The sequence below is a fragment of the Streptomyces asoensis genome, from assembly GCF_013085465.1.
Lineage (GTDB): Bacteria > Actinomycetota > Actinomycetes > Streptomycetales > Streptomycetaceae > Streptomyces > Streptomyces cacaoi_A.
Map to the genome: position 1 here is coordinate 9,037,640 of NZ_CP049838.1, position 115,343 is coordinate 9,152,982.

The 115,343-nt window shown below is 72.3% G+C and carries 99 protein-coding genes, 3 pseudogenes and 1 riboswitch (2 of these 103 running past the window's edge); of the genes and pseudogenes, 57 read left to right on the forward strand and 45 right to left on the reverse strand.

What is annotated here, in order from left to right:
• A protein-coding gene (locus G9272_RS40180) for a hypothetical protein (RefSeq protein ID WP_171401133.1) crosses the window boundary here: on the forward strand, window positions 1-134 show its 3' end. Its footprint begins 640 nt before the window's first position; the window shows 134 of its 774 coding nt (coding positions 641-774); its start codon lies beyond the left edge, outside the window; it ends in the stop codon at window positions 132-134.
• A 320-nt stretch (window positions 135-454) separates the two neighbouring features.
• On the opposite strand, the gene G9272_RS40185 is transcribed toward G9272_RS40180, so the two are convergent.
• Window positions 455-820 carry a nuclear transport factor 2 family protein gene (locus G9272_RS40185; RefSeq protein ID WP_171401134.1) on the reverse strand — a complete coding sequence of 122 codons (366 nt, stop codon included), beginning with the start codon at window positions 818-820 and terminating at the stop codon, window positions 455-457.
• 171 nt (window positions 821-991) lie between these two features.
• Here G9272_RS40185 and G9272_RS40190 point away from each other — a divergent pair, with 171 nt between their 5' ends.
• Window positions 992-1,288 (forward strand): hypothetical protein, encoded by a 297-nt coding sequence (locus G9272_RS40190; protein WP_171401135.1) that lies wholly within the window; start codon window positions 992-994, stop codon window positions 1,286-1,288.
• 67 nt (window positions 1,289-1,355) lie between these two features.
• On the opposite strand, the gene G9272_RS40195 is transcribed toward G9272_RS40190, so the two are convergent.
• Window positions 1,356-3,110, reverse strand: a complete 1,755-nt coding sequence (locus tag G9272_RS40195; RefSeq protein ID WP_171401136.1) for an ABC transporter ATP-binding protein — start codon at window positions 3,108-3,110, stop codon at window positions 1,356-1,358.
• A gap of 172 nt (window positions 3,111-3,282) precedes the next feature.
• On the opposite strand from G9272_RS40195, the gene G9272_RS40200 reads away from it, so the two are divergent.
• From G9272_RS40200 to G9272_RS40210, 3 genes are all read left to right on the forward strand, one after another.
• The gene (locus tag G9272_RS40200) at window positions 3,283-4,368 is read left to right on the forward strand and encodes an S-(hydroxymethyl)mycothiol dehydrogenase (RefSeq protein WP_171401137.1); all 1,086 of its coding nucleotides are present in this window, start codon (window positions 3,283-3,285) and stop codon (window positions 4,366-4,368) included.
• Entirely contained in the window at window positions 4,368-4,997 is a 630-nt protein-coding gene (locus tag G9272_RS40205) for an MBL fold metallo-hydrolase (RefSeq protein ID WP_171401138.1), read from the forward strand. The genes G9272_RS40200 and G9272_RS40205 overlap by 1 nt, the downstream gene beginning before the upstream one ends.
• A 137-nt stretch (window positions 4,998-5,134) precedes the next feature.
• Window positions 5,135-6,049 (forward strand): SDR family oxidoreductase, encoded by a 915-nt coding sequence (locus tag G9272_RS40210; RefSeq protein ID WP_171401139.1) that lies wholly within the window; start codon window positions 5,135-5,137, stop codon window positions 6,047-6,049.
• A gap of 4 nt (window positions 6,050-6,053) precedes the next feature.
• On the opposite strand, the gene G9272_RS40215 is transcribed toward G9272_RS40210, so the two are convergent.
• On the reverse strand, window positions 6,054-6,590 hold the full coding sequence (locus G9272_RS40215; RefSeq protein ID WP_171401140.1) for a hypothetical protein: 537 nt from the start codon (window positions 6,588-6,590) through the stop codon (window positions 6,054-6,056).
• 100 nt (window positions 6,591-6,690) lie between these two features.
• On the opposite strand from G9272_RS40215, the gene G9272_RS40220 reads away from it, so the two are divergent.
• Entirely contained in the window at window positions 6,691-7,971 is a 1,281-nt protein-coding gene (locus G9272_RS40220) for an MFS transporter (RefSeq protein WP_171401141.1), read from the forward strand.
• Here the strand turns inward: G9272_RS40220 and G9272_RS40225 are convergent.
• Window positions 7,949-9,337, reverse strand: a pseudogene (locus tag G9272_RS40225) (pyridoxal phosphate-dependent decarboxylase family protein). The gene G9272_RS40220 and the pseudogene G9272_RS40225 sit on opposite strands and share 23 nt — an antisense overlap.
• 216 nt (window positions 9,338-9,553) lie before the next feature.
• Between G9272_RS40225 and G9272_RS40230 the strand changes: the two are divergent.
• Window positions 9,554-10,249 carry a L,D-transpeptidase family protein gene (locus tag G9272_RS40230; RefSeq protein WP_171401142.1) on the forward strand — a complete coding sequence of 232 codons (696 nt, stop codon included), beginning with the start codon at window positions 9,554-9,556 and terminating at the stop codon, window positions 10,247-10,249.
• Between the two features lie 49 nt (window positions 10,250-10,298).
• Here G9272_RS40230 and G9272_RS40235 read toward each other — a convergent pair whose 3' ends face one another.
• The 4 genes from G9272_RS40235 to G9272_RS40250 are packed head-to-tail and all read right to left on the reverse strand — an operon-like array spanning window position 10,299 to window position 14,796.
• Window positions 10,299-11,501, reverse strand: coding sequence for a Gfo/Idh/MocA family protein (locus G9272_RS40235; protein ID WP_171401143.1), 1,203 nt, complete (start codon window positions 11,499-11,501; stop codon window positions 10,299-10,301).
• 14 nt (window positions 11,502-11,515) lie between these two features.
• Entirely contained in the window at window positions 11,516-12,862 is a 1,347-nt protein-coding gene (locus G9272_RS40240) for an ABC transporter substrate-binding protein (RefSeq protein WP_253268082.1), read from the reverse strand.
• Window positions 12,863-12,873: 11 nt separating this feature from the next.
• Complete coding sequence (locus G9272_RS40245; protein ID WP_171401145.1) at window positions 12,874-13,812, reverse strand: carbohydrate ABC transporter permease; 939 nt, start codon at window positions 13,810-13,812, stop codon at window positions 12,874-12,876.
• A 15-nt stretch (window positions 13,813-13,827) separates the two neighbouring features.
• Complete coding sequence (locus tag G9272_RS40250; protein WP_171401146.1) at window positions 13,828-14,796, reverse strand: carbohydrate ABC transporter permease; 969 nt, start codon at window positions 14,794-14,796, stop codon at window positions 13,828-13,830.
• 174 nt (window positions 14,797-14,970) lie between these two features.
• Here G9272_RS40250 and G9272_RS40255 point away from each other — a divergent pair, with 174 nt between their 5' ends.
• Window positions 14,971-16,131, forward strand: a complete 1,161-nt coding sequence (locus G9272_RS40255; RefSeq protein ID WP_171401147.1) for an ROK family transcriptional regulator — start codon at window positions 14,971-14,973, stop codon at window positions 16,129-16,131.
• A 111-nt stretch (window positions 16,132-16,242) separates the two neighbouring features.
• Complete coding sequence (locus G9272_RS40260) at window positions 16,243-16,413, forward strand: hypothetical protein (RefSeq protein ID WP_020129024.1); 171 nt, start codon at window positions 16,243-16,245, stop codon at window positions 16,411-16,413.
• A gap of 60 nt (window positions 16,414-16,473) precedes the next feature.
• Here G9272_RS40260 and G9272_RS40265 read toward each other — a convergent pair whose 3' ends face one another.
• From G9272_RS40265 to G9272_RS40275, 3 genes are all read right to left on the reverse strand, one after another.
• Window positions 16,474-17,865, reverse strand: a complete 1,392-nt coding sequence (locus tag G9272_RS40265; RefSeq protein ID WP_171401148.1) for a S1 family peptidase — start codon at window positions 17,863-17,865, stop codon at window positions 16,474-16,476.
• Between the two features lie 119 nt (window positions 17,866-17,984).
• A complete protein-coding gene (locus G9272_RS40270; protein ID WP_171401149.1) occupies window positions 17,985-18,818 on the reverse strand; it encodes an SAM-dependent methyltransferase in 834 nt (277 codons plus the stop codon).
• 50 nt (window positions 18,819-18,868) lie between these two features.
• On the reverse strand, window positions 18,869-19,903 hold the full coding sequence (locus G9272_RS40275; RefSeq protein ID WP_253268083.1) for a hypothetical protein: 1,035 nt from the start codon (window positions 19,901-19,903) through the stop codon (window positions 18,869-18,871).
• Between the two features lie 25 nt (window positions 19,904-19,928).
• Here G9272_RS40275 and G9272_RS40280 point away from each other — a divergent pair, with 25 nt between their 5' ends.
• From G9272_RS40280 to G9272_RS40310, 7 genes are all read left to right on the forward strand, one after another.
• Complete coding sequence (locus G9272_RS40280) at window positions 19,929-21,107, forward strand: MalY/PatB family protein (RefSeq protein ID WP_171401150.1); 1,179 nt, start codon at window positions 19,929-19,931, stop codon at window positions 21,105-21,107.
• A 217-nt stretch (window positions 21,108-21,324) separates the two neighbouring features.
• Window positions 21,325-22,656 (forward strand): sugar ABC transporter substrate-binding protein, encoded by a 1,332-nt coding sequence (locus G9272_RS40285; RefSeq protein WP_171401151.1) that lies wholly within the window; start codon window positions 21,325-21,327, stop codon window positions 22,654-22,656.
• Window positions 22,653-23,567, forward strand: a complete 915-nt coding sequence (locus G9272_RS40290) for a carbohydrate ABC transporter permease (RefSeq protein WP_171401152.1) — start codon at window positions 22,653-22,655, stop codon at window positions 23,565-23,567. The genes G9272_RS40285 and G9272_RS40290 overlap by 4 nt, the downstream gene beginning before the upstream one ends.
• The gene (locus G9272_RS40295; RefSeq protein ID WP_171401153.1) at window positions 23,564-24,508 is read left to right on the forward strand and encodes a carbohydrate ABC transporter permease; all 945 of its coding nucleotides are present in this window, start codon (window positions 23,564-23,566) and stop codon (window positions 24,506-24,508) included. The genes G9272_RS40290 and G9272_RS40295 overlap by 4 nt, the downstream gene beginning before the upstream one ends.
• A gap of 51 nt (window positions 24,509-24,559) precedes the next feature.
• Window positions 24,560-25,468 (forward strand): 5-dehydro-4-deoxyglucarate dehydratase, encoded by a 909-nt coding sequence (locus G9272_RS40300; RefSeq protein WP_171401154.1) that lies wholly within the window; start codon window positions 24,560-24,562, stop codon window positions 25,466-25,468.
• Window positions 25,465-26,721 carry a glucarate dehydratase family protein gene (locus G9272_RS40305; protein WP_171401155.1) on the forward strand — a complete coding sequence of 419 codons (1,257 nt, stop codon included), beginning with the start codon at window positions 25,465-25,467 and terminating at the stop codon, window positions 26,719-26,721. Before G9272_RS40300 ends, G9272_RS40305 begins: the two co-directional genes overlap by 4 nt.
• A gap of 26 nt (window positions 26,722-26,747) precedes the next feature.
• Entirely contained in the window at window positions 26,748-27,128 is a 381-nt protein-coding gene (locus G9272_RS40310) for a PPOX class F420-dependent oxidoreductase (protein WP_171401156.1), read from the forward strand.
• 65 nt (window positions 27,129-27,193) lie between these two features.
• Here G9272_RS40310 and G9272_RS40315 read toward each other — a convergent pair whose 3' ends face one another.
• The 4 genes from G9272_RS40315 to G9272_RS40330 all read right to left on the reverse strand — a co-directional run bounded on the left by G9272_RS40315 (window position 27,194) and on the right by G9272_RS40330 (window position 32,459).
• The gene (locus G9272_RS40315; protein ID WP_171401157.1) at window positions 27,194-29,989 is read right to left on the reverse strand and encodes a hypothetical protein; all 2,796 of its coding nucleotides are present in this window, start codon (window positions 29,987-29,989) and stop codon (window positions 27,194-27,196) included.
• Window positions 29,990-30,165: 176 nt separating this feature from the next.
• Window positions 30,166-30,579 (reverse strand): Zn-ribbon domain-containing OB-fold protein, encoded by a 414-nt coding sequence (locus G9272_RS40320; RefSeq protein ID WP_171401158.1) that lies wholly within the window; start codon window positions 30,577-30,579, stop codon window positions 30,166-30,168.
• Window positions 30,580-30,775: 196 nt separating this feature from the next.
• Window positions 30,776-31,489, reverse strand: a complete 714-nt coding sequence (locus G9272_RS40325) for a TetR family transcriptional regulator (RefSeq protein ID WP_171402378.1) — start codon at window positions 31,487-31,489, stop codon at window positions 30,776-30,778.
• Window positions 31,490-31,610: 121 nt separating this feature from the next.
• A complete protein-coding gene (locus tag G9272_RS40330) occupies window positions 31,611-32,459 on the reverse strand; it encodes a bifunctional methylenetetrahydrofolate dehydrogenase/methenyltetrahydrofolate cyclohydrolase (RefSeq protein ID WP_171401159.1) in 849 nt (282 codons plus the stop codon).
• A 185-nt stretch (window positions 32,460-32,644) separates the two neighbouring features.
• On the opposite strand from G9272_RS40330, the gene G9272_RS40335 reads away from it, so the two are divergent.
• Window positions 32,645-33,472: a hypothetical protein gene (locus tag G9272_RS40335; protein ID WP_171401160.1), complete on the forward strand. Its 828-nt coding sequence runs from the start codon at window positions 32,645-32,647 to the stop codon at window positions 33,470-33,472.
• A 57-nt stretch (window positions 33,473-33,529) separates the two neighbouring features.
• Window positions 33,530-34,348, forward strand: a complete 819-nt coding sequence (locus tag G9272_RS40340) for a peptidoglycan-binding domain-containing protein (RefSeq protein ID WP_171401161.1) — start codon at window positions 33,530-33,532, stop codon at window positions 34,346-34,348.
• A gap of 217 nt (window positions 34,349-34,565) precedes the next feature.
• Here G9272_RS40340 and G9272_RS40345 read toward each other — a convergent pair whose 3' ends face one another.
• The 6 genes from G9272_RS40345 to G9272_RS40370 form a co-directional block, all read right to left on the reverse strand.
• Window positions 34,566-36,947: a SpoIIE family protein phosphatase gene (locus G9272_RS40345; protein WP_437184343.1), complete on the reverse strand. Its 2,382-nt coding sequence runs from the start codon at window positions 36,945-36,947 to the stop codon at window positions 34,566-34,568.
• Between the two features lie 101 nt (window positions 36,948-37,048).
• Window positions 37,049-37,429 (reverse strand): hypothetical protein, encoded by a 381-nt coding sequence (locus G9272_RS40350; RefSeq protein ID WP_171401162.1) that lies wholly within the window; start codon window positions 37,427-37,429, stop codon window positions 37,049-37,051.
• A 303-nt stretch (window positions 37,430-37,732) separates the two neighbouring features.
• On the reverse strand, window positions 37,733-38,656 hold the full coding sequence (locus G9272_RS40355; protein WP_171401163.1) for a MurR/RpiR family transcriptional regulator: 924 nt from the start codon (window positions 38,654-38,656) through the stop codon (window positions 37,733-37,735).
• A gap of 98 nt (window positions 38,657-38,754) precedes the next feature.
• Window positions 38,755-40,413, reverse strand: coding sequence for a phospholipid carrier-dependent glycosyltransferase (locus tag G9272_RS40360; protein ID WP_171401164.1), 1,659 nt, complete (start codon window positions 40,411-40,413; stop codon window positions 38,755-38,757).
• Window positions 40,414-40,509: 96 nt separating this feature from the next.
• The gene (locus tag G9272_RS40365) at window positions 40,510-42,426 is read right to left on the reverse strand and encodes a phosphatase PAP2 family protein (RefSeq protein WP_171401165.1); all 1,917 of its coding nucleotides are present in this window, start codon (window positions 42,424-42,426) and stop codon (window positions 40,510-40,512) included.
• A 225-nt stretch (window positions 42,427-42,651) separates the two neighbouring features.
• A complete protein-coding gene (locus G9272_RS40370) occupies window positions 42,652-43,560 on the reverse strand; it encodes a BadF/BadG/BcrA/BcrD ATPase family protein (protein WP_171401166.1) in 909 nt (302 codons plus the stop codon).
• 321 nt (window positions 43,561-43,881) lie between these two features.
• Between G9272_RS40370 and G9272_RS40375 the strand changes: the two genes are divergently transcribed.
• From G9272_RS40375 to G9272_RS40400, 6 genes are all read left to right on the forward strand, one after another.
• Window positions 43,882-45,015: an ROK family transcriptional regulator gene (locus G9272_RS40375; protein ID WP_253268084.1), complete on the forward strand. Its 1,134-nt coding sequence runs from the start codon at window positions 43,882-43,884 to the stop codon at window positions 45,013-45,015.
• 277 nt (window positions 45,016-45,292) lie between these two features.
• Entirely contained in the window at window positions 45,293-46,615 is a 1,323-nt protein-coding gene (locus G9272_RS40380; protein WP_171401167.1) for an extracellular solute-binding protein, read from the forward strand.
• Between the two features lie 122 nt (window positions 46,616-46,737).
• Complete coding sequence (locus G9272_RS40385; protein WP_171401168.1) at window positions 46,738-47,649, forward strand: carbohydrate ABC transporter permease; 912 nt, start codon at window positions 46,738-46,740, stop codon at window positions 47,647-47,649.
• Window positions 47,646-48,548 (forward strand): carbohydrate ABC transporter permease, encoded by a 903-nt coding sequence (locus G9272_RS40390; protein WP_171401169.1) that lies wholly within the window; start codon window positions 47,646-47,648, stop codon window positions 48,546-48,548. Before G9272_RS40385 ends, G9272_RS40390 begins: the two co-directional genes overlap by 4 nt.
• A 2-nt stretch (window positions 48,549-48,550) precedes the next feature.
• Window positions 48,551-50,269, forward strand: coding sequence for a hypothetical protein (locus G9272_RS40395; RefSeq protein WP_171401170.1), 1,719 nt, complete (start codon window positions 48,551-48,553; stop codon window positions 50,267-50,269).
• 48 nt (window positions 50,270-50,317) lie between these two features.
• Window positions 50,318-52,171 carry a hypothetical protein gene (locus G9272_RS40400; RefSeq protein ID WP_171401171.1) on the forward strand — a complete coding sequence of 618 codons (1,854 nt, stop codon included), beginning with the start codon at window positions 50,318-50,320 and terminating at the stop codon, window positions 52,169-52,171.
• A 52-nt stretch (window positions 52,172-52,223) separates the two neighbouring features.
• On the opposite strand, the gene G9272_RS40405 is transcribed toward G9272_RS40400, so the two are convergent.
• Window positions 52,224-52,865 (reverse strand): nucleoside/nucleotide kinase family protein, encoded by a 642-nt coding sequence (locus tag G9272_RS40405; RefSeq protein ID WP_171401172.1) that lies wholly within the window; start codon window positions 52,863-52,865, stop codon window positions 52,224-52,226.
• 63 nt (window positions 52,866-52,928) lie between these two features.
• Here G9272_RS40405 and G9272_RS40410 point away from each other — a divergent pair, with 63 nt between their 5' ends.
• The 4 genes from G9272_RS40410 (at window position 52,929) to prcB (ending at window position 57,459) form a co-directional block, all read left to right on the forward strand.
• Complete coding sequence (locus G9272_RS40410; protein WP_171401173.1) at window positions 52,929-53,324, forward strand: YybH family protein; 396 nt, start codon at window positions 52,929-52,931, stop codon at window positions 53,322-53,324.
• A gap of 57 nt (window positions 53,325-53,381) precedes the next feature.
• Complete coding sequence (locus G9272_RS40415; protein WP_171401174.1) at window positions 53,382-54,170, forward strand: beta-phosphoglucomutase family hydrolase; 789 nt, start codon at window positions 53,382-53,384, stop codon at window positions 54,168-54,170.
• Window positions 54,167-56,509 (forward strand): glycoside hydrolase family 65 protein, encoded by a 2,343-nt coding sequence (locus G9272_RS40420; RefSeq protein WP_171401175.1) that lies wholly within the window; start codon window positions 54,167-54,169, stop codon window positions 56,507-56,509. The genes G9272_RS40415 and G9272_RS40420 overlap by 4 nt, the downstream gene beginning before the upstream one ends.
• 86 nt (window positions 56,510-56,595) lie before the next feature.
• On the forward strand, window positions 56,596-57,459 hold the full coding sequence (gene prcB, locus G9272_RS40425) for a proteasome subunit beta (protein ID WP_171401176.1): 864 nt from the start codon (window positions 56,596-56,598) through the stop codon (window positions 57,457-57,459).
• Window positions 57,460-57,519: 60 nt separating this feature from the next.
• Here prcB and G9272_RS40430 read toward each other — a convergent pair whose 3' ends face one another.
• Complete coding sequence (locus G9272_RS40430; protein ID WP_171401177.1) at window positions 57,520-58,410, reverse strand: sigma-70 family RNA polymerase sigma factor; 891 nt, start codon at window positions 58,408-58,410, stop codon at window positions 57,520-57,522.
• Window positions 58,411-58,492: 82 nt separating this feature from the next.
• On the opposite strand from G9272_RS40430, the gene G9272_RS40435 reads away from it, so the two are divergent.
• Window positions 58,493-58,942, forward strand: coding sequence for a carboxymuconolactone decarboxylase family protein (locus G9272_RS40435; protein ID WP_171401178.1), 450 nt, complete (start codon window positions 58,493-58,495; stop codon window positions 58,940-58,942).
• A 36-nt stretch (window positions 58,943-58,978) separates the two neighbouring features.
• Here G9272_RS40435 and G9272_RS40440 read toward each other — a convergent pair whose 3' ends face one another.
• The 4 genes from G9272_RS40440 to G9272_RS40455 all read right to left on the reverse strand — a co-directional run bounded on the left by G9272_RS40440 (window position 58,979) and on the right by G9272_RS40455 (window position 63,863).
• Window positions 58,979-60,064 carry an ArsR/SmtB family transcription factor gene (locus tag G9272_RS40440; protein WP_171401179.1) on the reverse strand — a complete coding sequence of 362 codons (1,086 nt, stop codon included), beginning with the start codon at window positions 60,062-60,064 and terminating at the stop codon, window positions 58,979-58,981.
• Between the two features lie 37 nt (window positions 60,065-60,101).
• The gene (locus tag G9272_RS40445; RefSeq protein ID WP_253268085.1) at window positions 60,102-61,283 is read right to left on the reverse strand and encodes a M20 family metallopeptidase; all 1,182 of its coding nucleotides are present in this window, start codon (window positions 61,281-61,283) and stop codon (window positions 60,102-60,104) included.
• Between the two features lie 136 nt (window positions 61,284-61,419).
• Complete coding sequence (locus G9272_RS40450; RefSeq protein ID WP_171401180.1) at window positions 61,420-62,379, reverse strand: hypothetical protein; 960 nt, start codon at window positions 62,377-62,379, stop codon at window positions 61,420-61,422.
• Window positions 62,380-62,390: 11 nt separating this feature from the next.
• Window positions 62,391-63,863, reverse strand: coding sequence for an APC family permease (locus G9272_RS40455; RefSeq protein WP_171401181.1), 1,473 nt, complete (start codon window positions 63,861-63,863; stop codon window positions 62,391-62,393).
• A 331-nt stretch (window positions 63,864-64,194) separates the two neighbouring features.
• Here G9272_RS40455 and G9272_RS40460 point away from each other — a divergent pair, with 331 nt between their 5' ends.
• Window positions 64,195-64,656 carry a DUF5709 domain-containing protein gene (locus G9272_RS40460; RefSeq protein ID WP_171401182.1) on the forward strand — a complete coding sequence of 154 codons (462 nt, stop codon included), beginning with the start codon at window positions 64,195-64,197 and terminating at the stop codon, window positions 64,654-64,656.
• A 29-nt stretch (window positions 64,657-64,685) separates the two neighbouring features.
• Here G9272_RS40460 and sthA read toward each other — a convergent pair whose 3' ends face one another.
• Both sthA and G9272_RS40470 read right to left on the reverse strand, forming a co-directional pair.
• Window positions 64,686-66,089 (reverse strand): Si-specific NAD(P)(+) transhydrogenase, encoded by a 1,404-nt coding sequence (gene sthA / locus G9272_RS40465; protein WP_216377857.1) that lies wholly within the window; start codon window positions 66,087-66,089, stop codon window positions 64,686-64,688.
• A gap of 63 nt (window positions 66,090-66,152) precedes the next feature.
• Entirely contained in the window at window positions 66,153-66,359 is a 207-nt protein-coding gene (locus tag G9272_RS40470; protein WP_020129064.1) for a hypothetical protein, read from the reverse strand.
• A 139-nt stretch (window positions 66,360-66,498) separates the two neighbouring features.
• Here G9272_RS40470 and G9272_RS40475 point away from each other — a divergent pair, with 139 nt between their 5' ends.
• Window positions 66,499-68,751 carry an MMPL family transporter gene (locus G9272_RS40475; protein WP_171401183.1) on the forward strand — a complete coding sequence of 751 codons (2,253 nt, stop codon included), beginning with the start codon at window positions 66,499-66,501 and terminating at the stop codon, window positions 68,749-68,751.
• Here G9272_RS40475 and G9272_RS40480 read toward each other — a convergent pair.
• Window positions 68,708-69,799: a PP2C family protein-serine/threonine phosphatase gene (locus G9272_RS40480; RefSeq protein WP_171401184.1), complete on the reverse strand. Its 1,092-nt coding sequence runs from the start codon at window positions 69,797-69,799 to the stop codon at window positions 68,708-68,710. The genes G9272_RS40475 and G9272_RS40480 overlap by 44 nt on opposite strands.
• Before the next feature lie 230 nt (window positions 69,800-70,029).
• Here G9272_RS40480 and G9272_RS40485 point away from each other — a divergent pair, with 230 nt between their 5' ends.
• On the forward strand, window positions 70,030-70,917 hold the full coding sequence (locus G9272_RS40485) for a GNAT family N-acetyltransferase (protein ID WP_171401185.1): 888 nt from the start codon (window positions 70,030-70,032) through the stop codon (window positions 70,915-70,917).
• A 64-nt stretch (window positions 70,918-70,981) separates the two neighbouring features.
• Here the strand turns inward: G9272_RS40485 and G9272_RS40490 are convergent, their stop codons facing one another.
• The 4 genes from G9272_RS40490 to G9272_RS40505 form a co-directional block, all read right to left on the reverse strand.
• A complete protein-coding gene (locus tag G9272_RS40490; RefSeq protein ID WP_171401186.1) occupies window positions 70,982-71,872 on the reverse strand; it encodes a Gfo/Idh/MocA family protein in 891 nt (296 codons plus the stop codon).
• A 136-nt stretch (window positions 71,873-72,008) separates the two neighbouring features.
• Window positions 72,009-72,212: a hypothetical protein gene (locus G9272_RS40495; protein WP_171401187.1), complete on the reverse strand. Its 204-nt coding sequence runs from the start codon at window positions 72,210-72,212 to the stop codon at window positions 72,009-72,011.
• Window positions 72,213-72,305: 93 nt separating this feature from the next.
• Window positions 72,306-73,685, reverse strand: a complete 1,380-nt coding sequence (locus G9272_RS40500) for a diaminopimelate decarboxylase (protein WP_171401188.1) — start codon at window positions 73,683-73,685, stop codon at window positions 72,306-72,308.
• A 159-nt stretch (window positions 73,686-73,844) separates the two neighbouring features.
• Entirely contained in the window at window positions 73,845-75,746 is a 1,902-nt protein-coding gene (locus G9272_RS40505) for a PucR family transcriptional regulator (protein ID WP_171401189.1), read from the reverse strand.
• A 253-nt stretch (window positions 75,747-75,999) separates the two neighbouring features.
• Between G9272_RS40505 and bdeA the strand changes: the two genes are divergently transcribed.
• The 14 genes from bdeA to G9272_RS40575 all read left to right on the forward strand — a co-directional run bounded on the left by bdeA (window position 76,000) and on the right by G9272_RS40575 (window position 95,981).
• Window positions 76,000-76,920: a bis(hydroxyethyl) terephthalate hydrolase gene (bdeA, locus tag G9272_RS40510; RefSeq protein ID WP_171402383.1), complete on the forward strand. Its 921-nt coding sequence runs from the start codon at window positions 76,000-76,002 to the stop codon at window positions 76,918-76,920.
• 237 nt (window positions 76,921-77,157) lie between these two features.
• Window positions 77,158-80,466: a helix-turn-helix transcriptional regulator gene (locus G9272_RS40515; protein WP_171401190.1), complete on the forward strand. Its 3,309-nt coding sequence runs from the start codon at window positions 77,158-77,160 to the stop codon at window positions 80,464-80,466.
• 108 nt (window positions 80,467-80,574) lie between these two features.
• Window positions 80,575-81,906, forward strand: a complete 1,332-nt coding sequence (locus G9272_RS40520) for a PucR family transcriptional regulator (protein WP_171401191.1) — start codon at window positions 80,575-80,577, stop codon at window positions 81,904-81,906.
• 522 nt (window positions 81,907-82,428) lie between these two features.
• Entirely contained in the window at window positions 82,429-83,121 is a 693-nt protein-coding gene (locus G9272_RS44835; protein WP_216377858.1) for a hypothetical protein, read from the forward strand.
• A gap of 222 nt (window positions 83,122-83,343) precedes the next feature.
• Window positions 83,344-85,545: a glycosyltransferase gene (locus G9272_RS40530; protein ID WP_171401192.1), complete on the forward strand. Its 2,202-nt coding sequence runs from the start codon at window positions 83,344-83,346 to the stop codon at window positions 85,543-85,545.
• Window positions 85,542-86,819 (forward strand): acyltransferase family protein, encoded by a 1,278-nt coding sequence (locus G9272_RS40535; protein WP_171401193.1) that lies wholly within the window; start codon window positions 85,542-85,544, stop codon window positions 86,817-86,819. The genes G9272_RS40530 and G9272_RS40535 overlap by 4 nt, the downstream gene beginning before the upstream one ends.
• A 1,043-nt stretch (window positions 86,820-87,862) precedes the next feature.
• Complete coding sequence (locus tag G9272_RS40540) at window positions 87,863-88,645, forward strand: ABC transporter ATP-binding protein (protein WP_171401194.1); 783 nt, start codon at window positions 87,863-87,865, stop codon at window positions 88,643-88,645.
• Entirely contained in the window at window positions 88,642-89,532 is an 891-nt protein-coding gene (locus G9272_RS40545; protein WP_171401195.1) for an ABC transporter ATP-binding protein, read from the forward strand. The genes G9272_RS40540 and G9272_RS40545 overlap by 4 nt, the downstream gene beginning before the upstream one ends.
• Window positions 89,529-90,425 (forward strand): branched-chain amino acid ABC transporter permease, encoded by an 897-nt coding sequence (locus G9272_RS40550; protein WP_171401196.1) that lies wholly within the window; start codon window positions 89,529-89,531, stop codon window positions 90,423-90,425. Before G9272_RS40545 ends, G9272_RS40550 begins: the two co-directional genes overlap by 4 nt.
• Window positions 90,418-91,530, forward strand: a complete 1,113-nt coding sequence (locus G9272_RS40555; protein ID WP_171401197.1) for a branched-chain amino acid ABC transporter permease — start codon at window positions 90,418-90,420, stop codon at window positions 91,528-91,530. Before G9272_RS40550 ends, G9272_RS40555 begins: the two co-directional genes overlap by 8 nt.
• The gene (locus G9272_RS40560) at window positions 91,527-92,804 is read left to right on the forward strand and encodes an ABC transporter substrate-binding protein (RefSeq protein WP_171401198.1); all 1,278 of its coding nucleotides are present in this window, start codon (window positions 91,527-91,529) and stop codon (window positions 92,802-92,804) included. The genes G9272_RS40555 and G9272_RS40560 overlap by 4 nt, the downstream gene beginning before the upstream one ends.
• 169 nt (window positions 92,805-92,973) lie before the next feature.
• Window positions 92,974-93,834 (forward strand): aldo/keto reductase, encoded by an 861-nt coding sequence (locus G9272_RS40565; protein ID WP_171401199.1) that lies wholly within the window; start codon window positions 92,974-92,976, stop codon window positions 93,832-93,834.
• A 26-nt stretch (window positions 93,835-93,860) separates the two neighbouring features.
• Window positions 93,861-95,630, forward strand: coding sequence for an ABC transporter ATP-binding protein (locus tag G9272_RS40570; protein ID WP_171401200.1), 1,770 nt, complete (start codon window positions 93,861-93,863; stop codon window positions 95,628-95,630).
• A gap of 105 nt (window positions 95,631-95,735) precedes the next feature.
• Window positions 95,736-95,981, forward strand: a complete 246-nt coding sequence (locus G9272_RS40575; RefSeq protein WP_171401201.1) for a DUF5133 domain-containing protein — start codon at window positions 95,736-95,738, stop codon at window positions 95,979-95,981.
• Window positions 95,982-96,046: 65 nt separating this feature from the next.
• Here G9272_RS40575 and tgmB read toward each other — a convergent pair whose 3' ends face one another.
• The 7 genes from tgmB to G9272_RS40610 form a co-directional block, all read right to left on the reverse strand.
• Window positions 96,047-97,033 carry an ATP-grasp ribosomal peptide maturase gene (gene tgmB, locus G9272_RS40580; RefSeq protein WP_171401202.1) on the reverse strand — a complete coding sequence of 329 codons (987 nt, stop codon included), beginning with the start codon at window positions 97,031-97,033 and terminating at the stop codon, window positions 96,047-96,049.
• A gap of 16 nt (window positions 97,034-97,049) precedes the next feature.
• Entirely contained in the window at window positions 97,050-97,241 is a 192-nt protein-coding gene (tgmA, locus tag G9272_RS40585) for a putative ATP-grasp-modified RiPP (RefSeq protein ID WP_171401203.1), read from the reverse strand.
• Between the two features lie 223 nt (window positions 97,242-97,464).
• The gene (locus tag G9272_RS40590) at window positions 97,465-97,764 is read right to left on the reverse strand and encodes a DUF1232 domain-containing protein (protein WP_171401204.1); all 300 of its coding nucleotides are present in this window, start codon (window positions 97,762-97,764) and stop codon (window positions 97,465-97,467) included.
• Between the two features lie 181 nt (window positions 97,765-97,945).
• Window positions 97,946-100,060 carry a xanthine dehydrogenase family protein molybdopterin-binding subunit gene (locus G9272_RS40595; RefSeq protein ID WP_171401205.1) on the reverse strand — a complete coding sequence of 705 codons (2,115 nt, stop codon included), beginning with the start codon at window positions 100,058-100,060 and terminating at the stop codon, window positions 97,946-97,948.
• Complete coding sequence (locus tag G9272_RS40600) at window positions 100,057-101,052, reverse strand: FAD binding domain-containing protein (RefSeq protein WP_171401206.1); 996 nt, start codon at window positions 101,050-101,052, stop codon at window positions 100,057-100,059. Before G9272_RS40600 ends, G9272_RS40595 begins: the two co-directional genes overlap by 4 nt.
• A gap of 51 nt (window positions 101,053-101,103) precedes the next feature.
• Window positions 101,104-101,664 (reverse strand): (2Fe-2S)-binding protein, encoded by a 561-nt coding sequence (locus G9272_RS40605; protein WP_171401207.1) that lies wholly within the window; start codon window positions 101,662-101,664, stop codon window positions 101,104-101,106.
• Window positions 101,665-101,786: 122 nt separating this feature from the next.
• Window positions 101,787-102,944 (reverse strand): hypothetical protein, encoded by a 1,158-nt coding sequence (locus G9272_RS40610; protein ID WP_171401208.1) that lies wholly within the window; start codon window positions 102,942-102,944, stop codon window positions 101,787-101,789.
• A 382-nt stretch (window positions 102,945-103,326) separates the two neighbouring features.
• Here G9272_RS40610 and G9272_RS45615 point away from each other — a divergent pair.
• The 6 genes and pseudogenes from G9272_RS45615 to G9272_RS40640 all read left to right on the forward strand — a co-directional run.
• Window positions 103,327-103,513, forward strand: a pseudogene (locus tag G9272_RS45615) (acyl-CoA dehydrogenase family protein); the annotation flags it as partial.
• The gene (locus G9272_RS40620) at window positions 103,510-104,556 is read left to right on the forward strand and encodes an enoyl-CoA hydratase/isomerase family protein (RefSeq protein ID WP_171401209.1); all 1,047 of its coding nucleotides are present in this window, start codon (window positions 103,510-103,512) and stop codon (window positions 104,554-104,556) included. The pseudogene G9272_RS45615 and the gene G9272_RS40620, both read left to right, overlap by 4 nt.
• A 101-nt stretch (window positions 104,557-104,657) precedes the next feature.
• Window positions 104,658-104,812: riboswitch (cobalamin riboswitch) on the forward strand.
• Between the two features lie 35 nt (window positions 104,813-104,847).
• Window positions 104,848-105,069, forward strand: coding sequence for a CbtB domain-containing protein (locus tag G9272_RS40625; RefSeq protein ID WP_020129103.1), 222 nt, complete (start codon window positions 104,848-104,850; stop codon window positions 105,067-105,069).
• Between the two features lie 24 nt (window positions 105,070-105,093).
• Window positions 105,094-105,855 carry a CbtA family protein gene (locus G9272_RS40630; RefSeq protein WP_171401210.1) on the forward strand — a complete coding sequence of 254 codons (762 nt, stop codon included), beginning with the start codon at window positions 105,094-105,096 and terminating at the stop codon, window positions 105,853-105,855.
• Window positions 105,856-105,992: 137 nt separating this feature from the next.
• A complete protein-coding gene (locus tag G9272_RS40635) occupies window positions 105,993-107,234 on the forward strand; it encodes an MFS transporter (protein ID WP_171402384.1) in 1,242 nt (413 codons plus the stop codon).
• Window positions 107,235-107,393: 159 nt separating this feature from the next.
• On the forward strand, window positions 107,394-108,479 hold the full coding sequence (locus G9272_RS40640) for an FAD-dependent oxidoreductase (RefSeq protein ID WP_171401211.1): 1,086 nt from the start codon (window positions 107,394-107,396) through the stop codon (window positions 108,477-108,479).
• Between the two features lie 10 nt (window positions 108,480-108,489).
• Here the strand turns inward: G9272_RS40640 and G9272_RS40645 are convergent, their stop codons facing one another.
• Both G9272_RS40645 and G9272_RS40650 read right to left on the reverse strand, forming a co-directional pair.
• Entirely contained in the window at window positions 108,490-109,470 is a 981-nt protein-coding gene (locus G9272_RS40645) for an NADPH:quinone reductase (RefSeq protein WP_171401212.1), read from the reverse strand.
• Window positions 109,467-110,054 carry a PadR family transcriptional regulator gene (locus G9272_RS40650; protein WP_171401213.1) on the reverse strand — a complete coding sequence of 196 codons (588 nt, stop codon included), beginning with the start codon at window positions 110,052-110,054 and terminating at the stop codon, window positions 109,467-109,469. The genes G9272_RS40645 and G9272_RS40650 overlap by 4 nt, the downstream gene beginning before the upstream one ends.
• Window positions 110,055-110,241: 187 nt before the next feature.
• Here G9272_RS40650 and msrA point away from each other — a divergent pair, with 187 nt between their 5' ends.
• Window positions 110,242-110,754 carry a peptide-methionine (S)-S-oxide reductase MsrA gene (msrA, locus tag G9272_RS40655; RefSeq protein ID WP_171401214.1) on the forward strand — a complete coding sequence of 171 codons (513 nt, stop codon included), beginning with the start codon at window positions 110,242-110,244 and terminating at the stop codon, window positions 110,752-110,754.
• Window positions 110,755-110,860: 106 nt separating this feature from the next.
• Here msrA and G9272_RS40660 read toward each other — a convergent pair whose 3' ends face one another.
• Window positions 110,861-111,244, reverse strand: a complete 384-nt coding sequence (locus tag G9272_RS40660) for a hypothetical protein (RefSeq protein ID WP_171401215.1) — start codon at window positions 111,242-111,244, stop codon at window positions 110,861-110,863.
• A 116-nt stretch (window positions 111,245-111,360) separates the two neighbouring features.
• Between G9272_RS40660 and G9272_RS40665 the strand changes: the two genes are divergently transcribed.
• The 3 genes and pseudogenes from G9272_RS40665 (at window position 111,361) to G9272_RS40675 (ending at window position 114,808) form a co-directional block, all read left to right on the forward strand.
• Complete coding sequence (locus G9272_RS40665) at window positions 111,361-111,840, forward strand: MarR family winged helix-turn-helix transcriptional regulator (protein ID WP_171401216.1); 480 nt, start codon at window positions 111,361-111,363, stop codon at window positions 111,838-111,840.
• Between the two features lie 495 nt (window positions 111,841-112,335).
• Complete coding sequence (locus G9272_RS40670) at window positions 112,336-113,913, forward strand: protein kinase domain-containing protein (RefSeq protein ID WP_171401217.1); 1,578 nt, start codon at window positions 112,336-112,338, stop codon at window positions 113,911-113,913.
• A 62-nt stretch (window positions 113,914-113,975) separates the two neighbouring features.
• A pseudogene (locus G9272_RS40675) lies at window positions 113,976-114,808 on the forward strand (IS5 family transposase).
• A gap of 15 nt (window positions 114,809-114,823) precedes the next feature.
• On the opposite strand, the gene G9272_RS40680 reads toward G9272_RS40675, so the two are convergent.
• On the reverse strand, window positions 114,824-115,255 hold the full coding sequence (locus tag G9272_RS40680) for a MarR family winged helix-turn-helix transcriptional regulator (RefSeq protein ID WP_171401218.1): 432 nt from the start codon (window positions 115,253-115,255) through the stop codon (window positions 114,824-114,826).
• 64 nt (window positions 115,256-115,319) lie between these two features.
• Here G9272_RS40680 and G9272_RS40685 point away from each other — a divergent pair, with 64 nt between their 5' ends.
• Window positions 115,320-115,343, forward strand: the beginning of a protein-coding gene (locus G9272_RS40685) for an alpha/beta fold hydrolase (protein ID WP_171401219.1). The gene runs 738 nt beyond the window's last position; 24 of the gene's 762 nt are visible here — the first part of the coding sequence; its start codon is at window positions 115,320-115,322; its stop codon lies off the right edge, out of view.

The following is a 115,343-nucleotide window of genomic DNA, read 5'->3' on the forward strand; positions in this document are numbered from 1 at the left end:
ACTGGCCCGTCGTTCCCGTCTGCGCCGGTACGGCGGTGGCGCTGGCGAGGCTGAGCGCGGTGATCCGGCGCCTCGGGCGTATCGCCGCCGAGGACACCCCGGCCGGTGCGGGGAGCGAGTCGGCGCGGGCCTGAGGCCGGCTCTGCCACGGCGGGCCGATCGCCAGCGCCCACGAGAGCGGCGACCGGCGGCGCATGCGCGTACGGCTCACCGGCGCCGGCCACACCGCGTTCCGACGGCGACCGGCGTCGGACGGCGACCGGCGTCGGACGACGCGGGCGGGCCCGTACTGCTCGCAGCGCTGTCCGCAGCAGAGCGACGGAGACCAGCCGACCTGCCGCGGAAACCGGTGCCGGCAGCGGAGACCGGGACCGACGCGACCGCCCCCGCCCGGCCCGCACCGAAAAGGTCCAGGTCAGCCGGGAGGTGACCTGGACCCCTGCGGTCTTCCTCCCTACTCGTCCCATGCCTGGATCATGGTCTGCTCGACGATCTTGCCGTCCCGCAACGTGATCATCGACTCGGCGAGGACGCGCACGCCGTCGCTGTACCGGCAGGACTCGCTGAAAGCGGCGCGGTCACCCTGGACGATGCACTCCTCCAGCTTGTGGGTCATGTCCCGGCTGTAGACGTCGTCGAGCATCCGGCCGATCTCGTCCCGGCCGTGCAGCACCTTGGGCCGGCTGGGCTGGGTGTTGTGGTCGATGACGCGTATCTCCGCGTCGTCGGCGTAGAGCGACAGCAGTGTCGCCGCGGTCTGTTCCTCAATGCCTCTGCGCAGAGTGTCGGTGTCGAACGCGGAGCCTGCGGCGGTGCCCATGGTGACCTCCTCCGAGGGCCGCGGCCGAGGGGAGGTCGGGCCGCCCGACCCTCACCTTCGAGGCTCCTCCGGCAGGCCGGGCTCGGCAAGCGCAGCCGGTCACCTCCGCCTGTCGGGTGAGCGCCGGCGCCCACCCGTGTCCGCGAGGGCGTCCGTGGCGTTGCTGAGGGCATGATCTCCACTCGACGCATCGCCGCAATCGCCGCACTCGCCGCCGGGGTCACGGGCCTCGCGGCGCCCCTGGCGAGCGCGGCCGAAGCCCCGGCCACCGGCCAACTCAACCCCATGACCGTGCTGGACTCGGTCGCCACGAGCCAGATTCCCGCGGAGTACCGGGCCGACCTCCCGCCGGTGTCCAGGCAGCTGGGCGAGCTCAACAAGGTCGGCGGGCTCGAGAAGCTGAACGAGCTGCACCAGGTCACCGACCTCGTCGCTCCCGTGACCGGGCTGCTGCCCGCGATCGGCTGAGCGTCTCACCTCGCCCCGCGGGGGCCGTCCGGACGACCGGGCGGCCCCCACTCGCGTCCGGGCCCGCTCAGTCGACCGTCGCCAGGAACTGCGTGGCTGCCAGCTCCGCGTAGAGCGGGTCGCCCGCCACGAGCTCACGGTGCGTCCCCACCGCGCGGACCCGGCCCGCGTCCATGACGACGATCCGGTCGGCCATCGTGACCGTAGACAACCGGTGCGCGACGACGAGGACGGTGGTCGTCCGGGCGACGTCGGCGACGGTGTCGCGCAGCGCCGCCTCGTTCACCGCGTCCAACTGGGAGGTCGCCTCGTCCAGGAGGAGAAGCCTCGGGTGGCGCAGCAGCGCGCGGGCGATGGCCACCCGCTGCCGCTCGCCGCCGGACAGCTTCGTCCCGCGATGCCCGACCAGGGTGTCCAGCCCCAGCGGCAGCCGTTCGACCAGGCCCTCCAGACGGGTCGTCTTCAGCACGCCCCGCACGGTGTCTTCGTCCGCCGACGGGTTCCCCAGCAGCAGGTTGTCGCGCAGCGAGCCCGACAGCACGGGGGCGTCCTGCTCGACATAGCCGATGGAGGAGCGCAACCCGGACAGGTCCCAGTCCGCGAGGTCGCGCCCGTCGAGGGCGATCGTGCCGGACTCGGGGTCGTAGAACCGCTCGATGAGCGAGAACACCGTGGTCTTGCCCGCGCCCGACGGGCCGACGAACGCGGTCATGCCCCGGGCCGGCACGGCGAACGTCACCCCGTGGTGGACGTACGGCAGATCGTCGGCGTACCGGAACCGGACGTCGGTGAAGTCCAGCGAGGCCGGTTCGGCGGCGGGCGAGGGCAGCGGCTCGGGCCGGGAGGCCGGCTCGGCGGGCAGCCGCAGGGCCTCCTGGATCCGGCTCAGGGCCGCCGAACCGGTCTGGTACTGGGTGATCGCGCCGACGACCTGCTGGATCGGCGACATGAGATAGAAGACGTACAGCAGGAACGCCACCAGCGTGCCGATCTCGATGGCGCCCGTCGCGACCCGCGCCCCGCCCACGGCGAGGACGGTGATGAAGGCCGTCTGCATCGCCAGTCCTGCCGTGTTGCCCGCGGCCGCCGACCACTTGGCGGCGCGCACGCTCTGCCGCCAGGACTCCTCGGCCGCCGCGTGCAGCGTCGCCTCCTCACGGTGCTCGGCGCCCGACGCCTTCACCGTGCGCAGGGCGCCCAGCACCCGCTCCAGCGAGGCGCCCATCACGCCGACCGCGTCCTGCGCCCGGCGGCTCGCCCGGTTGATCCGCGGCACGATCACGCCCAGGACCGTCCCCGCGCAGAGGATCACGGCCAGCGTGACGCCCAGCAGCACCGGGTCGACCAGGCCCATCATCACGACCGTGGCGGCCAGCGTGAGCCCGCCGGTGCCGAGCCCCACCAGAGAGTCGGTGGTGACCTCGCGCAGCAGCGTCGTGTCGGAGGTGATGCGGGCCATGAGATCGCCGGGCTCGCTCCGGTCGACGGCCGGGATCCGCAGCCGCAGCAGATACGAGGACAGCGCCCGCCGCGCGCCGAGCACCACCGACTCCGCGGTGCGCCGCAGCACGAACGAACCCAGCGCACCCACCGCCGAGTTGGCGACTACCAGTGCCGTCAGCGCGAGCAACGCGCCCGATATCGACCGGTCGTCGCCCAGGTCGTCGATCAACTTCCTTGCCACCAGGGGCAGGAGCAACCCGGTGGCGCCGGTGACCAGCGACAGCGCCGCACCCGCCAGCAGGGACCGGCGGTGTGGCCGTACGTAGTCGAGCAACAGCCGCCACGGGGGCCGGCCGCCGGCGGTCTCTGCGATGGTCACGGGGCTCCTCGGGAGGTCGGGTCGCAGGCCTCAGGCTACGTCGGCCGCGACGCGGTGTGGCCGGGAAGGGCGTGTTCAGGGCGGGCGTCGGCCCTGCCGCCCGTGCCCTTACCGATCAGTCACGCGTAGGGTCGGCAGCGGGACGGATGACGCCGACGAAAGGGGCAGCACCATGCCGCAGGAAGTGCGCGCAGTGATCGCGCCGGGGAAGAACGAGCCGGTACGGGTGGAGACGATCGTGATCCCCGACCCCGGTCCCGGCGAGGCCGTGGTGCAGGTGCAGGCCTGTGGGGTCTGCCATACCGACCTGCACTACAAGCAGGGCGGGATCAACGACGAGTTCCCCTTCCTGCTGGGTCATGAGGCGGCCGGCGTGGTGGAGTCGGTCGGCGAGGGCGTCACCGACGTCGCGCCCGGCGACTTCGTCATCCTGAACTGGCGTGCGGTGTGCGGGCAGTGCCGGGCGTGTCTGCGCGGCAGGCCCTGGTACTGCTTCGACACCCACAACGCCAAGCAGCGGATGACCCTGACCGACGGCACCGAGCTGTCCCCGGCGCTGGGCATCGGGGCGTTCGCGGAGAAGACCCTGGTGGCGGCCGGGCAGTGCACGAAGGTCGACGCGTCGGTGTCGGCGGCCGTGGCGGGGCTCCTGGGCTGCGGGGTGATGGCGGGCATCGGCGCGGCGATCAACACCGGCAACGTGGGCCGCGGCGACACGGTCGCCGTGATCGGCTGCGGCGGTGTCGGCGACGCGGCGATCGCCGGGTCGAACCTGGCCGGCGCGGCGAAGATCATCGCCGTCGACATCGACGACCGCAAACTCGAGACCGCCCGGAAGATGGGCGCCACGCACACGGTCAACTCCAAGGAGGCCGACCCCGTCGAGGCGATCCGCGAGCTGACCGGTGGGTTCGGCGCGGACGTGGTGATCGAGGCCGTCGGCCGTCCGGAGACCTACAAGCAGGCCTTCTACGGCCGTGACCTGGCCGGCACGGTCGTCCTGGTCGGCGTGCCGACGCCGGAGATGAAGCTCGAGCTGCCCCTGCTGGACGTCTTCGGGCGCGGCGGGGCGCTGAAGTCGTCCTGGTACGGCGACTGTCTGCCCTCGCGTGACTTCCCGATGCTGATCGACCTGCACCTCCAGGGCCGCCTGGATCTGGGGGCGTTCGTGACCGAGACCATTCGACTCGACGAGGTGGAGCAGGCGTTCGAGCGCATGCACCACGGAGACGTCCTGCGCTCGGTGGTGGTGCTGTGATGGCCGCGCGCATCGAACGCCTCGTCACCTCCGGCCAGTTCAGCCTCGACGGCGGCACCTGGGACGTCGACAACAACGTGTGGATCGTCGGCGACGACCACGAGGCGATCGTCATCGACGCCGCGCACGACGCCGACGCCATCCTGGCCGCCGTGGGCGACCGCCGGCTGACGGCCATCGTGTGCACCCACGCCCACAACGACCACGTCTCCGCCGCGCCCGCCCTCGCCGACGCGACCGGCGCCACGATCTGGCTGCACCCCGACGACCTGCCGCTGTGGAAGCTCACCCACCCGGACCGCGAGCCCGACGCCCACCTGGCCGACGGCCAGGTCATCGAGGCCGCCGGCACCGACCTCACCGTCCTGCACACCCCCGGGCACGCGCCCGGCGCGGTCTGCCTCCACGACCCCGGCCTCGGGGTGCTCTTCACCGGCGACACCCTCTTCCAGGGCGGACCGGGCGCCACCGGCCGTTCCTACTCCCACTTCCCGACGATCATCACCTCCATCAGGGACCGGCTGCTCGCCCTGCCGCCCGAGACGAAGGTGCTGACCGGTCACGGCGACACGACGACCATCGGCGCGGAGGCGCCGCACCTGGAGGAGTGGATCGCCCGGGGCCACTGAGGGCGACCGCGGCCCGCGCCCGACCGGGTGACCCGGCCGGCAAAAGGTGACAGGAGATGTCCGGCTTCCGCGCGATCCTCGTCCACGCCATCGATCCTCGATGACGACACCGACGGAACACGCGCAGGAGGTCGGACATGTCCGGTCCGCTGGAAGGCAAGGTCGCCCTGGTCGCCGGGGCGACACGGGGTGCGGGACGCGGCATCGCCGTGGAACTGGGGGCGGCCGGTGCCATCGTCTACGTGACGGGACGCACCACCCGCGCCCGGCGCTCCGAGAGCGACCGCCCCGAGACGATCGAGGACACCGCCGACCTGGTCACCGAGGCGGGCGGCCAGGGCATCGCCGTGCCCACCGACCACCTCGACCCGGCACAGGTCCGCGCCCTCGTCGACCGTGTCGCGGACGAGCAGGGCGGCCTCGACGTCCTCGTCAACGACATCTGGGGCGCCGAGCACCTCTTCGAGTGGGACACCCCGGTCTGGGAGCACGACCTGGACAACGGGCTCCGGCTGCTCCGGCTCGCCGTCGAGACCCACGCGATCACCAGCCACCACGCGCTGCCGCTGCTGCTGCGCCGGCCCGGCGGACTGGTCGTCGAGATGACCGACGGCACCACCGAGTACAACCGTGACACCTATCGCGTGAACTTCTTCTACGACCTCGCCAAGACATCCGTCCTGCGCATGGCCTTCGCCCTCGGCCACGAACTCGGGCCGCGCGGCGCCACCGCCGTCGCGCTCACCCCCGGCTGGCTGCGGTCGGAGCTGATGCTCGAACACTTCGGCGTACGCGAGGACAACTGGCGGGACGCCCTGGACCGCTTCCCCCACTTCGCCATCTCGGAGACACCACGTTACGTCGGCCGGGCGGTCGCCGCCCTGGCCGCCGACCCCGACGTGGCCCGCTTCAACGGGCGGTCCCTGTCCAGCGGGGGCCTCGCCCCGGTGTACGGCTTCACCGACCTCGACGGCAGCCGCCCGGACGCCTGGCGCTACATGGTCGAGGTGCAGGACCCCGGGAAGGCGGCGGACACCACCGGCTACCGCTGAGGACTCAGGCGTCGGAGAGCGGAGCGGTCGCCCAGCGCGCCGGGTGCCCCGGCGGCAGGGCGAGATCCTCGCGTACGGCCGTGTAGTAGCCCTCACGGCCGGCCCGCTGCCGCTCCAGCAGCGCCTGCCAGGCCTGCGGGTCGTGCGTCCCGTCGCGCATGAACCGTTCCATCTCCATCACCGTGGTCACCCACACCCGCGCCCGCTCCACCACCTCCCGGCTGCCCAGCATGATCAGCGCCTCTCCGGCCGGGTCGCGTCCGTCGGTCGCCTCCGCGAGCAGCGGCTCGGCCTGGGCGGGGGACAAGGGGTGCGGGTGCGGGTCGTTGCCGAGGTGGGAGGCGACGCGGTAGGTCAGGTTCACCGACTTCTTCAGCGCCCGCGCGTACTCGCCGTACACGCTCAGCCGCCGCTCCTCCCACCGGGCCGCCGTCTCGCGCCGGAACCTGGCCCCGTCGCTGCGCACGATCGCCAGATACGAGCCGAGGGCGCCGACCACGACCCCTATGAGAGCGGGGAGTTGCTGTAGGAACGCGGACATCTCCGCACGATCTCCGTCCTGTTGACGTGGTAGAGGCGCTTAACGGCCCGTGCAGATCTTTTCACTTGTCCGCCCGGAGAACGTCGGGCAGCGTGCAACCGTGCATACCCCCACCGAGCGGGCCGCCTCACCCTGGCGCGTCCGCGACTTCCGCGTCCTGTTCTCGGCCACCGCGCTGAGCCAACTCGGCACGAACGTGAGCTACGTCGCCGTACCCCTCGTCGCGGTGACCGCGCTCGACGCGAGTCCCGGACAGGTGGGTGCCCTGGCCGCGCTGAGCACGGTCGCGTTCCTGTTCATCGGGCTGCCGGCCGGGGTCTGGGTGGACCGGACGCGGCACAGCCGCATCCTGATCGGCGCGGATCTGGGCCGGGCCGTGCTGTTCTCCTCCGTGCCCGTCGCCTGGTGGTCCGACGCGCTCACCCTCGCCCACCTGTACGCGGTGGTCCTTCTCAACGGGTGCGCGACCGTGTTCTTCGACGTCGGCTCGCAGAGCGTGCTGCCCCGACTGGTCGACCGCGCCGCCCTGGTGCGGGCCAACACGGCCGTCGTGAGCCTCATGGCCGTGGGCAACATCGCGGGACGCGGCGCGGGCGGCGGACTCGTCCAACTGCTCACCGCACCCGTGGCCGTGCTCTGCGCGGCCGGCGGCTACCTCGCCTCCGCGCTCCAGCTCTGCGCACTGCGGCCGGACGACGACCCGCCCCGACCGGCGCCCGAGAGCCGACTGGGCGCCCAGATCGCGGAGGGCGTACGGCACGTACTCGGCGACCGGGAGCTGCGGGCGCTCGCGCTCACCGCCGCCCTCAGCAACTTCGGCTCGCAGATCGTCACCACCATGCTGCCGATCCTGTTCGTCCGTGAACTCCACCTCTCCGCAGGTGCGTTGGGCCTGTTCTGGGGAGCGGGCGGGCTCGGGCTGCTGCTCGGCGCGTGGTGCGCCCGGCCGCTGGCCGGACGTCTCGGACACGGCCGGGCGCTCGGCCTCACCGGGCTGGTCCTGGCACCCGCGGCCCTGCTCGTGCCCCTGATCGGCCGGGGGCCCTGGCTGTGGATCGCGGGGGCGGCCTGGGTGCTGACCCTGTTCAAGACCGGCGTGGACAACGTCCTCGGCGTGAGCCTGCGCCAGCGGATGACCCCGGACGCCCTCCTGGGCCGGATGAACGCCACCTTCCGCTTCATCCTGACCGGGGCGCTGGCCGTGGGCGCCGCCGTCTCCGGCCTCATCGGCGAACTGGCCGGAGTGCGGGCCGCCCTCTGGGTGGGCGGCGCGCTGCTGGCGGTGAACTTCCTGCCCGTCTTCCTCTCCCCGGTCCGCGCCCGCCGTGAGCTCCCGCAACAGCGGGTCACGGTGCCGATCAGCCGGAAAGTGCCGCGCTGAGCGCCTCCAGCACCCGCTCCCCGTCCGCCTGGGACGTACGCCAGTTGCTGAACGCCGCCCGCAGCGCCGGCACCCCGCCGTACACCGTCGGCGTCAGGAACGCCTCCCCGGACGCGGCCACGGCCTCCGCGAGCGCGCCGACCCGCGCCTGCGTCGGGTCGTCGGCGAGGGTGAAGCAGACGACGTTCAGCCGCACCGGGGCCAGCAGCCGCAGCCCGTCCAGCGCGGCGACCCCCGCACCGAGCCGGGCCGCGAGGTCCACGCTCCGTTCGACGATCTCGCGGTGCCCGGCCCGCCCGTAGGCCACCAGCGAGAACCAGGCCGGCAGCGCCCGCAGCCGCCGCGAGTTCTCCGGCGTGAGATGGACGAAGTCGGGCTCGCCTGTGGGCAGTCCCAGATACGGCGAGGCGTTGTGGAAGACCCGGACCTGGAGGTCTCGGCGGCGGGTGAACTGCACGGCCGCGTCATACGGCACGTTGAGCCACTTGTGCAGGTCCACGCAGACCGAGTCGGCCGCGTCGAGCCCGTCGACGAGGTGCGCGTACGTGGGGGAGAGGGCGGCGAAACCGCCGAACGCCGCGTCCACGTGCAGCCAGAAGTCGTACCGCTCCTTCAGGGCCGCGATCGCCCGCAGATCGTCGAAGTCGACGGTGTTGACGGTGCCCGCGTTGGCCACGACGACCGCCGGCCGCCCGTCCAGCGCGGCCAGCGCCGTCTCGAGCGCGTCGACGTCCACGGCCTCCCGGCCACCGAGCAGGGGCACCTGCCGCAGCCGGTCCCGGCCGATGCCCAGCACCGAGAGCGCCTTCGCGACACTGGAGTGCGGGCTGCCCGACAGCACCTCCACGGGCCCCAGTGCGGCCGCGCCCTCCCGGGACACGTCCACCCCCAGCCGCTCGCCCAGCCACTCACGGGCGACGGCGAGCCCGACGGTGGTGGAGACCGTCGCGCCCGTCACGAACGCCCCGCTGTGCGCCTCGCCCAGTCCGAACAGCTCACGCAGCCAGGCCACCGTCTCCCGCTCCAGCGCGGCCGCCCACGAGCCGCCCGCCCCGGACACGTTCTGGTCGTACGCGCCGGTCAGCCAGTCCCCGGCGACCGACGCGGGCGTCGCCCCACCCGTGACGAAGCCGAGGTAGCGCGGCCCGGCCGAGCCGGAGAAGCCGGGCGCCCAGTGCTAGGCGAACCGCGCGAGAGCGCCCTCGGCGCCGGTGCCTTCGTCGGGCAGGGCCGCCCGGTCGGGCGCCCGGTCGAGGCGGACCACCGGCCGCTCCGCCAGGCCGGTCACCTCACGGACGGCGAAGTCACGGGCGGACTGGAGGAGTTCGGGAAGCCGGGAGAGATCGCCGGCGAGAGTGCGATGCATACGGGGAGCCTAGGAGGGGGGCGCCGGGCGGCGCCCGATCCAATTGAGGGAAACTGGACCGGGTGGCCGTGCACGGCAACTCGGTGTGAACCGGACAGTCGGGACAGATGGGAAGTTCACCGTTCTGTCACAGCCGGGGTCGGCCTACAACCGACGCCCGGGCCCAGCTGTCTAGGAGGAAGAGATCGCAACAACTGTGCCAGGGAGAGGGCAGCCATGGGGGACATACGCAGACGAGGAGCCGTCGTGCTCGGGCTCACCGGCCTGATCGCGCCGCTGACGCTGGTGCTGGGTACGGCGCCGGCGCAGGCCGCGAGCTGTACGACGACGGCCGGGCCGTACCAGAAGCAGGTCGAGAAGTTCCTCGGCCGGCCTGTCGACGGCAAGCAGTCGACCACCGACTGCAAGGCCATCCGGGCCTTCCAGAACAAGCACGGCATCACCCCGAACATCGGCTACGCCGGGCCCGTCACCTGGGGCGTGATGGACCTCATGAACAAGCAGAAGGCGGTGGGCAACAAGCCCAACAAGGCCGGCAAGTGCCCGACCAACAAGGGTCGCATCGCCTGCGTCAACCTCACCCTCCAGATCAGCTGGATCCAGGACGGCAGCAAGCTCGTCTACGGGCCCGTCCCGGTCCGTACCGGCCGCAACGGGTACGAGACCCGCACCGGCCTGAAGAAGATCTACTGGCGGCACATCGACCACGTGTCGAGCATCTACAACGTGCCGATGCCCTACAGCCAGTTCTTCGACGGCGGCCAGGCCTTCCACTCGGTCGGTCTCAGCATGTGGAACCCGCCGGGCTCCCACGGCTGCGTCAACATGACCACCACGACCGCCAAGAAGTACTGGTCGCTGCTGAAGAACGGCGACGACGTCTTCGTGTACGGCCGCAAGCCGGGCACCTGAGTCCACCTAGGGTCGCTGAGGCGGCGCGGGCGCCCGGCCTTCCCGGGCGTCACGCCCCGGGCACGTCCCCGAAGTCCGCGATCTCCAGCCTGACCCCGCCCTGCCGCGCGGACTCGTGCGCGACGATGCCCGGCAGGGTGTAGCGGGCCGCGACCCAGGCGTTCACGGACGGCAGTGTACGGGTGCCGACCGCGGTCACGAAGTCGTCCACCAGGAAGTGGTGGCTGCCCTCGTGCCCGTTGTGCAGTTCGTCGAACTCCCGGGGCAGCCGCGCACGGTCGTGCACCGGTGCCGAACCCGAGGTGAAGGCGGCCCGCAGATCGGGCGCGATGTGCTGGAGCGACGGGTCGTCGGGGGACAGTGTGGGCTTGGGTTCGAGCAGCTCACTGATGTCCTTCACCCCGTTCTTGTCCTGCCACAGCGCCACCGTCGCGAGCTGCTCCATGCTCGCCTCGGTACCGAAGAAGCGGAAACGGGACTCGCGGATGTGGGACGGGTATCCCACCCGCCGGAACTCGTTGGTGCGGAACGAACCACCGCCCGCCACCTCGAACAGCGCGGTGGCGTTGGAGAAGTCGTTGCCGAACTGGCTGACCTCCTTGTCGAAGACACCGTCCCCCCGCCCGTCGACGACACCGATCGCCGACACGCTCACCGCATGCGTCCCCCAGGCGCCCAGGACGCCGCCCACCGAGTGCGTCGGGTACAGCAGCGGGGGATAGCTGGCGGTCGCCTTCCAGTTCTCGCCGCCGCTGTACTGGTAGGCCTCGTAGAAGCCGAGGTCCATGTCGTGGACGTAGTCGCCCTCGGCGTAGAAGAGCCGCCCGAAGGCGCCCTCCGCGATCTGGTTGCGGGCGTGCACGGTCGCCGGGTTGTACTGGCTGGTCTCGCCCATCATGTAGGTCAGCCCGGTCGCCCTGACGGCGTCGATGATCGCCGCGATCTCCTCGGTGGTGATCGCCATGGGGACGGCGGAGTACACGTGCTTGCCCGCCTCCAGGCCCTGGAGAACCAGCGGGCCGTGCGTCCAGCGCTGGGTGAAGACGGCGACCGCGTCGACCGCCTCGGACGCCAGCATCGCTTCATACGAAGGAAACGTCCCGGTCAGGCCCACATCGGCGGCGAGCCGCTCGGCGCGTTCGGGCAGCAGATCGGTGACGTACACGTCGCTGACGCCGGGGTGGGCCAGGAACAGCTTGGCGAACTGGCCCGAGAACTGTCCGGCACCGACGATGCCGAGGGAGAACGTCATGGGTGGCGTGCCCTTCACTGGTCGAGAATCAGGTTGATCTGGCTGTTGGTCCGGTCGAGACCGCTCACGGAGCTGCCGTTGCCGAAGATGTCCTGCATGGCGGGGTGCATGAGCGCGTACACGTCGGCCGCGTAGTTGGTGATCGGATAGGAGAAGGTGGCGAAGTCCTTCTTGTCGGCGACCGGTTCGGTGAACGCGCCGACGTCGATGCCCTTCTTCTCGTAGGCCGCCACCGCGGCCTTCGTGCCGTCGGGCGTCGCCGGGAAGACGATCCCGTAACTCCCCACCGTCCGCTGGCACTCGTCCGACGCCAGGTACGCGACCCACTTCTTCGCGCCCGCCTTGTTGCGGGCGTTCCTGGTGATCGAGTCGGCGAGGCCGTTCATCATCGTGGCGCGCTTGCCGGTCGGGCCGGCGGGCGTGACGGCGGTGCCGATGTCCAGGCCCTTGAAACCGTCGTACGACGAGATCATCCACGCGCCGTCGAAGGCGGCGGCCGCCTTGCCCGCGGCCACCTGGGTGTTGGCCTGGTTGGACTGGGAGTTGTAGTCGGTGAAGGGCACCATGTAGCCCTTCTTCGCCAGGCCGAAGTACCACTTGACGACCGACTGGAAGATCTTGCTGTCGTACCGGTACTTCGTGCCCCACCGCTTCCGGTCCGTGTAGGTCCAGCCGGCGGAGGCGGTGAAGGTGCTCCACTGGGTCTGGCCGTCGCCGTCCCCACCGCCGTTGGTGGCGAGGCCGTACACCTTGACGTCGTTCTTGTCGAAGCCGGGCTCGTCGCCCCGCCTGCCTTTGCCGTCGACGGTGAGGTGCGCGATGGCCTTCTCGAACGTGCCGCCGTCCTTCGGGTTCCAGGAGAGGCCGTTCAGCTGCTCGGCGGTGAGGCCCGCGTCCTTCGCCAGCTTCCGGTTGTAGAAGAGGGCGACGGTGTCCCAGTCCTTCGGGGCGCCGTAGCGCCGGCCGTCCTGGCCCATCCAGTTGGCGCCGAGCCCCGGCTGGTAGTCGGCGTCGTCGATGCCCAGGTCGTCGAGCGGTTCCAGCACCTTCAGGTCGGCGAACTGGCCGAACTTCTGGATGTGGTCGGTGAACACGTCCGGCTCGGTGCCCGCGATGAAGCTCGCGGTGAGCTTGGTCCAGTAGTCGTCCCAGCCCAACTGGGAGATCTTCACGGTGAGTCCGGGGTTCTGCTTCTCGAAGTCCTTCGCGCACGCCTCGTAGGCGGGCTGCTGGTTGGCGTCCCACAGCCAGTACGTCACCGTGTTCGCCGACGACCCGGCGCCCCCCTGGGCACAGCCGCTCACCAGGGACAGCCCGAGCACCCCGGCCAGTGCGGTGACCGTACGCATCCGTATCCGCATGTCCGTCCCCATTACTTGATCCCGGTGAAGCTGATGGTGCTGACGATGCGGCGGGCGAAGAACCCGAAGAGGACGAGCATGGGCAGGGCCGCGATGAGCGTCGCCGCCATCAGGCCCGACCAGTCGGTGCCGGTCTGCGGGGTCTGCGCCCGGAAGATGGCCAGCGCCACGGTGAGCACCCGTGAGCCGTCGCTGTAGGACACCATCAACGGCCAGAAGTAGTCGTTCCAGGAGGTGATGTACGTCAGCACGGCCAGGGTCAGTACCGGCGTGGACGCCATCGGCAGCAGCACCCGGAAGAAGATCCGCACCTTCCCGGCACCGTCGAGCAGTGCCGCTTCCTCGACCTCTCGCGGGACGTTCATGAAGAACTGGCGCAGGAAGAACACCGCGAACGGCGTCATGAACATCGTCGGCAGGGCGATCCCCAACAGGGAGTCCACCAGGCCGAGTTCCTTGATGAGCACGAAGTTCGGCAGCAGGGTGAAGATGGTCGGCACCATCAGACCGGCGAGGAACAGGGCGAACACCTTGTCCCGGCCGCGCCAGCGGAGGCGGGCGAAGGCGTATGCGGCCATGGCGGAGAAGAAGATCTGGCAGACGGTGACGAGGGTCGAGACGACCACCGAGTTGAGCAGATACCGCCAGAACCTCAGCCCGCCGCCCGCACCGCCCTGTGCGATCGCCTCCTTGGTGGACTGGAGGCCGAGCGCCCGTTCGAAGCCGCCGGTGGTCGGATCGACCGGCAGGACATCGCCCGGGCTCGCGGCGAGCCCGGAGTTGGTGGACAGCGCGGTGCGCAGGATCCAGTAGAACGGCAACAGGGTGACGAGCACGATCACGACCATCACCGCCCAGGCCACGATCCGCCCGGGGGTCGGCCGGGGCCTGACGGGCCGTACGGGTGTCGCCTGTGGTGAGGGTGCCGTCGGGACGGTCACTGCGGACATGTCGACTCCTTCCGCTCAGCCGAGGTCGGTCTGACCGGCTCGGGTGAGCCGGTACTGGACGAAGGTGATCGCGCTGAGCACGACGAGCAGGGCCACCGACATCGCGGAGGCGTAGCCGAACTGGAAGCGGCCGAAGGCGGCGCCGTAGATGTAGTACTGGAGCACGTTGGTGGCGTCCGCCGGACCGCCCCTGGTCGTCACGGCGACGGTGTCGAACACCTGGAACGAGCCGATCACCGTCATGATCAGCACGACCGCGAGGACCGGCCGCAACAGCGGCATGGTGATCCGCCAGAACATCCGCCACTCGCTCGCGCCGTCCACCTTCGCCGCCTCGTACATGTCGTTCGGGATGGCCTGGAGACCGGCGAACAGCAGCAGCGCGGTGTAGCCGACGTGCCGCCACACATTGATCAGGGCGATCGTGGGGATCGCCCAGGTCTCGTCCGCCAGGAACGGGATGCGGTCGAAACCGAGCGCCGCGACGATCTCGTTGCCGACACCGAGCTGGGTGTCCAGGATCCAGAGCCAGACGATGCCGGCGACGACGTTCGACATCAGATACGGCGTGAGCACGATCCCGCGCAGCACCGCCGACTGGGTCAGCCGCTGAAGCAGTACGGCGATCGCCAGCGCCGAGACCGTCTGCACCCCGATGTTGATGACCACGTAGGCGACCGTGACCCGGAGGGAGCTCCAGAAGATCGGGTCGTGCACCATGCGCACGTAGTTGTCGAAGCCCACCCATTCCGCCGGGGTGAGCAGGTTGAAGCGGGTGAAGCTCAGGTAGATCCCGCGCAGCGTCGGCCAGAGCAGGAAGACGACGAATCCCAGCAGGGCCGGCGCGATGAACACGGCGGCGAGCCGCCCGTCACCCCGGCTCTCGCCCGTCCCCGGCCGCCGGTCCGTCCTCGACTTGGTCGCGGTCCGCTCGGCGCCGCCCGGTGGCAGGCGCGACGGTGGGCTGCTGGAGGCGATGGTCATCGTGAGACTCCCTTGTCCGCGGCGGCTCGTCCTCGGGCACTTACTTTTGTGGCGGAAGAATCCAGCCGTCAAGGGGTCGGTGAACATCTTTTGTGGAGGCCGCGCGGCCCGTATGGTGACCTAGATACTTCCAAGGCAAAAAGAAATCGGCGAGCGTGTGGGAGTCTGACCCTCATGACCACAGGTACTGCCAGCTGGCTGCCGCTGAGCCCGGGGGAGCGCTCGGTCGCCATCGAGGTGCTCGTCCACGGCCCGCTCTCGCGCACCGACCTCGCGCGGCGGCTCAACCTCTCCGCCGGCAGCCTCACCCGGCTGACCAAACCGCTGATCGAGTCGGGACTGCTGGTCGAGGTGCCCGACGGGGGCATCGCGGTGGAGACACGGCAGGGGCGCCCCTCGCAGCCGCTCGACGTGGTCGCCCAGTCCCGCTCCTTCATCGGCTTCAAGATCACCGGTGACATGGTGTACGGCGTCGTCACCACCCTGCGCAGCGACATCGTCGCCCGTCACGACCGCCCGCTCACCACGCACGACCCCGAAGAGGTCGTCGCGCTGCTGGGTGAGATGACCGACGAACTGGCCCGTGCCCATCCCGGCCTCGCCGGGATCGGCATCGGGGTGGGCGGGCGCGTCGAGGACCGCGCGCTGGTCGGGGAGTCGCCCTTCCTGGGGTGGCGGGACATCCCGCTGGCCGCACTGGTCGAGGAGCGCACCGGGCTGCCCGTGGTCCTGGAGAACGACGTCGCCGCTCTGGTGGAGGCCGAGACCTGGTTCGGCGCGGGGCGCGGGCTCGACCGGTTCGTGGTCCTCACCATCGGTGCGGGCTTCGGCTACGGCCTGGTCCTCTCGGGCAGGCGGGTGCCCTGTGTCGAGGAGGACGGCGGCTTCGGCCGGCACATCATCATCGACCCCAGCGGTCCACTCACCCCCGACGGGGAGCGTGGCAGCGCCGTCTCGCTGCTGACCATCCCCAGCATCCGCTACCAGGTGCAGGCCGCCACCGGCCGTGAGCACACGTACGAGGAGATCCTCGCCCTGGCCGCGGCCGGGGAGCCCATGCCCGCCCGCGTCGTCGACGAGGCGGCCCGCGCGCTGGGCACCCTGATCGCGCAGATCGCCAACTTCGTCATGCCGCAGAAGGTCCTGCTGGCCGGTGAGGGGGTCGGCCTGATGGACGTCGGCGGGGCGACGGTGGAGGCCGCCGTCCGCGCCCACCGGCATCCGCTGGCCGTCCCGGTGGCCCTGGAGACCAAGGTGTCGGACTTCCACGACTGGGCGCGCGGCGCCGCCGTGCTGGCCATTCAGGTGCTGGTCCTGGGGGCGGCGGAGGGGTGAACGGCGTTTTGGGGGTTGACAGATGGACGTGATCAGTAACACGTCCGTTATGTCCTATTCATTCGTGATGACTCACGCGGCCTTCACTTCCGAAGCCGTAAGCTTCACGCCATGTCCACCACTGTTGAATCCCTCTCCGAGCGATCGGCCGCAGAGGTCAACGAGGAGATCCGGGCCCTGTGGCTCCGGTCGGGCGGGACACTGAGCGTCGAGCAGCGTGCGGAATACCAGCGGCTCGTCCTGGAGTGGGCCGCCGCTCCGTCCTCCGTCGAAGCGGCCTGACAACCACCCGGCCGCGGGGCCGCCCGACAGCGGCGCCCCGCACCGGGCACCCCCCAGCCGTCACCCCCATGTCGCCGAGTAGTGCCGCTGGTAGGCCTTGCGGTCCTGCTCGGCGCGGAAGTACCGGGTCGCGACGAGGGCGACCATACTGCCCGCGATGACCAGCAGACCGGGGCCGATGTTCCTGGGGTCGGTCAGCCGGGCGGCGAGGGTCTCGCTGACTCCGGTCGCCGTCACGGGAGTGGTCGTGCCCGGCGAGGCCGCGCCCGGGGAGAGCCCCGCCTGGGTGGAGGAGGCGGACGGCGCGGGATCGGCGGACGACGTGGACGCGCCGGCGTTGTCGGAGGGGGCGGCCACGATCAGCTGCACGCCGAGCTGCGCCAGCGCCCTGGTCACCGGCTGGAAGAACGTCGTCCCTCCGGTGGTGCAGTCGCCGCTGCCGCCCGAGGTGACCCCGAGCGCGATGCCGTCCGAGAACATCGGGCCCCCGCTGTCGCCCGGTTCGGCGCAGACGGTCGTCTCGATCAGCCCGCTGACCGTGCCCTCCGGGTAGTTCACCGTCGCGTCCAGACCGGTGACCTCGCCGTCACGCAACCCGCTGGTGCTGCCGCTGCGGAACACCCGCTGGCCGACGGCCGCGTCGCCGGTGCCCGTGATCCGCACCCCGTTGCCGTTGCCGATGGCCACCACGTCGGCGCCCGCGCCGGCCTTGCCGCTCGCGTACTGCACCAGGGAGAAGTCGCCGCCGGGGAAGTTGGAGTTCACCGTCTGGCCCACCTGCTGCTTGGCCTGGTTGTCCGCGAACCAGGTGGACCCGGTGGGCCCGCAGTGCCCGGCGGTGAGGATGAAGTCGTTCGTTCCGTTGGTCACGTTGAAGCCGGCCGAACAGCGTCCACCGGTCGACAGGATCGGCAGGGCGCCGTTGATCCGGGTGGTGAACTCGCCGGTGGTGCGCTCCATGCGGACGAAGCTGCCGATGCCGGAGGCCGTCTGCGTCAGCTGTGACCAGTTGGTGGCCGACACGGTGCTGTCGGCCTGCACGACGATCTGGTTCGTCCGGTAGTCCATCACCCAGGCGGTGCCGGGCACCTTCGGCGCCGAACGCAAGGTGTCCGTGGCCGACTTGAGCTCGTTCATGCTGTGCGAGACGACCTTGGCCTCGGCGCCCGCCGCCCGGACGGTGTCGGCCGTCTCCTCGTCGGTGACGGCGACGACCGGGCGCCCGTCGGCATCGAGCCAGGTGCCCGCCGTGCGCGAGGTGCCGAGTTTCTTGACGAGGGCCGTCCCCGGATTCGTGACGACGGACTCCGCCGCGCTGCGCGGCGCCGCGGCCGTGCCGCCCGGCTCGCTCGCCATGGCCGCCTGCGTGACCATGGCCCCTCCCAGGAGGAGTCCGCCGACGGCCGCCAGCCGTGTCACTCGCCGGACGGTCCGTCGTCGTACATGCCTCATGTCATGGCTCCCGAAACCCCGAACGCACGGCCTCAACACCGCGGGGCGCTCCGGTCGTTGAGTGCCCTCACCTCCATACGTGCGAGGACCCCGCAGCGTTCAGCGCGGAGATGATCACCTCAGGGTTTGCGTGCCACCCCGCCGAACATCGCCACCTCGTCCGGTTCGGCCCCGCCCGCGATGTCCTCCGGGCGCCAGCGCGAGCAGGACACCACGCCCGGTTCCAGCAGCTCCAGGCCGTCGAAGAAGCGGGCCACGTCCTTCGGTGTGCGCTGGGTCAGCTTCGGCGTGCCGTGCTCGTTCCAGAACGTGACGGCCTCGTCCACGTCGGGCATCGCCGGGCTGGTGATGGTGTGCGACAGCACCAGACGGCTGCCCGCGGGCAGCCGGTCGACCAGCCGCCGCACCAGGCCGTACGGGTCCTCGTCGTCGCCGATGAAGATGATCACGCCGAGCAGCATCAGCGCGACGGGCGCGTCGAAGTCCAGCGTCTTCGCGGCGTGTTCGAGGAGCGCGTCGACGTTGCGCAGGTCCTCGTCGAGATAGTCGGTGCGGCCCTCCGGCGTGCTGGTGAGCAGGGCGCGGGCGTGCGCCAGGACCAGCGGGTCGTTGTCGACGTAGACGGTCCGGGAATCCGGGGCGAGACGCTGCGCGACCTCGTGCGTGTTGTCCGCGGTGGGCAGCCCGGTCCCGATGTCGAGGAACTGCCGGATACCGGCCTCGGTCACCAGGTGCTTCACGGCCCGGCCCAGGAAGAGCCGGTCGGCGCGGGCGTATGCGCCGATGCCCGGATGTAACTCCCGGATCCGGTCGCCGGTGGCCCGGTCGACCTCGTAGTTGTCCCTGCCGCCGAGCCAGTAGTTCCAGATGCGGGCGGTGTGCGGCCGGGTGGTGTCGATACGGAGGTGCGACGACTGGGCGGCGGCGTCGACGGTCGGCGCGTTCTCGGTCACGGGTCGGCTCCTGTACGGAAGAAGGGGAGCGGGAAGTAACAACCAGCAATCTAGACGGGCGAGTTGAGCTGCGCGGACCGTCCACCCGATTCCGTCGCGGGCCCGAGCCGCGCCCAGCTCCGCTCGTCGCCCCACACCGCTGCCGCGCCGGTGTAGGGGCGCAGCAGCGCGGTCAGCGCCGGGTCGCCGCGGCCGTTGAGTTCGTCGGAGGCGATCCGGCGGGCGATGCCGGCCAGGAAGTCGGCGAGCTGCACCCGCGCGTCGAGCCGCGAGACGACGAGCCGGAGCCCGGCCAGGCGGATGCCCCGCACCCGGGCCGCACCCTCGATCCAGGCGATCCGCTCCGGGGTGAGCATGTTCTGCCGGTCGTGCGCGAGCCGAACCGGACGCCCGCCGGCGCTCCAATGGGCGGCCGTGTGCAGGATCGAGGGCAGCAGGGGATTGAGGACCGGGGTCAGCACGAACGGCCCGTCCTGGATTCCGGCCCGGTAGGCGAGCGCGCGGGAGCGTTCCGCCGCGAGCCGCGAGAGCGTCTCGGCCGCCGCTGTCCCCGGATATCGCTGCCGCAGTTCTTCGAGCGTACGGAAGAAATGCTCGACGGGCGTGTCCGGTTCACCTTCGTGGCGCACCCACAGCAATTGGTTGGCCGCCTCCAGGAAGTGTTTCCATTCCGCTTCGGTGAAAGTCCGCCGCCCGTGCCGGAACAGCGGGACGGCCGCCTCGGGGTCGCCGAGCAGCAGGTCGGCGGCCCGGTCCACGACGAAGAAGGACTTCTCGACGAGGTGCACGTGGGCGTGCCCGTACAGCGGTCCCGATACCGAGAGCAGCCATTCCAGAACCGCCCGGTGTTTCTCCCGGAGCAGATGGTTCGCCTTGTACTCCTCGGCGGGCGAACGGATCCGGTTCCGGATCTCCTGTACATGTCCGGCGGCGGATTCGGCCGAGAGCAGCACACTCGCGTGGGCGAACACGTCCGTGTTTCCGCCGGTGAGGTTCTCGCCGTCCGAACCCGACTCGTCGCAGGCGATCTCCGGGATGCCGCCGGCGTCCGCCACAACTGTCCCGTTCGCGTGATCCCAGGTCACACCACAGCCCCCTATCTTGTGCCCCATGACCAGGATCCCGCACGAGACGCCCGGTGAGGCAAACCCTTTGCAGGCCCTCACACTCGACCGGCTCCGATGTCGTACGAGCATGAAGTGGCGCACCTATCCGGCCGACGTCCTTCCGCTGTGGGTCGCGGAGATGGACGTGCCCCTCGCCGAGCCGGTGGTCGCGGCGGTGACGCAGGCCCTGGCGCTCGGTGACACCGGCTATCCGGCGGGCACGGCCTACGCCGAGGCGCTGGCCCTGTTCGCCGCGAAGCGGTGGGCCTGGGACGGGCTCGCGGTCGAGCGGACGGCGATCGTGCCCGATGTGATGCTGGGCGTCGTCGAGATGCTGAAGCTGGTGACAGGACCCGGCGATCCGGTGGTCGTCAACCCACCCGTGTACCCGCCGTTCTTCCAGTTCGTCGCGCACATGGACCGGCGGATCGCCGAGGCGCCCCTCGGCGCGGACGGCCGACTGGACCTCGCCGTTCTGGAGGACGCGTACCGGCGCGCCGTCTTTGGCGGTGGCCGCGCCGCGCACCTGCTGTGCAGCCCGCACAACCCGACCGGCACCGTGCACACCGCCCGGGAACTGGCCGCCGTGGCCGCGCTCGCCCGGCGGTACGGCGTCCGGGTGGTCGTCGACGAGATCCACGCGCCGCTGACCGCCCCGGGGGGCGACTTCGTGCCCTGGCTCGCCGTCCCCGGCGCGGAGAACGGCCTGTCGCTGATGTCGGCCTCCAAGGGGTGGAACCTGGCCGGGCTCAAGGCGGCCCTGGCCGTCGCGGGCCCCGAGGCGGCGGCCGACCTGGCCCTGCTGCCCGAGGAGGTGTCCCACGGACCGAGCCACGTCGGCGTGCTGGCGCACACCGCCGCCCTGCTCGAGGGCACGGGGTGGCTGGACGCCCTGCTGGCGGGCCTCGACGACAACCGGCGCCTGCTCACCGCCCTGCTGGCCGAGCACCTGCCCGGCGTCCGGTATCGGCCGGGGGACGCCACCTATCTCGCCTGGCTCGACTGCCGGGCACTGGGCCTCGGGGACGATCCGGCCGCGGTCTTCCTGGAGCGGGGGCGGGTCGCCCTCAGCTGTGGGCTCGACTTCGGCACGGGCGGGGCCGGGCACGTCCGTCTGAACATCGCCACCTCGCCGGAGATCCTCACCGAAGGTGTACGGCGGATGACGGCCGCCCTTCGCTGAGCCGCAGGTCTTCCCGCCCGACCACCGCCCCACCGGAGCTCCTCCGGTGGGGCGGTGGCGTTTCTGTGCGAGGCGCGTGACAGGTACTCCACAGCGCCCGTGTCACGGTCTCGCAATGTCCCAGCCATGTCTTGACATACGGCTGAAACCGTTCGTAGCTTGGGCGCCTAAATTTAGATTCGTGAAGCGAGTTCACGAATATGAACGGAGTGTGCCCATGGGGGATCGCCGACGAAGTCGCCGCCCGGCCGCCACGCTTGCCGTCGCGGGACTGCTGTTCGCAACGGCCGCCTGCGGCTCCGGTTCGGACAGCGCCGGGAGCGGTGACCCGAACACCCTGGAGGTCTGGACCCGGAGCAACCCGGATCCCGCGGCCACGTACGAGCGGGTGTTCGCCGCCTTCACCAAGAAGACCGGCATCAAGATCGACTACCAGCCGGTCATCAACTTCGACCAGCAGCTCCAGAGCCGCGCGTCCACCAAGGACCTGCCGGACGTCATGATCAACGACACGGCGCTGATGGGCAGTTACCAGAGCCAGGGTCTGCTCAAGCGGATCGACCCGGCCGACATCGCCGGCGGCGACCAGATCGACGCCAAGACCTGGGCCTCCACCGTCGGCACCGACGGGTCCCACTACGGGATCCCCTACTCCCGTCAGGCCATGACCCTGATGATCCGCAAGGACTGGCGCGAGAGGCTCGGCCTGCCGCAGCCGCGGACCTGGCAGGACATGCTCACCCTCGCCAAGGCCTTCGCCGGCGACGACCCCGACGGGGACGGCAGGAAGAACACCTACGGGATGGTCGTCCCCGGCAGCGCCCAGAACGGCTACGCCGCCTGGTGGGGCGCCAGCTTCCTGTGGCAGGGCGGCGCCCGCATCATCGAGCCCACCAAGGACGGCGGCTATCGGCCGGTTGTCGACTCGGCCGCCGCCGTACGTTCCGTCTCCTGGCTGAAGAAGAACCTCTTCTGCACGTCTGACAACGCTGTCATCCAACCGGGCGCCCTCACCGCCATCACCGGCAACGCCACCAACTTCCAGGACGGCAACGCCGGCATGTACCTCACCGGCCCCTACAACATCGCCACATTCGACCAGGCCCTGGGCAAGGACAAGTTCGAGGTGGTGCAGGCCCCGGCCGGACCGGCAGGCAACGACGTCCTCGCGGACGGCGAGAACATCTACTTCGGCGCCAGGACCGGCAAGACCGAGCAGGAACAGGCCCTCGCCGCCTTCCTCGTCTCACCCGAGGGACAGCGTCTCGCGATGACCGGCAAGAGCCAGCCCGTCGTCCGGATCCCCGTCAACTCCACGCTCGACGCGGCGACCGTACACAGCGACCCCCGCTGGGGCGTCGTCCAGAAGGCCTACGAGGACGCCTCCGTGCAGTTCCCCAACGCGCCGGACTTCGCTCCCATCAAGCAGGACACCGCCGACGCCCTCAACGCGATCTTCACCTACTGCGGCAGCGACGTCCGCGCCGGCCTGAAAGAACTCGACGACACCCTCGCCGGCGACCTCAAGGACCAGGACCTGTTGAAATGACAGCGACCACAGCCCCCGTGCGCGGTGCCCGGGCCCGCAGCGCGTTCAGCAAGCGCAACGTCCTGCCGTGGGTGTTCCTCGCCCCCGGCCTGCTGCTCGCCCTCGTGTTCAAGTTCCTGCCCATGGGCAAGGGCGTCTGGCTCAGCTTCTTCAAGGTGCGGCCCTTCCTCGGCGACCACTGGGTGGGCCTGGACAACTACACCCGCGTCCTCACCGACCACCGCTTCCAGGAAGCCATCGGGCACACCCTCCTCCTCGGCCTCGGCCAGTCCCTCGGCGCCATCGCCGTCGGCTTCGCGCTCGCGCTGCTGCTGGAGGGCCAGGCCCGCTCCCTGAAGATCGTGCGCACGGCCGTCTTCCTGCCGGTCGTCACCGCCACCGCCGTCGTCGGCGAGATGTGGCGGCTGCTGTACTACCCGACCTCCGACGGCCTCATCAACCACGGACTCGGCCTGCTCGGCCTCGGACCGACCCAGTTCCTCGACAACCCGGACACCGCCCTGTGGGCGACCATGGTGATGAGCGTCTGGATGCTCGCCCCCTACAACATGGTGATCATCCTCGCCGGACTCGCCGGGGTGGACCGGACGCTCTACGAGGCCGCCGCGATGGACGGCGTGTCGCTGTGGCAGCGCCTGCGGTACGTCACCCTCCCCGCGATCCGCCCGGCCCTCGGCATCGTCCTCACCCTCGCCGCCATCCGCGGCCTGCGTGTCTTCACCGAGGTCTATGTCCTCACCGGCGGCGGCCCGGCCGGCTCCACCGAGGTCTGGATGACCCGGGCCTACACCCTCGGCTTCACCCGCAACGACATCGGCGGCGCCTCCGCGGCCTCCGTCGTGCTGCTCTGCGTGACCCTGCTGCTCACCGTCACGGTCAACTACTTCCGCAAGAGGGGAGACGCGCGATGAGCGCACCCGCCATCGACCCCGTCCGGGCACCCGTGCCGACGGCCAGGACGAGTAATTCCGCCAAGGCGGCCCGGGCCACCCCCGCCCGCTTCGACACCGCCCTCGGCTGGAGCGACCGGCCGGGCGTCGCACGGTGCCTGCGGATCCTGCTCTGCGCGATCGCGATCGGTGTCTTCGCGGTGCCGTTCCTGACCATCGTCTCCGGCGCGTTCACCACGCACGCCAGCGGATCCTCCCTGTCCTTCGTCCCGCACGACAGCACCTGGCAGAACTTCGAGGTGGCGGGGGAGCGGGGCATCTGGGACTACTTCACCAACTCGCTCGTCATCGCGGGCGGCGCGCTGCTGCTCCAGCTCGCGGTGTCCGTGCTGGCCGCCTACGCGCTGGCCCGGCACCGCTTCCGCGGCCAGGCCCTGGTCCTGACCCTGTTCATGCTGACGATGATGCTCCCCGAGGAGGTCATCGCGATCCCGCTGTCCCTGGTCCTCGGCCATGTCCCGGTGGTCGGCCTCGACCTGAAGGGCACCGCGTGGGGCGTGATCCTGCCGCTCGGGGCCTGGGGCTTCTCCGTGATGCTCCTGACCGAGTTCATGAAGGACATCCCCACCGAGATAGAGGAGGCCGCCCGGCTCGACGGCGTGGGCGAGTTCCGCATGCTGTGGCAGGTCGTCCTGCCCCTGTGCAAGCCCGCGCTCGGCGTCGCCGGCGTCCTCGGCTTCGTCATGATCTGGGACCAGTACCTGCTGCCCCTGATCGCCTCCAAGGACCCCACCGACTACACGGTCACCGTCGCCCTCTCCATTCTGCGCACCGACCCCGAGGTCGGCTCCGGAGTGGTTCTCGCCGGAGCCCTCATCGCCCTCGTCCCCAGCCTGATCGTCTACCTGCTCCTCCAGCGCTCGCTGGTCACCGGTATCGCGGCCGGCGCCACCAAGGGCTGACGGCCCCCGGCCGACCCCCCACCCGTACATCCACGTAGTTACGAGGGAGACATGAAGTTCCAAGGAGTGCTGTTCTTCCCGGTCACGCCGTTCGCCGCGGACGGCTCACTGGACGAGGAACGGCTCGGCCGGCACATCGAGGCCGGTGTCTCGGCCGGCGCGGGCGGCGTGTTCGTCGCCTGCGGGACGGGTGAGTTCCACGCCCTCGACCCGGACGAACTCGAACGCGCCACCCGGGTCGCCGTCGAGACGACCGCCGGACGCGTTCCCGTCCTGGCGGCCGCCGGCGGGCCGGTCCCCGTCGCCCGCGACCACGCCGTACGCGTGGCCCGCGCCGGCGCCGACGGCATCCTGCTGCTGCCGCCGTACCTGGTGACCGCACCTCCACAGGGCCTGGTCCGCTACGTCGAGGAGGTCACCGCCGCCACCGACCTCCCCGTGGTCTTCTACCAGCGCGGCACCGCCCGCCTCACCGGCGCCACCGCCGCCGAGATCGCCGCCCTGCCCAAGGTCATCGGACTGAAGGACGGCATCGGCGACATCGAGCACATGCACCGCATCGTCCGGGCGGTGCGGGCCGTTCCCGGCACCGAGGACTTCCAGTTCTTCAACGGCCTGCCCACCGCCGAGACGACCGCTCCCGCCTACCGGGGGATCGGCGTCGACCTCTACTCCTCGGCCGTCTTCGCCTTCGCCCCCGAGATCGCGCTCGCCTTCCACCGGGCCCTGTCGGCAGGGGACGACACCCTCGTCGCCCATCTCCTCGACGCGTTCTACTGCCCGCTCGTCGAACTCCGCGACGAGGTCCCGGGATACGCCGTGTCCCTGGTCAAAGCCGGGGTGACGATCCGTGGCCTGGACGTGGGCGGCGTACGGGCGCCCCTGCTCGACCCCACGCCGGAGCATGTCGCCCGGCTCGCCAAGCTCATCGACCGGGGACTGGAGGCCGTCGCCGTATGACCACCCCTGCCACGCGCATCCGCGAACTCGTCGTCACACCCATCGCCTTCTCCGACCCGCCGCTGCTGAACTCGGGCGGCGTCCACGAACCGCTCGCGCTCCGGGTGATCCTCCGACTCGTCCTGGAGGACGGCACGGTGGGCCTCGGTGAGTCGCCCGGCGGTGTGACACGCCTCGAACGGCTGATGGTCGCGGCCAAGACGGTCGTCGGCATGGACGTCTTCGACACGACCGCCGTCGCCGCCGCGATCGACGCCGCCCTGCTGCCGGGTGTGCCCAGCTCGCACGAGCGCGGCTGGACCACCTCGGCCGTCGAGGTCGCCTGCCTGGACGCCCAGGGCAAGCTGCTCGGCCGTCCCGTCTCCGACCTGCTCGGCGGCCGGGTGCGCGACTCCGTTCCCTTCGCCGCGTACCTCTTCTACAAGTGGGCCGAGCACCCCGCGCTCGACGGCCGCCCCGCCATCGGCGACGACTGGCCCGAGGCGCTCGACCCGGCCGGGATCGTCGAGCAGGCCCGGCTGATGCAGCAGCGGTACGGCTTCACCTCCTTCAAGCTCAAGGGCGGCGTCTTCCCGCCGGACGAGGAGATCGCCGCGATCAGGGCGCTGGCGGAGGCGTTCCCCGGACGGCCGCTGCGGCTGGACCCCAACACGGCGTGGACGGTGGAGACGTCGACATACGTCGCCCGGCAACTCGACGGCGTACTGGAGTATCTGGAGGACCCGACCGCGACCATCGAGGGCATGGCGTCGGTCGCGCGGGACTCGCCGCTGCCGCTCGCCACCAACATGTGTGTGATCGCCTGGGAACACCTCGGGCCGGCCGTCGAGCAGAACGCGATCCAGGTACTCCTCACCGACCACCACTACTGGGGCGGACTGCGCCGCACCCGCGAACTGGCCGCCGTCTGCGAGGCGTTCGGGATCGCGCTGTCCATGCACTCCAACTCGCACCTGGGCATCAGCCTCGCAGCGATGACCCATGTCGCCGCGGCCATCCCCAACCTCGACCACTCCTGCGACACGCACTACCCGTGGAACAGCGCCGACGACGTGATCGTCCCCGGGGTGCTGGAGCTTGCGGACGGCGAGGTAAAGGTCCCGACCGGCCCGGGCCTCGGCGTCGAGCTGGACACCGACGCCCTCGACCGCCTGCACCGCCGCTACCTCGACTCGGGTGTGCGGCGGCGCGACGACACCGGGTACATGCGGCGGATCCAGCCGGACTACGAGCTGAGGCTGCCGAGGTGGTGAGGCGTACGGATGCCTAGACTGCGGGCATGGCTGACAACGCGCTCGACCGGCTGGCAGCGGGCAAGTACCTGCTGATCACCAGCTATCGCAAGAACGGAACCGGGGTCGCCACGCCCGTGTGGGTGGTGCGGGACGGGGACACGCTCGGGGCCTGGTCGGCCGCGGACGCCTGGAAGGTGAAGCGGATCCGGGCCCGAGGCGACGTCCTCGTGGGTCCCTGTGACGTCCGCGGCAACCCCACCGGTGAGCAGATCCCGGCCACCGCCGAGATCTGCGACGCGCAGACCACCGCCCGCTATCGCACGCTGCTCGTCCGCAAGTACGGCGTCATGGGTCGCCTGACCCTGCTCGGCAGCCGACTCCGCAGGGGGCTGGACGGAACCGTCGGGATCCGCGTCACGCTGTGAGCACGGAAACGGCGAAGGGGGCCCGGACCGCATGGTCCGGGCCCCCTTCGGGCAGTGCGTCCGTACTACGGCGCGTCCACGACCGTCCCCGTCAGCACCGGCCGGTCCGGCAGCGGCTCGGCGTTGTCGTCGGTCAGTGCGAGGCGCATCGACTCGGCCGGCTCGGCCACCTGGTCCTGCACCGTGGGCACGGTGAAGTCGACGCCGGTGGTGCCGGCCGGGATGTTCAGCCAGACCCACAGGTTCGCGTCCGACAGCGGACGCTCCGGGTCGGGCACGTCACCGGAGTAGTCCAGCAGCCACTGCGGGTCCACGTCCTTGGTGGACAGCTCGGCGCCCTCGGTGACCGGCAGCACCCGGATCGGCTGCCAGAAGTCCACGTCGGCGGTCTCGGAGAGGGTGATCCGCCAGCTCAGCGACCCGCCCTCGGTCACCCGGTCGGCGATGGGAGCCAAGGTCACCTGCGGCGCCGGGTCGTCGTTCTGCACCGTGACCCCGCCCCGGTAGGAGCCGACGACCGCGCCGCGCACGGCCTTCACGAGAAGGTCCTGCGTCACGTCGTAGGCGAAGCGGGTGTCGCCCTTCACCTCGATCGGCACGTCGATCGGGGTGCTGCCGGGCCGGACCGTGACCACCTTCTCCGTGGCCTCGAGCGTCTCCGGGTCGACGACATAGAAGCGGACCCGGCCGCTGCCGTGCCCGGACACCTGGACCGGGACGTGATAGGTGCGGGTGCCGGAGTCGCCCTCCTTGGCCGTGATCCGGCCGATGTCGACGCGCGGCAGCGCCGCCGCCCGCACCGCCGGCGTGCCCGGGGCCCAGCCCCAGGCGTCCATGAACCAGGCCTGCCCGGACCCCGAACGCGGAGTCAGCTCAAGGGACTTGACGTGCCTGAGGTCGAGGCCGGCGCGGGTGGCGGCGGTCACCGGGACACGCAGCTCGCGGGCCCAGTACGAGGCGGTGCGGTCGGAGCCCGGCAGACCGTCGACCGCGACCCGGCCGAGCGTGGCCCGGCGGCCGGCCGCGTCGGTGACGGACACGTCCAGCTCGGTGCCGGTGGTGTTCGGCGGCACGAAGACCCGCAGCGCCAGGCTCTTGGCACCGGAGAGGGAGACGGGCGCGAGAGAGCTGATCTTCGTCGGCGTGCCCGGCGCGGACCACTTCAGCGCGACCGCGCTCTTGCCGGAGTCCTTCTCCAGATCCCACCAGCCGAAGTGCGGGGACATCCCCGTGGCGTCGGCGTCCAGACAGGCCCTGGCCGGGTCGGGGTCCGCCCAGCACACCCGGCCGCCGGTCACCTCGACGCCGCCGTCGGGCACGAAGCCGCCCGTGCGGCGGGCGCCGACCGCGTGCGTCAGGACGCGGGCCGGGTCGGCGGAGGGCGCGCGCTTCCCGGTGCCGTCGAGCAGCGGGCGCACCCGGTCGTCACCGGCGACGAACAGCCGGGCCGCGGCGGCGATGTAGGTCGCGCCGGCCCGGTGCTGCTGGTCGGCGGTCAACCGGGTGGGGGCACCGGTGGAGCAGACCGGGTCGGGCTGCGGCGCGTCCGGGTCCTCCCAGAAGTCGTCGAAGGAGGGCGCCACGGCCTTGCCGGGCGTCCACTCGGTGTTGAAGAAGTTGTGGTTGGCGCCGACCATGTAGACCGCGCTGTGCAGGGCCGTGCCGTTGCTGATGCCGCGCGTCCCGTCGAGGTACGTCTCGCCCTCGAGATCGGCGACGTCGCCGTCGCAGCCGGGCAGGACGGTCGCGGACGGGACGTCGGCGACCGGATTCTGGCCGAAGATCGTCGGTCCGATGAGCACGGTTCCGCGGATCTTCCAGCGGACCGGGCCCCGGTAGCCGTCCTGCGCGGCGGGCGGCGGGTACAGGCTGTCCAGGGCGGCGCGGTTGACGCCCTCGCCGCCGCGCGAGTGGCCGACGAGCAGGACGCGGGAGAGGTCGGCCTTCGTCGCGTCGGGCACCGACGCCGGGGCGTGGTCCGGGTGGGCGGCCCAGTCGGCCCACCTGGCGAGGTGTTGGCGCACCAGCGAGGAGCGCGCCTGCGCACCGGCGTCCTCGGCCTCCCCGTCCTGGCCGTTGATGCCGTTCGCGGAGATCGACACCGTGACATAGCCCTGCGAGGCGAGGAGCTTCTGGTCCTGGAGGTAGCCCTGGTAGCTCGGGATCGACTTCATGCCGGCCGGGCAGGGCCAGGAGATGTCGAAGTCGTCGCTGCCCGGCTGGTAGCAGGTGGTGTGCCGGCCGTGCAGGAACAGCGCGAGCGGCCGCTTGCCGGTGGCCCCCTTCGGCGCCACCACGACCGCCTGCATCTCCACCGGTTGGGCGAAGCCCGGCAACTTCACCGGGGCGAGGTCGTACTCGCCGCTGACCGTGCGGTACGCGCCCGGCTTGCCGGGGTCGACGGAGTTGGCCGGAGCCGGAGCCGGAGCGGGGGCCTGGGCCGGTGGCTGCTCGGCGGTGAGGGAACGCCGTCCGCCCGGGGCCGCGTTGTCGGCGGCCGCGTCCAGACGGCGTCCGCCGGCCAGCACGCGCAGGTCCTTCAAGGGGGCGTCGCCGGCGTCGTCGAGGGAGAGCCGGAACGTGCGGCCGTCCTTCTCCGTCTTCGGTACGCCGAGCAGCCGGTCGCCCGAGCGGAACTCCACGCGGGCGTCGCCGAGGGGCACGGGCGTGGGCGACCGCCACACCAGCGCACGCGCGGTGCCCTCCCCGCTGACCTGCCAGCCCTGCGGCAGCGCGCTGTCGGCGGTCGTGGTCAACGGTCTTGTCTCGGACGGCTGTCGGGCTTGTGCCAGTCCCGGTGTTCCCGCCAGGGCCGCGAGCGCGGCCACGGCGGTGACACCTATTCGCCGGGCACGGATCAAGGTCCACTCCTCAACAGTCGGAGCGCGGGCCCCGTCCGTATCGGGAGCCCCTCGCGCCCCGAAGGAAGCGAAATGCACCTCTGTGGGTTGCCTGTGTCCGGGAATCAGGTCGGCGGAGCGCAAAGATCCGGACAGCGGGGACCCGCTGTCCGGCCTCGGCCCGATGACGCGAAGTTCTAGTGCCAGGCCCGGTACGGCTCGTCGAGGAGTTGGAAGACCGGCTCGCCGCGAACCGGGTCCTTGACCGTGGACAGCCGGACGCGGTCGCCGCTGTGGATGCCGATGAGCGGGCCCATGACCCGGCCGCGTACGACGAACCCCTCGGCCATCTCGACCAGTGACACATTGCGGGCGCCCGGGGTGTTGCGGTTCACCACCGTGGCGTGCCGGACCGTGCCGGTGCCCTCGCTGCGCTCCGTGCGCAGGTCGCTGCCCTGACACACCGGGCACAGAAGCCGGTGGTACATGGCGGTGCCGCACCAGGTGCAGCGCTGGAAGAGGATCGTGTCGCCATCGGTGCTCGCGCGGTCGAGGACGCCCGCCGCGGCGCCGGCGGCCTGCTGAACGGCGTTTCCTGAGTAGTGGTACACGCGGGTCAACTCCCTGCACTCGGCCGGAATCCACGTGCCCGGCTCACCCGTGCACGCACGTGCCCGGTCAGCCGTGCCACCGTGCACGCCCACAGCGTATGGCACTCAGTGCCACTCGTAAAGGCACTGCGTACCCATCATCTCGAGGGGGTTCAGCAAGGGTTCAGAGAGGGTTCGGCAGGGGCCCTGAGGGGGGTCAGTCCCGTCCGAGGGTCGTCTCGATCTCCTGCACCACCCGCCACAGCGGTGCCCCGCGCCGGGAGACCACCACGACGACGTCCTGCGGCAGCTCGTCGGCGGGCGGCGCCGGGAGCGCCGGGAACGCGGGACGTGCCGTGGGTGCGGGGGCCGTCGGGGACGCGCCGAACGCCGACTGCACGTACCCCAGCGCGTGGTCCACGGTCGCGCTGGCGTCGCCCTCTCCGTCCGAACGCAGCCAGGAGCGCAGCGCGTTGTTGTGGGCGGCGACCACCGCGGCCGCGATCACGTCGGCGTGCAGATTGCCGTCGGGCCGGCCGGTGAAGCGGCCCCGGAGGTACTCGGCGAGGGCGCGTTCGTAGCGCCACACGACCGACAGTTCGTACGCACGCAGCCCGGGCACCTGCTTGGTGAGCCGGTAGCGCTGGACGGAGAAGGAAGGGTTCTCGGCGTACATCAGCAGCACGAGCCGGGCGGCGTCACAGACGCGTCGCACCGGCTCGTGCTCCTTGCCGCTCGCGGCGAGGAAGGCCGTCATGTCGGCGAGGCACCGCTCGTGGTCGGGGAAGACCACGTCCTCCTTGGAGGGGAAGTAGCGGAAGAAGGACCGCCGGCCGACGCCCGCCAGGGCAACGATGTCGTCGACGGTGGTCTGCTCGTAGCCCCGCTCCAGGAACAGCCGGAAGGCCGCCGCGACCAGGGCGTCGCGCATGGGCGGTTTGGCCTCCGCCTTGTGAGTGGCGCTCATGGACGCGAACGTAACACCTGCGCGACCCCGATGGCACTCAGTTCCCTCTGTCGGGGAACCGAGTGCCCGACACCGGGTGCCGGTGTCACATCCGCTCGGCGGCCTCGACCACGTTGGTCAGCAGCATCGCGCGCGTCATCGGCCCGACCCCGCCGATCGGCGGCGAGAAGGACCCGGCGACATCGCTCACGTCGGGGTGGACGTCGCCGAGGATGCCCTCCACCGTGCGGGTCAGGCCCACGGACAGCACCGTCGCGCCCGGCTTGATCCAGTCGGGCCTGACCAGGTGGGCCACTCCGGCCGCGGCCACCACCACGTCGGCCTCCCGGGCGTGCGCCGCCGTGTCCTGGGTGGCCTCGTGGCACAGGGTCACGGTGGCGTGCTCGGTGCTGCGGGTCAGCATCAGGCCCAGCGGCCTGCCCACGGTGACACCGCAGCCGATGACGCAGAACTGCTGGCCCGTGATCTCCACCCGGTTGCGCCGCAGCAGGTCGATGATGCCGCGCGGGGTGCAGGGCAGCGGGGCCGGGATGCCCAGCACCAGCCGGCCGAGGTTCGTCGGGTGGAGCCCGTCGGCGTCCTTGACCGGGTCGATCAGCTCCAGCACGGCATGGGTGTCGATATGGGCCGGGAGCGGGAGCTGCACGATGAAGCCGGTGCACGTCGGATCGGCGTTGAGCCGCAGCACGGCGGCCTCGACGTCGGCCTGTGAGGCGTCGGCGGGCAGTTCCACGCGGATCGAGGCGATGCCGACCTGTGCGCAGTCGCGGTGCTTGCCGCCGACGTAGGAACGGCTGCCCGCGTCGTCGCCGACGAGGATCGTGCCCAGCCCCGGATGGATGCCGCGCTCCTTCAACGCCTGGACGCGGAGGGCGAGTTCGCTCTTGATGTCGGCCGCGGCGGCCTTGCCGTCGAGCAGTGTTGCGGTGGTCACGGGAGTCGACGAGCCCTTCGGGAGAAAAACGACGGTCCTGTCATCGTACGACCCGCCCGCCCACCGCCCCTCGGGAGTCCCGGCGGCCGCGGCCGCCGCTCCGGCCGCGGCGGTCCCGCCCCGGACCGCCCGCACCCCGTCTGACGTAACCTTTCCGCACCGTTCGACCGTCCTCAGGAGACCGCATGTCCGCCGCCCGCCCCCGTCTCCTCTACGTCACGGACCTGGCCTACCAGGCGCGCGGGCGCCGTTACTGCGACGAGGACGTCTTCCTCACCTCCCGGCTGCGCGCGGACTTCGACCTGGCCCTGTGCCACCCGCTGGACGCGGCCGCCCTGATGCACTCCTTCGACGGCGTCGTCGTCCGCAACAGCGGCCCGGTCCTGGGCTATCGGAAGGAGTACGAAGCCTTCCGGGAGCGCGCGCTCCATGACGGCGTACGCGTCTACAACCCGCTCACCGGCCGCGCCGACATGGCCGGCAAGCAGTACCTCCTCGACCTGAGCGCCGCCGGCCACCCCGTCATCCCCACCGTCGACCGGCCCGAGGACCTGCACCTGCTGCCCGAGGCGGACCGGTACGTCGTCAAGCCCAAGCTCGGCGCCGACTCCATAGGCCTGCGGATCCTCCCGCCCGACGCGCTCCCCGCCCTGGCCGACGGCTCGGTCCTGGTCCAGCCGTGCGTCGACTTCGCCTACGAGGTGTCCTTCACCTACATCGACCACGACTTCCAGTACGCCTTGTACGCACCGCACCCCGACCGCCGCTGGCAGCTGGAGCCCTACCGGCCCACCGTGCGGGACCTGGAGTTCGCCCGGCGCTTCATCGACTGGAACGGCCTCGCGCACGGCATCCAGCGCGTCGACGCCTGCCGCGCCCCCGACGGCGAACTGCTGCTGGTCGAACTGGAGGACCTCAACCCGTACCTGTCCCTCGACGCCCTGGACGAGGACGGACAGGACGCCTTCGTCGCCGCGACGACCCGTTCCCTGCACCGTTTCCTGGCCGGCTGAACCCGCCCGCCCGTCCGCCCGTATCTCTCCTGGGGGACCCACGGGAGGGAGACGAGCGTGCCGACACCGGACGAACCCGGAAAGCCGCACGAACGCCCGGTCCTGGAACCCATCCGGGTCCTGCGACCGCGCAACACCGACGCCCTCGCGGAGCTGTTCCGCGAGATGACCGAACTGACCCAGGACCCTGACGCCTACGAGGCGATACCCCTGCGGCCCGAGCCGGCCGTGGACGAGGCGGAGACGGAGGAGCTCCCGCCACTGAACCACCGCACGGCGACCATGGCGACGACCACGCCGACGCCACGCGGCGGCCGGGACTGGGCGAGTGAACGCGGCGGCCCCCGCCCCCTGCCCGGCGGCGACGGCCCCGGCGGCCGCAGAGGCGCGGCGCGGGAGTGGGGCGGATCCGGGTCGCCCGCGGCGGACGGTGTGCGGGCCCGCGCCCGCACCGGGTCCGGTGCGGGTCTGCGACGCGGCGCCATCACGGTCGGCGTGTGCGCGGCAGCCCTCGTCGGCTTCGCCTGCGCGATGCTGCTGCCGGGCCGGGGTGGCGAGGCCGCCGCGCAGACACCCCCGCCGACGGCGGCCGGTCCCACCCCGACCGCCACCGCGACCGAGTCCACCGACCCCGACGGAGCCGGCACCCTGCGGGAGGGTGACAGCGGCGAAGAGGTGACCGACCTCCAGCAGCGCCTGCTGCGCATCCCGAACGTGTACGACAACGGCCCCACCGACGGCCGTTACGACACCGTTCTCACCGAGGCCGTGGCGCGTTTCCAGCTCTGGTACGGCATCCGCGGCGACGAGAGCGGCGTCTACGGCGACGACACCCGCCGCGATCTGGAGTCCCGTACCGCCTCGGCCGGCGGATGACCGGGTAACGCCTCGGAAACAGGCCACGGACAGGGAGTGTGTCGCGTGTCACCATGGACGGCGGGTCGGCGCGCGTTCGGCACCTCGACCCGCCGAGCCGAAAGCCGTCCGCATGAACGTGTCCCGCATCCCGGGCCTGGTGCTGCCCGTCGTGTTCCTGCTGGCCGTCGTCGTCGGGGCGCTGTGGTACTGGCGACACCGCGACGACTGAGCCGTCCTACCGCTCGGCGTCCGGCGGCACCCGGATGTCGAGCACACACACGTCGTCCCGTCCCTCGGGTTCCAGCGTCGCGCCGAGCAGTTGGTCCAGCGGCGCGGGTGCGGCCCCGGCCCGCGGCGCGGCGGCCCTGGCCAGTCGCTCCAGGCCGCGGTCGATGCTCTCCGTGGGCCGCTCCACCAGGCCGTCGGTGTAGAGCAGGATCTGGTCGCCGGGCTCCAGGCGGACCTCCGCCGCCTCGTAGCGGGGTGTGTCGGTCGCGCCGAGCAGCATCCCGAAGGGACGCTCGAGGTAGTGCGCCTCACCGGCTCGCACCAGCAACGGTGGCGGGTGGCCGGCCTGCGCCCACTCCAGCCGCCGTTCGCGCGGGCTGTAGCGGGCCAGCACCATGGTCGCCGAGCCGTGCGGGTCGCGGGAGTGCAGCAGCAGGGCGTTGAGGCGGCTGAGGGCCCCGGTCAGCGACGAACCCGTGATGACCATGCCCTTGGCGGTGAACCGCAGCAGGGCCATCGAGGCCACGGCGCCCATGCCGTGCCCGGCCACGTCACCCACCACGAACAGGGCGTCCCCGTCGGGAAGTTCGATGGCGCTGAACCAGTCGCCGCCGACGCTGAGGCCCGACTGCGCGGGCTGGTAGGCGATGTCGACGCGCAGCCCGGCCAGCCGGACGGGCTCCTTCGGCAGGGGCAGCAGCGCGTCCTGCAACCGGGCGGCCACCAGGCGTTCGGCCTCGAGCACTCCGTGCTGGGTGAGAATGGCCCGCTCGCTCGCGACGAGGGCGAGCTCGGCGCTGCGCTGCGCGGTGAGGTCCTGCACGAAGCCGTGCACCTCGACGGGCGTGCCGCGGGCGTCCGAGACGGCCTCGGCGACCACCCGCAGATGCCTGATGCCGGCCCGGGTGACGATCCGGAACGGCACGTCGCACGGCAGCCCGTGCCGCACCAGTTCTTCGACGGCGCGGGCGAGCGTCGGCAGGTCCTCGGGGGAGGCGAGGCGCGGCAGCCCGGAGAGCGGGACGACACCCTGCGCGGCATCCCGCTCGAAGATGCTGAAGACCTGGGAGGACCAGTTCCCCTCGCCCGTGTCCAGGTTCCAGTTGACCCAGCCGAGGTTGCCCAGACGCTGCACGTCCGCCAGCCGCTGCTCCTGCCGGTCGGACGCATCGTGCCGGACCCAGCTGACGACCAGCCCGTCGCCCAACTGCATCACCCGCGCCGAGTAGGTGGCCAGTTCGCTGACCCCGGACACGATCTGCTGCCGGGCGAACGGCTCGCTCTCGTACGGCCGCGCGTCGGCCAGCACTTGGAGGCACCCCTCCCACAACGGATCGCGGGCGATCTCCGGCCAGCACTCCAGGAAGCGCAGGCCGACCAGCTCACGCCCGCTGCGGCCCACGGCGTCGGACGTCACGCTGGTCGCGGCATCGATGCGGAAGTCCTCGACCTCCCCCGACGGGGAGCGCAGCGGGGCGAGGAGCACCGCCGCGACGGGCAGCCGGTCGAGCACCGTCTGCGCGGCGTCCGCCGCTCCGCCGACGGTGGGGTCGGGCCGGGTGCCGAACGTGCGCAGCGGGCCCGCGCACAACTGGGCGACGGCCAGCAGGTGTTCCCGCACCGGGGGCGAGAAGGCGCCCTCGCGGTGGCGCAGGATCCCGAGCACGACGTCGGCCGACTCGCCGGTCACCACCGGCAGCCAGGCCCGGGACGGCCACCGCTCGGGCGGGTCCCCGATCAGCTGGTACCGCTTGCCGTCCTCCCGGACGTCCTCCAGCCAGCGCGGCTGCCCGGCGGTGAGGGCGTCCAGCGCGGCGATCCCGCTGACCGGCGGCACCCGGCTCCACTGTTCGGCCAGCGTCCTCTCGATGCCGGCGTGCCCGGTGAGCTCCAGCCCGCCGCCCGGCCGCCGAGCGAAGATCATCACGGCGGCGGCGCCCACCTCCGGGGTGAGCCGGTCCAGCAGGCACCGGGCGAGATCGTGCGGGGTACCGACACGGACGAGGGCCCGGCTCAGGCGGCCGAGGGCGGTGGCGTCGATCTCGTCGGGGGCCGGCCCGGGCGTGGTCCGGCGCGCGGGGGGTTCGGCCGGAGTCTGCTCACCGGCGCCGCGGGGCTGCGCGCAGAGCGCGCCGAGGCTGATCCAGCACTCCTCGAGCAGCGTCCGCTCACTGGCCTTGGCCCGCTGCTGAAGCTCCTCCTGCGCGGCGTCCGGCGAGCAGCCGAGCTGTGCCATCACCGCGCCCTTGGCGCGCTCCAGCACGGCCGCGGTGGCCGCCAGATCCTGAAGCCGGTCCATCTCCGCGCGCTGGCGCGCCACGACCCGGGTCAGTGCCGCCATGTCGGGCACGTCGCCGGACTGAGCGGGCAGGGCGGGTTCGCTCGTCACGCCTTGAGCATGGCACATCGGGATGACTTCGATCGAGGTCTTGCGGCAACGCTCCCGCCAGGCGTGATGCCCCTCGGGGAGATGCGAACGGATCTTCCCGTTCAGCGTCCGGAGTTCTGCTCGGCCAGGGCCTGGGTGACCGCTCGGACGCTGCGGGCGATGTGCTGAAGCTGCATGACCTCGGCCGCGTACATCTTGATCGTGTGCTCGATGACCGACTCGGGCAGTCCGAGCCGGGGCAGGTCGGCGCGGGCGGTCTGGAGGGCGGTGCGGGCCACCCGGACCTCGTTCTGGACCTGGATCTGCGCATGGCGGGCGAGCAGCACCGGGTGGCGCAGCAGCGCCGGGTAGCTCGCGTAGCGCGCGGGCACCAGCTCGCGCAGCCACTTGGCCGCCGAGCGCTCCCAGTCGTAGCTGCCGGGAGTCTTGACCTGGCACGGCCAGTCCGAGCTGATGCGCGTCGTCGTCAGGGTCATGATCATCGCTTCCGGTGTTGGCGTCGTGACGGTGGTCCGACGGTTCGGGGCGGCCCCGGCCCAGGGGAAGACCGGGGCCGCCACGGGCGCTCGCGCAAGCGATGCCCCGAACACCCTGGGCGCCGACGCGGGTAGGGGACGGCGGCTTCGGGTGCCCGTACATGAGCCCTTGGCGGGCGGATGCGGCCGTGAGCAGTATTTATATATGCCGACTGCTTTGCAAGGCGTATGAAAACATTCATGCGCGAAATGCCCGCAATGATCCCACTGTGTATTGCCGGGGGAGGGGGGTGGCCTTCGAAAGGCCGGTCACTCACGCAGGAAGAACTGGTGCTGCTCGGCGATCTGCTCGTACTCCTCGAGCCGCGCCTGGGTGCGCTCGGGGCCCGCGTCGGTCATGGCCTGGAGCAGCGCCGCGGCCATCACGCCGGGGGCGGCGTAGGAGTCGAAGACCAGGCGGGAGCCGGTGCCGGTGGCGAAGGTGGCGTCGGCCTCGTCGGCCACCGGCCCCAGCGCCAGGTCGGTGATCAGCGCGACCTTGAGACCCGCGCTGCGCGCGACCCGTACGGCGGTCAGCGTCTCCTGCGCGTGCCTCGGCATCGAGAACGCCAGCACCCAGGTCCCGCCCGCCTCCCGGGACTGGAGGAGCGCGTCGTAGGCGACGCTGCCGCCCCGGGTGACCAGCCGTACGTCCGGGTGGACCCGGCGGGCGGCGTAGGCGAAGTACTCGGCGAGCGAGACGGAGATCCGCAGCCCCAGGATGGTCAGCGGCGTCGACTGCGACAGCTTGCGGCCCACGTCGATGACCCGGTCCGGGTCGGCGAAGTCGCGCCGCAGGTTCTCCAGGTTCTCGATCTCCGCCTCGACCGCCGCCTGAAGCTCGTTGCTCCGGTTCACCTCGGCCGCCGCCGGACCGCCGGCCAGGGCGCCCAGCGCGATCGACTGGAGCCTCTCCCGCAGCGCGGGATACCCGCTGAAGCCGACCGCCGCGGCGAACCGGGTCACCGACGGCTGGCTGACCCCCACCCGGTCCGCGAGGTCGGTGATCGACAGGAACGCCGCCTCGGTGATGTGCTCGATCAGATACTGGGCGATGCGCCGTTGCCCCGGGGACAGGTGGGGTCCGTCGAAGAGCGCCCTGAGCCGGGAGGTCGGGGACACCTCCGTCTCCGGACCGGTTCTGCCCGAGGTGATCGCGGACGCCTGTGCGCGTGCCTGTTGCGGCGATGGCACCGGTGCGCCTCCTTTGTCTTCCACGGGCTCAACATACTTCAGGGACCCTGCCGGACAGGGTGGGCGAAGACGCCCCTCGCGCACCCGGTGATCGCGGATTACCGCCGGTACAGCGTGATCGAGTCGCCGACCTCGTCGACCGGTCGGCTGGAGCGCAGCAGCACGCCCAGCCCGTCCCTGGCCTCGGCGACCGCGGAGTCCGACACGACCAGCAGCCCGTGCACCTTCCCCGGCGGCACCCGTCTCGGGTCGGAGGCGTCGATGCCGTAGTAGGCGGGCACCCCGCTGCCCTTGTACACGAGCCACACCCGTTCGCCCCGGTAGCGGTCGTGCAGCCGGTCCGCCAGCCGTCCCAGGTCCTGGCCCCAGTCCACGTTGGAGTCGTGCAGCCACAGATGCGTCTTGGCCGGTCCGCCGAACGCCTCGTTGGAGTAGGGCAGGTAGTAGGGGTACGTCCGCAGCGAGCTGACGGCGACGAACGCCACCAGTGCCCCCACCACCACGGGAGCCCACCGCCGGCGCACCGTCAGGACGCACCCCGCGGCCACCGCGAGGAACATCGGCAGGAAGACGGCGTACCGGGTCCCCAGGTCCCGTGCCCCGGTCATGGCCGAGGCCAGCAGCACGGCGGCCGGGACCAGCACGTACGGCGCCGCGGGCCGCAGCCGTCGCACCGCGACCATCGCGACCGCCCCGGCCGTCCACAGGGCGAGCATGCCGAGCGGCGTCTTCACGACCAGGGCGACCGGCAGGTAGTACCAGCGGGCGCCGGAGTACCGGTGCCCGAACAGGAAGCCCTGCCACGACCGGTTCTCCAGACCGAACTGGATCCGCATGCCGTCCCGGTACGCCTCGGGGAAGGGCAGCAGCCGGACGAGGTGCCCGTGCAGGCCGTGCACGACGGGCACATGGGTCGCCCCGGGATTCCAGCGCAGCAGCGGATCGACGGCGAGATACGCGGCCCAGACGACGGCGACGGCGGTGACCGTCACCACTCCCGCCGCGAGCAGCGCCCGCCGGGCGTCGCGGGGCCGCCGGGCGCACAGCGACAGCGCCGCCAGGACCGCCAGCACGGGGACCGCGGGCAGCGTGCTCATCTTCGTGGCGAGCCCCGCGCCGAGAGCGGCCCCGGCGAGCGGCAGGTACCGGCGCGCCCTGCCGTGGCGGGCCCGCCACAGCAGCCACACCGAGGTCAGCAGGAAGCCCGCCGCCGGGACGTCGAGCGTCGCCAGCGAGCCGTGCGCGACGACGTCGGGGGAGAGGGCGTACAGGGCGAGCGCCGCCAGCGCGGGGGCGGGCCCGGCGAGGTCACGGGTGAAGGCGAACACCACCAGGCCGAACAGCAGGGTCAGCGCGATCACCGGCAGCCGGGCCCACAGCATCAGCCGCCAGGGGTCGTTGCCGGACTCGTACAGGAGGCGCCGGCCCGCCGCCTCCTGGGTGCCGGTGAACGAGGGATCCACGTGCGGGCGGGCGAAGGCCACGCCGACGGCGACGACGAGCTTGCCGAGGGGCGGGTGCTCCGGGTTGAGGCGCACCCGGTGCGCGTGGAGGTAGTCGGCCGCCGTGGCGACGTACACCGGCTCGTCGATGGTCGGGGTCTGCCGTACCGCGGTGGTGACCATCGCGACGGCCATCTGGGTCAGCAGGACGGCCACCAGGACCGGCACGAGCAGGCGCCGGCGGCCCGACGGCGAGGGCTGCGCCGCCTTCGCGTCGGGGATGGTCTCCAGGACCGGGTGCGGTTCGGTTGCCATCGTCCGCCCTGCGGTGACACCGACCGGGCGGTGGCCGGAGCCGGTGCGGAGCCGCCTCGGGGGCTCGCTCCGCACCGGCTCCCGCCGCGAAGGGTGTTACCGCTTCAGGAGTCGTACCGACAGACCGTCTGCCGTGTACACGGGTACGGCGCGCAGGCGGTCGGAGTTCAGCTCGACGCGGTCGAACTGACCGCGCAGCGCCGAGGAGTCGATCACCGGGACCGTCGTCCCCGCGGCCGGCGGCCGGTCGTCGTCGAGGCGCAGCGACAGCACGGCGCCCCGGTCCAGCCGGACCCGCCCGGACACCGTGAGGACGGGCCCGTGGTGCCCGCGCAGCGTCAGGTCCAGGACCGCGCCGGACTCCTGGGCCCACGCGCCCCGCACCCGCACCGGGGCGTCCGCGCGCAGCGTGCCGCCGGTCAGCCGCACGTCGCCCTGGCCGAGAGCGTTGGCGTGCCCGGCGACGAGCACGCCCTCCGCCAGCACGGTGCCGCCGTGGTAGCGGTTGTGCCCGGTCAGGGTGAGCGTGCCCGAGCCGTGCTTGGTCAGCCCGCCCTCGCCCTCGATGTCGTGGCGCCAGACGTCGGCCGCGTCGAATCCGCCCTTCGACGCGTCCAGCGTGACCGTGACGTCGGAGTCGAACGCGCCGTATCCGTCCGCCGCGGCGAACAGGTTCAGCCGGCCCCACTGCTCGAACCCGTCCAGCAGGACGTAGCCGGAGGGCAGCGCGGTTGTGCGCAGCACCTCGCGGCGCTGGGCGGCCGTCAGGTACGGCAGCCGGGTCTCCAGCAGCACCTCGGCGCCCTTGGGCACGGTGAGCGGCGTCTTGCGGCCCTGGCGCTCGAGGACATAGGTCAGGCGGGGCTCGTTGGCACGCGCGTTGGCCTCGCGGTCGGCGTACGCGTCCGAGGCGTCGGAGTGCGCGTAGGCGGACAGGGTGTCGGCCGTGGTGCCGGTCTTCTCGGTGAAGTAGGCCAGGGCCTGGGCGCGGGCGGCCGCCTTGAGGGTGGCGTTGGCCGGGTCGGCGAGCGCGGCGGCGGCGAGGGCGGTGGCCATGATGCGGCCGCCGAGGACGTCCACGGTGGAGTGCATGCCGGAGACGATCCGGGTGTGGCTGAGTTCGAGGGCTCGGGTCACCAGCTCCTGGAACCGCTCGGGCACGGCGTACGCGAACGCCAGCGACGCCAGGTGGAAGGCGTTGGTGTGCCCGCTGGGGAAGCCGCCGTCGTCGGTCGCGGAGGTACCGCGCTGACGCAGCAGCTGCGGGACGACGACCACCTTCGAGTCGTACACCGGGAAGCCGAGGGCATCGGTCTTCCCGGTGTCGACGACCTCGCTGTTCTCGTTCATGCGCCACGGGCGCGGGTACTGGAAGGCGTACTTGCCCGGGTTGCCGGAGGCGAACGGGCCGCGCACGGTGTCGACGAGCTTGGCCACCTGGCCGAGGTCGGAGGTGTAGGAGCCGGCGCCGATGGCGGAGCCGGCGGGCGCGTCCGCGGGCGCGGCGTCACTGATCGTGGTGGCGGGAGTGGTGTCCGGCGCGCTGGTGATCGACGTGACGGCCTTGGCGCCGGTCTTGTAGAGGTCCGTCAGGGGACCGAGTCCGGCGATCATCGCGTAGCTCTGGTGCTGACGGTCGTAGACGAACGCCTGCCGGCCCGCGGCCTCCGTGCGGGAGCGGGTGATCGCGATGCAGTAGCGCATGTTGGCGCGCAGTATCTCGGGCCGCAGCGGTGTGCCGGTGTTCCAGGCGGCGCCGGTCTTCCACACCTGGGCGAAGCCGCCCAGGATCCGCACCACGGCGTTGGTCTCGGGCGTGAGGTTGGTCGTGATGTTCGTCCGGTAGTCGTCGACGAACGGCAGCGGGCTCGTGGCGGCCTTGGCGTCGGCGGCGCCGAGCCAGGAGACGAGCGTCGGAGCGGCCACCAGGGCCGCCGAGCCGCCGAAGGAGACCTTCAGGAAGCGCCTTCTGTTCACGGCCGAGGGGGTGGACTGCCCGGCGGGTGACAGCATGAGTGTGCCTCTCTCGAGTTCTTCGGCCGTGCGGCCGGGGAAGACGTGCGGGGATACGTGCGGAGATACGTGCGGGGTACGTGCGATCGGGTGCGACTCGTCTGTCTTTTGACGACGTGTGAGCCGGAAGACGCGTACGAGCGAAGATCTACGGCCGAGTCGTGTCGCTTCCGCGATGACCCGGCGACCGGTGCGTGTCCTGCGGGTGAACGAGAGGTCGGCGCCTCACAGGAGGGCACGCGCCAACGCCACCGCGCCCTCGACCGGCGGCACGGTGAGCGGCTGTGGCCGCGCCCCCGGTACCGCGGCGGCGAGCGCGGCGGCGAACGCCTCGTAGAGCGCCGGCTGGCCGAGCACCGTGCCGCCCGCCACGACCACGTCGTCGACCGCGACACCGCGCGCGGCGAGGCGGGAGACGAGCGCGGCGAGCGCCGCACCGGCCTCGGCGATCACGGAGCGGGCGAGCGCGGAGCCGTCGGCCGCGGCCGCGAAGACGGCGGGCGCGTGCCGTCCCCACTCGGCGGAGACGTCCGAGGCGCCCTCCAGGGCCGCGCCGAGCGCGGGGACCTCGGGCACGCCGAGAGCGGCGAGGAGGCCCAGAGCCAGGGCTCCGGGTTCCTCGCCGCGGTCGTGGGCCGCCCATACGGCCCGGGCCGCCTCGCGGACCAGACCGGCGGCGCCGCCCTCGTCGCCGAGGACCGCGCCCCAGCCGCCCACCTGGACGGGGTCGCCGCCGGGCAGCCGGCCCACCGCCACCGAGCCGGTGCCGGCCACGAGGCCGACGCCCTTGTCCAGTGCGGCGGCGGGCACGAGCAGTTCGGCGTCGCCCACCACGCGCGCGGGGACACCGAGGGAGAGCTGAAGGGCATCGCGGATCTCCGCGCACTGGCGTGGTGTCTCGCAGGCATGTGCGCCCACGGCGAAGGCGGCCGGGCGCGTGTCCCCGGGCAGCGTCTCGCGGACGAGGCCGGTCAGCCAGCGTGCGGCGGCGGCCGGGTCGTGCGGCCGCCAGCCGGTGCTGGAGCGGACGTGGTCGGCCACGACGGCGTCGCCCGTGAGGGCGCGGAGATGGGTCTTGGTGCCGCCCACGTCGACGCCGACCACGAGGGGGGCCGAAGGTGGAGAGTCCTGCACGGATCCTCTTTCGTCGTTGCTGCGTCGAGCTGCGACGGCGGGCGAACCGTGTCTGAGGGATTGCGGATCGGTGAACTAGGGAAGCCCCGGGACGGGCTTCTGACGAGCACGGCAGGCGAGTACCGTGAAGTTCGTTAGGAAGTTAACTAACGAAGTACAGTGCGTCAAGAGTAATCGCGCACTCGACCGTCCAGGCTCCCGTCCGGGCCGCCGCGGGACGGGAACGCGCGACGTCGGAGCATCCCATCGCCGCAGCCCGCCGAGACGATCGGCCCGGGCCCGCGGCCCTGTACCCGTGTGGGGGAAACTGTGGAACTCGACGTGGCGGAAGCCCCCCGCCTGACCGAGAGCGCGAGTGCGGTGTTCGCCGTGCTGGCGCAGGCGGGCAGCGCGACCCGGCCGCAGCTCGCGAGCCTGGCGGGCCTGTCCAAGCCGACGGTGTCCGGCGCCGTGGCGGAGCTGGAGAGCGCCCGGCTCGCCACGCACTCCGGCACCTCCTCCAGCGGCACCGGGCGCTCCGCGGCCGTCTACTGTCTCGGGCCGGCCGCCGGCGCCGTACTCGCCGTCGACCTCGGCCCCGCCCTCACCCGGGTCCGCGGCTGCGCCCTGGACGGCTCCCTGCTCGCCGAGGCGACCGCCTCCCGGACGGACGCCGCCGACGCCGTACGCGAGGCGCTCACCGCGCTGCCCGCCGGCATTCCGCTGCGCACCATCGTCGTCGCCGTCGGTGATGTGGCCGCGCGGGACCGGCAGGGCAGCGGTATGCGCCCCGCGACCGCCAAGGCCGGCCCGGTCTTCGACGCCATGGCCGTCGCGCTGCCGGCGGGCGTGCCCGTCCACCTGGAGAACAACGTCAACTGCGCCGCACTCGCGGAGCTGCACGAGGGGGCCGCGCGCGGCCGGCACACCTTCGGCTATCTGCGGATCGGCGTGGGTATCGGCCTGGGCATCGTCGTCGGCGGCTCGGTGCTGCGCGGCTCGAACGGCGCCGCGGGAGAGCTGGCCCGGCTGCCCTATCCCTGGGACGACGGCCGTGAGCCGCGCCAGGAGGCCCTGGAGGAGTACATCGGCGCACGTTCCCTGCTGCGCCGCGCCGCGGCCGCCTGGCAGCGCGCCGACGGCCCCTGCCCGCGCACCACCGAGCGGCTCTTCGCGCTCGCGGGGGAGGGCCGTGCCCCGGCCCGCGACGTCGTCGGCCGCCATGCCGCGGACGTGGGCCGGCTGGCCGCCGCCGTGACCGCGGTGCTGGACCCGGGCCTGATCGTGCTGGGGGGCAGCACGGGCGCGGATCCGCAGCTCCTGCCCGGTGTGCGGGCCGAGCTGGCGCGGCTGAGCTGGCCCACCGAGGTGGTCAGCAGCACGGTCGGGGATTCCGGCACCGTGGCGGGTGCCGCGCGGCTCGCGGTCGCCCGCGGAGTCCAAACCGTGACCGAGGCCGCGCGGGCCAAGGATTGACGGCCCGCGACTCAGTCTGCCAATGTCCGGACAAGCGCTTTCTAAGTCGGTCGGGACGCCGGCTTGGGTTGAGCATCCCGCCGGTACGCGAAGTACGGCAGCCGCACGAGGGTGTGCTTGTGCGACGACGGCCCTCATGGCCGGGGATCCCACCCGTCGAGGTGATGCGGCCGGGCGAGGCCGACGCCATCGGAAAGCAACCTTCCTGCAAAATGCACCCGTGCCGCTTCCGTCGGCGCCGTGCTCCGTCCCCTACGACGAAAAAAAGGGATCGAAGATGACCACTGTGGGTGTGCGGCGCTCCCGCCGACTCGGCCGCGGCGGCATACGCCGCCTGGTTCCCCTCGCTGCCGGAGCCGCGGCAGGTGCCCTGCTTCTCTCCGCGTGCGGGTCGGGATCCGGCTCGGGCGGGACTTCCAAGTCGCTGACGTTCTGGATCTCCACGGTTCCGGGGCAGGACGCGGGCTGGAAGAAGATGGTGGCGCAGTACAAGAAGGAAACCGGCGTCAACGTCAAGCTCGTCAACATCCCCTACGACGGCTACACGACGAAGCTGCACAATGCCGCGCAGGCGAACTCCCTGCCCGACGTAGCGGCCGTGCCGGCGCTGGACCCGATCTGGTCGAGCAAGCTGATCGACCTCAGCTCCATCGCCAACAACAAGACCAACAAGATCAACGCCAACTTCCTCGCCAAGGACTCGTCCGGGAAGGTGCTGTCCATCCCCTCGGACGTCACCGCGTCCGGCCTGTTCATCAACAAGACGCTGTTCGAGAAGGCCGGCGTCGCCGTCCCGACCTCGCCCCAGAACACCTGGACCTGGACCGACTTCATCAAGGCGGCGGACACGGTCCGGGAGAAGACCGGCGCCAAGTACTCCCTGACGTTCGACCAGTCGCCGTCAAGGCTCCGTGCCATGGTGTACGAGATGGGCGGGCAGTACGTCCACGCGGACTCCTCCGGCAAGTTCTCGGTGGACGCGGCGACCAAGAAGGCCGTGAACTACTTCGTCGGACTGAACGACGACAAGACCATGCCGAAGTCGGTGTGGACCAGCGGCGCCGACCCGTCGGCCATGTTCCAGAGCGGTGACGTGGTCGCCTTCTGGTCCGGCGTGTGGCAGGTTCCCGCCTTCGCGGAGAGCATCAAGAAGTTCGAGTGGGCGAGCGTCCCCACTCCCGCCCAGCCGGTGCAGGCCAGCGACGTCAACAGCGGCGGCATGACGGTGGGCTTCAACAACAACGGCGACGCGGCCACCGCCGCGACGAAGTTCCTGTCCTGGCTGTACGAGCCGGCCCATTACCAGGCGCTGTGTGAGGCGTCCGGGTTCCTGCCGGTCGAGAGCGGTCTGAACCCGAAGTACCCCTTCGCCTCCGAGGCGGCGCAGGCGGCGTTCAAGCTGTACAACGAGTCGATCCCGCTCTACGCCCCGATCTCCGGCTACTTCAACAGCGCGCAGACGAACTGGGTGCTGAAGGGCAAGAGCCTCACCGAGGACCCGACCAAGACGGAGCTCGGCAAGGCGATCAACGGCCAGCAGTCGGCCGACAAGGCCCTGGAGAACATCGTGGCCGGCTACAACCAGCAGGTCGGCGGCTGATCGTAGGCCCGAAGGCCGGGCGGCGGGGTCGAGACACCGCCGCCCGGCCCGGGCGCCCACACAGTGTCGGGCTCATGGGGTGAGCCCACAGGAATCCATTCCACCAGCACGGAGTCAGGAAGATGACAAAACGCGCCTCGGACGTGTCCGTGAGCCCGCCCAGGAGACGCAGTAAGTACACCATCGCGCCGCTCGTGCTCATCGCGGCCAATGTGGTGCTCTTCTCGCTGTTCTTCGTCTGGCCGGCGGTGATCGGGCTCGTCTACTCCTTCACGAACTACACGGGTGTGGGGGCGTTCCAGTTCGTCGGACTGGACAACTACCAGAACCTCTTCGGCGACTCCGTCTTCTACGACGCGCTGGCTCGGACGCTGCTGTACACCGTGCTCGTCGTTCCGCTGAACTTCGTGCTCTCGCTGCTCATCGCGAACCTGGTGGTGAGCAAGCAGGCCAAGGGCGCGTCGGTCGCCCGTGTCGTCTTCTTCATCCCGTGGCTCATCTCGCCCATCGTCGTGGGTGTCCTGTGGCGGTGGCTGTTCGGTGAGAACTTCGGACTGATCAACTACGTCATCGAGAAGCTCGGCGGGAACGCGATCCCGTGGCAGTCGAACGCGGACCTGTCGCTGGGCGTGGTCGTGATGGCGGGCGCCTGGTGGGGAACGGCCTTCTCGATGCTGTTGTTCATCGCGGCGATCAAGAACGTACCGGTGTCGTACTACGAGGCGGCCTCGCTCGACGGCGCGGGCCCCTGGCGCCAGTTCATCAGCATCACACTGCCGAGCATCGCGCCCACCTCCTTCATCGTGATCCTGCTCAACACGATCAACGCGATGAAGGAATACCCGCTCTTCCTCGCCCTCAACAACGGCGGACCGGGAACGTCGAACAACCTGCTTGTCCAGTACATCTACCAGACCGGCTTCAAAACGGGCCAGATCGGCTACGCGAGCGCCGCGTCGTTCGTGCTCATGCTCATCCTGATGGCCGTCGCGATCATCCAGCTGATCGTCAACCGGCGGATGGAGAACCGATGACAACCACAGACACGCCGCGTCCGGTCAAAGCCGATTCCGTACGGGCCCTTTCCAAGAGGCGGCCCCGCGGCGGGGGCGGCGGTGGGCTTCGGCGCGCGGTACCCGCGACGACACTGCTGTGGATCCTGGCGTGCCTCTACGGGCTGCCGGTGCTGTGGTTCGTACTCAGCTCCTTCAAACCGGCGGGAGACCTGTTCTCCCTTCCGCTGACGGTGCTTCCGCACGACCCCACCCTGTCGGGCTACAAGGCAGCGTGGGACAGCGCCAACTTCTCCCAGTACTTCATCAACACGACCATCGTGTGCGTGATCACGACGATCCTCACGGTGGGGGCCAGCTGCTGCACCGGGTACGCGCTGGCCAAGTACGACAACAAGTGGCTCAAGGTCTTCTTCATCGGCATCCTGGCCACCACGATGCTGCCGTCCGAGGTCATGCTCGCCCCGGAGTTCCTGGTGGTCCGCGACCTCGGCCTCTACAACTCGTTCAGCGGCATCATCCTCCCGGCCGTGCTCACCGCGACCGGATGCTTCATGTTCCGCCAGTTCTTCCTGACGGTCCCCGACGAGCTCGTCGAGGCCGCCCGTATCGACGGCGCCCGCGAACTGTCGATCTTCCTGCGGATCATGGTGCCGATCTCCCGGCCCATCATGCTGACCCTCGCGATCCTGTCGTTCCAGTGGCGGTGGAACGACTACATCTGGCCGCTGCTGATGCTCAACGACCCCGACAAGTTCACCGTGCAGATCGGCATCCAGAGCCTCGTCGGGGCGCAGAACATCAACTGGTCGGTGCTGCTCGGCGGATCGGTCATCTCCATGATCCCGCTGATCCTCGTCTTCCTGGTGTTCCAGCGTTACGTCATGAGCGCCGACATCAATGCCGGACTGAAGGACTGACCTTGCCCACCCCGCTCGACCACGAGTTCGTCCGCGCGGCGGCCCGCGCCGCCGACCGGCAGGCCGCCCCGCCGGCGGCCTGCCCGGACGAGGCACCCGCCGGTGTGACCCACCGTGCTCTGGCACGTCGGGTGAAGACCCTGGTCGCGGCATTCCGTTCCCCGGACTCGGCACTGCACGGCAGCGGGCAGGCCGTCGCCGCCGCGATGACCCACCTCCGCGCCCTGCGGGCCGCGCAGACCACCACCGGCCTCTTCGCCGGCGGCGACAACGTGCAGTCACCGCCGGACTCCGCCTTCACGGTCAACGACGTGTGCGACGCGCACGTCCTCGCCGCCGGCGCGGGGCCGGACCTGCGCGACGTCACGGCCACGCTCGCCGAGATCGCCGGCGCCGTCTCCGGCAGTCTCCTGACGGGCGGGGTGCACACCCCGAACCACCGCTGGGAGCTGTCGGCGGCACTGGCCCGGCTGCACCGGTCGTTCCCCGACGACCGGCTGCTCGACCGCGTCGAGGAGTGGCTCTCCGAGGGCGTCGACATCGACGCGGAGGGCATGTACTCGGAACGCAGCGCCAACTACGCGGCCCACGTCTCCAACCCGTCGCTGCTCCTGCTGGCCGAGGTCCTAGGCCGCGCCGACCTGTTGGACGCCGTCGAACGCAATCTCGCCACCACCCTGGACCTCATCAGGCCGGACGGCACGGTGGAGACCGTCCACTCGCGACGACAGGACCAGAACCACCCGTTCCCGCTGGCGCCCTACCTGCCGCACTACCGGCTGCTCGCGATCCGCACCGGCCGGGGCGACTTCAGCCGGGCGGCCCGCCTGGCGGCCGCTTCCGGCATCGACGACCCCGACCTGCTCGCCCAGACCCTCCTCACCCCGGACCTGTGCCACGCGCTGCCGGCTCCGGCCGTGGAGACACTGCCCCGCGACCGGTACCTCACCACCGCCCGCCTCGCCGCACGCGCCTCCACCACCGCGCACACGGTGGTCTACGGCGGCTCCGACGTGCCCGAGCACCGGCGCATCCGCTCGGGCCTCGCCTGCAACCCCACCTTCCTGCGTCTGTTCGCCGGCGACGCAGTCCTCGACGCGGTTCGTCTCTCACGGGGATTCTTCGACCTGGGCCCGTTCCGCGCCGCCGGCATGCAACGCCTCGCCGACAGCCGCTACCGGCTCACCGAAACCCTCTCGGCCGCCTACTACCAGCCGCTCCGGCCGGACCAGCGGCGGGACGACGGCGCCTACCGGATGACGGACGAGGGACGCTTCTCGGCCGCGATGGCCTTCCCGGACCGGCCTCGGGACGAGGTCTCCCACACGACCCGCGTCGAGGTGGACCTCCGGGAGGACGGTGCCGACCTGCGGATCCACATCAGCGGACCACGGGTGCCCTGGGCCCTCGAACTGACCTTCCGGCCGGGCGGAGTGCCGGACGGCGCCGTACCGATCGGCGACGGGCGCTGGTGCCTGACGACCGGGCCGATGACCTACCGGGTCGGTGACGACGAGATCGAGGTCGAGGTCGGCGTCCAGGCCGGCGAACCGCTTGCCGGGCCGGAACACCGCGACGTACTGCGGTACGACCCGGGGCAGGACTACACCGTGGTGGGCGGCACCGATGCGACGACCGGGAACCGCGTCTACATCGGTGGACACGGCCCGCACACACTGACCGTCGCACTGCGCGCCCGCCGGCCCGCACCTGTCGGGTAACCCAGACAACCCAGGCCATGGCCACCTCAGGCATGAAGGGCTGATCCAGTGCACCTCCCGCACCCTCCTGCGCACCTCCTCCACCAGCGCGGCCCGCTGCACGACCTGCCCGACACCCCGCAGGCGTACGACGCCGTCCTCGCCGACGTCACCGAACAGGCCCTGGCCCGGCTGACGCCGGAGGGCAGCCTCGAGCACCCCGACTGTGTCGACGACATCGGCGACACCTCCCTCGGCATCACCTCCCTGCTGGCCCTGGCCTGGCAGCGCGGCAAGGACCCGCGGCTGCCGGAGGCGGTCCGCCGCAGCCTCGCCTTCCACCTGCGCGAGCGGGTCTACCGGGACGACAACCCCGGCTACCCGAACCTGAGGGTGCGCGGCTCCGGCCTGCCGTACGCCCGGTACACCCTGGCGGCCGGCGCCCACCCCATCGGCGACTGGCCGAGCACCGCGTGGGCGCTGCTCCAGGCGGTGAACCTCCTCGACACGGCGGACGGTCTGGTCGACGACGAGCAGCGGGCGGAACTGCTGGAGGTGGCCCGGGGCTACTGGAGCTGGCTCACCGAGGCGACCTTCTTCAACCCCCAGGAGGCGGGCAACCAGGCCATCGGCTGCGTGGTCGGCGGCCTGATGCTGGCCCGCCGTCTGCCCTCCGGCGAGGGGGAGCGGGTCCGCTCGCGCGCGCTGGAGCTGTACGACGGCAAGATCCGCGCCCACCGGGTCGCCGACCGGGGTGCCCTGCTGCCCCCCGAGCACGGCGGCGCCTACGACAACAACTACGGCCCGATCTCCCTCTCCTTCCTCGCCCAGGCCCACCGGGTCAGCGGCGAGCAGGTCTTCGCCGAGGACGGCGAGGCGCTCGCCCGCTACCTCGACGCCCGCCTCACCGGCGGCGGCTTCGACAACGGCGGCCCTCGCTACAGCGAGCAGCACTCCGCCTTCGAGTCCGTCCTCGGCCTGCGCTACTTCGGCGCCCGCATCGGCGCCGACCTGGGCCGCTACCGGGGCGACAGCCGCTGGGCACGGCACGCGGCCAAGGCGGACGGCGGCGTCGACGGTCACTTCGCGTGGATGCTGGTCTGGCAGATCCAGGACACCACGCGCTGGCACCGCGAGCCGTCCACCGGATCCGCACGGCACCAGCTGCGCTCCGGCGCGGTCTCGGTGGCCTTCGACGACCGGATGACCCCGGCGGTCGTCGAGGCGGCCGGTACCTACTACCTGCCCGCCGCCGTCAACCGCCAGCACGGCTTCGGCCCCGTCACCGACGGCTTCCTGCTGTGCCGGCCGATGGGCGAGGTCCGGGTCCGCGACGCCCGCGCCGACGGCCTGACGGCCAAGCTGGTCACCAAGCCGGTCGTCGGCCGCGACCACGTCCTGCGCAGCGTGCGCTCCCTGTACGTCACCGACGGCACCACCCTGTGGACGACGGTCGCCGTGGAGCGCCTCGACGGCACGCCGTACCTGCTGGCCGGCCTGCCGTACGCCGAGGACGACGGCGACCGGGTCCGGCGCACCGCGCACGGCGCCGTCTCCTCGCCGGGCGGCCTGCGCCTCACGCACCCCGAGGCGCAGGGCGCCGAACACTTCGACGCCCGCGCCGAACTCACCCAGGAGCAGGCCGCCTTCGCGCTCGCCGCCGACCCGCGCGGCTACGGCAACCCCGACGAGGGCTGGCGCCACCTGGTCAGCTCGACGGCACTGGAGGCGGGACCGCTCCCGGACGCGCCGGACGACCTGAACGTGTTCGCGGTGCGCCACGGCACCGAGGAGCCGTTCGGCGTGACGGTCGAGTGGCGCGAGGAGGGCCTCACCGTGCGTACGGAGGACTTCACGGCGGTCATCGGGGCCGACGACGCGCACGGCGAGCCGCAGCTCACCCTGCGGCGGACCGACCCCTGAGGCGCACGGAGCCCTGAGGCGCACGGCCGGGCGGCCGTGCGGCCCGGGCGGTTCACCGGGGTGTCCGCACCACCAGATCCGCCCGTGCCCGCGTCGTCGCCACCAGTTCGGCGTTGCGCTGGTCCGTCCCCCGCACCCAGGCCACCGCCTCGTCGTGCGGCTTGCCGAACTCCTCGTGCCGGGCGACCAGCCGGCGGATCCGCTCGTCCTCGTCGATCTCGCTGAACCACACCTCGTCCAGGGCGGCCCGCACCCGCGTCCACGCACCCGTGCCGAGGAGGAGGTAGTTGCCCTCCGTGACGATCAGCCGAGCCGTCGGCGGCACCGGCACGGCCCCCGCGACCGGCTGCTCCAGCTCCCGCTCGAAGCCCGGCGCGTAGACGAGGTCCTCGCCGTCCGTCTCCTCCCGCAGCCGGCGCAGCAGGGCCGCGTACCCGGCCGCGTCGAAGGTGTCGGGCGCCCCCTTGCGGTGCCGTCGGCCGAGGCGGTCCAGTTCGACGTCGGCGAGATGGAAGCCGTCCATCGGGACGTGCGCGACCCAGGGGTCCCCGGTGCCGTTCAGCTCCCGCACCAGACGCTCCGCGAGCGTCGTCTTGCCCGCGCCCGGACCGCCCGTGATGCCGAGGAGCGCGCGCCGGCGGCCGTCACCGGTGAGGGCACGGGCACGTATGAGCAGATCGTCGAAAGTGAGCACACAGCAGAGTGTCGCAGTCTCCTGGAAGGTGACCCGCAAGGTCGCAAGGAGAGGAGGACGACCGTGTCCGACGACGAGCGGCACATCCGCACCCTGATCACCCGCTGGGCCGACGCCGTCCACCGGGGCGACCTCGACACCGTCCTCGACCAGCACGCCGAGGACCTGGTGATGTACGACGTGCCGGCGCCCCACGAGGGCATCCGGGGCCTGGCCGCCTACCGGGCGACCTGGCCGCCCTTCTTCGTCTGGCAGGCCCAGGGCGCCTGCTTCGACATCGACTCCCTCGACGTCACCGCAGGTCACGACGTCGCCTACGCCCATGCCCTGTTGCGCTGCGGCACACCCGAGGAGCTCGCCGAGTGTCCGAGCCTGCGGCTGCGGCTCACCTTCGGCCTGCGCAAGGAGCACGGCCGCTGGCTCATCGCCCACGAGCACCACTCCTTCCCGCACGACTGACCGGATGTGGCGCGCGACACACCGGTGAGGGACCCGATGTGGGGGAACCAGGGCCGTATGACGTCGACGCTCGGTCTCCCCGAAACGATCCAGGCCTGTCTCTTCGACCTCGACGGGGTCGTCACCCGAACGGCCGTGGTGCACGCGGCCGCCTGGAAGGAGACCTTCGACGCGTTCCTGTACGCGCGCGGAGGCAAGGACTTCCGGCCGTTCGACGAGGCCCACGACTACGGCGAGTACGTCGACGGCCGCCCCCGCGCCGACGGCGTCCGCACCTTCCTCGCCTCCCGGGACATCGAACTGCCCGAAGGCGAACCCGGTGACCCGCCCGACGCGCGGACCGTCCACGGGCTGGGCAACCGCAAGAACGAGCTGCTCCTGGAGAAGATCCGCACCCAGGGCGTCCGGCCGTACGACGGCACCCTGCGCTACATAGCGGCGGCACGCGCGCGTGGCCTGCGGACGGCGATCGTCTCCTCCAGCGCCAACACCCGCGACGTGCTGCGCTCGATCGACGCCGAGCACCTCTTCGAGGTACGGATCGACGGCGTCGTGGCGGCCGAGCGGGACCTGCCGGGCAAGCCGCGCCCCGACACGTTCCTGGCCGCCGCCCGCGATCTCGGCGTCGAGCCGTCCAGGGCGGCCGTCTTCGAGGACGCGCTGGCCGGGATGGACGCGGGCCGCGCCGGGAACTTCGGGTACGTCGTCGGCGTCGACCGGGTCGGGCAGAGCGATGCGCTGTACACGCACGGCGCCGACATCGTGGTCAAGGACCTCGCGGACCTCGCGGAAGTCGGGGAACTCGGCGGCCTCCCGGGCGGCGCCGACGGGGGAGTGCGGGAGTGATCACGGACCGGTCCTACGCCGTCGAGCCCTGGTGTGTGCGCGAGACGCGGCTCGACCTCGACGTCCTGGCGCAGAGCGAGTCCGTGTTCGCGCTCTCCAACGGGCACGTCGGCTGGCGCGGCAACCTGGACGAGGGCGAGCCGCACGGCCTGCCCGGCGCCTACCTCAACGGCGTCCACGAACTGCACCCGCTGCCCTACGCCGAGGCCGGCTACGGCTACCCGGAGTCCGGGCAGACCGTCATCAACGTCACCAACGGCAAGATCCTGCGGCTGCTGGTCGACGACGAGCCGTTCGACCTGCGCTACGGGCGGCTCGTCGCGCACGAGCGGGTGCTCGACCTGCGGCGGGGCGTCCTGGAGCGGACCTGCGAGTGGACCTCGCCCGCCGGGTCCACGGTCCGGGTGCGCTCGACCCGGCTGGTCTCGCTCACCCAGCGGGCCGTGGCCGCCGTCGCCTACGAGGTGGAGGCCGTCGGCAGCAGCTCCCGGGTGGTGATCCAGTCCGAGCTGGTCACCAACGAGAGCCTGCCCGACCCGAACGGCGACCCGCGCGCGGCCCGTGCCCTGAAGTCGCCGCTGGAGCCGGAGGAGGACGTGGCCGTCGGCCGCCGGCTGCGGCTCGTCCACCGCACGAAACGCAGCGGGCTGCGGGTGGCCGTGGCCGCCGACCACGAGGTCACCGGCCCCGAGCGGACCACCGTCGACAGCGAGAGCAACGTCGACGTCGCCCGGCTCACCGTCACCTCCGTGCTGGAGCCGGGTGAGCGGCTGCGGGTGGAGAAACTCGTCGCGCACGGCTGGTCCGGCGCCCGCTCCCGGCCCGCGATGAGCGACCAGGTGGAGGCGGCCCTCGCGGCGGCCGGACACAGTGGCTGGGCGGGCCTCCTCGACGACCAGCGCGCCTACCTCGACGACTTCTGGTCCCGCGCGGACGTCGAGGTCGACGGCGACGAGGAGATCCAGCAGGCCGTCCGCTTCGCCCTCTTCCATGTGCTCCAGGCCGGTGCCCGCGCCGAGCAACGCGCCATCCCCGCCAAGGGGCTGACCGGGTCCGGCTACGACGGCCACGCCTTCTGGGACACCGAGACCTTCGTGCTGCCGCTGCTCACCTACACCGCGCCCGGCGCCGTCGCCGAGGCCCTGCGCTGGCGCCAGAACACCCTGCCCGCCGCCCGCGAACGGGCCGTCCAACTCGGCCTGCGCGGCGCCGCGTTCCCCTGGCGGACGATCGAGGGCTCGGAGGGCTCGGCGTACTGGCCGGCCGGGACCGCCGCCTTCCACGTCAACGCCGACATCGCCGACGCCGTGGTCCGGTACGTCACGGCGACCGGGGACAGGGACTTCGAAGCGGCCACCGGCGTCGAGCTGCTGGTGGAGACCGCCCGGCTGTGGCGCTCGCTCGGGCACCACGACGCGCACGGCACCTTCCACATCGACGGCGTCACAGGACCCGACGAGTACAGCGCGGTCGCCGACGACAACACCTACACCAACCTCATGGCCCGGGCGAACCTCCTCGCAGCCGCGGACGTCGTGGCACGGCACCCGGGCGAGGCCGCCCGGCTCGGCGTGGACGAGGAGGAGAGCGCGGCCTGGCGGGACGCGGCCGAAGCGGTGCACGTGCCCTACAACCACGAACTCGGTGTGCACGAACAGCACGCGGGCTTCACCCGCTACCAGCAGTGGGACTTCGCCGGCACCCGCCCCGACCAGTACCCCCTGCTGCTCAACTTCCCCTACTTCGACCTCTACCGCAAACAGGTCGTCAAGCAGGCCGACCTGGTCCTGGCGATGTACACCTGCGCGGACCACTTCGACGAGGAGCAGATCGCCCGCAACTTCGCCTACTACGAGCCGCTGACCGTCCGCGACTCCTCCCTCTCGGCCTGCTGTCAGGCGGTGATCGCCGCGCAGGCCGGCCATCTGGGACTGGCCTACGACTACACGACCGAGGCCGCGCTGATGGACCTGGCCGACCTGGAGCACAACACCCGCGACGGGCTGCACATCGCGTCCCTGGCGGGCACCTGGATGGCCCTGGTCGCCGGTTTCGGCGGGCTGCGCGGTGACAGCGAGGGCCTGCGGTTCGCACCCCGGCTGCCGGAGAGGTTCAGCCGTCTCGCCTTCAGCGTCCAACTCCTGGGCCGCCGCCTGCGAGTGGAGATCGGCCCGGACAAGGCCACGTACACCCTGCTGTCCGGCTCACCTCTGACGATCCGTCACCACGGCGCCGAGGTGCTGGTGAACGGCGACGGACCCGTCGTACGCGACGTACCGCCCGTGCCGGACCGGCCGACGCCCGGGCAGCCCCTGCACCGGGGGCCGAACACCCGCTGAGCACCGGGCCGGCGTCCGGCGGTGTGTTTCCCGGCCGCCGGGTGCTGGTAGGTAGTGGGGAGTCGGAGGCGGCGAGGGGGAGCGGCATGGCGGAGAGTGGGCACGACGGGCGGCTCGCGGACGAGTTCTTCACGGCGGGCGGCTCGTCCTTCAGTGACTTCCTGGCGGCACACCGCCCCGAACTGCTGCCGACGCGCAGCCCGTTCGCCGACGGGGTCCGCGCCGCCCCGGACAGCTTCCCGCACGGTACGACCGTGCTGGCCCTCATCTACCGCGACGGTGTGCTGATCGCCGGCGACCGCCGGGCCACGATGGGCAACCTCATCGCGCAGCGCGACCTGGAGAAGGTGCACCCGGCGGACGACCACACCGCCGTCGCCTTCGCCGGTACCGTCGGACTCGCCGTGGACATGGTGAAGCTGTACCAGGTCGAGCTCACGCACTTCGAGAAGGTCGAGGGCATCCCCATGACCCTCGGCGCGAAGGCGCGCAGACTGGCCACGATGATCCGGCAGAACCTCGGCCAGGCCATGCAGGGCCTCGCCGTCGTCCCGCTCCTCGCGGGCTACGACACGGCCGCCGCCCAGGGTGCCAGGGGCCGCATCTTCAGCTTCGACGTGGCGGGCGGCCTGTACGAGAAGGCGCCCTTCCACGCCGAGGGCTCCGGATCCCCGTACGCCCGCGGAGCGTTGAAGAAGCTGTACCGCGCCGACATGTCCCGGCGCGAGGCGGCGCTGGCCGCACTCCAGGCGCTGTACGACGCGGCAGACGACGACTCCGCGACCGGCGGCCCCGACATCGGCCGCCGTATCTTCCCGATCGTCTCGGTCATCACCGAGGAGGGCTTCGAGCGGCTGCCCGAGGCGGAGACGGAGCGACTCAGCCACGAGATGGTCGAGCGGCGCCGCGACAGGCCGGACGGCCCCCACGCCACCGAGCCGCACTCGTAGGGGACGACGCCGTGAGCCGGCCGGGCCCACGGGGGGAACGGGGCCTGGCCCGACCGGACTTCACTCGGGGTCCGGCAGGTTCATCGCGGCGAGCCTGGCCGAATCGATCACGATCGTGATGCCGGTGATCCGACCGTCGGCGACGGTGAAGGCCATGACCGAGAGCGGAGAGCCGTCCTCGCGCCAGGACACGAGCCCGGGAAGGCCGCCCACGAGCACCTCCCGCCCGCGCGCGGCCGCACCGGCGGACAGTTGCGCGCCGGCGGCGACCTGGGTGGCGCCGAGGGTGACGATCACGCCGTCGGCGGTGTCGACGGCCAGTCTCACCTCGGGGTCGAGCACGCGCAGCAGTCCTTCGAAGTCGCCGTGGCGGGCCGCCGTCAGAAAGGCATGGACGACCTCTCGCCGCTCCCGCCCGACGGTCGTCGTCCGTTCGGTGGCCTGCACCTTTCTGCGGGCGCGGCTGGCGAGCATCTTGGTGGCGGCGGTGGACTTGCCGAGGATCCGGCCGATCTCGTCGAACGGCACCGCGAACAGGTCGTGCAGCACGAACGCCAGCCGTTCGCCCGGCCCGAGCGACTCGAGAACGACGAGGAGCGCGAGGCCGACCGAGTCGGCGAGCACCGCGTCGTCCTCCGGCGCCGGGCCGTCGTCGACCGTCGTCACCATGAGCTCGGACAGCCCGTCGTCATAGGACGCCTCGGGGCGGGCCCGGCGCGATCGCAGGACGTCGAGGCTGATCCGGCCGACCACCGTGGTCAGCCAGCCGCCGAGGTTGTGGATGGTCGCCGGGTCCTGGCGGGAGAAGCGCAGCCAGGCCTCCTGGACCACGTCCTCCGCGTCGGCGTGCGATCCGAGCATGCGGTGGGCGACCGCGCGCAGCCGGTCGCGCTGGGCCTCGAACGCCTCCGCCGCCGGGTCTGTCGGTTCCGTCGGGCTGGTGTCGGACATGTTGTTACCTTCCCTGGCTCTGCTCCGTCATGGGGATGACGGGCCCGGAAGGGCACAGGTAACCGCCGAAGGAGCAGGACCGATGGAAGCACGTATGAACGGCCCGGCGAATCCCGACATGATCACCGCGATCCAGTACCTCATCAAGGCGATCCACTCAGGAGGTGTCGACCCGCGCCTGCTCGAACTGGTCCACCTGCGGGCCAGCCAGATCAACGGATGCAGCCCGTGTGTGTTCGCCGGTGTCGAGGCGGCGAAGAAGCACGGGGAGACCGATCAGCGGCTGCACGGCGTGGTCACCTGGCGCGAGACGCCCTTCTTCACCGACGAGGAGCGGGCGGCACTCGCGCTGACCGAGGCCGCGACCCGGATCCAGGACGGCGCGGCGGGTGTGACCGACGAGATCTGGGACGTCGTGGCCGACCACTTCAGCGAGGAGCAGCTGTCCGCGATCATCCTGGAGATCGCGATGACCAATTTCTTCAACCGGATCAACCACACCATCCGGGAGCAGGCCGGCAAGACCTGGTGAGCCGGGCGCGGGGTGGCGAGCCTGTCCCGCCGGACGTCAGTACTGCAACGCCACCGCCACGTCCCGGCCGAGCCGTTCGACCGCCGCGAGATCCAGGCCGTAGTGGACGTACCGCCCGTTGCGCTCCACCCGCACCAGCCCGAGATCGCGCAGCACCCGCAGATGGCGGGAGACCTGCGGGCGGGTCATCGACAGCCGGGCCGCCAGGTCGGCGGTGGTCATGGCCTGACGGGCGATCAGCCGGCAGAGCCGTACCCGGCGCGGGTCGGTGAGCGCCAGCATGCGGCTGCGGGCCGGCGTGACGCCCACGTCCGGCGCCTCCACCGGGAAGTGGACGACGGGCGGCAGGCCCGGCTCGTTCTTCACCAGCAGGTGCGGGGCGCCGTACAGCGTCGGGATGAGGACGAGCGGCGTGCGGGCCGGGCTGACCACCGCGTGGTGCACCTTGTCGAAGACGACCCGTTCGGGCCCGCCCGCCGCCTCGCCGGCGATCCGCGCGCCGGACGGGCTCAGCGAGACCAGCGCCGCCGCCGGCCCCTCGTCCGCCAGCCGCTGCCGTACCCGGTGTGCCGCGCGGGCGAGGACCGGCTCGGTGTCCGCCCAGAGCGCGTCGAAGAAGACGCGCCGGCACAGCTCGACGAAGCCCGCGAGATCCGCGCGCAGCGCCTCCGGGTCCCGCAACAGGTCCTCCGCCAGCCGCAGATGCGGCTCCGCGAGCCCCGACGCGGCCTGCCGCAGCGCGGCCGCCTGGGTCCGGTCGCGCAGGACCCGGCCGAACGCGAAGCCGTGGTAGCCGCTCGCGCAGGTGTACGCGGTGAGCTCGGCGAACCGGTCCAGCGGCAGCGCGCCCGGCGACGACCCGTGGCCCGGTGGCGCGGAGGCGTCCAGGCCCGGGTAGAAGCCCCGCCAGCGCAGTGCCGTCCACAGCGGGGCGAAGCGGTGCAGCCCCGCCCGGAACTCGGGCGCCGCCGAGTCGGTCACCTGCCGCGCCCATGCCGTACGGCCGGCGTGGTGGCCGTGCTCGGTCAGGACGTGCAGACAGGCGGCCAGCTCCGCGAAGGGCGACACGGTGACGGTGAGGCGGCCGCGCACGGCACCGTCCAGGACGATCACGACCGACATGGTCGGGGAGTGTACGGAGGGGACGGCAGGCCCGGGGTCATCGCGGTGCCACGCTCCCGGCCGCGAACTCCGCCCGCGCCGAGGCGAGCAGCTCGGGGTCGGTGAGGAGGTCGGCGGCCACCTTGGCGAGCCCGGTCGCCGCGATCCGGGTGCGTTCGTGCGCGAAGGGCGTCACGGCAGCCTCCGCCATCGCCTCCGAGTGGGCGGGCGTACCGGACTCGGCGATCCGCACATACGGATGGATGACCGGCAGGAGCTGGGAGAGGTTGCCGATGTCGGAGGAACCGGCGGGCGCGTCCGGGGTGTCGGGCGCGATGTCCAGGCCCAGCGCGCGCACGGCCGCTCCGAAGTGCGCGGCGAGCACGAGATTGTCCCGGCGCTCCGCGTACAGCGGACCCGTCTCGGACACCTCCACCCGCGTCCCCGTCGCCAGGGCCGCGCCCTCGGCCGCCCTGCGCACCCGCTCCACCAGCGCCTGCGCCTCGGCGGTCGTCCGGTCGCGGACGTACAGGTCGACGGCCGCGCGGGCCGGCACGACGTTCGGGGCCTGTCCGCCGTCCGAGACGATCCCGTGCAGCCGGGCCGTCGGCGGTACGAACTGCCGTAGCGCGTCGACCGCGTTGAGGAACACCTGCACTCCGGCGAGTGCGCTGCGCCCCTCCCACGGCGACTTCGCCGCGTGCGCGCTGCGGCCCGTGAACGCCACCCGCAGATGCGCCGCCGCCAGGGCGTGCTGAGTCGTCGCCGAGCGGTCCGACGGATGGAACATCACCGCCGCGTCGACCCCGTCGAACACCCCGGCCTCGGCGAGCCGCACCTTCCCGGCCCCGCCCATCTCCTCGCCGGGCGTGCCGATCACTGCGACCGTCCCGGGGTGCGCGGGCAGCGCCCGCACCAGGCCGATCGCGGCCGCCGCCGCACCCGCCGCGATGAGGTTGTGGCCGCAGCCGTGCCCGACGCCGGGCAGCGCGTCGTACTCCGCGAGGACGGCGACGTACGGACCGGGTGTGCTTCCCTCGTGCACGGCCGTGAACGCGGTGTCGAGCCCGCCGACGCCTGCCGACACGGTGAACCCGGACTCGATCAGCCAGCCCGTGAGCACCTGCTGGGCGTGGTACTCGGCGAACTTCAGCTCCGGCCGCCCGTGGACGGCGAGGCTCACCCGCTCCATCCGGGGCCGCAGCGCGGTGAGTTGGTCGGACAGCGTCTGAAGCGACACGGACACGGGTCTCCCCCTTCGTCTCGGGTGACACCCCGTCACCCGAGACGAGACTGCGGCCACCGAGAGCCGCGAACCCGCCGGTTACCGCGCGCCAGGTAATCGCGGGGGCCCCGCGGCGGGGGAGTTCCCGGTCTCAGTCGCGTACGCCCCACTGCTTGCGCCGTCTGGCGATCTGCTGGACCGGATCGCCGGTGTACGACCAGGGTGTGCGGGTCGCCCGGGTGCCGAGGATCCGCAGCAGCGGCGTCGCCACGTCCGCGGTGCCCGCCGAACACGCCGCGTGGGCGAGGTAGTTGAAGTCGCGCAGCTCGCCCGGGGCGACGGCGTCGTCCTTGCGGCCCATGATCCAGCGTTCCCAGGTGCGGCGGACGTCGCTGACGGCGCCGTCGTTGTTCCAGTGCTGGCCGAGCCCCACCGCGGTGGAGCGGTCCTGCGTGGTGTCGAGGGCGTGGCGGAACTCCTCGACGCGCGCGTACTGCACCAGCACCGGCAGTGGACAGCCCGGCGGGGCCGCGCCGGCCGCGTCCCGGGCGAAGTCGTACATCAGCCCGTGCGAGCCGTGCCAGCGGGCGGAGTAGTAGTGCAGCACCTGGAGGTGGCCCTCCATGCTGTACGGATCCCGCTGGTGCAACTCGTCCCACCAGCGGGCCAGTTCCTGCCGGCGCACCCCGGCCGGATAGAGACGGGCGACCGAGATCAGCGAGGTCCACGGTGTCGGGTCGTCCAGGTACGCCTCGGCGGCGGACAGACACGCCAGCACCGCGCCGTCGACCCGGGTCTGCTCGATCGGCACGCCACGGCCCGCGGTGATCGCCAGGTTGAACGCCCGGGCCGTCTCCGTGGCCGCCCGCAGCACCAGCGCGTCGGCGCTGTGCGGCTCGGCGGCCAGCCAGGTCTCCACCGTCGAACTGCCCGCGCAGGCCTGCGCCAGCAGCCGGACCCGGTGACCGCGGGCGAGCCAGTCGGGGCCGGTGGCGCGCAGCAGGTCCCGCAGGCCCTGCCAGCGGCCGATGACGATGTCGTGCCGGGTGGAGGAGAGGGGAGCGTCCCCGCAGTCGGGGTCGAAATCGGGAGCGAAGCGGTCGCGCGCCATCGGGTCCCCTCTCAGAAGTCGGTGGAGAGACCCTCGTGGCCGGCGGAGTGCGTCGCGGGGCGCCCCTCGGGCACGTAGTCGGCCTCGACGGTGCGCGAGGCGTCCAGCCGGGCGGGCCGGTAGTACTCGCTGCCCTGCCGCCAGTACCAGAGCATCGGCACCAGTCCCACGGCGAGCCCGCCGACGCCGATGGCGACCGCCGCGGGGTCCAGCTCACCGAGCGACTCCACGAAGATCCAGAACATGAACACGGCGCCGAACAGCGGCCACAGCCCGCCGAGGAGGAAGTCGGAGGGGGACTTCAGCAGCGTCTTGCGGTACGCGACGACCGCCGCCAGACCCGCCAGCCCGTAGTAGACGGCGATCTGGAGGCCGATCGCCGAGATGGCGTCGGCGAGGATGTCGCCCACCGAGCCCAGCGCGTTGGAGGCGACGAACAGCACCAGCGCCACCCCGCCCACCACCGCGATCGCCACCCAGGGCGTGTTCCAGGTGCGGTGCACCCGGCCCAGCGCGGACGGCATCGTACGGTCCCGGCCCATCGCGAACAGCGAGCGCGTGACCTGGATCAGGGTCGTCTCCAGGGTGGCGACGGTGGACAGCATCACCGCCACGATCAGCACCTTGCCGCCCCAGCCCGGCCACACCTCCTCGCCCAGCGCCGCCAGCACGTTCGCGCCGTTGTCCTCGATCCGCTGCGAGCTGAGGATGACGTTCACCGCGATGGTGAAGACCTCGAAGAGGAGAAAGACGATGCCCACCCCGATCAGCCCCGCCAGACCCGTCGTACGGCGGCTGTTGCGGGTCTCCTCGCTGAGGTTGCTGGTCACGTCCCAGCCCCAGTAGTAGAAGGCGGCGACCAGCGCGCCCGACGCGAAGCCGGAGACGCCGTCGAAGTGGCTGAATCCGAGCCAGGACCAGTCGAACGGCAGCGAGTTGTCCGTGTGGAAGAGGGCGAGCACCGCGAACAGCGCCAGGATCGCCAGCTCCACACCCGACATGATCAACTGCGCGCGCACGGTGAGCCGGGCCCCGCCGAGGACCACCGCCAGCATCACCAGGAACCAGGCGGCGCCGACGACGGTCGACAGTGCCGTGTCGTCGGCGAGGCCCTCGTCGAACAGGGCGAGCGTCATCGACCCGGCCGGCAGCGATCCCGCCACCATGAAGATGGTCGCCGAGATCACCAGCGCCCAGCCGCTGATGAAGCCCAGGAAGGGGTGGAGCGTGCGCCCCACCCAGGAGTAACTGGCGCCCGCGTTGACATCGATGCGGCCGAGTCGGCTGAAGGCCAGCGCGATGCCCAGCATCGGTATCGCGCAGTACAGCAGCGCCGCCGGTCCGGCCAGGCCCACGGCGCCGGCCAGGACCGCCGTGGTGGCGGCGATGGAGTAGGCCGGCGCGCTGCCGGCGACCGCCATCACCACCGTGTCGAAGGTGCCCAGGACATTCGCCTGGAGGCCTCTTCCGGTGCTGTTGCTCATGGTTGTGCCGCTTTCCGTCGTGCACGCCGCCCGAGCGGGGACGACCCGGCGGCGTATGGGGGGTGAGGGATGGAGCGCCGCCGCGCGTCGGGAGGGATGACCTCGGGAAACGTCGGCGGGGAAAGCGCGGAGGGTACCGTTCCGGCACTGCGTGGGCGGACGGTCACACCGAGTGTGCGAGTGACTATAGCCCTAACGATTGAGCTTTCAAGATTGACGGATGGGTAACGTCCACGGCCGCCCGTGCAGGTGGCATGTGCCGCGATTGGAGCGGGCCGCACGGGAAACGCGGACGGGGAGACAACAGCCCCCGACGGCGAAGGAGCAACCCATGGGTACGGAGTCCGAGGCGATGGGCGACGACGTCTACCAGCCCACCGGAACGAACGAGGAACAGCAGGACGCCGCCCCGCTCGACCTCCAGGACGCCGTCGGGGAACGCACCTACGACGACACCCTCGACGAGGGCTACTCCCCGCCGGAGAAGCCGCTCGGCGTGACCAAGTACGGCACCACCGCGGCCGAACAGCACGAGGGCGAGAACCTCGACCAGCGCCTCGCCCAGGAGGTCCCGGACGTGTCGGAACCGGCCGGCGACGGCGTCGGCGACCTCCCCGAGGGCGAGGGCGAACCCGTCGACCCCGAGGCCGGTGACCGGCGCGCGGGCCGGCTCGTCGCCCCCGACGAGGGCGCCCACTCCGATGCCACCCCACAGGAGATCGCCCAGGACGTGGGCATCGACGGCGGGGCCGCGGGCGCCGAGGAGGCCGCCGTGCACATCGTCGAGGAGTGAGCGCCTCCGGTCCCGGGTTCCCGCCGCTCTCAGTCGCCGATGCGGTCCAACTGCCGCAGCCGGTTGGTGGCGTCGAGGGCGGCGACCTTGTACGACTCCGCCAGCGTCGGGTAGTTGAACACCGCGTCCACCAGGTAGTCGACGGTCCCGCCGCAGCCCATCACCGACTGCCCGATGTGGATCAGCTCGGTCGCCCCGGTGCCGAAGCAGTGCACCCCGAGCAGCGTCCGGTCCTCGGGCGAGACCAGCAGCTTCAGCATGCCGTGGGCGTCGCCGATGATCTGCCCGCGGGCCAGTTCGCGGTAGCGGGCTATGCCCACCTCGAACGGCACGCTGTCCTCGGTGAGCTGGTCCTCCGTCCGCCCCACGAAGCTGATCTCCGGGATCGTGTAGATGCCGATCGGCTGGAGGTGGTGCATCTGCCCGACGGGCTCGCCGCACGCGTGGTACGCGGCCGCCCGGCCCTGCTCCATCGCCGTCGCCGCGAGCGCCGGGAAGCCGATGACGTCGCCCACGGCGTAGATGTGCGGGACCGGCGTGCGGTAGTGCTCGTCGACCTCGATCCGGCCGCGCCGGTCCGCCGCCAACCCGGCCTTGTCCAGATCCAGTTCGTCGGTCAGGCCCTGCCGGCCCGCCGAGTACATCACCGCGTCCGCGGGGATCTTCTTGCCGCTCTCCAGCACGGTCAGCGCACCGCGCGCATGCCGTTCCACGGCGGCGACGGTCTCCCCGAACCGGAAGGTCACCGCCAGGTCCCGCAGGTGGTACTTGAGCGACTCGATGACCTCGACGTCGCACATGTCGAGCATCCCGGCCCGCTTCTCCACCACCGTGACCTTGCTGCCGAGCGCGGCGAACATGGACGCGTACTCCATGCCGATCACACCGGCGCCGACGATCACCATGGACTGCGGAACCCGCTCGATCGTCAGGACGTTGTCGGAGTCGAGGATGGTCCGCCCGTCGAACTCCACGCTGTCCGGCCGCGCCGGCCGCGTCCCGGTGGCGATCACGATGTGCTCGGCGCTGATCAGCCGCTCCTGCCCGGTGATCTCGCGCAGCGCGATGGTGTGGGCGTCGACGAACCGGCCGGTGCCGGCGAACAGGGCGACATGGTTGCGGGACAACTGACTGCGGATGACATCGATCTCACGCCCGACCACATGCTCGGTACGGGCGGTCAGATCGGCGACGGTGATGTTCTCCTTGAGGCGGTAGCTCTGTCCGTACAGGTCCCGCTGGGTGAGACCGGTGAGATACAGCACCGCCTCGCGCAGCGTCTTGGAGGGAATGGTGCCGGTGTGGAGGGAGACCCCGCCGACCATGTCGGGGCGGTCGACGACGGCGACCCGGCGGCCCAGTTTGGCCGCGGCGATGGCGGCCTTCTGACCGCCGGGACCTGATCCGAGGACGAGCATGTCGAAGTCGGGCACGCTCCGGAGTCTGGCAGCCGCAGGGCCCGCCGCGAAAGGGTGAGCGCCGATCGCCCCGATTGCTCAGGGCAGCAGCTTCTCGATCGCGCTGGGTCCCTCCTCGGCGAGCTTGCGCCGCGCCCACTCGAGATTGCGCGGGGTGATGTCCCGGCCGGTGGCGAGGACCATGTCCTCCGGCGACACCTCGGTGCCGGTACGCGTGTGGAGCAGGTTGTCCGGGGTGGCGCGCTCCGGGGAGGGCCGGGAGCCGCCTGGTTGTGACGTCGGCATGATGTCTGCTCCTCGCGTCCGAAGGGAGGCTTCGGCCCGGTGCGGTCATCGGGTCCACTAACACCATTCATCCTGGAGCCGCACCCTGCAATCCGATCAGCTCCGGCTCGAGATGCCGGGAAGATCAACCGGGCGTCTAATGGGCTCCATGGCACCCACCACCGCCGGGAACCCGCACCGCGGGGGACTGCGCAGGCTCGGCGCCTGGTGCGCCCGGCACTTCCTGATCGTCATCATCGCCTGGCTCGTGGCTGTCGTCGCCCTCCAGGTGGTCAGCCGTTCCGTCGGCGGGACCTACGAGGACAACTTCCAGCTGCCGGGTGTGCAGTCCACGGACGGCCTGGACGTGCTCAAGGAGCACGACCCGCAGGCCGGCGGCTACAGCAGCCAGATCGTCCTGCACGACGACCAGTCCGTGAGCACCCTGAGTTCACAGCTGTCCACGACCGTCGGCGACCTCCAGAAGCTCCCCCATGTGCTCACGGCCGTGAACCCGCTCTCTGTGACGTCGTCGAAGGTCGGCCCGGTGTCGGGCGACGGCAAGACCGCGTATGTCACCGTCCGCTTCGACGTGCAGCCCTCCACCCTCGGCGACGACTACCTGACCGGCGTCGACAAAGCCGTCCAGCCACTGCGGGCGGCCGGCGCCGACGTCGAGTACGGCGGCTCGCTCGGCGAGCTCGCCCGACCCGACGCGGACGACCGGATCAGCGAGGCGATCGGCTTCGCGGTCGCCATCGTCGTCCTGCTCGTCGGCTTCGGCAGTGTCATCGCGGCCGGACTGCCCCTGGTCACCGCCCTGATCAGCGTGGTCGGCGGACTCGCCTGCCTCGGGCTGCTGGCCGCTGCCTTCACCTTCGCCACCGTCTCGCCGACCCTCGCCACCATGATCGGACTGGGCGTCGGCATCGACTACGCCCTCTTCCTGATCACCCGGCACCGGCAGAACCTGATGAACGGCGCCGATCCCGCCGAGGCCGCCGGACACGCCAACGCCACCAGCGGCCGCGCCGTGCTCGTGTCCGGCACCACCGTGATCATCGCGCTCTTCGGTCTGTACGCGTCCGGGGTGTCCTTCATCGGCAAACTCGGACTCGCCGCCGCCGTCACCGTCGTCACCGCCGTCATCGGCGCCCTCACCCTCGTACCGGCCCTCCTCGGGCTCATCGGCAGACGCATCGACCGCTACCACGTCCGCAAGCCGGTCGCCGAGACCGACGCCGGACCGGGCGCCGTCCCGCACGGCACCTGGCACCGCTACGCCAAGCGCGTCGAGCGCAGGCCCTGGGAGTACCTCGGCGCCGGTGTGGCCGTCATCGCGATCCTCGCGATCCCGGTCTTCTCCATCCAGCTCGGCCACATCGGCGACGGCGCCGACCCGACCTCCTTCACCGACCGGCGGGCCTACGACCTGATGACCGACGCCTTCGGACCCGGCTCCAACGGCCCCCTCACCGTCGTCATCGACCAGACGTCCGTCCCGTCCGACAAGCGCTCCGACCTCTCCGCCCAGGCACAGAAGACGCTGGGCGCGGTGCCCGGCGCGGCCACGGTCACCCCGCTGACCCCCACCAGCGACGGCGACGTGCTGCTCGCGACCGTCTACTCCAAGCAGTCCCCGCAGGACGCGAGCACCACCGACCTGACGAACCGTCTCGTCGACGACACCCTCCCCGACGCGGTCTCCGGCTATGACGCCAAGGGCTATGTCACCGGGACCACGGCCGCCCAGGTCGACTTCCGGGACATCGTCGCCAGCCGGCTGCCCCTGATCATCGGCGTGGTCGTCCTCCTCGCCTTCCTGATCATCCTCGCCGTGTTCCGCGGCCTTCTCGTGGCGGTCAAGGCCGCCGTCCTCAACGTCCTGTCGATCACCGCCTCGTACGGCGTCGTCGTCGCCGTCTTCCAGTGGGGCTGGGGCGGGCCGGCGCTCGGCGTCCACGGTGACGTGCCCATCGAGAGCTATGTGCCGATGATGATGTTCGCGATCATCTTCGGCCTCAGCATGGACTACGAGATCTTCCTGCTGTCCCGGGTGCACGAGGCCTGGCTGCGCACCGGCGACGCCAAGGACGCCGTCGCCCACGCCCTGGAGATCACCGCCCGGGTCATCACCTGCGCGGCCCTGATCATGGTGAGCGTGTTCGCGGCGTTCATCATCAGCGACAACATCGTCGTCAAGATGCTGGGCCTCGGCCTCGCCGTCAGCGTGCTGATCGACGCCACCGTGGTACGGCTGCTCATGGTGCCCGCCGTCATGACCCTGCTGGGCGCGCGCGCCTGGTGGACCCCGCACTGGCTGGACCGGATCCTGCCGCACATCGACGCCGAGGGCGACGCGGAGACCCTCAGCGGTCCGCCGGACCCACCGGCGCGAGCACGAGCATCGTGACGTCGTCGCGGACGGCGGGGCAGTGGTGCAGGACGTCCGTCCACACCCGCTCGGCCGTCGTCGCCGGGTCGGCACCGGCGGCGAGAGCGGGCAGGCGGTCGAGCAGGGGGTAGAAGACTCCGGCGGCGTCCCTGGCCTCCGAGACGCCGTCGGAGGCCAGGAAGAGGCGGTCGCCGGGGCGCAGCGGCAGAACGTGGGCGGTGAGCGGGGCGCCCTCCGGGAGACCGAGCCCCAGGGGCGTCCACGGGACGACGTCCAGCTCCGTGGCCGTGCCCTCGCGCAGCAGCACCGGCGGGGGATGCCCGCAGACGACCACGCTCACGGCGTCCGCGTCCGGCGTGAACTCCAGCAGGACCGCCGTCGCGAACAGCTCGGCGTGCGTGACCCGCGCCGAGTCCACCGTCAGCCGCCGGTCGAGGCGGGCGGCGACCCGCGCCAGGTCCGGCTGGTCGAGCACCGCCTCCCGGAACGCTCCCAGGAGCGAGGCCACCGTCGCCACCGCCGCCAGCCCGTGCCCCTGGACGTCGCCCAGCACCGCCCGCACCCCGTGTTCGCTCGTCCGGACGTCGAAGAAGTCACCGCCGACCAGCGTCCCGCGCTGTGCCGCCCGGTACAGCCCCGCGCAGCGCACCGGACCCACCCGCCCGGGGACCGGCGGCACGACGGCGTTCTGCGCCGCCTCGGCGATCGTGCGCTCGGTGTCCAGCTGGGCGTCCCGGCGGCGGCGGACGAAGGCCACGAACACGCTCAGCACCGCGACGAAACACACCGTCAGCACATCGGTCTGGCCCGGCTGGTCGAGCTGGAACGCGGGCAGGTTGAGCATCACGACCACGGCCGCGCCGAGCAGCGCGGTCGCCGCCGGACCGTACGACAGCACCGCCAGCGGCGGGATCGCGCCCAGCATGAACCCGATGTCCAGCGGCTCGGGGCTGGTCAGCGTCGCGACGCAGACGCCCACGACCAGCAGGAGCGGCAGCGCCCGTACCCAACGCGGCGGCGGCGCGCCCCGCAGCCAGCCTCGCCGGTCCCCGTCCAGTCGTCCCACACCCCCACGCTCCACCGTGGCCGCGGCGGCCGCACGCCGAAAAACCGGTGGACGCGATCGAGGAGGGCCCCCTACCGTGTGATCGCACGCCCGGACATTCACGGAAGGAGGCGAGCGCCATGCGAACCACATTCATCCCGCGCTCCCACTCCGTGACCCCGGCGTGCCGCGTCTGACCCTCGTCCGACGCCCCGGGAGCGCACCACGCCGTACGCGACCCGGAGGAATCCGTGACCGATCTGGTCATCCGCGCTCTCGACGAGAGCGACGTCCATCTGTTCGACACCCTGCCCGATCCGCTGCGCGCCGCCGACGCCTTCGGCAGGATCACCTACCGGCCCGACTGGAAGCGCGTCGCCCTGCGGGACGGCCGGGTCGTCGCCCGCGCCGTCTGGTGGGGAGGCCCCGAGGACACCGAACCGCTCGTGGTGCACTGGTTCGACTTCGCCGACGGCGAGGAGGAGGCCGCGGCCGAACTCCTGCGCACCGCCCCCTGGCAGGTCGGCCTGGAACTGGTCATGCCCGGCGGCTGGCGCGACGACCCCGCCATGCGGGCCGCCGCCGAGGCCCGGCACGCCGCCGCCCGCGCGGCCGGCCACACCCCGCTGGTGGAACGCTTCGTCTACCGCTGGACCCCGGAGTGCGGGCTGCCGGACCGTCCCGGCCGTCTGATCTTCGCCCCCGAACCGGACGACGCGGTGTTCTTCGACGCCCTGCGCCGCATCCACTCCGACACCCTCGACGCCCATGCCCGCAAGGCCATCGCGGAAGGCGGCCTCGACCGAGCCGCCCAGGAGGAGATCGACTTCTTCCGCTGGTGCCCGTCACCGCGCGAGTGGTGGCAGGTGGCCCGCACCCCGCAGGGAGAACTGGCCGGCATCCACATCCCGGCCCACAACCCCTCAGGCCCCTGCGTCGGGTTCATCGGCGTACTGCCGGACCACCGGGGTCACGGCTACGCCTACGACCTGCTCGCCGAGTGCACCCACTATCTCGCCGAGCGGGGTGCCGAGTTCATCGCCGCCGCCACCGACCAGGGGAACTTCCCGATGGCGGCGCACTTCGCGAAGGCCGGCTATCCGGTCGTGCGGGAGCGGGTGAACTTCGAGGTCGGCTGACGGCCGACCGAGCCCTGGGTCCTGGCAGGTCCCGCCAGGACCCAGGGGCTCGGGGCGCGGTGCGTCAGTGTGCTCCGCCCGCCAGCAGGGCCTCGGCGTCGGCCAGGATCTCCGTGACGCGCAGGCCGAACGCGGCGTCGCAGGCGTGGGGGCGGCCGTCCCGGGCCGACGCGAGCAGTTCGTCGGCGGCCCGGGTGAGGGCCCCGGCGGCGTCGCCGCCACCCTGGGGGAGCCGAGTCACCCCGGCCGTACCCCGCAGCTCCACGCCCGCGCCCGTCGCCGCGGGCGGGGCCGTCAGACTGAGTGTCAGCGTGCTGGAGGCGCCGTCCACATGGTCCAGGACCACATGGACGGTGTCCCGGGGACCATGGGCCGCGGCCGTCACCCGGCGGACGTCGCCGAGGACCGGCAGCAGCACGGACAGCGCGTGCGGACCCACGTCCCACAGGGCGCCCTTCTCGCCGCGCCAGGGCGTGGCGAAGGGGTGGTCGCCCGTACTGTGGAACACGTCGCCCAGCCACTGGGCGTGTCCCGTGAACCATCCCCCGGTCTCCGCCTGTTCGGCGATCCAGGCACCGGCCTCGGGCACGTACCGGGTGGTGAAGAAGACGACCGAGGCGATCCCGGCCTCCTGTGCGGCCCGGACCACGGCCCGCGCGCCCGCCACCGTCGCGGCGACGGGCTTGTCGAGCAGGAGATGACAGCCGGCCCCGGCGGCCCGCACCGCGAGCTGCGCCTGGACGTCCGGCGGCAGTGCGACGGCCACCGCGTCCACGTCCGTGAGCAGGGCGTCCACGTCGTCGTAGGCCCGTGTCCCGTGCCGGTCGGCGAGTTCCTTCGCCGCCTCCGGGCGTCGGCCCCAGACACCGACGAAGTCGAGCGCTTCGTGCGCTTCCAGGACGGGGGCGTGGACCATCTGTGCCCAGGGGCCGGTGCCGAGCAGACCGATGCGCATACCGCTGACTCTCCCTGATGCCGACCGACGTGACGGGTGACGTGACGGGTGACGTCCTCGCCGGGACGCCGACCCCGACCGCGAGCCTCGCACACCACCGTCGTTCCGGGACACCCCGGGCGGTACTCCCGGGCCGTCAGGCCGCCCGGGCCTCCGTCGAGCGGGAGTCGTCCGCCACCGGGGCGGCGGCGGAGGTGCCCCGGACCAGGCGGAGATGCCGCCTGCGCCCGGCATGGCGCCGCTTGGGCCGGCCCTGCGCGAGCAGGTGTTCCTCGACCCGGTCCATGACCGCCATCAGCACGGACAGCAGCGGCAGCAGCAGCACGGCGACCCAGAGCACGATTCTCTCCTCGGCAGGCGACGCAATGCCGGGTGCTCAGAATCGGGCCGCTGATGCCTGCCGGGCGCGGATTGGGCGCGGATCGGGCGCGGATCAGGTGCCAGGCGGCGCGGCGAAACCCGTCAGCAGGGCGTCCGCCTGGGCCAGACCGCTCTCCGCGGAGATCTCCCGCACCGTCTGCGCGGCCCGGATCGTGGCGAACGTGACCTGGTCGCCCGCGAGCCGGTAGCCGTACACGGCGGGCCTCGGCAGGCTGTTGTACGACCAGTGCGCCGAGAAGTAGTACCCGCCCGTGTCGTGCAGCACCACCAGGTCCCCCTCGGAGAGGGCGGGCAGCGGCCGGTCGTGCGCCACGACGTCCCCGGCGAAGCAGAGCGGCCCGGCGACGTCCTGCCGGACGAGGGGCGTCCGCTTGGGTGTGCCGTCCGGGCCGTACGCGGACACCCGCAGCGGCCAGGCGTCCGGCATGAAGACGGTACGGGTCGCGACCTGCCCGCCGGCGTGGGTGAGCGCGACCCGGCGTCCACCGGCGTCCTTGACGTACTCGACGAGGGCCGCCGTGAAGCCGTTCTTCGCGATCAGGGAGCGGCCGAACTCGGTGACCACCTGGTAGCGGCCGTCCAGCAGCGCCGGTTCGGCGGCGGTCAGCGCGGCCACGTACTCCGCGTAGGTGGGCGTGACCGTGTCGTCGGCGAAGTTCACCGGCAGCCCACCGCCCAGGTCGAGGCTGGTCACCTGGCGGCGGCCGACATGCGCGTTGATCTCCTCGGCGAGCCGGTGCGTCTCCGCGAGGCCCTCCGCGATCAGCGGCAGGGGGCAGCCCTGCGAGCCCACGTGCGCGTGCAGCCGGGTCAGCCACGGCCGCCGCGCGAAGGCCTCGACGACGCGGGTGCGGGCCCCCGGATCACGCAGGGCCACCCCGAACTTGGAGTGCGCGGTCGCCGTGCTCATCGCGCCGATCGACCCGCCCCCGACCTGCGGGTTGACCCGCACCCCGAGTACCGACGCGCAGTCCTCGGGTCGCAGGGCGTCGATCCGGTCCAGCTCGTCGAGGTTGTCCGCGTTGAGCGCGACGCCCAGGGCGAGGGCCTCCCGGATCTCCCGGCGGGTCTTCGCCGGCGAGTCCAGCACGATGCGCGCCGGGGCGAACCCCGCGTCCAGCGCCAGTCGCAGCTCGCCGGGGCTCGCCACCTCGCAGCCCATGCCGGCGTCGGCGAGCAGCCGCAGCACGGGCACCAGGGAACAGGCCTTGGCGGCGAAGGTGTGCAGGACGTCCGGCACCTGCGCGAACGCCTCGTGCAGGCCGGCGACGCTGTCGCGCACGCCCCGCACGTCGACGAAGCCGGCCAGCGGCCGATTCTCGCCGAGCAGCCCGTCCGTGACGGCCTGCCGGACGGCGAGGGCGACGGGAGAGGCGTCGGTCCGCTGGTCGGTCCGCTGGTCGGTCTGCTGGTTCTCGGTGGGGAGCAGCACGTGCTCGTCTCCTTCGGGCGAGGAAGGGTGTCACGCGGTCGGTGACTCTTCCAGATTCCTCCCGCGCAGGCCGCACGTCTTTGGGTACCAGGCCAAAGGCAGGCGGAACCTTTGTGTACGCGGACAATCGAACGCTCGTGCGCTCAGGTACGCGAGCGCTCAGGACCCCTCGGGCGGGACCAGCCGGACCGCGAGGGTCAGCAGCAGCCGGGTGTCGGGATCGTCGAGGTCCACGCCGTACCGCTCCCGGACCCGACCCAGCCGGTAGCGGAGCGTGTTGGCGTGCACGACCAGGCGGCGGGCCGCCTCGGGGACGTCACCCCCGGCGTCGAAGTACGCCGCCAGGGTCCGTACCAGCTCGCCGCCCGCTGCGAGGTCCGTCCGGATCAGGTCGTGTACCGGCCCGCCGCCGGACTCCCACACCGGACGCGCCGCGTCCAGGATCCGCAGCACCTCCAGCGCCGCGCCCGCACCGGCCGCGTCGGCGTGCCGCGGGGGCCGGGGCCGTCCGGCGGCCGACGCCCTGGCCTCCCGCTCCCGCAGCGCCCGGACGACGAGCCCGGCCCGCCCGTACGACAGGTCGGCCCGCTCCGGGGTGACGACCGGGCCGACACCCAGCCACACCGCCGGCGCACCCGGCAACGACGAGACGACCGCGTCCAGTTCGCGCACGACGCCGAGCACGGCCGCCGCATGCTCCGCCGCGGTGGCGTCCCCGGTGAGGAACAGCGCGAGCCGGTCGCCGTCCCGCAGGATCCCGGTACCCGGACGGTGCGCGGAGGTCTCCAGGGCGAGGACGTCCAGGGCCCGGTCGTCGGCCCGCGCGCCCGGCAGCCGCTCGGCCACCACCACCGCGCACGGCGCGTCCGGGGACAGCCCCAGCGACCAGGCGTGGGTACGCCGGTCCCCGAGACCGTGCAGCAGACCGCGCAGCGCGGCCTCCCGGCGGTGGGCCGTGCCGCTCTCGCTCAGCCGCTCGCGCACCAGCAGCGGAGCGGCGAGCCCGGCGGCCGTACGCAGATGACGGGCGGCGTCCGGGGCCAGGGCGGCACCGTCCGCGGCGGCCCAGATCGAGCCGAGAACCTCCCGCCCGCTGCGCACCGCGACGACCAGCCGCTCCGGGTTGTCGCCGTCGGCGGGCCGGTGGATGACGTCCTCGGAGGTCCACAGGGCGCGCAACAGGCCGCTGCGCCGCAGCTCGGCGACCCGCCAGTCGGGCACCCGGCCGCCGAGGATGACGGTCCGGCGCAGCGGGTCGGCGCCGGGCCCGGTGGCGGAGTGGGCCAGGACCCGCAACCGCGTGTCCTCGATGGTGATCGACCCCTTCACGTAGGCCGCGACCCGCGCCGCGAGAACCGCGAGGGAAGGCGCCGTCTCCGGGCCCCGGAGCGCCCCGGCGTCGTCGGCCCGGCCGGCCCGGACGTAGGAGAGCGCCGACCGCAGCAGCGCGGCGGCCTCGGCCCAGCCGGTGCCCTCGGCACGGGCGAGCAGAGCGACGCCGGTCTCCCGGGCCGCCTCCACCGGTCCGTTGGCCTGCGGGTCTGCGGCCTGTGGGGCTGCGGCCTGTGGGTCTGTGGCCTGCGGGTCTGTGACCTGTGGGGCTGTGACCTGCGGATCGGTGACCCGTGGGGTTGTGATCTGCGGTCCGGTGACCTGCGGTCCGGTGGTCTCTGGACGGGTGGTCTCCGGACGGGTGGTCTCCGGACGGGTGGCCTCCTCGCCCGTGTCGCTCAGCACCACGGCGCAGGCGCCCCGCCGTGCGGCCTCGCGAACGGTATCGGCGTCCGGGGCGGCGCCCACCGCCAGCAGCAGGACGCCCGCGCCCGCCGGACGTCCCGGACCCGGACCCGGCCCGTCCGGAGCGTCGGGGCCATCCGGGATGTCGAGGTCGTCCGGGGTGTCGAAGTCGTCGAGGTCGTCGAGGCCGACGGCGATCCGCCGGACGACGGTGTCGGGCGCGGCGGGCGCGTACAGCAGCCGCACCGCGTTGCCGTCCTCGAAGGCCAGCAGGGACCGCAGGGTCGCGACAGCCTCCCGCGGGGCCGGATCCTCCTCGTTCATCGTCCGACGCTCCCGCCCTCGTCCCCACGACGCACCCCGTGTGCTCCCCGCCGACGATAGGCGTCCCGGGCGGCGCCGACGGCCACACCGCGGCGCTCGCCGTCTCCCGGTTTCCTCCGGGGGAAAGCCACGGGACCGGTGACATCGCCGATCCCCCTGCACCGGCCCCGCCCCGACAGTGGCACCGCCAGCCCAGCGGCGGCGCCCCTCGCGGCCCGCCCGACCGAGAGGACGACTCCTCGTGCAGCATCACATGCGTACCGGTGCGGCCCACCGCGCCTCCACCGGCTCCCCCCACCGCAGGTCCGGACAGCTCGCCCGGCTCGCGACGGCGGTCGCCGCCGTCGTCGGCCTCACCACGCTCAGCGGCCCCGGCGCGCAGGCGGCGGACAACCCCTACGAGCGGGGCCCCGCGCCGACGACCGCGAGCATCGAGGCGGTGCGCGGCCCGTACGCGGTCTCCCAGACCACCGTCTCCTCGCTCGCCGTGACCGGCTTCGGCGGCGGCACGATCTACTACCCCACCAGCACCAGTGACGGCACCTTCGGCGCGATCGCCGTCTCGCCCGGCTACACCGCCACCCAGTCCTCCATCGCCTGGCTGGGCCCACGACTGGCGTCCCAGGGCTTCGTCGTCTTCACCATCGACACCCTCACCACGCTGGACCAGCCCGACTCCCGCGGTCGCCAGCTGCTCGCGGCCCTGGACCACCTCACGCAGGTCAGCTCCGTCCGTAGCCGCGTCGACAGCGGCCGGCTCGGCGTCATGGGCCACTCGATGGGCGGCGGCGGCAGCCTGGAGGCCGCCAAGGCGCGGCCCTCGCTCCAGGCCGCGATCCCGCTCACGCCGTGGAACCTCGACAAGACCTGGCCCGAGGTCGGTACACCCACGCTGATCATCGGTGCCGACGGCGACACGGTCGCCCCTGTCGCCGGCCACGCCGAGCCGTTCTACTCCAGCCTGCCGTCCTCCCTGGACCGCGCCTACCTGGAGCTGAACAACGCCACGCACTTCACCCCGAACTCGTCGAACACGACGATCGCGAAGTACGGCATCTCGTGGCTGAAGCGCTTCATCGACAACGACACGCGCTACGAGCAGTTCCTGTGCCCGCTGCCGCAGCCGAGCCTGACGATCGACGAGTACCGGGGCAACTGCCCGCACACGTCCTGAGGCAACGTGAGGACAACGGGGCCGCTGCCGTTGCGGCTGCGGCTGCTGCCGTCGCTGCCGCCGTCGCTGTGCCCGTGCACGCGGCGCGGCGGCGGCCGTTGGGACCCGGCACAAGGTGTGTCACGCCCGTCGCACACGAACCCGCTGGTGACGGGCCCCGAACGGCCCGCGCCGTCGTCGTTGTCGCCCCGGTCGCACGGCTTCCACCACCCGTTACCCGTACGTAACGTCACGGGAATGACCGGACAGACGACCGCCGGCGGCGGTGTGCGGGTGGTGACCGGTGAACCCGGTTGCGGCCGCACGGCGTTCCTGGCCCGCGCCGCCCGCTCGTGCCCGGCCGCGTTCGTGGTCGGTGTTCGGGCCGACCGGGCGGCGTCGGCCGTACCCCTCGGGGGTCTGCGCGCGCTGCTGCGCGTCCTCGGCGCACCGGCGGACCCGTGGTCCGCCGCTGGGCCGCCCTGCGCGTTACTCCTCGACGCCCTGCGGGCCGCCTCCACCGGCACGCCGCTGCTGGTGTGCGTCGACGACGCGCATCTGTGGGACGCCCCCACCAGGGCCGCAGTGGGCCGCACCGCCGAGCGCCTGCGCGGGAACGGCCGGGTGAGCGTGCTGCTGAGCGTGTCCGGACACCGCCCGGTCGACCGGGAGTTCGCCGCGCTGCCGGTGGTCCGCATCGACCCGCTCTCCCCGGCGGAGGCGGCCGCGCTCCTCGACGAGGCGACGGGCGGGGCCCTCGACCGGGCCGTGCGCGACGACCTGGTGGACGCGGCCGAGGGCAGTCCGACCCTGCTGCTGGCGATGGTCCGGCGGTTGTCGCCCGCCCAGATCCGCGGTCACCGGAGGCTGCCCGGCCCGCCGGCCGACGCCGAGCTCCTGACCGGCCTGGCCGGCGGCTTCCTGACCGGGTTCACGCCCGCGCAGGAGGACCTGCTGCTGACGGTCGCGGCGGCCGTACGGGACACGGACGACACGGAGAACACCCGGATCGGCCTGGCACTCGCGCGGCGGGGTGCGGAGCACCTGCGGGGGACGCGTCCCGGCGCGGAGTCCGCACCTCCCTTCGATCCGCTGCCCGAGGTGCTCGTCCTGGCCGACGGCGAGGTCGGGTTCCACAGCGAGCTGCTGCGCCGCGCGGTGTACGCCGGTGCGCGGCCCGAACGGCGCCGTGCCGCGCACCGCGCGCTGGCCCGGGCACTGGAGGACGCGGGAGCCGCAGGCCTGCACGCCCTGCTGCACCGGGCCCGGTCCGCCACCGTGGCCCGGCGCGGGACGGCGACCGAACTGGCTGCGGCGGCCGGTGACCAGGCGCATCCCCGGAGCCTGCGGTGCGCGGCGTACGCCCATGCCGCCGAGCTGGCCGAGGACGGCACCCGGCGCGCGGAGTGGTACACGGCCGCCGCCGAGCAGGCCCTGCTCGGCGGCCGCACGCACCGGGCCCTGCGGCTGCTCGACGGGGCCCGGGACAGTGCGGCGCCCACGGCGCTGCGCGGCCGCGTCGAACTGGTCCGCGGCACCACGGTCCTGTACGACGGCGCAGTCGACGAGGCCCGCGCATCCCTGCTCCTGGCAGCCCGCCTGCTCTCCGCGTCGTCCCCACGACAGGCCCAATCGGCCCTCCTGGCCGCGGTGGACGCCGCCTGGGCAGCGGGTGACGCCCAGGGCTGCCTGCACCTCCTGAGCGCCGGCGACAACTCCCCGACCCCCGACGCACGGCCCGACACCAGCCCGTCCCAGGACGTTCCGCCGACCCGTCCGGGCCCCCCGGGCGACGCCCCGGGCCACCAGGACCTGCCGGGCGGCGGGAACGGCTCCCCGGACACGGACGCGCGGCCCGGCCCCCGGCCGTTCGGGGACGTTCCGGCGGACCGGCCAGGGCTTCCGGATGCCGCCCCAGGGCGCCTGCACCTGCCGGGCCACGGTGAGGACGGCCTCCCGGATTCCGACGCGCGGCCCGACGCCAGACCACTCGCGGCCCTTCCGGTGGACCGGCCGGGCCCCCCGGGCGACGCCCCGGGCCACCAGGACCTGCCGGGCGGCGCGAACGGCTCCCCGGACACGGACGCGCAGCCCGACACCCGGTTCGGGGATCTCCCGGCGGACCGGCCGGGGCCGCCGGGCGACGCCTCGGGCAGCCGGCACCTGCTGGGTGGCGAGGACGGTACCCCGGGTATCGACTTACGGCCCGGCACCCGGCCCTCCCGGGACCTTCCGGAGGACCCGCCGGGGTCTCGAGGCGGACCGGCGCACAGGGGTGTGCCGGTGTGTGCAGGCAGCAGTGCCGTGTTGCGTGGCTATCGCATCGGCCTCCGGGCCCTGCTCGAAGGGCAGTTCGCGCAGGCGGCGGAGCCTCTGCGGCGGCTGGTGGAGGACGCGGAGACTGCGGGTGGTGTGGAGGCTGCGGGTGGTGTGGAGAGCGCGGGCGGGGCCGACGAGCCGGACACCGCGCTGCGCGCGGCCGCCGCCGCCCTGCTGCTGGGCGACCTCGTGGCCGCCCGCCGCGCCGGGGCGCGGGCCCTGGCCGCCGCCCGTACCCCCGGGACCCCCGCGGCCCTCGCGCGGGCCCGGGAGTACCTCGCCTACGCCGAGCTGCGCGCCGGACGGCACGCGCTGGCCAGGACCCACGCGGAGGAGGGACTGCGGGCCGCGCACCGCGCGGGGCAGCGCAACACGGCCGCCCACCACCACGCGGTACTCGCCCTCGCCGCGTCGATCGAGGGCGCTCCGGAGGAGGTCGCCGGCCACGTGGATATCGCGCTGGCCACGGCCCGGCGGCACGGCCTCGTCCAGGCCGCGACGCTGGCGGAGTGGGCGGCGGCCCGCGCCGACCTCGCCCGCGGGCGCCCCCGGGAGGCCACGGACCGGCTCGGACCCCTCGTGCGCCCGGGGCCGCGCAGGGGCCACTTCGCGGTGTGGATGCTCGCCGTGCCCTGCTTCGTGGAGGCCGCCGCCTCGACCGGACGGGCCGACGACGGCGTCACCGAGGTCGTCGAGGAGTTCGCCCGGTGGGCCGGATTCGGCGCCGACCCGCAGGCCCCCGCCCAACTGACGCGCTGCCGTGCGCTGCTGGCCGCGGCGGACCGGCCCGACGCCCTGTACCGCCGCGCGCTCGACCTGCACGACGCGGCCGGCGGCGGCGACTTCGAACGTGCCCGCACCGAACTGCTGCACGGCAAGTGGCTGCGCAGGCGCCGCCGGCTGAGCGAGGCCCGCGACCGCCTCGGCGCCGCCCTGGTCGGGTTCGAACGCTGCGGCGCGCGGGCCTGGGCGGACCAGGCCCGCGCCGAACTGCGGGCGGGCGGCGTGGCGCCGGGCGGCGGAGTGAGAGCGATGGGGCTGGGGCCGGGGCTCGACGGACTGACACCGCAGCAGCTGCGGATCGCCCGGTGCGTCGCCGAGGGCGCCACCAACCGGGAGGTGGCGCTGACCCTCTCGGTCAGCACCCGAACCGTCGACTACCACCTGCGGAAGGTCTTCGCGGCGCTGGGCGTGCGCTCCCGCGTCGAACTGGTGCGCATGGTCGAGAAGGCCGGACAGGAGGGTTGATCGGAGCGAAAACAATGGTGCACACCCCTAGGGACCGACCGGACGGTATGCCATCCTTCGTGGCAGGACGAGTCGGACGGCTGGACACTGCCCCGGGGGAGGACCGCGATGCATCAGGCCCTACGGTCACGGACCGTCTTCCGACCCGCGGCCGGCGCACCGGCGGCCCCCGGACCCCGGCCGCATCCGCCGCACGTCCGGTCGCTGATCGACGCCGACGCCCTCCGGGTCCTGCACCGCGCCGCCCGGGTGCTCCTGGCGGACCTGGCCGATCTCACCGACCGGCTGGTGGCCGCGCTCCAGGACCAGGAGCCCGCCTACCGCGCGGCCGTGACGAGCGATCCCGCCGCCACCTGGCAGGAGGTGCACCGCTCGCTGCGGCACAGCGTGTCCTCGCTGATCGACCCGCGCGGCAGCCGGGACGCGGCCCGCCGTTGCTCGTGGAAGATCGGCGCGACCCGCGCGGAGCAGGGCCTCCCGCTGGACGCCCTGCTGCACGCGTTCCGGCTGGGCGGGTCCCTGGTGTGGCAGGGCCTCATCGAGGAGACCTGCCGCACGGCTCCCGAGGACGTGCGGCTGCTCGTGCACATCGCCGCCGACGTGTGGAACTTCGTCGACGAGCACTGCACCCTCGTCGCGGACGCCTACCGGCAGGTCGAACGGCAGCTCGCGTGGCGGCGCGAGAACCGGCTGCGGGTGCTGGCCGGCGCCCTGCTCGACGGTGCCAGCCGGATCGCGGACCTGCCCGAGACCGCCCACGCGCTGGACCTCCCCGAAGAGGGCCGGTACGTCGTCGTGGCGGTGACGGCCGGCTGTCCTTCCGACGGCGCCGGGGCCCGAGCCGCCCACGGTCGAGGCAGGCGCGTGTACTGGCACACGGGGGTGGAGGTGGACTACGGCATCGTCCTCCTGGGTGAGGGCGGGGGTGAGGGCGAGGGCGAGGTCGGGAGTGAGAGCGGGAGTCCGGACTCCCGCTCGCAGTGCCCGCCGTCCGCCGTCCCGTCGGCTCACGGCAGCGCACGGACCGGGGTCAGCACGGCGGTGTCGGGACTGGCCGCGGTCGGGGACGCTCGCCGCCTCGCGGACATCGCGCTGGACATGTGCCCGCGGACCGGCGGCACGATCCGGCTGACCGAGCACCTCCCGGCCGCACTGGTGGTCTCCACCCCCGACCTGGGTGCGGCGTTGGTCGAGCGGATGCTCGGGCCGCTGAGCGGTCTGGAACCCGCCGACGAGGCCGTCCTGCTCGACACCCTGGTTACCTGGCTGGCCTGCGACGGCTCCGCCCAGCGGGCGGGGGAGCGGCTGTACTGCCACCGCAACACCGTCCTCAACCGGCTGCGCCGTTACGAGCAGCTGACGGGCCGTTCCCTGTCCCGGCCGGCCGACCTGGTGGAGATCAGCCTCGCCCTGACGGCACGGGGCCTGCGCACCCGCTGAGCACCGGCCGTCGGTGTTATGGCACGACAAACGGCTGATGACCCGAATCACCGATCAGTCGGCGATGCGTCACCCGCGTATCTCGTCCGCCTTGTGAGATGGGTATGCATCCGTGCCGGACGATTGTGCGAGGATCATTTTCAGTCACCGTCATCAGACCAACTTCTTCACACTTCTGACACAAATTTCACGCTTTCACTAGGTGAGTTATAGTCACGGTCCAAGCATCAACTATTTGGGGGGCGCTCGGACCAGGTGGGGCCTGGTCCGGTCGGCGTGTGCTTGACATCGTCTGCGCACCCCCGCAGCAGTCTCGTGGGGGTTGGGTAAGTGGAACATTGGCTGGATGACGCCCAACCTGAAGGGTCGGACGATACATCCGGGCCCGACGGCACTCTGTTCGCCGGGCGCAGAACCGGCATTCAGGCGAGAAGGGTACGAGCCGGCAGCTTCTGGGAGGCCGCGAACGAACCCGGTTCCGCGCGCACCGAGGCGACGGCCCCCCTGTCCGGCGGCACCGCGGTGTACCCGGTCTTCACGGACGTCGGCACGGCCGAGTCCCTCCACGACGCGGACGAACTGACCGTCCAGCTCGCGGGCATCGACCCGGCGTCCACGGCAGGTGCCTTCGGCGGCCGGCACGAATCCCAGGCCGCCCCCGGCACACCTGTCTTCGTCGACGAGTCGGGTCGCCGCAGCCGCCGGTTGCGCCGGCTCGGCGTGGCCGTCGGCGTCGCCTGTTCCGTGTACGCCCTCGTCATCGTCGCCACTCTCGTCTCCGGCAACTCCAGCGCACCCTGGCTGCCCCTGCCGGGACAGGACGACGACACGCCCGCCGGGAAGGTCGAGACCTCGTCCGTGCCGGCGGTCTCGGAGAGCCCCTCGGGCTCGGACAGCGCCGCGCCGAACGCGGGCTCGTCGGATTCCGTCCCGACGGCATCGTCCATGGGTGGCGCCACCGACGTGCCCGGTGCCGCCGCGAGCCCCGGCGGGCTCGAGGCGTCCGCGCTGCCCGAGGCGTCCACCGGGACGACGACCGTGAACCCCACCGCCACGGCGACCGCGGCCAGCCCGGCCGCGTCGGACTCCGCCGTCGCCTCGCCCGAGGCGAGCCAGCCCGACAGTGGCGGGAGCGCCTCGCCGAGCGCCGTCGAGGACACCGGGGGAACCGGCGAGATCGTCGGCGAGGCGAACTCCGTGTCCTCCGTCGGCTGACACCTCTTCGGCTCGGCGCCCCCGCTCACTTCCCTCCGCTCGGCCCCCCGCTCCCTTCCCTCCGCCCAGCCCCTCCGCTCGGCCCCCCCGCTCACTCCTCTCCGCTCGGCCCCCCGCTCACTTCTCTCCGCTCGGCCCCGCCGGCTCACTTCCCCCCGCTCACTTCTCTCCGCTCAGCCCCGCTCACTTCCCTTCCTGTCCCGTTCTGGAGCACACCTTCCGATGGCATTCCCCGCCCGCCGTCGCAGGGCCGCAGCCGCGGCCCGTGACAGCGCCGCCCGGCGCCGCCGCGTACCGATGCGCCTGATGCTGCCGAGCCTCGTCCTCGTCGCCATGATGGCGATGCTGATGGTGCGCGGTTACGTCCACAGCGAGATCCTCGCCGACCATCGCGTCCAGCCCGAGGCGGCCGCCGACAAGGTGCCCGAGGAGATCCTGGACGGTGGCCCGGTCATCGACAGCCGCGGCGGCCGCAGCGCCAGCCGCGAGGTGCCCGACCACCGTCTGGTCCTGACCTTCGACGACGGCCCGGACCCGGTCTGGACCCCCAAGGTCCTGGACGTGCTCAAGAAGCACCGCGCGCACGCCGTCTTCTTCGTCACCGGCACCATGGCCTCCCGCTACCCGGACCTGGTCCAGCGCATGGTCGACGAGGGCCACGAGGTCGGCCTGCACACCTTCAACCACCCCGACCTGTCCTTCCAGTCGCAGAAACGTATCTCCTGGGAGTTGTCGCAGAACCAGCTCGCGCTGGCCGGCGCGGCGGGCATCCGCACCTCGCTGTTCCGTCCGCCGTATTCGTCCTTCGCCGACGCGATGGACGACAAGTCCTGGCCGGTCACCGAGTACATCGGCTCACTCGGCTACCTGACCGTCGTCAACAACACCGACAGCGAGGACTGGAAGAAGCCCGGCGTCGAGGAGATCATCAGGCGCGCCACGCCCAAGGGCGGCGAGGGCGCGATCGTCCTGATGCACGACTCCGGCGGCGACCGCCACCAGACGGTCCAGGCGCTGGACCGGTTCCTGCCCGAGCTGAAGTCCCGTGGCTACGAGTTCGAGAACCTCACCGAGGCCCTCGGCGCGCCCAGCGCACACACCCCCGTCACCGGCCTCGACCTGTGGAAGGGCAAGGCGTGGATCTTCCTCGTCGGGGCCGCCGAGAACATCACCGGGGTACTGGTGGTCGGCCTCTCGGTGATCGGTGTCCTGGTCATCAGCCGGTTCGTGCTCATGCTGCTGCTGTCCGCCCTGCACGCCCGCAGGGTGCGCCGCCCCGGATTCGGCTGGGGCCCGCCGGTCACCGAACCGGTGTCGGTGCTGGTTCCGGCGTACAACGAGGCCAAGTGCATCGAGAACACCGTCCGCTCGCTGATGGCGAGTGAGCACCCCATCGAGGTGCTCGTCATCGACGACGGTTCCTCCGACGGCACCGCGCTGATCGTGGAGGCCATGGGCCTGCCGAACGTCCGGGTCGTCCGCCAGCTCAACGCCGGCAAGCCCGCGGCCCTCAACCGGGGCATCGCCAACGCCCGGTACGACCTCATCGTGATGATGGACGGCGACACGGTCTTCGAGCCGTCCACCGTCCGCGAACTGGTGCAGCCCTTCGGCGACCCGAAGGTCGGCGCCGTGGCCGGCAACGCCAAGGTCGGCAACCGGGACTCGCTGATCGGCGCCTGGCAGCACATCGAGTACGTGATGGGCTTCAACCTCGACCGCCGGATGTACGACGTCCTGGGCTGCATGCCCACCATCCCCGGCGCGGTCGGCGCCTTCCGGCGCACGGCCCTGGAGCGGGTCGGCGGCATGAGCGACGACACGCTCGCCGAGGACACCGACATCACCATGGCCATGCACCGAGACAACTGGAAGGTGGTCTACGCGGAGAAGGCGCGCGCCTGGACCGAGGCCCCGGAGTCCGTGCAGCAGCTGTGGTCCCAGCGCTACCGCTGGTCGTACGGCACCATGCAGGCGATCTGGAAGCACCGCCGGGCGGTCTTCGAGCGCGGCCCGTCCGGCCGGTTCGGCCGCGTGGGTCTGCCGTTCGTCTCGCTGTTCATGGTCCTGGCCCCGCTGCTGGCCCCGCTCATCGACGTCTTCCTCCTCTACGGAGTGGTCTTCGGTCCCACCCAGAAGACGATCGTGGCCTGGCTGGGCGTCCTCGCCGTCCAGGCGGTGTGCGCGGCCTACGCCTTCCGGCTCGACCGCGAACGCATGACCCACCTGATCTCGCTGCCCCTCCAGCAGATCCTCTACCGCCAGCTCATGTACGTCGTGCTGCTCCAGTCCTGGATCACCGCCCTCACCGGCGGCCGGCTGCGCTGGCAGAAGCTGCGCCGCACCGGCGCCGTCGAGGCGCCCGGCGGCCCGGCGCCTCGTCAGCACGTCGGCAGCACCAACGACCGGAGGCCCGTCGCATGACCCAGGGTTACCCGACCGGGACGAACGCAGGTCCCGACCGGACACCGGCCTTCGGCGTCCCTCAGCAGCGGACCGCGCAAGGCCTCCCGGAACCACCCGCCACGGCCGGGGCCGGGGGCACGATCGGCGCGAAGAAGCCGGGACGCGACCGCTACCTCGACCTGCTGCGCACGATCGCCCTGGTCCGTGTGGTCGTCTACCACCTGTTCGGCTGGGCCTGGCTCACCGTGCTGTTCCCGTCCATGGGCGTCATGTTCGCCCTGGCGGGCTCGCTGATGGCGCGCTCGCTGAAGCGTCCGCCACTGGGCGTGATCCGGGACCGCGTCCGGCGACTGCTGCCGCCGTTGTGGCTGTTCGGCGCGGCCGTCCTGACGCTGATGTTCGCCGGCGGCTGGAACCCGCTGAAGGACCCCGACCACGGGGGCGCCCTGGGCGTCGTCGAACTGCTCAACTACATCGTCCCGCTGGGCGCGCCTCCGTTCCCCTGGGACATCGGCTCCAAGTCCGGCCTGCTGGAGAACACCTGGGCGGTCCAGGCGGCGGGTGTGCTCTGGTACCTGCGGGCCTACCTGTGGTTCGTGCTCGCCTCGCCGCTGCTGCTCCGGGCGTTCCGCCGAGCGCCCTGGGCCACGCTGTTCGCGCCGCTCGCGCTGACGGCGGTGGTGGGCACCGGCCTGGTGTCCATACCCGGCGAGACCGGCAACGCGGTCAGCGACTTCGCCGTCTACGGCAGCTGCTGGGTCCTGGGCTTCGCCCACCAGGAGGGGCTGCTCGCGCGGATACCCCGCTACGCGGCGGTCTCCTGCTCCGTACTCGTGATGGCCTTCGGCCTGTGGTGGGCCTCGGGGCACCTGGGACCGGACGGCTGGGACCTCAACGACATCCCGCTGGCCCAGGCCGCCTGGTCCTTCGGGTTCGTGGTGATCCTGCTCCAGTACTCGCCCTCGTGGCAGGAACTCCCGCGCGGACTGGCCCGTTGGGACAGGCTGATCACGCTCTCGAACAACCGCGCCGTCACGATCTACCTGTGGCACAACCTGCTGATCATGGCCACGGTCCCGATCATCGACCTGGCGTACGGGCTCCCCTTCATGGAGAGCCGGAGCGCCACGGCCACCCTCGACTCCACGTACATGCTGTGGATGTTCGCGCTGGTCTGGCCCCTCATCGGAGTGATGATCCTCGCGACCGGCTGGATGGAGGACCTCGCGGCGAAGAGGAAGCCACGCCTGTGGCCCGACGGCCGCAAGAGCAAGGCGCGACGCGCGAAATAGGGACCGCGGACCGATGATCACGGGTGCCGCCGCCGTGTGCGGCGGCACCCGTTTCGGTTCCGCGTTCCGTGCCACCGGCACGAAAGGCGTGAACGGCACGAACGGCACGTCGACAGCGACCGGCCGCGCCGGGCGTGTCCGCCGGCGATCCGCAGCCAGCCGGACGTGGACGGGCTGAGCAACGGCGGCCGAGCGGCATGATGCCCGAAGTGCGCCGACGGGGGGACCGTTCGCGACCCGCGACCCGCGACCCGCGACCCGCGACCCGCGCCTCGACCCGCGCCGCGACCCGCGCCGCGACCCACACCCGCGACCCGCGGCCCTCGACCCGCGGCGCGGCCCACACCCGCGGCCCGCGACCCGCGCCGCGGCCCACACCCGCGGCCCGTGGCCCGCGCCGCGACCCGCGACCCACACCCGCGGCCCGCGCCGCGACCCGCGGCCCACACCCGCGGCCCGTGGCCCGCGCCGCGACCCGCGACCCACACCCGTGGCCCGCGCCGCGACCCGCGACCCACACCCGCGGCCCGCGCCGCGACCCGCGGCCCACACCCGCGGCCCACGACCCGCGCCGCGACCCTCGACCCGCGCCGCGACCCACACCCACGACCCGCGCCGCGACCCACACCCGCGGCCCGCGGCCCGCGCCGCGGCCCGGGGCCGGCCCGGCCCGCAGGGCTGCTGGGCTCGGCCAGGCCGGCGAGTCACCCGTCGTCTCCGGCACCCGCCTCAAGGGCCGTCGCGAGAGTCCGGTGGACAGACCCCCTTCACGGGCTTGTGGGCATCGCCACGCTCCCGTCCGCCATCGCCGGATCGGCGACGAAGACGGTGTCCTGGGCCCGCTCACCTGAGGAGCGGGCCCCGCCCGCCCGCGGCTACCCGCGGCCCATCTCCCTGGGCACCCGCACAACCCCGCCGACCTCCCGTTGGGGTGGCGCAGCGACCCCGCGTCCGTGCCTGTACCGCCCCTCCTCCGTCGTGCTGTCGTGAGCTCCCCTTCCCCCGAAACTCCGTGCCCGCCGGTACGGATCCGAGGAGCCGCGATGCCCGGAGTACCCCCGCAGGAGCGGCCCGCGCTGCACGTCGAGGGTCTCGACGTGACGTACGGGCGGGCCTTGTCAGCCCTGCGCTCCGTGTCCCTGACCGTCCCGCACGGCGCGGTCGTGGCGCTGCTGGGCGCCAACGGCGCCGGCAAGTCCACGCTGCTGCGGGCGGTGTCGGGCACCCTGCGCCTGCACCGCGGCACCGTCACGGCCGGCCTCGTCCGCTACGGAGACACGGTCCTGGACGGCCGTGACCCGGTGGCGGCGGTGCGGGCCGGCGTCGTCCAGGTCCCGGAGGGCCGCCGGGTCTTCGCCGGCCTGACCGTGGAGGAGAACCTGCGCTCCGGTGGCCTCGGCCTCGGCCGAAGGGCGCCCGAACAGGTCAGGGAGGCCCGCGACCGCGTGTACACACTGTTCCCCGTGCTCGCCGAACGCGGTCGGCAGGCGGCCGGTCTGCTGTCCGGGGGAGAGCAGCAGATGCTGGCCATCGGCCGGGCACTGATGGCCGCGCCACGGCTGCTCCTGCTCGACGAGCCCTCCCTCGGCCTGGCCCCGCGCATGGTGTTCCGGATCGCCGAGGTGATCCGCGAGATCAACGCCCAGGGCACGGCCGTCCTGCTGGTCGAACAGAACGCGGGCATGGCGCTGTCCCTCGCCGACCACGCCTACGTCCTGGAAGTGGGCGAGGTCCGGCTGTCCGGCCCGGCCGACGACCTCGCGAGCACGGATGCGGTACGGCGCCTCTACCTCGGTGACGACGCGGGCGACCAGGGGGCCGCGTGAGCCTGCGCCCCACCACCGCCACCGCTCCCGGCCGTCTCGCGGCAGCACCTCCCGAACTCCGGGTTCAGGACGTGACCGTGCGCTTCGCCGGCCTGACCGCGCTGGACACGGTGTCGTTCACCGTCGCCCCGGGTTCCGTGCACGCCCTGATCGGCCCCAACGGCGCCGGGAAGTCCACCTGTTTCAACGTCCTGTCGGGCCTGTACCGCCCGGCGTCCGGACAGGTCCGGCTCGGCGACGAGACACTCACCGGACTCGCGCCCCACCGGATCGCCGCCCTCGGCGTGGCCCGCACCTTCCAGAACATCGTCACCACCGAGGGCACCGTCGCCGACAACCTCATGCTCGGCCGGCACGTCCTCTCCCACGCGGGCTTCGCCGCGACCGCCCTCCGGCTGCCCCGAGCGGTGCGCGAACAGCGCGCCCACCTCGCCCGGGCCCGGGAGATCGCCGAACTCACCGGACTGGCGGCCCGCTTCGAGACGCCCGTCGCCCTGCTGTCGTACGGCGACCGCAAACGCGTGGAGCTCGCCCGAGCCCTCTGTCTCGAGCCGCGCGTCCTGCTGCTCGACGAGCCGGTGGCCGGCATGAACGGCGCCGAACGCGCCCGGACGGCCGAGGTGATCGACACCGTCCGCGCGGAACTCGGCCTGTCCGTCCTGCTGGTGGAGCACGACATGGGCCTCGTGATGCGCCTCGCCGACGAGGTCACGGTGCTCGACTTCGGCCGGTGCATCGCCCACGGCACCCCCGACGAGGTCCGCCGCCATCCCGAAGTACTGCGCGCCTACCTCGGCACCCCCGGGGAGGACACCCCCGCGGAGGGCACCACCGAACAGGGCACCGCCCTCGAAGAGGAAACCGACTCCGAAGGGGACCCCGTATGACCGCCTTCCTCGACAGCATCCTCACCGGGCTCGCGCTCGGCGCGGTCTACGCACTGGTAGCGCTCGGCTTCGTCGTGATCTTCAAGGCGTCGGGGGTGCTCAACTTCGCCCACGGATCGCTGCTGCTGTTCGGCGGCTACCTCGTCGCCGTCCTCCACGACGACCTCGGTTTCGCCGGCGCCCTCGCGGTGGCCGTCCTGGCGACCGCGGCGCTCGCCGGAGCCCTCGACCGGCTGCTGCTCCAGCGCGGCGACCCCGACCCGCAGGCCGCCCATGTGCAGACCATCGTCACCATCGGCGTGGACATCGTGCTGCTCACCGACCTCTCCCGGCGCATCGGCGGCGACCTGCTGCCCCTCGGCGACCCGTGGGGCGACTCGGTCACCCGCCTCGGCTCGGTGACCGTCGCCGACAGCCGGCTCGCCGCGATCGCCGTCTCCGCGCTCGCCATCGGCGCCGTCTTCGCCCTGTTCCGCTACACGTCCTGGGGCCTCGCCCTGCGGGCCGCCGCGGAGGACACGGAGGCCGCCGCGCTGATGGGTGTACGGCTCAGCCGGGTGCGCATGCTCGCCTGGTGCCTGGCCGGCGCCCTGGCCGCGCTGGCCGCCGTGTTCCTCGCCGCGTTCCCCGCCCCCGGGCTGGAACGGACCACCGGTCAGATCGCCCTCAAGGCCTTCCCGGCGGCGATCCTCGGCGGCCTGACCTCTCCACCCGGCGCCCTGGCCGGCAGCCTGCTGATCGGCCTGACCGAGGCCCTGGCAGCCGGCTACCAGTCCGAACTGCACGTGCTGGGCGAGGGGTTCGGCGACGTCGCCCCGTACGCCGTCATGGTGGCCGTCCTGCTGGTGCGGCCCACCGGACTGTTCGGCGCGAAGGGAGCGGCTCGTGTCTGAGCGGATCCCCAAGGGCGCCGTCGTGCTCCTGGCCGCGCTCCTCCTGTGCGCGCCGCCCTTCTACCTGGACGCCTTCTGGCTGCGCATCGGCCTGTTCTCGATGGCCGCCGCCATCGGCGCCGTCGGCCTCGGCCTGCTCACCGGCACCGCCGGCCAGCTCTCCCTGGGGCACGCCTTCTTCCTCGCCGTGGGCGCCTACGGCTACACCTGGCTGGCCGGAGAACCCGGCCCGGGACTGCCGACCGCGCTCGCCGCGGTCCTCGCCGTGCTGCTCGCCGGGGCGGCGGGCGGACTGTTCAGTCCCGTCGCCGGGCGCGTGCGCGGCATCTACCTGGGCGTCGCCACGCTCGCCCTGGTCTTCCTGGGCCACCACGTGCTGCTCACCGCCGACTCCGTCACGGGCGGGTTCAACGGCCGCTCCGTGCCCCCGCTGAGCATCGGCGGGTTCTCCTTCACCGACGACGACCCGGGACTCGTCGTCCTCGGCGTGCCGTTCGGCGCCGAGGAGCGCCTGTGGTTCCTCGGCCTCGCGCTGCTGGCCGTCACCTGGTGGACCGCGCGCGGCCTGCTGCGCGGACGCCCGGGGCGCGCCCTCGCGGCCCTGCGCGACAGCGAGACGGCGGCCGCGGTGATGGGCGTCGACGTCGCCCGCCACCGCTCGGCGGCCTTCGTCGTGTCGTCGATGTACGCGGGCCTCGCGGGGGTGCTGCTCGCGCTGGCCTTCCGGCGGGTCGTCCCCGACTACTTCGGCCTGGCCCTCTCGGTCGACTACCTGGCGATGATCGTGATCGGCGGCCTCGGCTCGGTGGCCGGGGCAGCCGCGGGCGCCGTCTTCGTCACCGCGCTGCCCCTGCTGATGACCCGTTACGCCGACCAGCTGCCCCTGGTGACCGCCCCCGGCACCACCGAAGGCGGGGTGGGCCCGACCGAGGCGGCCCGCTACCTCTACGGCGCGGCGATCGTCCTGGTCCTGCTGTACGCCCCCGACGGACTGCGCGGCATCACCCGCCGCGTCCGCACCCGTCTGCGCCCCGCCGACCCGGCCCCGGCGCCCGCCACCCGTCCATCCGCCTCCGCCGTCCGAACCAAGGAGCCCACCCCGTGAACCGCACGCACCACAGACACCGCGTCCCCGGAACCCTTCTCGCCGCCGCGCTCGCGGCCCTGCTCGTCGCGGCCACCGGATGCAGCTCCAAGGCGGACGGCGACGGCGGCTCCGACAGCGCCGACGGCGTCAAGTCCGGCCCGGGGGTGACCGCGAAGACCATCAGACTCGGCGCCCTCACCGACCTGACGGGCCCCTACGCCACCCTCGGCAAGAGCATCGTGCAGGCCCAGCAGATGTGGGCCGACGAGACCAACGCGGCCGGCGGCATCTGCGACCGCAAGGTCGAGATCGTCGTCAAGGACCATGGCTACGACGTGCAGAAGGCGGTCACCGCCTACGCCGACCTCTCCCCGGACGTGGTCGCGCTGCCGCAGGTCATCGGATCCCCCGTCGTCGCCGCCCTCCTCGACGACATCGAGAGCGACCACCTGCTCACCTTCCCGCAGGCCTGGGCGGCCTCCCTGCTGGGCAAGGACTCCGTCCAGGTCATGGGCACCACCTACGACGTCGACATGCTCGCGGCCGTCGACTTCCTCACCCGCACCAAGGGCCTCGCCAAGGGTGACTCCATCGGACACGTCTACTTCGAGGGCGACTACGGCGCCAACGCCCTGGAGGGCTCGACCTGGGCGGCCGAAAAGGCCGGGCTGAAGATCGTCCCGCAGAAGATCAAGGCGACGGACACGGATCTGACCGCTCAGGTGTCGGCGCTGAGCAAGGCAGGCGTGAAGGCCGTCCTGATCAGCGCCGGCCCGGCCCAGACGGCCTCCCTGGTCGGTGTCGCCGCCTCCCGCGGACTGAAGGTGCCCGTCGTCAGCAGCGCACCCGGCTTCGCGCCACAGTTGTTGAAGACGCCCGCGGCACCGGCCCTGCTGGGCATGCTGAACGTGGTCAGCGCGGCGCCCGCCGTCAGCTCGGACCTGCCCGGTGTCCAGAAGATGGTGACCGCGTACGGGAAGAAGTACCCGGCCTCCCCGGTGGACTCCGGGGTGCTGTCCGGCTACAACGCCGCCCAACTGCTGGGCGCCGACCTGAAGAAGGCCTGCGCGGCCGGCAGCCTCGCCCGGGAGGACGTGGTGAAGGCGCACCGCGGGCAGAAGAGCGTCGACACCGGACTCGGCTCCCCGCAGGACTTCTCCGACGTGTCCCGGCCCGCCGCCCTGTCGACCTATGTGCTCAAGCCGGACGCGAAGGCGGTCGGCGGCCTGGTGGGCGTGGAGGACGCGCATGAGGCGCCGGGCGTGACGGAGTACCTGGCGAACCGCTCCTGACCCGCACTCCCGTGATTCAGCGGCCGTGCTGCTGAATGCGTTCGCTTATCTCCATTGGACCCGCGGCCGACGGCGGGGCCAGGCTGGAGGACGTCCGGTGCACCGCGATCACCTTCCGGTGCACCGGACTTCCCCCTGCCCGCCCGCATCCGAAAGAGGTCGCGAGCCCATGCAGACCCGCCGTATCGGTGACCTGGACATCAGTGCGATCGGCCTCGGCGCCATGCCCATGTCGATCGAAGGACGACCGGACGAGACCCGGTCCCTCGCCACGATCCACGCCGCACTGGACGCCGGTGTCACCCTGATCGACACCGCGGACGCCTACCACCTCCACGCCGACGAGGTCGGCCACAACGAGACCCTGATCGCCAAGGCCCTCGCCGGCCACCACCGGGGACGGGACGTCCTGGTCGCCACCAAGGGCGGCCATCTGCGCCCCGGCGACGGCAGCTGGACCCTGGACGGCAGCCCCGCACACCTCAGGGCGGCCTGCGAGGCGTCGCTGCGCCGGCTCGGCGTGGACGCCATCGGCCTCTACCAGTTCCACCGCCCCGACCCGCGGATCCCCTACGAAGAGTCCGTCGGCGCGGTACGGGAGCTGCTGGACGAGGGCAAGATCCGGGCCGCCGGCATCTCCAACGCGAACCCCGAGCAGATCAGGCAGGCGAACGACATCCTCGGCGGGCGCCTGGTCGCCGTGCAGAACCAGTTCTCCCCGGCCTTCCGCTCCAGCGAGCCCGAACTGCGTCTGTGCGACGAACTCGGCATCGCGTTCCTGCCGTGGAGCCCGCTCGGCGGCATCTCCCGGGCCCGCGAACTGGGCTCCTCCTACGCCCCGTTCGCCCATGTGGCCGAGGCCCACGGGGTCAGCCCGCAACGGGTGTGCCTGGCCTGGATGCTCGCCAGGTCACCGGTCGTGGTGCCCATTCCCGGCGCCAGCCGCCCCGAGACGATCCTCGACTCCCTCGCCGCGACGGACCTCGTCCTCACCGCCGCCGAACTCGCCGAGCTGGACGCCGCCCTCTGACACGACCACCAGGAGGACCGCCGTCCATGGCGTCGTCGTACGAAAGACCGCTCGACCACCGTTACCGGGGCGAGCACCCGATCCGCACCCTCGCCTACCTCCTGCGCGCCGACCGGCGCAGCCTCGCCGCCGCGGCCGGCGTGTTCACCGTCAAGCACAGCCCGATCTGGCTGCTGCCGCTGATCACCGCGTCCATCATCGACACCGTCGTCCAGCACCAGCCGATCGGCAGACTCTGGACGAGCACCGGCGTCATCCTGTTCATCCTGCTGGTCAACTACCCCCTGCACCTCCTCTACGTGCGACTGCTCTACGGCAGCGTCCGCCGCATGGGCACCACCCTGCGTTCCGCGCTGTGCACCCGGATGCAGCAGCTGTCCATCGGCTACCACTCCCGGGTCAGCGCCGGCGTGCTCCAGGCCAAGGTGGTGCGGGACGTGGAGACCGTGGAGCAGATGGTGCAGCAGACCGCCGAGCAGGGGCTCGGCGCGCTGACCGTGCTCACCGGCGGCCTCGTCATCATCGCCGTGCGCACCCCCGAGTTCGTGCCCGTCTTCCTCGTCGTGGTGCCCGTGGCCGCCGTCCTCGTGGACCGGCTCAGGGCCCGGCTGCGCACCCACAACGAGGACTTCCGGCACGAGGTGGAGACCCTCTCCTCACGCGTCACCGAGATGACCCGCCTGATCCCGGTCACCCGCGCCCACGGGCTCGAGGGCAAGGCGCTGCGCCGCATCGACGGCACCCTGAGCCGTCTGCTCACCTCCGGGATGCGGCTCGACCTGCTCAACGGCCGCTTCGGCTCGCTGGCCTGGGTCCTGCTCAACGTGATCGGGGTGCTCGTCCTCACCGGCGCCGCGCTGATCTCGTACTACGGCGTCTGGGGCGTCACCGCCGGCGACGTCGTGATGCTGAGCGCCTTCCTGACCACCCTCACCAACTCCACCACCACCCTGACCGGGCTGGCCCCGGTCATCACCAAGGGCCTGGAGTCGGTGCGTTCGGTCGGCGAGGTCCTCCAGGCGCCCGAGCTGGAGGACAACGAGGGCAAGTCCGAACTCACCGCGCTGCACGGCTCCGTGACCTTCGAGGACGTCGGCTACGCCTACGACAGCGGCAGCCCGGCGGTGCGCGACTTCACCCTCTCCGTCACACCGGGGGAGACGGTCGCCCTCGTGGGGGCGTCCGGCGCGGGCAAGTCCACGGTGCTCAGCCTCGTCATCGGTTTCATCCGGCCGACCTCGGGCCGGGTGCTGCTCGACGGGACCGACATGAACACCCTCGACCTGCGCACCTACCGAAGGTTCGTGTCGGTCGTGCCGCAGGAGTCGATCCTCTTCGACGGCACCATCCGCGAGAACGTCGTCTACGGCATGGAGGACGAGACCGACGAGGAGACGGTCCGCGCGGCCCTGCGCGACGCCAACGCGCTGGAGTTCGTCGAACGGCTCCCGGACGGTCTGCACACCCTCGTCGGGGAGCGCGGGGCACGGCTGTCGGGCGGGCAGAAGCAGCGGCTGGCCATCGCCCGCGCCCTGATCCGGGACCCGAAGGTGCTGGTCCTGGACGAGGCGACGTCCGCGCTGGACACCCGGTCCGAGGCGCTCGTCCAGCAGGCCCTCGCCCGGCTGCTGCGCGGCCGCACCACCTTCGTGGTGGCGCACCGGCTGTCCACCGTGCGCGGCGCGGACCGGATCGTGGTGATGGGGGAGGGGCGGATCCTGGAGACCGGCACGCACGACGAGCTCCTGCACCGGGGCGGCGCCTACACGGAGCTGCACAGCGGGCAGGTCGCGTGAGCGCAGGTGGCCGGATCATGACCCCGGCGGGTGACGTTCCCGCCCGCCGTGCATGATTCGCCCAGGTCCGGGCACACGCAGCGCAAACAGGAGAGAGGGGCGCTCGTGATCGTTCCGGACCCGAAGGTCGCCAGGACGTTGCTGACCCGGTACGCGACGCTGAGGATCGCTCAGGCGGAGTGGGACAGGCCGCAGACGGCTCGTGAACTGAAGGACGTGACGTACACCTTGTGCGTGCTGATGGACACGCCCGACGTCCGGGAGGCGGTCGCCGCGGCGGACGCCCTGCTCGAGTCCGCGGCGGCGGTGCCGGCGCGCGACCCGGAGAGCGGACTGTCCCTGGCCGTCTGAGGGCGGCCCCGAGCCGGACCCGGCGCGGCGGTGCGCCCCCACGGTGCCCGCCGCGCCGGGACGTCTCACAAGGCGGTGGAGCCGCACCGGTCGGCCTGCCGGGCATCGCGCTCCGGAGGCGCCCCGGCCAGCCACTCCGCGATGGTGCGGGCGATCGGCTGCCCGGTGTCCACCTCCACGAAGCCGAACTGGCCCGACTGGTTGCACTCCAGGAACCACCACGTCCCGTCGGCGTCCTCCGCGAAGTCGAAGGCGCCGTAGGCCAGTTCGGCCTCCCGCAGATATCTCCGCACGGCCTCGGCGAGGCGCGGCGGGACATCGGCGGGACGCCACGGTGTGGTGGAGGGCGAGTAGCGCACGTCCACCACGTCGGGGTCGCCGCCGGGGGTCGTCTCCTTGCGGGCGGCCAGGATGCGGTCGCCGACCGCGGTCAGCCGTATGTCGGCCCGCTTGGCCACCCGGCGCTGGAGCAGCGTCGGACCGTAGGCGACGGCGGCGAAGTCCGCGCCCGGCGGGACCCGGGTGGTGGGCACGGCACGGGGCGGATCCTGCGGATGCGCCCCGGACACCGGCTTGACCACCAGATCCGGATAGCGGTCCGCGAACTCGCGGGCCGCCTGCGGGAACGTCGTGACGATCGTGGCCGGCACGGGCAGCCCGCTGAGTTGCGCGAGCCGTAGCTGCCAGGGCTTGTGCCGGGCGCGCTGGGACGCGTCCGGGTGGTTCATCCAGCGCGCCCCGGTACCGCGGAGCATGCCGTACAGCGCCTGCGAGGCCTCCTCCGTGAGCCACGCGGACGGCTGGGCCGCCCGGGCCGCCGCCGTGCCGGGCCGCCGGACCCACACCGATCGCAGCCCGTCGAGGCTCACCAGCCGACCGGCGGACGACAGGTGGCCCCGGAAGGCACCGTGCACGAACTCGCCGGAGAGCGCGACGGAGTGGGTCAGGTCGGCCGGGTCCAGCCGGACGACGGGGACGCCCGCGGCGTTCAGGTGCACGACCACCATGTCCGCCGTGACGTCCTCTTCACAGGTAAGGATGAGCACGGTCATTTTCGTCGGCCCGTGTTCAGTCGTCGAAGTGGGTCTTGGAGCCCGCCGTCGAGGTCGTTGTCCCGAGTTCTCTCAGGAGGGCGTGGTCACGAGCGGCGATCCGGCCGTCGAGAGTTACGTTCAACTGCATTCCGGGGTCATAGGCGTACGGAGTGCTGTACTCCAACTCGGCCGCTGGGCGTGCGTAGTTGAGCGTGAACGGTTGCATCGTCTCTCCCTCGTCGGTACTGCCTCGATCAAGCGGTGCCGCTGTGCGACGTCACTCGGGCCCGCTGCTTGGTGCTGGATAGGTGCGTCCTTCAGTCACTTATACGAATCGAACGGGTGGTTGGTTTCCTTACTCTCCGTGATCATCGCGGGGTTGGACACCGAACAGGGCGCGGAGCAGGGGAGATCGGGTCGAGCGGGGGTGAAAACCTCTTCCCGGACGGTCAGTCGGGGAGGCGCTCGGCAGCGTTTTCGGGCGCATTGTCGGGCGCGCGGCGCAGGGAACGCAGAGCCAGCAGGAGGACACCGATGTCGTCGAGGTAGACGGGGTCCGGCAGTACGTCGGTGGGCAGCACGAAGTACAGGACCGCGCCCCAGAACATCCAGCGCGGCCCGGTGGGAAGCCCTGCTCGTCTCAGGCCCCGGCGGGCGCGGACCAGACGCACGAGCACGGCGGCGGCCACGGCGAACAGCGCCGCGGCCGCCAGCACCGCGACGACGACGAGCGTGGTTGGCGCATCCACGGGCCCTCCCATATGGTCCGTCGCGCGGCGTCTGCTCCTACTCGATTTCCCCGCTTTCGGTTTCCGGATTCCCGTTTCCGGCGGGAATACCGCATCGGAGGCGGCTGCCGCGTCCGAGTGGCGGAGCGCGCCGGACGCCCGTGGCGCCGAGCACTGCGGACCGACGTCCGCTCAGCGGTGGCTAGCCGGTCGGTACCGGGTGCTGAGGGGTCTCCAGCAGGCCCGTCAGTACCCGGTCGGGGGTGAGCGGCAGTTCGCGGAAGCGGACGCCCGTGGCGTGGTGCACGGCGTTGCCGATGGCGGCCGCCGTGCCCACGATGCCGATCTCGCCGATCCCCTTGCCGCCCAGGGGGTTGAGATGCGGATCGTCCTCGTCGATCCAGTGCGCCTCGATGTCCGGCACGTCGGCGTGGGAGGGCACGTGGTAGGCCGCGAGATCCGACTCGGTGAAGTCGCCGAAGGCGGCGTCCAGGGTGCTGCCCTCGGTCAGCGCCATGCCCAGGCCCATGGTCATTCCGCCGACGAACTGGGAGCGCGCGGTACGGGGGTTGAGGATGCGTCCCGCCGCGTACACCCCGAGCAGCCGGCGCACCCGCACCTCTCCGGTCACCGTGTCCACGGCGACCTCCGCGAAGTGCGCCCCGAACGCGTGCCGCGCAAAAGGACTTTCGGCGTCGGCCGCCCCCTTGGTGTCGGCGCGCGCCTCCAACCCCAGCTCGGGCAACGGCCCCTGACGTTCCGCCAGCTGTACGGCGAGCTGCGCGCAGGCGTCGTGCACCGCCCAGCCCCAGGAGGCGGTACCCGAGGAGCCGCCCGCCAGCGGGGCCGTCGGCAGATCACTGTTGCCCACCCGGATCCGTACCCGCTCCAGGGGTACCTCCAGGGCGTCCGCAGCGACCTGCGCAAGGACCGTACGGGCGCCGGTGCCGATGTCCGCGGCGTTCACCTCGACGAGGAAGGACCCGTCCGGCAGGGCACGCACCGCCGCCTTCGACGGATACACCTGCACCGGGTAGGTGGCGGCGGCCACGCCCGTGCCGAGCAGCAGCGGGCCGACGGAGCGCGTCCGCGGGCGGGGATCCCGGTCGGACCACCCGAACCGGCGCGCGCCCTCCCGCAGGCACTCGACGAGGTGCCGGCTGCTGAACGGCTTGCCGCTGTCCGGCTCGGTGTCCGGCTCGTTGCGGATCCGCACCTCGACCGGGTCCGTCCCGAGTGCCTCGGCCAGCTCGTCCATCGCCGACTCCAGGGCGTACATGCCCGGCGCCTCACCGGGGGCCCGCATCCAGGACGGCGTCGGCACGTCGAGCCGGACCACGCGATGCGAGCTGCGCAGGTGCGGGGCGGCGTACATGACGCGGGCCGGCATCCCCGCGTACTCGACGAACTCCTTGATCCGTGACGTGTACGTGGTCACCTCGTGCACGAGCGACGTCAGCCGGCCGTCGGAGTCCGCGCCCAGGCGCAGCCGGTGCAGGGTGGCCGCCCGATGGCCGACGGACGTGGGCAGCATGCGGCGGGGGAGGACCACGGTGACCGGGCGTCCGGTGTGCCAGGTGGCCATCGCGGCGAGCACCACGTCCGGCCGGGGCATGCCCTTGGACCCGAAGCCACCGCCGACATGCTCCGCGACGACCGTGATCCGCTCGTCCGCCAGCCCGAACATCGCGCCGAGCACGGCGCGCACGACCGTGGTGCCCTGGCTGGAGGTGTGCACCGTGAGCCGCTCGCCGTCCCAGTGCGCGGTGCTGGCGTGCGGCTCCATGGGGTGGTTGTGCAGGGGCGGCACGCGATAGCCGACGTCGACCCGCACATCCGCGTCGGTGAACGCGCCGTCGGGGTCGCCCAGTTCCCGTACGCCCGGGAACATCCCGTTGATCTTCTCGGGGACGTACGCCTGCGGGTGCGTGGCGGTGAGTGTGACGTCGTGCGTCTCCTCGGCGCAGGTGACCCGCACGGCGGCGGCGCCGGCCCGGGCCGCCTCAGGGCTGTAGGCCACCACCAGGGCGACGAACCAGCCCCGGTTCGGCACCTCGGGGCCCTGGAGCACGGCGAGGGTGGCGTCGTCCGCCGAGGCGAGGCGGGGCGCGTTGCGATGGGTGAGCACGGTGACGACGCCGGGCAGCGCCAGCGCCGCGGTGGCGTCGACGTCGGTCACCCGGCCCCGCACGATCGCCGCCGGGACGGGACGGGCGAACAGCCGCCCGGGCAGGGGCTGTTCAGCGGCGTAGCGGGCGGTTCCGGTGACCTTCTCCCGGCCCTCCCTGCGCTCGGCGGGAGCGCCCACGGCGGTCATGAGTCCTCCTCGTGCGGTACGAGCCGCGTCAGGACGTCGACGGCGAGGTTGCGGGCCAGCGGCACCTTGTACGCGTTGTCACGCAGCGGTCGGGCCTCGGACAGCTCCAGCTCGGCGGCGCGTTCGAAGGCCGCCCGGGTGGGAGCCGCGCCCAGCAGCGCCTCCTCGGCCCGCCGGGCCCGCCACGGGCGGTGCGCCAGCGCCCCGAAAGCGATTCCCACCTGCGCGACGACACCGTCGGCGACCTCCAGGACCACGGCGACGGAGGCCAGCGCGAAGGCGTACGAGGCCCGGTCGCGCGCCTTGCGGTACGCGGACGGCAGCCCGGCCCTGGCGGCCGGCAGCAGGACGGCGGTGATGAGCTCGCCGGGTTCGATCACGGTGTCCCGCTCGGGTTCCTCCCCGGGCGACCGGTGGAACTCCGCCGCCGTCACCCGGCGCACGCCCGCCGTGCCGTACAGCTCGACCTCGGCGTCCAGCGCGGCCAGGGCCACGGCCATGTCCGACGGGTGGGTGGCGATGCAGTGCTCTGAGTGCCCGAGCACCGCGTGGTCGCGGTGCACGCCGTCCAGGGCAGCGCAGCCGCTGCCCGGCTCCCGTTTGTTGCACGGCTTGGAGACGTCCTGGAAGTAGGGGCAACGGGTGCGTTGGAGCAGGTTCCCGCCGGTCGTGGCGGCGTTGCGCAGCTGGCCCGAGGCGCCGGCGAGCACCGCCTGGGAGAGCACGGGGTAGCGGTCCCGCACCCGTGGATGCGCCGCGAGGTCGCTGTTGCGCACCAGGGCGCCGATCCGCAGCGACCCGTCCGGCAGCTCCGTCACCTCGTCCAGAGGCAGGCGGGTGACGTCGACGAGGGCGGTCGGCCGTTCCACGCCGAGCTTCATCAGGTCGACGAGGTTGGTGCCGCCGCCCAGATAGCGTGCGCCCGGGTGCGCGGCGAAGGCCTCGGCGGCCTCCGCGAGACTGCCGGCCCGTACGTAGGCGAAGGTTTCCACCGGATCACGTCCTCTGGTTGCCCCGGTCGTGCCCTTGGGCAGCCGGCCCGGTCATGTGCTGCCCGCCCCGGTCACGTCCTCGACCGCGTCGACGATGCGTGGATACGCGCCGCAGCGGCAGAGATTGCCACTGAGCCGCTCGCGGATCTCGTCCCGGTCCAGCACGACGGGTCGTCCGGAGGGCGCCGCCGGGTCCGTGACGTGCGAGGGATGGCCCGACTCCGCCTCGGCGAGCGCGCCCACCGCCGAGCAGATCTGTCCGGGCGTGCAGTACCCGCACTGGAAGGCGTCGCGCTCCAGGAAGGCCCGCTGGAGCGGATGCGGATCCTCGCCGTCGCCGGACAGGCCCTCGACGGTCGTGATGTCGCTGCCGTCCAGGGCGACGGCGAGCAGCAGACAGCTGTTGACGCGCCGCCCGTCGACGAGGACCGTGCACGCGCCGCACTGACCGTGGTCGCAGCCCTTCTTCGCGCCGGTGAGGTCCAGATCCTCCCGCAGCACGTCCAGCAGCACGCGCCGGTGGTCGACGGTGAGGGTGTGCGGCTTGCCGTTGACGCGCAGCGTCGTGTCGGATCGGTGGGGCGATGACCGGGGGCCGTGCTCGCTGCCCATGTCCTGGTCCCTTCCGGGGCGGTCCGTGGTGCCGTGGGGACCGCGTATCCAGAGTGGGGCGTGTGACACGTCCCGGTACGAGGCAATTCGGGCACGGGCGCCTGACGGCCGCCGACCGGCGCCTACCGGTCGGTCACCTCGGGCTCGTCGCCGCCGGTGCCCGTTGCGCCCGTGGTGCGGTCCTGGTCCGGCGACTCGACCCGAGCCGCGGGAGTGGCCGACGCCATCGGGCGCAGGCCCTTCGTCGTCTCCTTGAACCGCTCCAGGGTCCGGCCCAGCTGCTGGAACGGCGAGCCGCTCTTCCTGGCCGGCGCCTGCCGCGGTTCCCCGGCCTCGGCCGCCGCCTCCCGGAACGCGGCCAGCGCCTCGTGGGCGTGCTCGGCGGCCTCCCGGTACAGGTCCCGGGACTCCGTCATCGCCTCCAGTGCCTCCTTGTACATCGCCACGAGCTCGCGTTCCCGCGCGAGCTCCTCCTCCGGGGTCAGCAGCTGCCACTCCTCCCGCAGTGCGGTGAGCGCGGCGTCGGCGTCCTCCGGCAGCGGCCTGGGCAGTGCCGCGAAGCGTCGTACCGCTTCCAGCAGCTCGGTGGGGTGCGTGCCGTCCAGGAACACGCTGCGCACCGAGTAGTCGACGGCGTCGTAGTCGGCCGGAGCCGGAGTGCCGGGCAGCACCAGCGCCCCGCCGCGCGGCACCTCCACCCCGGACTCCTTGAGGGCCCAGTTCACGGTGCGCAGCTGGTGCGGGGCCGCGCGGTGCTCGATGACCCGGTGGTGCAGACCGGGCGGCAGCAGCGGAACCAGCGACCGTCGGCCCCGCTCGTCCGGCGTCATGGCCTCGTGCACGACGAGGTGGACGGTCCAGGCGTCGCGCAGGGCGCCCCGGAGCACGCGCCGCAGCTCCTTGTCGTCCGCCGGGAGCGGGTTGGTGGCGAGGAACCGCTCACCGGTGACGGTCTCGTTGCCCCACGGCGTGTCCGCCTCCCAGGACCAGAACATGCCGGCGGGCGACGGCCACCGCTGGTCCCACGGCCGCTCCGCCTCCGCCGTCAGCGTCCACTCCTGGCCCGGACCCGACCACTCGGCGAGCCTCAGCCGGGCACGGACGGTCACCTCCTCCGCGACCAGCCACCGGGCCTCGAAGGCCGTCTCCCCCTCGGGGGTGTCGGTGTCGGGCAGCTCCATGAAGTCCTGGACGGTCTCGGCGTCCTTGAGTGCCTGGAGGTGTTTGCGCAGGACGTCCGGAGCGGCGGGGCCGGTGTGACGGCCACGGGTCTGCCACACCGTGGAGGGCGTCGTGGGCGGAACGGTCGCGGAGATGTGGGTGAGTCCATTCGTGAGGGCGGTGACGACGTGGCGACGACGTACGAAGGCCAGTATCGCTCGCCGCGGGGGGTGCGCGATCAAGCGGGTCGGTGGCGCGGGCACCCGGAAGCGCCCCGCCGGGATGCGCCTTCCCCGGCACGACACAGGTCACGCGTCCGGATCCGGCCCGCGAGCCGACGGTCCGTGCGGGGGGTGTGCGCCACTCGTACGGGGTGTGCGCCGTTCACCACGGCCGGCGCCCTCGCACTCATGGGCCCGCCGGCCTCCGGGACCCGAGAATCGGACCCGGTGGACAGGGCTCGCCCACCATCCGCGTCGGGGCGGGCCCTGTCCGCGTGCCCGGTGTGCCACCCACACCGGATGCTCGGTGACCGACCGGCCTCCCGTCTCCACGAGACCGGGGCTTCCTCCGCGAGCACGGCATGGAGAAGATCGTCCATGACCTGTGCGTCCAGCGGATCCTGGAAGGAAGCAACGAGATCATGCGCGTCAACGTGGCCCGCGGCCTGACGGAGGCATCCGGATGAACGACATCGAGGACCCCGTCCTGCTGCACACCACCGGCCGAGCCGCCCACATCACGCTCAACCGACCGAGGGCCATCAACGCCCTGAACCACACGATGGTGCGCCGCATCGACGGCGCGCTGACGCTCTGGGAGCGCGACCCGGCCGTCGAGACCGTCGTCATCTCCGGCGCGGGGGAGCGCGGCCTGTGCGCGGGCGGCGACATCCGCGCCGTCCACGACGACGCCCGCGACGACGACGGCACCGCCTCGGCCGCCTTCTGGCGCGACGAGTACCACCTCAACGCCCGCATCGCCCGCTACCCCAAGCCCTACGTCGCCCTGATGGACGGCATCGTCATGGGAGGCGGTGTCGGCGTCTCCGCGCACGGCAGCGTCCGGGTCGTCACCGAGCGGTCGAGGATCGCGATGCCCGAGACCGGCATCGGCTTCGTGCCGGACGTCGGCGGCACCCACCTGCTCGCCCGCGCCCCGGGTGAACTGGGCACCCATCTCGCCCTGACGGGTGCGCAGATCGGCGCCGCGGACGCCGTGTTGTGCGGGCTCGCCGACCACTACGTACCGTCCGTGTCGCTCCGGCAGTTCATCGACGACCTCGCCGACCTGCCCGTACGGGAAGCCCTGGACCGTCATGAACAGCCCTTGCCGGCGGGCGGGTTGGCCGGCCACCGGGAGTGGATCGACACCTGTTGCGCGGTCGACACCGTCGAGGAGATCGTCCAACGGCTGTTCGCCCACGGCGACCCGACGGCGAAGGAGACCGCGGAGACCCTGCTGGCCAGGTCGCCCACCGCGCTCAAGGTCACCCTGGCCGCCCTGCGCCGTGCCCGGCGGCTCGGCTCGCTGGAACGGGTGTTGGAACAGGAGTACCGCGTCTCCTGCGCGGCCCTGACCACGCCCGACCTGGTCGAGGGCATCCGCGCCCAGGTCGTCGACAAGGACCGCGACCCGCGTTGGTCGCCGGCCACCCTCGCCGAGGTCACAACGGCCGACGTGGAGCGCTTCTTCGCCCCGCTCGGCGCGCGCGAACTCGGTCTCGCCTGACCCGACACCACCCGCGCAGACCCGCTGGAGAGCAGGACCGCCGTGGTGATCTGGGCCACCTGGCCGTGGCGAGCGGAATCACGCCAGGTGGGGCGGTATTGGCCAGGGGCCCGACACGCGGTACCGTCGCTCTGATATCGACGACGGCGAGACGGAAGCCGGTGAGAACCCGGCACGGTCGCGCCACTGTGGACGGTGTACCCCGAAGGGGCACACACCGCGAGTCAGACCCGTGGCCGTCGTCATGTGCACCACCGAGATGGGACGCGAACTCCCAGAGGAGGTCCTGCCATGGCGCAGCATGTCGCCCAGCCGACTACCACCACGCCTGTCGTACCCGCCAAGTTGCCGCTGAAGGACATCGCCCCCTGGGCGGTCTTCTTCGGCGTCCTGATGCTGGTCCTGCTGTACTTCGTCGGCGCGGAGCAGGGCGCGACAGCCGTCGTCTCCGGCGAGGACGTTCACGAGTGGGTGCACGACGCCCGCCACCTGCTCGGCTTCCCCTGCCACTGACCCGAGGGGAACCCCAGCACACTCATGAACTCCGCAACGGTAAGAAACCTGCTCGTGCGGGGCATGCTCGCCGGCCTCGGTGCCGGCGTGCTCGCCCTGATCGTCGCCTACTTCCTCGGTGAGCCGAACGTCGACAGCGCGATCGGCTTCGAGGAGTCCCACGCGGCGGGCCACGAGCACCACGAGGTGGAACTCGTCTCCCGCAGCCTCCAGTCCACCGCCGGCCTCGCCACCGGCGTGCTGATCTACGGGGTGGCCTTCGGCGGCATCGCCGCCCTCGCCTTCTGCTTCGCCCTCGGCCGCGTCGGCCGCTTCACCCCGCGGGCCACGGCACTTCTGCTGTCGGGGACCGCCCTGCTCGCCGTGTACGTCGTGCCGTTCCTGAAGTACCCGGCGAACCCTCCCGCGGTCGGCGACGGCGACACCATCGGCAAGCGCACCACGCTGTACTTCCTGATGATGGTGCTCAGCGTGCTGCTCGCGGTCGCCGCGGTGATCCTGGGCAAGCGGCTCGCGCCGAGGCTGGGCACCTGGAACGCCACCGTCGTCGCCGTCCTCGGCTTCGTGCTCGCCATCGGGCTGGCCTACGGGTTCCTGCCGACGGTCAACGAGGTGCCGAGCGACTTCCCGGCCGCACTGCTGTGGCGGTTCCGCCTGTCCGCCCTCGCCATGCAGGTCACGCTCTGGGCAGGCTTCGGCCTCGTCTTCGGCGAACTGGCCGAACGGCTGCTGCACCCCAAGCCCGCCACGGTGTCCGCGGGCACGCCGGTGGCCGCCTCACAGTGAGCTGACCGGCACGACGACCCGACGAGAGGGCCCGCGGAACCATCCGGGGGCCCCTCTCGCGTTCGTGGGCCGACGCCGGATCGGCAGTCGGCGAAGATGGTGCGATGGACATCCAACCGGCCCTCAGTACACGGCAGATGCCCGCAGGACTCGTTGCGCTCGCTCTCGGTGGTTTCGGGATCGGCCTGACCGAGTTCGTGATCGCGGGGCTGCTCCCGCAAGTCGGCCGGAGTCTCGCGGTGTCCGAGGCCGCGGCGGGTTGGCTGATCTCCGGGTACGCCCTGACGGTCGCGGTCGGCGCGATCGTGGTGACCGCCGCTACGGCCGGGCTGCCCCGCAAGGCGGTTCTCACCGGGTTGGTGGCGCTGTTCGTCGTCGGCAACCTGCTGTCCGCCGTCGCACCGAACTACCCGCTGATGATGCTCGGACGCGTGGTCGCGGCGCTGTGCCACGGCACGTTCTTCGGCATCGGCTCGCTCGTCGCACGGCGGATGGCCGCCCCCGAGCGGGCGTCACGGGCGGTGGCAGTGATGTTCGCCGGGCTGACGGTCGCGAACGTGCTGGGCGTACCGTTCGGCGCCCTGGTCGGCGAACGCTGGGGCTGGCGCGCCACGTTCTGGGCGATCACCGGCATAGGCGTCGTCGCCGCAGTCGCCATCGCCGTGCTGGTACCGGGCTGGGCCGGCGCCGCGGACCGGCCGCCTCCCTCCGAGGGTTCCGGCCCGGCCACCGGTCGGGCGGACGAGCTGCGCAGCCAACTTCGTGCCTTCCGGTCGACACAGGTCTGGCTGACCCTTGCCGCCACCGCGCTCGGCTACGGCGGGATGTTCGGCGCGTTCAGCTATCTCGCGTACACCTTCACCCGGGTCACCGGCTTCTCCAGCACGGATGTCGCCTGGCTGCTCGTCGTGTACGGCAGCGGCCTCGTGGTCGGCAACATCGTCGGGGGACGAGCCGCCGACCGCAATCGCGACCTCACTCTGATCGCTTCCCTGGCCGGTCTCGCCGTCACGCTCACCGGGTTCGGGCTGCTGGCCGCCGACCCCGCCGCGTCGGTGGTCCTGGTTTTCCTGACGGGGCTGTTCGGGTTCGCGAGCGTCCCCGGCATGATCACCCGCGTCACCGACCACGCCCGCGGGGTGCCGCTCGCCGCAGGCGCCAACGTGTCCGCGTCCAACATCGGCAACGCCCTGGGCGCCTGGCTCGGCGGCTTCGCCATCAGCGCCGGCCTCGGCTACCGGGCTCCGCTGTACGTCGGCGCCGCCATCGTCCTGAGCGGGCTCGCCGTGATGATCGTCGCCGCATGTCGACCGGACCGGTCGGAGACCGACGACACCACCGACCTCCGGCTCGGCCAGGACCGGGCGTCCGCGGGCTGAGGGCCTCGCCGCGCCACCGTCTCGGTTCGACGGCTTCTCGCCTGCGGTGAGGCCCACCTCCGCCTGGAACCCGAGGGCCTGGCCGCCCTTACGATCGAGTCTGCTGCCATGGCCCGCGTTTCCGCTCGCGGGCACCGACCGAATCCCCGGGGAGGGACTGTGATCGCCGTCGTCGGCGCCGGACTCATGGGCGCGGCCACCGCCTGGCAACTGGCCCGCAGGGGCCACGAGGTCACGCTCGTCGACGCGTACGACGTCGGCCACCGGCACGGAAGTTCGCACGGCAGCTCGCGGATCTTCCGGCGGGCGTACGCCGACCCCTTCTACGTACGGCTGACCGGACAGGCGTACGAGCAGTGGCGGGAGCTGGAGGACGACAGCTCGACTCCCTTGCTGCGCACGACCGGTGGGCTCGACATGGGCGAGGACCACGACCCGAAGGAGATCGCCGATCTCCTCGGTGCGGCCGGAGTACCCCACGAACTCCTCGGCCCGGAAGCCGCCGCGGAGCGCTGGCCGTACATCCGCATCACCGGTCCGGTGCTCTACCACCCGGACGCGGGCGTGGTCGACGCCGACCGGACCGTAGGCGCCTGCGTACGGCGGGCGATCGAACACGGAGCGCAGACGATCATCGGCACCCGCGTCACCGGCATCGACGTCCGGGGGCGCGAGAAGGTGCGCCTGCGCACCGACGACGGCCGCGAGATCGTCGCCGACACGGTGGTGATCGCGGCCGGCGCCTGGCTGCCCGATCTCGAACTGCCTCTCGCCCTGCCGCCGTTGGCGGTGACCCAGCAGCAGGTCTTCCACTTCCGGCAGCGGGACCCGTCCGTCGGGTGGCCGACCCTGATCTGGGACGGGGCGCTGCACCTCTACGGCCTGCCGTCCGGAAGCGACGGGGGCCCGCTCCCCGCGGTCAAGGTCGCCGAGCACGACCGCGGAACCCCGGCCACCGCCCGCACCCGCAGCGGGGTCGTCGACCCGTCGTCGCGGACGCGGGTGAGCGGCTTCGTGCGCGACCGCCTCCCGGGCCTCGAGCCCGATCCGGTCGCCGAGGCGACCTGCCTCTACACCACCACCCCGGACGAGGACTTCGTCCTGGACCGCCACGGCCCCTTCGTCATCGTCTCCCCGTGCTCCGGACACGGCGCGAAGTTCGCGCCGCTCATCGGCGCGATGGCCGCCGACCTCGCCACCGGCCGCGCCGAGCCGCATCCCCGCTTCCGCCTGGGACGCCACTGAGCCTCTTCGGTCAGCCGGGGACGGTGACCAGCACCCGGCCGCGCCCGCCCGCGTCCACCCGGTCGTGAGCCTCGGCGATGTCCGCCAGCGGGAAGCGGTCGCCGATGTCGACGGTGAGCGCACCGGCCGCGGCCGCCGCGGTCAGATCGCGGGCGGCCTGCCGCTTCGCCGCGGCGGGGAAGTCGTCGCTGCCGAGCAGGCGCAGGGTGACGTTGTTGAACAGCAGGGGCCAGAACGGCAGTTCGGTGCGGTCGGCGTGGGTTCCGTAGGCGGCGATGACGGCATCGAGCGCGGTGACCGCGTTGTCCAGGTCCGCGTTGGCCGACAGGGACACCTCGACGACGCGGTGCACACCGTCGGGCGCGTGGGCGCGGATCGCCGCCGCGGGGTCGCCGGAGTCCAGGGCGACGGCGTGCGGGACGACGGCCGGGTCGACCCGGTCCAGGTCACCGCCGCGCCGTACGGTGCCGATGACGGTGGCGCCGCCCCAGCGGGCGAGCTGGGCGGCCGGCGATCCGACGCCGCCGAGCACTCCGTGCACCAGCACGATCTTCCCGTCGACCGGCCCGTCGGCGAATACGGCGCGGTGCGCGGTGATACCGGGGATGCCCAGACTCGCGCCCAGTTCGTCGCCGAGGTGGTCGGGCAGCGGGACGGCCTGCTGATCGGGTACGACGGTGTACTGGGCGGCGGTTCCGAAGGCCCGGTAGGACTGGGCGCCGTACACCCACACCCGCTGACCCACGCGGCGGGCCTCGACTCCGCTCCCGACAGCGTCGACCACACCGGCGGCGTCACTGTGCGGGATCACGCGGGGGTAGGGCATCGAGGAGCCGAGCCAGCCACGCCGCTTCTTGGTGTCTCCGGGATTGATCCCGGAGACGGTCACGCGGACGCGGACCTCGCCGGGGCCGGGCCGGGGGTCGGGCAACTCGCCTACGTGCAGGACGTCGGCGGCCGGTCCCTGTCCGTCGTACCAGGACGCGATCATGCGGCATCTCCCGTAGTCGTGCGGGCGGTGGGTTCGTCGGCTTCGCCGGGGGCGGGGTCGTTCTCGAGCGGCTCCTCGCCGAGGACCTCGCGGAGCCAGGCGCGCTCGGCGCGGCTGACGGCGCGGGCGGTGAGCAGTACGCCGCGACGGTACGGATCGTCGACCTCCTCGGCGCGCAGCGGTCTCCCGCCGTCGTAGAAGAAGCCGGCCGGTTCCTCCAGGAAGGCGAGGCGGCGGCGCAGCACGGCGTGCTGTTCCGACACGTCGGGGAGCTTGGAGAGGAAGGCCAGGAGGGCGAAGAACCGGGTGAAGTCGGTGATCTCGTGGTCTGCCGGTGTACGCAGGCGCTCCAGCATGTCGGTGTGTCCGGCCTCGGTCAGGCTGAGCACGAAGCGGGCGGCGCCGGCCCGAGGATCCGCTTGACGCACCAGGAGTCCCGCCCTGGCGAGCCGGTTGATCGCCGGGTAGAGGCTGCCGTCGCTGACGGGGCGCGTGTAGCCGATCAGCTGGGAGACCTTGCGGCGCAGCTCATGACCCGGCAGAGGGCCTTCGGCGAGGAAGCCCAGTATCGCTAGTTCGAGCATGGGACCATCGTCTCACGATTCACATCGAATCGATATGTGCATCGAATCGATGTGACCAGTGGAACCGGGGCGGGCACGGAATTGTTCAGACCTCTCACGTGCTGTTGTATCCACAGAGGCTGGGACGTCGACGGTGTGCGAGCGAGCAACGCAAGTGGCCGAGGCGAGAGAGACGGAAGGTGCTGAGATGGCAGCGCAGACGCAGAGGGCCGTGCTTGCGGGCGGATGCTTCTGGGGGATGCAGGACTTGACCCGCAGGCTCCCGGGCGTGACGGCGACCCGGGTCGGATACAGCGGGGGTGACGTACCGAACGCGACGTACCGCAACCACGGCACCCACGCGGAGGCCATCGAGATCCTCTTCGACCCCGAGAAGACCGACTTCCGCACGATCCTGGAGTTCTTCTTCCAGATCCACGACCCGAGCACCAAGAACCGCCAGGGCAACGACATCGGCCTCAGCTACCGCTCGGCGATCTACTACGTGGACGACGAGCAGAAGCGGATCGCCGAGGACACCATCGCGGACGTGGACGCCTCCGGACTGTGGCCGGGCAAGGCCGTCACCGAGGTCGAGCCGGTGGGCCCCTTCTGGGAGGCCGAGCCCGAGCACCAGGACTACCTGGAGCGTTACCCCGACGGCTACACCTGCCACTTCCCGCGCCCGGGATGGCGACTTCCGGCCCGCACGCAGGGCTGAACCACTCCGCCGAGGCCCCAGACCTCTGCTCCGGGGCCTCGGCGTGCAGGACGTCCGGCGTACCGGACGTGAGGCAGGACGGCGAGTTTCGGGCTTCACCGGCGGGTCAGGCGACCTGGCCGCCGATGCCGGAGCGCCCTTCGGGGACGGCCGGCAGGCCGACCGCCACCTGATGCCGTACCTGCTCGCCGAGTACGCCGGCCACCGCGTCGGTGATCGCGGTGATCAGGCGCGCCGGCGCGTCCGGCACGTCCGGGTGCCGGTAGGCCGCCTCGCGCAGGCTCAGGGTGATGTTCGGGGCGGTCCCGTCGGTCGGCGCCCCGCCGATGCCCCGCCGGTGCTGGGGAATGCCGACGAGGTCGACGGCGACCAGGCGGCCGAACTGCTCTCCGTAGACCGATCCGACAGCGTCCGCGAGCCCGCGGATCAGGCCCTCTTCGGCCTTCCCGTCGAGGGCGGTCTCGCTGATGTGCACGGTGAAGTGGGGCATGGTGGAATCTCCGTTCGTGCCTGTGGTCCGCGCCTGCGGTGGCGGGCAGGTCGGCTGTGGATGTCTTTGCAAGCAAAACATCTTTGCTGTCAAAGGTAAATGGCGAGGGGTGTGAGATGGCCGGATCCGCGCGGCGCGAGGCCGGGGCGGGTGAGGTGGACGCCGCGGTGCGCGAGCTCCTGTTGCTCATGCCGAGGATGGTGAGCCGGGTGAAGCGCATCCCCGTGCCCGAGGCACTGGAAGCGCAGTCGCTGGCGCCTCGTCACCTCTCCCTGCTGTCCTGCCTGTTGCTCGACGGCCCCATGACCGTCAATGAACTGGCCGCGCGGCTGGAGGTGGCGCCCACCACGGCCAGCCTGATGGTCGGGGACCTGAGCGCGAAGGGCATCCTCGACCGGCGGGAGGACCCGGCCGACCGGCGTCGCCGGATCGTGGCCATCGCCCCCGACCAGCACGAAGCGATCGCCGCCTGGCTCGCCCCCGGCGCCACGGCCTGGCGCCGTGTGCTGACCCCGCTGGCGCCGGCACAGCGACGCCTCTTCGTCGACACCCTGCGCGCCTATGAAGCGGCGGTGGCCGAGGAGCGCGAGCGCTGAACCGTGCCGTCCGCAGGGCGGTGGCCGGCGAGCCGAATGCGGCGCAGCCGACGGAAGAGGCCCGAGGGCAGCCGCGGGAAACCTCGGGGAAGCCTGAGGGGTGAAGTCCGGGTCCGTAAGGGCAGGAGCGGGGAAGCTCCGGGGCACAAGGGCGGGAGCCGGGCGGGACGCGAGTGATGCGCAGATGTCCTGCCGCGCCGGTGTCACCCGGAATCCGGTGCCCGGACCGGGTGGGGGAGGCCGGGCCGTCTCCGGTTGTCGTACTGATAAGTGCCGGTTTCACCATGTCTGCGGTTCTTCGCGGCCAGGGCCGACGGTTCCGGGAGCACCCGGCCGGGCACAACTTCTGCTCGACGTCGGAGAGTTGGCGAGAAACGCACAGGGTGAACCCGTCCGGCATACTTGCGGACGCGGAGCACCCTGCTCACCAGCACGCAAGCGAAGGCCCAGCGCGTGGGTTCGAGCGCTGACGCACACTTCCGGGGAACAGTCGTCATGAACAACCTTCAGCCTTCGGATCCGACGTCCATAGGCGGCTATCCGCTACTCGGCCGGCTGGGTGCGGGCGGTATGGGGCAGGTGTTCCTGTCCCGTACGGGTTCGGGCCGGCTGCTCGCGCTGAAGACGATCCGAGACGACCTCAGCTCCGAGCCGGGGTTCGAGGAGCGGTTCGCCCGCGAGATACGCAACAGCGACCGCGTCCGTTCCCCGTGGACCGTGACCGTCGTGGACTACAGTGCCCCGGGCCAGAGCCCGCAGTGGCTGGCCACCGAGTACGTGCCCGCGCCGTCGCTCGCCGAATGGGTCGCGGCCCATGGTCCGTTGCCGCAGACCGCGCTGCTCTCACTCGCCGCCGAACTGTGCGGCGCCGTACAGGCCGTGCATCAGGCCGGCCTCGCGCACCGGGACATCAAGCCCGGGAACATCCTGCTGGCACGCGACCGTCCACGGCTGATCGACTTCGGTGTCGCACGGGCCGCCGACGACAGCCGGCACACCCGCCTCGGTGTCTCTGTGGGCTCCCCCGGCTTTCTCGCACCGGACCAGGCCGTCGGCGGTGTCGCCGCCGAACCCGCCGACGTGTTCTCGCTGGCCGCCGCGCTGGTGTACGCCGCGACCGGACGCGGCCCCTTCTCGCGCGCGGGGGAGCAGATCCCCGCGGCCACCCTGCTGTACCGCGTGGTCCACGAGGAACCCGACCTCGCGGGCGTCCCCCCGGAGTTGGTGCCGCTGCTCACCGCGTGCCTGGCCAAGGACCCGGCCGCGCGTCCGACGGCGACCCGGCTGAGCGGATGGCTGGAGGAGAGGGGCGGCCGGACCGGGCGTTGGTCCGAGGAATGCCCCACGGTCCTCGCCGGAGAACTGACCGAGGTCGAGCATTCGGCGCGCACTCTGGTCGACCTCGCACAACACTCCACCGTGGCCTCCGCCGGTCAGGAGTCGGCCCCGAGGACGACGAGGTCCGACACCGTCCTCGCCGCCCCGGCAGAGCCCGGCCGGCGCCCTCGGCCCGCCTGGCTGCTGACCGCGGCCGTCGCGGTGGTCGCGGTCGTGGTGGCCGTGGTGGCCGCCGTCCACTTCGGTACGCAGCGTTCCTCGGCGGACTCCTCCTCGTCCGCGCAGGGACGGCCGTCCGGCTCGGCCGCCTCGGCGACCGCGGGGGAGACGCCGTCCGCCTCGGCTCAGGAGACCCGGCAGTCCCAAGAGCCCCAGGAAAGCCGGCAGCCCGAGGAGGCGGACGCGGCGCTCAAGGTCGTCCAGGCCACGTTCGACCTGGCCACCGGAGAGTCCGTGGGGACCGGGGCCAGGAGTCTGATCATGCAGCAGGACGGCAACCTTGTGATCTACGACCAGGACCACAAGGCGCGCTGGGCCGCGATGACCAGCGGCGAGGGCAACACCGCCCGCTTCCAGGCGGACGGCAACCTGGTCGTCTACAACAGTGGCGGACAGCCCGTGTGGGCCTCACGGACCAATGGGCACCCGGGAGCGGTCCTGGTGTTCCAGGCCGACGGAAACGTGGTGATCAAGTCCGGCGACACCGTGCTCTGGGCGGCGGGAACGCAGAGCTGAGCCGGCCGTTCCGCACCCCCTCTAGGGCGTGTCCGCAAAGTCGCTTGCTCGTTGGTCGGTTCATGGTGCGTCGTCATGAGCTGAGCGATGAGTCGTGGGCGGTGATCGAACCGTTGCTGGCCCCTCCCCGGATGGGCCGGCCGGTGCGGGACCGCCGCCAAGTGGTGAACGGGATCTGGTGGAAGCTGTCCACCGGCGCGGCCTGGCGGGATCTGCCCGAGCGCTATGGGCCGTGGAAGACCGTCTACGAACGCTTTCGCCGCTGGTCGGTGGACGGCACCTGGGACCGCCTGCTCGCCCACGTCCAACAGCACTCCGACGCCGTGGGAGCCGTCGACTGGTCGATCGTATGCATCGACTCCACGACCGTGCGGGCCCACCAGCATGCCGCCGGGGCCCGAAAAGGGGGCCCTGGCCGGGCGAGGCGATCGGCCGGTCCCGCGGCGGACTGACCACGAAGATCCACCTCGCCTGCGACGGCCGGGGACGCCCCCTGGCCTTCACCCTCACCGCTGGCAACGTCAACGACTGCACCCAGTTCGAGCAGGTCATGGCCCGCATCCGCATCGAGCGGTGCGGGCCGGGCCGTCCTCGCACCCGGCCGGAACTGGTGGCCGCCGACAAGGGCTACTCGTCCACGAAGATCCGCACCTATCTCCGCCGACGAGGCATCAAGGCCGCCATCCCCGAGCGGATCGACCAGATCAACGGCCGTATCCGGCGAGGCGAGAGCCGGTGCCGGCTCAACCGCGCGGCCTACCGCCGGCGCAACGTCGTCGAACGCTGCTTCAACAGGCTCAAGCACAACAAAGCCCTGGCCACCCGCTACGACAAACGCGCCCGCCACTACCAGGCCCTGGTCACCCTCGCCTGCCTACGACTCTGGCTCCCCTGACTTTGCGGACACGCCCTAGGGGCCGCTTTCGCCTTCGGGGCGCCCCTCGATCTTCCGCAGCAGTTCCAGCAGCGCCTCTCGCTCCGCCTCCGCCAGACCCTCGAAGCACTCCGTGAGCACCGAGTTCGCCACCTCATGGCCCGCCTTCAGCACCCGCTCCCCATCGGGAGTGAGGTGATGCTCGAAACGCCGACCGTGCCCGGGGCGCCGGTCCACCAGCCCCTGGGCCACCAGGCGTCCGGCGAGCGTGCCGAACGCCTGCTCGCTCTGGAACGTCGCCGCCGCCAACTCCCGTGCGCTGACGCCCGGCGTGCGGCTGATCGCCCGTAGCGCGTCCCACTGCGCGAGCGTGCTGCCGACGGACGCGAGGCGGCTGTCGAGCGCTCGGTGCTGGCGGTACTGGACGGCCTTCACGGCCCTTCCGAGGATCTGCGGTTCAACGGCCATGCTCATCAGGCTAGCACTCTGACTAAACTTGCTTAACTAAACATCCTTAGTTACGGTTCTGGTCATGACTTCGGAACTGACGCTCACT

Bases quoted from the DNA above. Each gene is read 5' to 3' on its own strand.
- G9272_RS40625 (WP_020129103.1), top strand. From the start codon at position 104,848: ATGGCGCAGCATGTCGCCCAGCCGACTACCACCACGCCTGTCGTACCC.
- G9272_RS40645 (WP_171401212.1), bottom strand. From the start codon at position 109,470: ATGATCGCGTCCTGGTACGACGGACAGGGACCGGCCGCCGACGTCCTG.
- G9272_RS40385 (WP_171401168.1), top strand. From the start codon at position 46,738: ATGACAAAACGCGCCTCGGACGTGTCCGTGAGCCCGCCCAGGAGACGC.
- G9272_RS40490 (WP_171401186.1), bottom strand. From the start codon at position 71,872: ATGCGCATCGGTCTGCTCGGCACCGGCCCCTGGGCACAGATGGTCCAC.
- G9272_RS40660 (WP_171401215.1), bottom strand. From the start codon at position 111,244: ATGCCCCACTTCACCGTGCACATCAGCGAGACCGCCCTCGACGGGAAG.
- G9272_RS40295 (WP_171401153.1), top strand. From the start codon at position 23,564: ATGAGCGCACCCGCCATCGACCCCGTCCGGGCACCCGTGCCGACGGCC.
- G9272_RS40565 (WP_171401199.1), top strand. From the start codon at position 92,974: ATGCAGACCCGCCGTATCGGTGACCTGGACATCAGTGCGATCGGCCTC.
- G9272_RS40245 (WP_171401145.1), bottom strand. From the start codon at position 13,812: ATGTCCGCAGTGACCGTCCCGACGGCACCCTCACCACAGGCGACACCC.
- G9272_RS40215 (WP_171401140.1), bottom strand. From the start codon at position 6,590: ATGTCCGCGTTCCTACAGCAACTCCCCGCTCTCATAGGGGTCGTGGTC.
- G9272_RS40250 (WP_171401146.1), bottom strand. From the start codon at position 14,796: ATGACCATCGCCTCCAGCAGCCCACCGTCGCGCCTGCCACCGGGCGGC.
- G9272_RS40570 (WP_171401200.1), top strand. From the start codon at position 93,861: ATGGCGTCGTCGTACGAAAGACCGCTCGACCACCGTTACCGGGGCGAG.
- G9272_RS40350 (WP_171401162.1), bottom strand. From the start codon at position 37,429: ATGATCATGACCCTGACGACGACGCGCATCAGCTCGGACTGGCCGTGC.
- G9272_RS40240 (WP_253268082.1), bottom strand. From the start codon at position 12,862: ATGCGGATACGGATGCGTACGGTCACCGCACTGGCCGGGGTGCTCGGG.
- G9272_RS40530 (WP_171401192.1), top strand. From the start codon at position 83,344: ATGGCATTCCCCGCCCGCCGTCGCAGGGCCGCAGCCGCGGCCCGTGAC.
- G9272_RS40290 (WP_171401152.1), top strand. From the start codon at position 22,653: ATGACAGCGACCACAGCCCCCGTGCGCGGTGCCCGGGCCCGCAGCGCG.
- tgmA (WP_171401203.1), bottom strand. From the start codon at position 97,241: ATGCAACCGTTCACGCTCAACTACGCACGCCCAGCGGCCGAGTTGGAG.
- G9272_RS40390 (WP_171401169.1), top strand. From the start codon at position 47,646: ATGACAACCACAGACACGCCGCGTCCGGTCAAAGCCGATTCCGTACGG.
- G9272_RS40430 (WP_171401177.1), bottom strand. From the start codon at position 58,410: ATGTCCGACACCAGCCCGACGGAACCGACAGACCCGGCGGCGGAGGCG.
- G9272_RS40335 (WP_171401160.1), top strand. From the start codon at position 32,645: ATGTCCGCCGCCCGCCCCCGTCTCCTCTACGTCACGGACCTGGCCTAC.
- G9272_RS40670 (WP_171401217.1), top strand. From the start codon at position 112,336: ATGAACAACCTTCAGCCTTCGGATCCGACGTCCATAGGCGGCTATCCG.
- G9272_RS40540 (WP_171401194.1), top strand. From the start codon at position 87,863: ATGCCCGGAGTACCCCCGCAGGAGCGGCCCGCGCTGCACGTCGAGGGT.
- G9272_RS40190 (WP_171401135.1), top strand. From the start codon at position 992: ATGATCTCCACTCGACGCATCGCCGCAATCGCCGCACTCGCCGCCGGG.
- G9272_RS40255 (WP_171401147.1), top strand. From the start codon at position 14,971: ATGACCACAGGTACTGCCAGCTGGCTGCCGCTGAGCCCGGGGGAGCGC.
- G9272_RS40605 (WP_171401207.1), bottom strand. From the start codon at position 101,664: ATGGGCAGCGAGCACGGCCCCCGGTCATCGCCCCACCGATCCGACACG.
- G9272_RS40235 (WP_171401143.1), bottom strand. From the start codon at position 11,501: ATGACGTTCTCCCTCGGCATCGTCGGTGCCGGACAGTTCTCGGGCCAG.
- G9272_RS40455 (WP_171401181.1), bottom strand. From the start codon at position 63,863: ATGAGCAACAGCACCGGAAGAGGCCTCCAGGCGAATGTCCTGGGCACC.
- G9272_RS40310 (WP_171401156.1), top strand. From the start codon at position 26,748: ATGGCTGACAACGCGCTCGACCGGCTGGCAGCGGGCAAGTACCTGCTG.
- G9272_RS40665 (WP_171401216.1), top strand. From the start codon at position 111,361: ATGGCCGGATCCGCGCGGCGCGAGGCCGGGGCGGGTGAGGTGGACGCC.
- G9272_RS40365 (WP_171401165.1), bottom strand. From the start codon at position 42,426: ATGCTGTCACCCGCCGGGCAGTCCACCCCCTCGGCCGTGAACAGAAGG.
- G9272_RS40515 (WP_171401190.1), top strand. From the start codon at position 77,158: ATGACCGGACAGACGACCGCCGGCGGCGGTGTGCGGGTGGTGACCGGT.
- G9272_RS40435 (WP_171401178.1), top strand. From the start codon at position 58,493: ATGGAAGCACGTATGAACGGCCCGGCGAATCCCGACATGATCACCGCG.
- G9272_RS40440 (WP_171401179.1), bottom strand. From the start codon at position 60,064: ATGTCGGTCGTGATCGTCCTGGACGGTGCCGTGCGCGGCCGCCTCACC.
- G9272_RS40680 (WP_171401218.1), bottom strand. From the start codon at position 115,255: ATGGCCGTTGAACCGCAGATCCTCGGAAGGGCCGTGAAGGCCGTCCAG.
- G9272_RS40635 (WP_171402384.1), top strand. From the start codon at position 105,993: ATGCCCGCAGGACTCGTTGCGCTCGCTCTCGGTGGTTTCGGGATCGGC.
- G9272_RS40620 (WP_171401209.1), top strand. From the start codon at position 103,510: ATGAACGACATCGAGGACCCCGTCCTGCTGCACACCACCGGCCGAGCC.
- G9272_RS40305 (WP_171401155.1), top strand. From the start codon at position 25,465: ATGACCACCCCTGCCACGCGCATCCGCGAACTCGTCGTCACACCCATC.
- G9272_RS40415 (WP_171401174.1), top strand. From the start codon at position 53,382: ATGACGTCGACGCTCGGTCTCCCCGAAACGATCCAGGCCTGTCTCTTC.
- G9272_RS40595 (WP_171401205.1), bottom strand. From the start codon at position 100,060: ATGACCGCCGTGGGCGCTCCCGCCGAGCGCAGGGAGGGCCGGGAGAAG.
- G9272_RS40300 (WP_171401154.1), top strand. From the start codon at position 24,560: ATGAAGTTCCAAGGAGTGCTGTTCTTCCCGGTCACGCCGTTCGCCGCG.
- G9272_RS40520 (WP_171401191.1), top strand. From the start codon at position 80,575: ATGCATCAGGCCCTACGGTCACGGACCGTCTTCCGACCCGCGGCCGGC.
- G9272_RS40475 (WP_171401183.1), top strand. From the start codon at position 66,499: ATGGGCTCCATGGCACCCACCACCGCCGGGAACCCGCACCGCGGGGGA.
- G9272_RS40460 (WP_171401182.1), top strand. From the start codon at position 64,195: ATGGGTACGGAGTCCGAGGCGATGGGCGACGACGTCTACCAGCCCACC.
- G9272_RS40380 (WP_171401167.1), top strand. From the start codon at position 45,293: ATGACCACTGTGGGTGTGCGGCGCTCCCGCCGACTCGGCCGCGGCGGC.
- bdeA (WP_171402383.1), top strand. From the start codon at position 76,000: ATGCGTACCGGTGCGGCCCACCGCGCCTCCACCGGCTCCCCCCACCGC.
- G9272_RS40360 (WP_171401164.1), bottom strand. From the start codon at position 40,413: ATGGCAACCGAACCGCACCCGGTCCTGGAGACCATCCCCGACGCGAAG.
- G9272_RS40470 (WP_020129064.1), bottom strand. From the start codon at position 66,359: ATGCCGACGTCACAACCAGGCGGCTCCCGGCCCTCCCCGGAGCGCGCC.
- G9272_RS40265 (WP_171401148.1), bottom strand. From the start codon at position 17,865: ATGAGGCATGTACGACGACGGACCGTCCGGCGAGTGACACGGCTGGCG.
- G9272_RS40285 (WP_171401151.1), top strand. From the start codon at position 21,325: ATGGGGGATCGCCGACGAAGTCGCCGCCCGGCCGCCACGCTTGCCGTC.
- G9272_RS40550 (WP_171401196.1), top strand. From the start codon at position 89,529: ATGACCGCCTTCCTCGACAGCATCCTCACCGGGCTCGCGCTCGGCGCG.
- G9272_RS40650 (WP_171401213.1), bottom strand. From the start codon at position 110,054: ATGCTCGAACTAGCGATACTGGGCTTCCTCGCCGAAGGCCCTCTGCCG.
- G9272_RS40280 (WP_171401150.1), top strand. From the start codon at position 19,929: ATGACCAGGATCCCGCACGAGACGCCCGGTGAGGCAAACCCTTTGCAG.
- G9272_RS40535 (WP_171401193.1), top strand. From the start codon at position 85,542: ATGACCCAGGGTTACCCGACCGGGACGAACGCAGGTCCCGACCGGACA.
- msrA (WP_171401214.1), top strand. From the start codon at position 110,242: ATGGCAGCGCAGACGCAGAGGGCCGTGCTTGCGGGCGGATGCTTCTGG.
- G9272_RS40450 (WP_171401180.1), bottom strand. From the start codon at position 62,379: ATGGCGCGCGACCGCTTCGCTCCCGATTTCGACCCCGACTGCGGGGAC.
- G9272_RS40505 (WP_171401189.1), bottom strand. From the start codon at position 75,746: ATGAACGAGGAGGATCCGGCCCCGCGGGAGGCTGTCGCGACCCTGCGG.
- G9272_RS40630 (WP_171401210.1), top strand. From the start codon at position 105,094: ATGAACTCCGCAACGGTAAGAAACCTGCTCGTGCGGGGCATGCTCGCC.
- G9272_RS40185 (WP_171401134.1), bottom strand. From the start codon at position 820: ATGGGCACCGCCGCAGGCTCCGCGTTCGACACCGACACTCTGCGCAGA.
- G9272_RS40200 (WP_171401137.1), top strand. From the start codon at position 3,283: ATGCCGCAGGAAGTGCGCGCAGTGATCGCGCCGGGGAAGAACGAGCCG.
- G9272_RS40205 (WP_171401138.1), top strand. From the start codon at position 4,368: ATGGCCGCGCGCATCGAACGCCTCGTCACCTCCGGCCAGTTCAGCCTC.
- prcB (WP_171401176.1), top strand. From the start codon at position 56,596: ATGGCGGAGAGTGGGCACGACGGGCGGCTCGCGGACGAGTTCTTCACG.
- G9272_RS40230 (WP_171401142.1), top strand. From the start codon at position 9,554: ATGGGGGACATACGCAGACGAGGAGCCGTCGTGCTCGGGCTCACCGGC.
- G9272_RS40260 (WP_020129024.1), top strand. From the start codon at position 16,243: ATGTCCACCACTGTTGAATCCCTCTCCGAGCGATCGGCCGCAGAGGTC.
- G9272_RS40210 (WP_171401139.1), top strand. From the start codon at position 5,135: ATGTCCGGTCCGCTGGAAGGCAAGGTCGCCCTGGTCGCCGGGGCGACA.
- G9272_RS40325 (WP_171402378.1), bottom strand. From the start codon at position 31,489: ATGCGCGACGCCCTGGTCGCGGCGGCCTTCCGGCTGTTCCTGGAGCGG.
- tgmB (WP_171401202.1), bottom strand. From the start codon at position 97,033: ATGACCGTGCTCATCCTTACCTGTGAAGAGGACGTCACGGCGGACATG.